A 115,343-nucleotide genomic window follows, 5' to 3' on the forward strand; every position below is an offset into this window, starting at 1 on the left:
AGCGTGGTCCGGCCGGTGCGCGGCGGCCGGTCCGGCGCGGCCCGTCGGCGTACGGACGGTGGCGGCACGGTCCCGCTCGCCGTGACGGGCGCCGTCGGCGGGGCGCCGCTCCCGTCCGCCCGCCCCTTCGGCAGCTGTCCGGACGGTCCGGGTCCGCAGGCGGTGTGCGGGCCGTCGCTCTGGACGGCCTCGAGCACGGGGGTGCGCATATCGGCGCGCTCGGGACGCTGTGCCGCGGCCGCCACCGGTCCGGCGGCACGGTGGTGGCCGCCGCCCGCGTGGGCACACGGCGGTGCGGTCAGCAACAGTCCGGCGAGAAGCAGGAGTACGGCGGCCCGCCGGACAGGGGCACGGGTACGGACGCGGGCAGGGGTACGGACGCGGGCACGGGTACGCGGACGGGAACGAAGGGACACGGGTCCTCCGTGGCGAGCACCGCCTCGCGGGCGCGCGGCAGCGGCGCGCACATGCGGCGGGTCGGGGGGCAGCGGGCAGCTCGTAGGCGATGCGCGCCTGGGCCGGAACGGCCGGAAATCTAGACCTGCTGGACGACGGAGCCCGTAGCGCTGCGCAACGGTGGCGGCAGCGGCACACCGCGGGCCGCGGCGGCCCGGACCGGACCGGCCGCGTACACGGCACTCGTGGTCCCCGGTGCGGGACAGGGCGGGGTCAGTTCGCCGCCCTGCTGCGGATGGCCGGATACGCACAGCTCGTGGGAGTGCACGGGGGCGGGCGGCCCGGGGTGCTCGCCGTGGTCACTGTGGCCGGCATGAACGGACGCGTTCACCGCCATGACCGGGACGGAGGATGCCGCATGCCCCGCGTTCTCGGCGCCCGCGCCATGGACGAGCAGCACGCCGAACAGCACCAGCAGCGTCGGCCACAGCAGCCGGAACGGGACCGCTGCACCGCGGTCCCGTGCACTGTGCCGGGGCGACCGAGCCGTTGACATGCCGCGATCGTAACCGACGTGGCCCGGCCGCCCCTGACGGTGTGTCGGGAGCGGCCGGATCGCGCCGTCAAGCGAGGGACGTCAGCGGTTCCGGCTGCGCCGTCACCTCCGGGACGGTGTGCAGCGGGGTCCGGGGCGCGGGGGCCGTTCCGAGCCGTCGGCTGAACCAGATGACTTTGCCCGTGGCGGTCCCGCAGGTGCCCCAGCTGTCGCTGAGGGCCGCCACCGTCGCCAGTCCGCCGCCGAGGGTGGCGGGCAGGGCAGGCAGCCGCGGGCCGTCGTCGGCCACCGAGGCCGTCAGCCGGCACCCGTCGTGGCGCAGTTCCACGGTGCAGCGGGCGCCGGGGCCGATATGGCGGTGCACATTGGCCAGCAGTTCCGTCACGCCCCGGCACACCGACGGGATATGTGGTTCGAGCCGCCAGTACCTCAGATGCGCGGCCAGGATGCGCCGGATCTGCGGCATGCGTTCCGCCGAGGCGTGCAGGTCGACCGCGTAGTGGCGGTCAAGGGGCAGGGTCATGGTCGTGACTCCTCAGCGTCGGGCTCATCTGAGCGTGCGGGATGACATATGGCCGACCAGAGGTGACAGAGTTCCCCCGTGGGACCGGCCCCGCAACCCTTCCTGCCGCGATCGGGCGGCCGTACGGGTCCGGACGGCCCCTCAGCCGCTCAGGCGTTCCAGGACCTTGTCCGGGGTGAGCGGAAGGTCGCGCAGCCGGATCCCGGTGGCATGCCAGAACGCGTTCGCCAGGGCCGCCGCGGTGCCGACGATGCCGATCTCGCCGATGCCCTTGCTGCCCATCGGGTTGAGGTGCGGATCGTCCTCGTCGATCCAGTGCACCTCGATGCCGTGGATGTCGGCGCAGACCGGCACGTGGTAGGAGGCCAGATCGCAGGCGGTGAAGTCGCCGTGGACGGGGTCCAGTTCGCAGTCCTCCGTCAGGGCCATGCCCAGCCCCATGGTCATCCCGCCGATGAGCTGGGAACGCGCGGTGCGGGGGTTGAGGATCCGGCCGGCCGCGAACATGCCCAGCAGACGGCGCACCCTTACCTCCCCGGTGACGGTGTCGACCTGCACCTCGGCGAAGTGGGCGCCGAAGGAGTGCCGGGCGTAGGGGCTGGTTGCGGCGGCCTCCTGGTAGGTGTCCGCGGTGGCCGCCAGCCCGTTGGGCGGGAGCGGGCCGGGCTCCTCGCGCAGCCGTGCCACCAGCGCGGTCGCGGCCTTGTGCACGGCCCAGCCCCAGGAGGCGGTGCCGCCGGAGCCGCCGGCCAGCACCCCGGGCGGCAGGTCGCTGCTGCCGATCTCGATACGGATGTGGTCCTCGGGCGCGCCGAGTGCGGCGGCGGCGATCTGCGCGAGGACGGTGCGGGCGCCGGTGCCGATGTCGGTGGCGTTCACGCGGATGCGGTAGGTGCCGTCGGGGTGGGCGCGGGCCTCGGCGGCGGATCCGCCGACCAGGACGTAGGGGTAGGTGGCCGCGGCGACGCCCGTGCCCACCAGCAGGTCTCCCTCGCGGCGCAGGGCCGGCCGCCGGTCGCGGGGCAGCCAGCCGAAGCGGTCGGCGCCCTGGCGCAGGCATTCCACGAGGTGGCGGCTGCTGAAGGGCCGGCCGCTGTCGGGTTCGGCGTCCGGCTCGTTGCGGATCCGCAGTTCCACGGGGTCGATGTCCAGGTGGACGGCGAGTTCGTCGACGGCGCACTCCAGGGCGTACATCCCGGGGGCCTCGCCCGGGGCCCGCATCCACGACGGGCTGGGCACGTCCAGCGCGGCGACGCGGTGCAGGGTGCGGCTGTGCGGCGAGGCGTACATGACGCGGGCCGGGACCGCTGCGCCCTCGACGAAGCCGCGGACGGTGCAGGTGTAGGTGGTGACCTCCTGTGCGAGGACGGTGAGGTCGCCCTCGCGGCTCGCGCCGAGGCGTACCCGCTGGAGGGTGGGCGCGCGGTGCCCGACGACGGCGGGCAGCTGGCGGCGCGGCAGAGCCAGTTTGACCGGGCGGCCGGTGACCTGGGCGGCCATCGCGGCCAGGACGACCTGGGGGCGGGGCGTCCCCTTGGAGCCGAAGCCGCCGCCGACGTGCTCGGAGATGACCGTGACGTCGTCCGGGCCGAGGCCGAACAGGGCGGCGAGGTCGTCGCGCACCTTGGTGGCGCCCTGGCTGGAGTCGTGGACGGTGAGGTGTCCATGGGTCCAGCGGGCGGTGGAGGCGTGCGGTTCCATGGGGTGGTTGTGCAGCGGGGGCATGGTGTAGGTCGCATCGACGGTGGCCGGGGCCGCGGCGAACGCCGCCTCGAAGTCGCCCCGTTCGCGGGTTCCGGGGTAGAGGCCGTTGGCCAACTCCGCCTCGTACAGGCCCGGATGATCGGGCGTGAGCCGTACGTCGTGCGGCTCGGGCTCGTAGCTGACGTGGACCTCCTCGGCCGCCGCGCGGGCCGTCTCCAGGCCGTCGGCGACGACCAGGGCGACGTACCAGCCACGGTGCGGGACCCGGTCGTCCTGGAGGACGGCCAGCGTACGGTCCCCGGGGGCGGCCAGACGGGGCGCGTCGAGGTGGGTGAGCACCGCGTGGACACCGGGCAGGGCGAGGGCCGCGGTGGTGTCGAGGGCGGTGATCCGGCCGCGGGCGATGGTGGCCGGCACCGGCCAGGCGTAGGCGCAGCCCGGCGGGGTGTGCTCGGCGGCGTAGCGGGCGGCCCCGGTGACCTTCTCCCGGCCTTCGCGCCGGACGAGCGGTTCACCGAGGGGGGACGGGGCGGCGGCCATGGCGGGTGTCCTTTCGTCGCGCGCGGGTCGTCGGGCGCGGGTCGTCGGGCGCGGGCGTCACGCACGGGCGGCCAGGTCGGCCAGCACGCCGACCGTGAGGCCCCGTGCCAGGGCGACCTTGAAGCCGTTGTCGCGCAGCGGGCGGGCGGCGGCGAGTTCGGCGTCGGCGGCGCGCGCGAAGGTGTCCTCGGTGGCGGACGCGCCGTGCAGCACCGCTTCGGCCGCACGGGCCCGCCACGGCCGGTGCGCCAGCCCGCCGTAGGCCAGCGCCGCATGCCGTACGGCGCCGTCCCGAACGGCGAGCACGGCCGCGACGGAGACCAGGGCGAAGGCGAACGAGGAGCGGTCGCGGGCCTTGCGGTAGCGCATGTGCAGGCCGGGGAGGGCGGGCGGCAGCTCGACGGCGGTGATCAGTTCGCCGGTGCGGATCACCGTGTCGCGGTCGGGCCGGTCGCCGGGCAGCCGGTGGAAGGTGGTCACCGGGACGCCGCGTTCGCCGTCGGGACCGTGCAGATGGACGGTGGCGTCCAGGGCGGCGAGGGCGACGGCCAGGTCCGAGGGCTGGGTGGCGACGCAGTGCTCGGAGTGCCCCAGGACGGCCAGATCGCGGTGCGCGCCCTCGCGGGCCGGGCAGCCGGTGCCCGGTGCGCGCTTGTTGCAGGGTTTGGTCACGTCCTGGAAGTAGAGGCAGCGGGTGCGCTGGAGCAGATTGCCGCCGGTGGTCGCCGTGTTCCGCAGCTGTCCCGAGGCGCCGGAGAGCACCGCCTGCGAGAGCACGGGGTAGCGGTCGCGGACGGCCGGGGCCGCGGCCAGATCGCTGTTGCGGACCATCGCCCCGATCCGCAGCCCGCCGTCCGGCAGTTCCTCGATACGGTCCAGCGGCAGCCGGCTGACGTCGATGAGCAGCGGCGGTGACTCCACGCCGAGCTTCATCAGATCGACGAGGTTGGTGCCGCCGCCCAGGAACCGCGCCCCGGGCCGCTCGGCCGCCACCTGGACGGCGTGCGCCACGCTCCCGGCCCGCACATATCCGAACGGCTTCATGACGCCTCCCCCGCACCCCGGCTGCCCGTATCGGCCGCATCGCCGGTTGCGGCCGCACCCCTGACGTCGCCGACCGCTTCGACGATGCGGGGATAGGCGCCGCACCGGCACAGGTTGCCGCTCATCCGCTCGCGGATCTCGTCGTCGGTGAGCTCCACCGGGGCCCCGGAGCGCGCGTCGTCCGGTGTGACGTACGAGGGGAAGCCGTCCGCCGCCTCCCTGATCGCCCCGAGCGCCGAACAGATCTGGCCGGGGGTGCAGTAGCCGCACTGGAGGGCGTCGCGGGCCAGGAACGCCTCCTGGAGCGGGTGCAGCCGCAGCCCGTCGGCGAGGCCCTCGACGGTGGTCAGACGCCGGCCGTCCTGCGCCACGGCCAGCAGCAGACAGCTGTTGGCCCGCCGCCCGTCGACCAGCACCGTGCACGCCCCGCACTGCCCGTGGTCGCAGCCCTTCTTGGCGCCGGTCAGATCGAGTCGTTCGCGCAGTACGTCCAGGAGGGTGGCGCGGTGGTCCACTGCCAGTGTGTACGTCGTCCCGTTGACCCGCAGGATCACCTCGGACCGCTCGCCGGTCGCCGCCGACCGCGGTACCCCGGCGCCGCCGGCCGGCCGATTGCTGGAGTCCACTCGTTCGCGCCTTCCCGTCCGACGTCAGCTGCGCTTCCCGGGCCGCCCCGGGCCCGCCTCAGCGGTTCTCCAGCCGCAGCTGGACCTCTTCCTCCTGGTCGCCGGCGGCCGTGCCGACCACCCGCACCGCGAACGCATGCGTCAGGCTCTCGCGGATCCGGTTGACCGCCCAGTAACCGCCCTGGAGATCGACGGTGACCGGCGCGGTCAGCCGGCGCGGCGCGGCCTGACCGTGCAGGTCGGTGACGTCGACGGTCGCGGTCCACACGGTCGCGCTCGCCCCGTTGATCTCCGTGGGCACATCGTCCGCGGCCCGGTCGGAGGCGAAGGACTCGCGCAGGGCGCTGAAGACCGCGTGCGCGTCCTGCGTCGCGCAGCCGACGACCTCCACCAGGACCTCGTCCGGTTGCCCCGGCGGGTCCGGGGGCTGCGGGCGGGCGGAGTTCTCCGCGTGTGACGCCTGTTCCGCGCTGTTCACCATGGGGGCCTTCCTGTGGGAGCCGGACGCTTCCAGGCTCGCCCGGCGGCCCGGTGCGGGCACGCCCCATGAGCCGTACGGGGGTCCTTTGGTTGCCACGGGCATCGGACGGGACGGATCATCCCGTACGGGACAGATCCGGCGGAACGCCGCGCGGATCCGGCACGAGGGAGACGCAGCATGGGCCCGTCGGACGACGCCACTGTGAGCGGTCACTGTGCGGCCGGATTCGAGGGGGTGCGGGCGGCCTTCGTACGCAACTTCCGGGTGCACGGGGAGGTGGGCGCGGCGGTGACGGTGACCGTCGGCGGGCGGACCGTGGTCGATCTGTGGGGCGGCCATGCGGACGCGGCGCGGACCCGCCCGTGGGAGCACGACACGCTGGTCAACGTCTACTCGACGTCGAAGGGGATGACCGCGCTGTGCGCCCATCTCCTCGTGGACCGGGGCGAGCTGGACCTCGATGCGCCGGTCGCGCGGTACTGGCCGGAGTTCGCGCAGGCGGGGAAGGCGGAGCTGCCGGTGCGCTGGCTGCTGAGCCACCGGGCCGGGGTGATCGCGCCCCGCGAGCCGGTGGCCGAGCGGTACGCCCACGACTGGGACCATGTCTGCGCCGCGCTCGCCGCCGCCCCGCCCTGGTGGGAGCCGGGCACCGCGCAGGGGTATCACGCGGTGACGTTCGGCTACCTGGTGGGCGAGGTGGTCCGGCGGATCAGCGGGGTCTCGCTCGGGGCGTTCCTGCGCCGCGAGATCGCCGGGCCGCTGGGGGCGCGGGTGTTCATCGGCACGCCCGCCGAGGAGCATGCGCGGTGTGCGGAGATGGTGGGGCAGCTGGACGAGGCGCGGATCGCCGAGCGGTTCCCGGGCATTCCGCAGCCGCCGTTCCGCTCGCTGGCCGACCATCCGCTGGCGGTGGTGATACTGGCGCTGACGTACATCCCCACCGGCGACGTCAACACCGCCGCCTACCGCTCGGCCGAGATCCCGGCGGGCAATGCGCATGCCTCGGCGCACGGTCTGGCCACCGTCTACGGGGCGCTGGCGGGCGGCAGGCTGGTGCGCCCGGCCACGCTGGAGGCGATGCGGGAGCCGCAGAGCCTGCCCCATGAGCCGGATCTGGCGATCGATGCGCTGGCGCCGCCCGGGACGGAGCGGCGGTGGGGGCTGGGCTTCATGCTCAACCACCAGCGGCAGGCGGGTCCCAACCCGCGGGCCTTCGGGCACGGCGGGGCGGGCGGTTCGTTCGCCTTCGCGGATCCGGAGAACGGCCTGTCCTATGCGTATGCGATGAACAAATACGGCAGCGGCGCCACGGGCGACGCGGACCCCCGCAATACGGCGCTGATCGCGGCGACGTACGAGGCCCTGGGGGTGCACAGGCCGCGTCCGTCCGGGCACGCGCTGCACTGAGCGCCGGGCCCCGTCCGCACACTCCGCGCGGGCCCGGTCACGGCGCAATAATGGAGAGATGCGGCACGGATCCGTGCCCGGCGCGAGGCTGCGCGGGGCCCGGGGAAAGGCGGTAGCGATGATGGACAGGGACACCGAGAGGCACCCGGGCCCGGACCCCGAGGCCGTGCACGAGGCGTATGCGTTCGTCTGTCTGCACTGCGGCTACGGCTGGGAGGAGGAGTACGAGATCCACCATTCCACCGATCTGTCCGGGCAGCGCCGGATCGACTACTACGAACGCGGCCGCCGGGTCCCCTCACCCCTGAGCCGCGCCCAATGCCCCGCCTGCAACCGCGGTCCGCTGCGGATCCTGCGCCCCGGGCGGGTGAACTCGGCCCGCTCGCTGTTCCCCTGGTCCAGCTACCCCGACTGGACGTCACCATCCGGTGTACAGAAGGTGGTTGACGAGGAGCGCTAGGACGGCCTGGGCGGTCAGCCAGTGGCGGTGCCGGGCGGCGGCCAGCAGATCGGCGCGGCGCACGGCGCGTTCGCCCGGGGTCGCGGGGGCGGGCGCACCGGTGCGGGCTGGGGAGGTCGGTCGCGGGATCACACCGGCACGCTAGGGCGGCAAGCGGGCGGCGGGGCGCCGCCGATCCGCTGACGTCAGAGTTTCGTCACCGGTCAGGGCCCCTTGGCGCACCGTGCGCGGCTTACGGTCGGCGCATGGGTGCCTTTCGCCTCACTTCCCCGACTCCCCCGACCTCCCCGTCCTTCTGGCGCAGTCCGCTGCGCGGCCCCCGGCTGACGGCCCTGCTCGGGGTCGTCCTGCTGGCCGGTGTCACGCTGCTGTTCGTGACCGGGCTGCTGTCGTACGCCGCCTACAACCCGGATCTGGCGGGCGGCGTCAACGACCAGACCCCGGACAAGGGCCTGCTCGGCTTCTATCTCTTCCCCTGGCCGACGGGCCCGTACTGGCTCTACCGGGTCACCCAGGGCCTCCATGTCACCCTCGGCATCGCCCTGGTGCCCGTGCTGCTGGCCAAGCTCTGGTCGGTCATCCCGAAGCTGTTCACGCTGCCGCCGGCCCGGTCCCCCGGGCATGCGCTGGAGCGGCTGTCGCTGCTGTTGCTGGTCGGCGGCGCGCTGTTCGAGTTCGTCACGGGGATTCTCAACATCCAGCTGGACTACGTCTTCCCCGGGTCGTTCTACCGGCTGCACTTCTACGGGGCGTGGGTGTTCATCGGTGCGTTCGTGGCGCATGTGGTGCTGCGGATGCCGCGGACGGTGCGGGCGCTGCGCGAGCGCACCGACCCGCCGTCGGACGCCGACGAGACCGGGCTGGTCGCCCCGCGGCCCGCCCCGCCGACCGTCTCGCGGCGCGGCGCGCTGTGGCTGGTCGGCGGCGGCTCGCTGCTGCTGTTCGCGACGACGGCGGGGCAGAGCATCGGCGGACGGTGGCGGCGTACGGCCCTGCTGGCGCCGCACGGCGGGGCGGACCCGGGCAGCGGGCCGAACGGCTTCCAGATCAACAAGACCGCCGCCCATGTCGGGATCCGCCCGCAGGAAACCGGCGACGACTGGCGGCTGACGATTGAAGTCGGCGGGCTGGGGGCACCTCCCAGCGGTAGCCGGGGGAGGGTGCGGCTGAGCCGCGCCGAGCTGCTGCGGATGCCGCAGCATCAGGCGGCGCTGCCGATCGCCTGTGTCGAGGGCTGGTCGACGGACGATCAGCTGTGGAGCGGGGTGCGGCTGCGCGATCTGGCCGCGCTGGTGGGGCTGGGCGAACGGCCGCCGGACGTCCTGGTGGAGTCGCTCCAGCTGCACGGCGCGTTCCGGCGGGCCGCGCTGCGCGCCAACCAGGTGCGCGACGGGCGCGCCCTGCTCGCGCTGCGGGTGGGCGGCGCTGAGCTGTCCGCGGACCACGGCTATCCGGCGCGGATCATCGTGCCGGGCGCGCCCGGGGTGCTCAACACCAAGTGGGTGTCCCGGCTGACCTTCGGGGAGCCGTCATGAGGGGGCGGTGGACGCGGCGGCCGACGGCACGGCTGACGGCGGCGCTGACGCGGCTGAGGCGCCGTTGCCGCTACGGCGAGGGGACGCTGCATCTGCTGCTGATGCTCGCCTCGTTCGCGCTCACCGGCTACGCGGGCCTGCGGCTGCTCGGCGGCGCCCGGTGGCCGCTGGTCGTGGTGTGGTTCGCCGGGGCGGCGCTGCTGCACGATCTGGTGCTGCTGCCGCTGTACTCGCTCGCCGACCGGGTGGTGAGCGCGGCGACGGCGGGCACCCGGCGGCACCGGGCCTGGACGGCCCATGTCCGGGTGCCCGCCGCGCTGTCGGGGCTGTTGCTGCTGGTGTGGTTCCCGCTGATCGCGGGTTCGGCGGGAACGCCGGGCGGCCTGCCGACGGCGGACTACACGTCCGTCACCGGCCTGCCCGGCGGGGACTTCTTCGCCTGCTGGCTGCTGCTGACCGCCGGGCTGTTCGCCCTCTCGGCGCTGGTGCTGTCGGCCCGTACGGCGGGGCCCCTGCTGCGCAGTACGGCGGCGCGGGTGCGGCGGCGCAGGGCCACGAAGCGGCGCTCGGCGGATTCGGGCCGCTGATCCGGGGGCGCCGGAACGGACCACGTTTCCGCCGGCGCCCAGCCGGCCGCGGCCGCGTACCGCAGCAGCGCGGGGGTGCCCACCCGGGCCCAGGGGAAGAAGCCGCCCGCTGCGCCGGATCCGCCGTCGACCTGGACCTCGACCCGTTCGTCGACGTCCGCGGCCGTGGTCTCCACGATCAACGTGCCGCGCGGGGCGAGGAGTTCGGCGGTCCGCAGGAGCAGGGCGCGGGGGTCGCCGCCGATGCCGATGTTGCCGTCCAGGAGCAGCGCGGTGCCCCAGCGCCCTTCGTCCGGGAGGGGGTCGAAGACCGAACGGCACAGGGCGGTGCCGCCGATCGCGGCCGTACGGGCCACCGCGGCCTCGCTCACATCGATGCCGAGCGCCCGGCGGCCCTGCGCGGCCAGCGCGGCGACGAGCCGGCCGGGACCGCAGCCGATGTCGAGCACACTGCCCTTGCAGCGGCGCAGCGCCGACCGGTCCGCGGCGTCGGTGCCGCCGCACCAGCGCTCGACCTCCAGGGGCAGCAGCCAGCCGTCGGCGCGGCGCAGGAACAGCGGACCGCGGCCGCTGCGCAGCGCATCGGCGTACGGATCGGCGCCCCAGGTGGGGGCGGCATGGGTGGTCGCGCTCATCGTCCGGCGACCGCCGTCAGCCGGGCCAGGGTGGCGGCGAAGCGTCCGCCGGGCGCGGCGGCCGCGACGGCACCGGCGTCGGCGGCCGTGTCGACGTCGCGCAGCGGCGGCAGATCCCGTACCCGCAGGCCGGCCGCGAGCAGCCGGGCGCGCTGGGAGGCACCGGTGTGCGGGGTCGACATCGGGACGCCGCGGAGCAGTCGGGGGTCCGGCTCGGCCAGGCCGAGTGCCCAGAAACCACCGTCCTCGGCCGGGCCGAACCAGGCATCGCAGTCCCGCCAGGCCGCCGACTCCAGTGCGGGGGCGAGGAGTTGCGGGGTGATCTGCGGGGTGTCCATGCCCAGGAGGAGGGTCGGGCCCCGGCTGCCGGCGAAGGCGGCGGCCAGCCGTTCGTCGAGGCCGCCCGCGCACTGGGGGCGCACCTCGAACCCGTCGGGCAGCCAGCCGCCGGGCCGCCCGTCGAGAACGACGACCCGGCTCCGGGCGGGCATGGCCCGTACGGCACACAGGGTGTCGTACAGCGCTGCCCCCGCCAGCTCGGCGGCCTGGTGCGGGGTGTAGGGCGGGGTGAGCCGGGTCTTGACCCGGCCGGGCACCGGCTCCTTGGCGATGACCAGTACGGCCGTCGGACCGGTGCCGCCGTCCGAGGGGCTCATCGGGCCGTCTCCTTCACCGTCGCGTCCGTACGGGCCCCGGGCGGGGGCTGGCGCAGCACGCCGCGCATATCGCGGACCGCGTGCCAGGTGCCGCGCCAGGTGCCGGTGACCTTGGAGCGGCCGGTGCGCGGGTGGTAGGGGACGTCGCGTTCGGCGATCCGCCAGCCCGCGTCGGCGGCGCGGACGACCATCTGGAGCGGATAGCCGCTGCGGCGGTCGGTGAGGTCCAGGTCCAGCAGGGCGCCGCGGCGGGCGGCGCGCAGCGGGCCGAGGTCGTGCAGGCGCAGGCCGGTGCGGCGGCGCAGCATCCGGGTCAGGGCGAGGTTGCCGAACCGGGCGTGCGGGGGCCAGGCGCCGCGGCCCTGGGGGCGTCGGCGGCCCAGCACCAGATCCGCCTCGCCGTCGCGTACGGCCTGTACGAAGGGCGCCAGCAGGCCCGGGTCGAGGGAGGCGTCGCAGTCGCAGAAGCAGACGATGTCGGCGTCGGCGGCGAGCAGTCCGGCGTGGCAGGCGGCGCCGAAGCCGCGGCGGGGTTCGGTCACGACGGTGGCGCCCAGATCGCGGGCGAGCGCGGCGGAGCCGTCCGTGGAACCGTTGTCGACCACGATCGCCCGCCAGCCCTCGGGAATACGGGCCAGCACCCAGGGCAGCGCGGCGGCCTCGTCCAGACAGGGCAGCACCACGTCCACCGGGGCGGGGCGCCGCGGGGAGGCGCGACGGGGGGAGGCGGACGCGGCCACCGGGGCATCCGCCGGACCGGCCGACCGCGCCCCTTCTTCGTCCCCCCTCCCCTCGCGCATCTCCTCCCGCGCGAACTCCGCCATCCCCTCCGCGAATCCGGTCGCCGCCCGCCAGCCGAGCTCCTCGGCGATCCGCCGCGAGGACGCCGTGATGTGCCGGACGTCGCCCAGCCGGTACTCCCCCGTCACCACGGGCTCCGGCCCGCCGCACGCCGCGGCCAGCACCCGGGCCATCTCCCCGACGGTGTGCGGCTCGCCGCTGCCCGTGTTGTACGCGGTCAGCACCCCCGGCTCCCGGCCGGGCAGCGCCTCCAGCGCCACCGCATTGGCCGTCGCGACGTCCCGGACATGGACGAAGTCCCGCCGCTGGCCGCCGTCCTCGTACACCGTGGGGGCCTGACCGCGGGCCAGCGCGGAGCGGAAGAAGGAGGCGACACCGGCGTACGGGGTGTCGCGTGGCATCCCCGGCCCGTAGACGTTGTGGTAGCGCAGCGCGACGGCCCGGCCGCCGGTCGCGCGGGCCCACGAGGCGGCGAGATGTTCCTGGGCGAGTTTGGTCGTGGCATACACATTGCGGGGGTCGACGGGCGCGTCCTCGCCGACCAGGCCCGGCCTCAAGGGTGCCGCGCAGACCGGACAGCGCGGCTCGAACCGGCCCGCGTCCAGATCGGCCACCGCCCGCGGCCCGGGACGCACCACCCCGTGTTCGGCACAGGTGTAGCGGCCCTCCCCGTAGACCACCATCGACCCGGCGAGCACCAGCGCCCCGACCCCGGCCTCGGCCATCTCCGCCAGCAGCACGGCCGTGCCCAGGTCGTTGCAGCCGACGTAGGCGGGCGCATCCGCGAAGTTCTGGCCCAGGCCCACCATCGCCGCCTGGTGGCACACCGCGTCCACCCCGTGCAGCGCCCCGGCGACCGCCGCCCGGTCCCGTACGTCCGCGACGATCCGCCGCTCGCCCGGCCGCGGCGGAGGCGGCTTTGGATGGGCGGACGGCAACAGCGCATCGAGGACGACCACTTCATGTCCCCGCGCCTCCAGCACGGCGACGACCTGTGATCCGATGAACCCGGCCCCGCCGGTGACCAGTACACGCATGCCGGTCACGCTAAGCGCAACGGCCCGCCACGGCCCGCGTGGCGGAGCGCGCGTCATGGGTCCGTAAGATCCCCGGGCTCCCCGCCGGCCGCGTCCTCGCCCGGCGTCGTCCTCCCCTCCCCCACCGCATGCACCCGTCGCTCCCGTTCCGCACGGCCCGCGGCCGTGGCGTCCGAGGGCCAGACGCGGTCGAGGGCGGCGTTCATCGCGGCGCCGACCAGTACGGCGAAGGCCGACACCCCGATCCACAGGAGGACGGCGACCGGCGCGGCCAGCGACCCGTAGATCGTCGGGCCCTCGACCGTCGAGCCGAGGTAGAGGCGGAGCAGGAAGCTGCCCAGGACCCACATCGCCAGGGCGACCACGGCACCGGGGAGGTCCTCGCGCCAGGGCGAACGGACGGGTACCGACACGTGGTAGAGCGTGGTCAGAAAGGCGATCGACAGGATCAGCACGACCGGCCAGTACAGCGCCCGGACGACACCGGCGCTGGCCGGCAGCCAGCCGACGACCGCGTCCGGCCCGGCCACCATCAGCGGCAGCGCGATGGCACCGACGGCCAGCGCGGCGAGGTAGAGCACGAAGGAGAGCAGCCGGGTGCGGACGATGCCGCGCCGCCCGTCGAGCCCGTACATGATCGTGATGGTGTCGACGAAGACGTTCAGCGCCCGGGAGCCGGACCACAGGGCGAAGGCGAAGCCGAGCGAGATGACGTCGGGGCGGCGGCCGGTGAAGATGTCGTCCAGCAGGGGCCGGGCGATCTCGTTGACGCCCTTGCCGGAGAGCACGGTGGCGGAGGCGCCGAGGATGTTCTGCCGGATGCTGTCGATGGTGTCGTGGCCGATCCACTGCTCCATATAGCCCAGCAGCCCGATCAGTCCCAGGATCAGCGGCGGCAGCGACAGCAGGCAGAAGAACGCGGCCTCGGCGGCCAGCCCGGTGACGCGGTACTCCATGCAGGAGCGCACGATGTCCTTGGTCAGCAGCCAGACCAGCCGCCGCACGGAGACGTTGCGGTACAGGACCCGGGCCCTGGTCAGGCGGCCCGCCGGCCGTTTGACTGGTTCGTTTGCTGGCGGCACCTCCTTACCGTAGCTGCCATGGCAGCCAGCACTCATACGGTCACGAACCAGCCCCCGCCGCTGGTGGGATACGACGTCTTCGCCTCGGACGCGGCGCTCACCGAGGGCGTCACGCGGTATGTCGCGGACGACCGGCTCGACGAGGTACGGGAGGAACTGACCCGGCTCGGCCAGGCGGCCGGTTCGGCGCACGCCCAGCAGTGGGGCGGACAGGCCAACGCCCACCCGCCGGCCCTGCGGACCCACGACCGCTATGGGCACCGCATCGACGAGGTGGAGTTCCACCCGGCCTGGCACCGACTGCTGGGCCATGCCGTCACGGCCGGTCTGACGGACGCGTGGTCGCGCCCCGACGGGCACCTGCGCCGCACCGCCGGGTTCCTCCTCTGGACGCAGGCCGAGGCGGGCCACACCTGTCCGCTGTCGATGACCCATGCGGCGGTGCCCGCGCTGCGCGCCGACCCGGAGCTGGCCGCACGGTGGGAGCCGCTGCTGACCTCGCACATCTACGAGCAGGAACTGCGGCCGCCCGCCGAGAAGGGCGGGGTGCTGGCGGGGATGGCGATGACGGAGAAGCAGGGCGGCAGCGACGTACGGACCAACACCACGCACGCCGAGCCGCTGGCCGCGCCCGGTGAGTATCTGCTGACCGGGCACAAGTGGTTCTGTTCGGCGCCGATGTCGGACGTCTTCCTGGTCCTGGCCCAGGCGCCCGGAGGGCTCACCTGCTTCCTGCTGCCGCGGGTGCTGCCGGACGGGACCCGTAACTCCTTCCGCATCCAGCGGCTCAAGGACAAGCTCGGCAACCGCGCGAACGCCTCGGCGGAGATCGAGTTCGACGGGCGGACCTGGGCGCAGCGGGTGGGCGAGGAGGGGCGCGGGGTGGCGACGATCATCGAGATGGTCGCGGCGACCCGACTGGACTGTGTGACGGGAGCGGCGGCGGTGATGCGGCAGGCGGTGGCGCAGGCGGTGCACCACTGCGCCTACCGGGAGGCGTTCGGCGGACCGCTGATCGACAAACCGCTGATGCGCAATGTGCTGGCCGATCTGGCGCTGGAGTCGGAGGCGGCGACGACGTTGGCGCTGCGGCTGGCGGCCGCCTACGACAGCGATTCCGAGCACGACCGGCACCTGCTGCGGCTGGCGGTACCGGCCGCCAAGTACTGGGTGACCAAACGGTGCACCCCGGTGACGGCCGAGGCGCTGGAGTGCCTGGGCGGCAACGGCTACGTCGAGGAATCGGGGATGCCGCGGCTGCTGCGGGAGGCGCCGCTGAACTCCATCTGGGAGGGCTCGGGCAACGTCCAGGCGCTGGACGTCCTGCGGGCGCTGCAACGCGAACCGGCCGCGCTGAACGCCTGTCTGACGGAGATCGGCACGGCCCGCGGCGCGGACCACCGGCTGGACCGCGCGATCAAGGGCCTGCTGACCGAACTGGCCGATCTGGACGGCATCGAGGCCCGGGCGCGCCGCCTGACCGAGCGCCTGGCACTGGTCCTCCAGGGCTCGCTGCTGGTACGCCACGCACCGCCCGAGGTCGCGGACGCCTTCTGCGCCTCCCGCCTGGGCGGCGATGCGGGCGCGGCGTTCGGGACGCTGCCGCACACCCTGGACCTGGCCTCGGTCGTGGCGCGGGCACGGCCGGTCGTGAGGTAGCGAGGCGGGGCCGGTCGTGAGGTGGCGGGGCGGGGCTTGTCCGGTGGACCGGGGCCGGGCCCTGATCCACCGGACAGGCCCCGGGAGGGATGCCGCGCCGACTCGGCACCCCTCCCGGTCTCTAGGGCCACCGCGGCGGGTCCGCCGCGGTCCGGCCGCGTACCGCCGCATCGATGGCCACGACGATCTCGCCGTCGGGCGCGTCCGGCCCGAAGCCGGCCAGCAGCCCGCGGGCCTCGAAGTAGCGCAGCACGCGGCCCGCCTCCTCCCCCTCCGTACGGCCCGGTGCCCGCAGATGGACCACCAGGTCGGCGAAGGACCGCGCGGGCAGCAGGCCGCCGACTCCGGCCACCCGGTCGAGCAGGTGCGGTGCGCCGTCGATGACATAGCCGTCGACGGGCAGCGGGTGACGTCTGATCAGCACGTCGACCGCGGGCAGCCGGGGCACCCCGTAGTGCACGGCCAGCCGTCCGGCCCGTGCGAGACGCGGTCCCTCCGCCGCCCCGATCACCACGACACGCGGAGCGAGGGCCCTCATCTGCGCTCCCTCCCCGCGCCGCCCTGCGGATGTGGCAGCGGCCGACGCCATCCCCGGCGGACGGCCGGTGCATCGCCGACGGGTGACCGGCGAGCCTCCGGCCACGGGACGCCATCGGCCGCTGGGATCAGCGTCCCGGGCAGGCGTCATAGGCCACAACGGTTGCAGTCGGTTGCACCTCCCTGCCGTGGATCTGTTCAATGGCCCTCCGCTTTCGGCCTGGTGACGGCACGATGGACTCGGCCCCGGTGGGCGGCCGTCCGGAGGCCGCCGCGGCAGTGGTGCAACGGAGAGCAGCTTGAAGGACACAGCGATCGGCAGCGCCGTCCGGTCGGCCCAGGACATCCGCGAGACCGCCCGCCGCCTCGCCTCGGTCCGCGAGGCCGCGCTGGCGGGCGAGCTGCCGCCCGATGCGCCGCTGGACGCGCCCCGTCCCGTCATCGGCGAATCCTGGTTACGGGCCATCGGCTCGGGCGTCGACCCGGAGCGGGTCCGCGACCAACATCTGCTGTCCGTGGCCGAGTTGGAGCACCGGCGGCAGCAATCGCAGCTGGCGACGGTGCTGCCGGTCCTGGGCGACGGGCTGCTGGCGGCCGCCGATGCCGCACAGCAGATCATGGTCGTCACCGATGCCGAGGGGCGGGTGCTGTGGCGGGAGGGCAGCGCGCCGGTCCGGCGGATGGCCGACCGCCTCGGCTTCGACAAGGGCGCCGACTGGCGCGAGGGCGTGGTCGGCACCAATGCGATCGGCACCGCGCTGGTGGCCCGGCGGCCGGTGCTGGTGCATTCCGCCGAGCACTTCGTCCGCTCCCACCACCAGTGGACGTGCGCCGCGGCGCCGCTGCACGATCCGCGCGACGGCCGGCTGCTGGGCACCGTCGACCTCAGCGGCCCGGCGCCCTCCTTCCACCCCACGACGCTGTCGCTGGTCTCCGCCGTCGCCAGGCTGGCGGAGAGCGAGCTGCGCATCCGGCATCACGCGTCCCTGGAACGGCTGCGTTCCAGCGCGGCGCCGGTGCTGGCGCGGATCGGCGGGCGGGCGCTGGCGGTCGATGCGCACGGCTGGCCCGCCGGGGTCACCGGGATGACGCCGCCGGACCGGGTGGCGCTGCCCAAGGCGCCGCAGGCCGGGCCGCTGTGGCTGCCGCGGTACGGAATGTGCGCGCTGGAGCCGCTGCCCGGTGGCTGGCTGATCCGGGTGGGCCGCGAGGAGCCGGCCGCCGGGCCCAGCCGGGTGCTGCTGGACGTCAGCGGGCGCGACGGGGCGACGGTCACCGTCACCGGTCCGGCCGGCGGCTGGAGCCATGAGCTCTCCCCGCGCCACGCCGAGCTGCTGTTCGTCCTGGCCGCCCGTCATCCGGAGGGCCGCAGCGCCGCCGAACTGGCCCAGGACCTGTTCGGCGACCGCGGCCGTACGGTCACGGTGCGCGCCGAGCTCTCCCGGCTGCGCCGCCATCTGGCCGGCGTTCTGGCGCACCGGCCGTACCGCTTCGCGGACGGGGTGGAGGTGGAACTGCGGTTGCCGTCCGGGCCAGGGCAGCTGCTGCCGCAGTCCTCGGCGCCGGCGGTGGCGGCGGCCAGGCGGGCGGGCACGGAGGCCGGCTCGTGGAGGGAATAGGGGCGGGATTAGGAGCGGGAATAGGGGCGGGCATGGTGGCGGGAGCGGTGGGGGAAATAACCGCGTGCGGACGGGTGTTCGCGTCCTTTATCCTGATCGCGCTCTGAAGACAGCTCTCCAGAAGGACGTCGCAGAACGGGAGCAGCGCGCGCCGGTCAGCCGGTGCGTGGCCAAACGAGTGGGCGACACGACCATCCGCGATGACGCATGCCTGCGTGACCGCATGGCTGTATGCCGTATGTCGGCATGCCTGCCATGCCCGCATGCCGTCCGTGGACGTCACACCCTGCCCACCCGTACGTCCTTCCGGAGGACTCCATGTCCGTTGGCCTCGGCCTTCCCATCGGCGACCCCGCTCAGCTGGTCACCTGGGCCCGGCGCGCCGACGCCACCCCCTTCACCACCCTCGCGCTGCTCGACCGGCTGGTGTACGCCAACCCCGAGCCGCTGATCACGCTGGCCACCCTGGCCGGTGCCACCTCCCGCGTCCGGCTCCAGACCGAGGTGCTGCTCGCCCCGCTGCACCACACCCCGCTGCTCGCGAAACAGGCCGCCACCCTCGATCTGCTCTCCGGCGGCCGTTTCACGCTCGGGATCGGCATCGGCGGGCGCGACGACGACTATCTGGCCGCCGGCGTGGACATCCGCACCCGGGGCCGCCGCCTGGACGGCCAGATGGCCGAGCTGCGGCGGCTGTGGTCCGGCGAGCCGGTCGGCGAGGACGTCGGCCCGATCGGTCCGGCTCCGGCGCGGCCCGGCGGCCCCGAGGTGCTGTTCGGCGGCTTCGTACCGGCGGCCGTGGAACGCGTCGCCCGCTGGGGCGACGGCTTCCTCGGCGCCGCACTCCCGGCCCCGCACATGGACCGGATGTTCCGTGACGTGGAGGCGGCCTGGTCCCGGGCCGGGCGCACGGGACGGCCTCGGCTGCTGGCCCAGGTCAACGTGGCCCTCGGCCCCGAGCCGGTCATCGACCGCGCCCGCCGGGAGATCCGCGCGTACTACGGGCCGGAGCACTCCTACACCGACCACATCGTGAACGGCATGCTCACCACCCGGACGGGGATCCGCGACACGGTGGCCGCGTTCCAGGCCATCGGCGCCGACGAGGTCATGCTCTACTGCTGGTCCCCGGACCCGTCGCAGGTCGACCGTCTCGCCGAGGCGGTCTTCGCGGACCGCCCGTGAGGCGGTTGCCGCACCGGCCCTGACGCTCGCCTCCGGGCCGGTGTACCCCGCACCGGCCCGGAGGCCGGCCGGGGAAGCGGCTGTGATGTGCTGACCCCATGAGCCACTCGGTCACCACCTGGTACCTGGAGCAGACCTCGCCCGCCGATCTCGCCCCCGCCGGGGCGCCGCCCGCGGAGCAGGGGGTCCGTATCGTCCGATCCGAGGTGCCGTCGCCGGAATTCAGCCGGTTCCTCTATACCGCGGTCGGCGGCGATGTGCTGTGGACCGACCGGCTGAGCTGGACGTACGCGCGGTGGGCGGAGCATCTGGGGCGGCCCGGGACGGAGACCTGGGTGGCGTACGAGCGGGGGACGCCCGCCGGGTTCATCGAGCTGAACGCCGGGCCGGAGGGGTCCGTGGAGGTCGCCTACTTCGGGCTGCTCCCCGCCTTCCGGGGGCGCCGGATCGGCGGATGGCTGCTGACGTACGGCCTGGAGCGGGCCTGGGACCTGGCCGGACGGTGGCCGGGCCTGGAGCGGACGACGCGGGTGTGGGTGCACACCTGTAGCGACGACGGGCCGTATGCGCGGGCCAATTACGAGCGGCGCGGGTTCCGGGTGTACGAGACCACGGTGACGGAGGAGGCCGAGGTGGCGATGCCGGGGCCGTGGCCCGGCGCCGGGCCGATCGATCCCGTAACCGATCCCGTAACCGATTCGGTAGCCGACTCCGTCACCGGTTGCGTACGGGACCCCGACGCCGCCACCGGTACGTGACCCACAACACACCGTCCCGCCATTCGGGACGATGATGTCCGAATGTTGGACGACGGTGGACTGGCCGAAGAGCGCCGTGCCACGCTTCCGTCATGTCCAGAGCTGGAATTGCCTTGGTGAGTCGGCGGCACGTCGACCTCGGCCGCATGTCCAGCGCCATTTGTCGGGCGGGGTGACGAAGCGCTGACCAGGGCCATCGAGCCCTGACAGCGCCGCCGGCACCACCGATATCCCGCCGTCCCCATCGTCGCGGACGCGACCGCAACCCCGCCCAGCAGAGCACTCCCGACGCGTTGCCGCGCGCCGCGTTTCGGTGTGTCTGCACAGGTCAGGCGGGCGAGCCGAGTCGAGTTCGCACCCCCCGCCCGCCCAGAAGGACGTACACCCATGGCCGCCCACACCCCGGAGAACCCCCAGCCCTCGGCCGGGGCCGCACAGACGCGCCGCAAGGCCGGCCGCCACCGCGGCGAGGGCCAGTGGGCCGTTGGGCACTTCACGCCGCTCAACGGCAATGAGCAGTTCAAGAAGGACGACGACGGTCTCAATGTGCGGACACGCATTGAGACGATCTACTCCAAGGCCGGTTTCGACTCCATCGACCCCAACGACCTGCGCGGGCGGATGCGTTGGTGGGGCCTGTACACCCAGCGGCGGCCCGGGATCGACGGCGGCAAGACCGCGATCCTGGAGCCCGAGGAGCTGGACGACAAGTACTTCATGCTGCGCGTCCGGATCGACGGCGGGCGGCTCACCACCGCGCAACTGCGGGTGATCGGCGAGATCTCACAGGAGTTCGCGCGCGGTACCGCGGATCTCACCGACCGGCAGAACGTCCAGTACCACTGGATCCGGATCGAGGACGTCCCGGAGATCTGGCGGCGGCTGGAAGAGGTCGGGCTCTCCACCACCGAGGCGTGCGGTGACACCCCGCGCGTCATCCTGGGTTCGCCGGTCGCGGGTATCGCCGAGGACGAGATCATCGACGGCACCCCGGTCATCGAGGAGATCCAGCGCCGGATCATCGGCAACCCCGCGTTCTCCAACCTGCCGCGCAAGTTCAAGTCCGCGGTCTCCGGCTCGCCGCTGCTGGATGTGGCGCACGAGATCAACGACATCTCGTTCGTGGGCGTCGAACACCCCGAGCACGGTCCGGGCTTCGATGTGTGGGTCGGCGGCGGACTGTCGACCAACCCCAAGCTCGGGGTCCGGCTCGGCGCCTGGGTTTCGCGCGAGGAGGCCGCCGATGTCTACGAGGGCGTCATCTCGATCTTCCGCGACTACGGCTACCGGCGGCTGCGCACCCGTGCCCGGCTGAAGTTCCTGGTCGCGGACTGGGGCGTGGAGAAGTTCCGACAGGTGCTGGAGGACGAGTACCTCAAGCGCAAGCTGACCGACGGGCCCGCCCCGGCACAGCCCCTCCAGCAGTGGCGCGATCACGTCGGTGTGCACAGGCAGCAGGACGGCCGTTTCTACGTGGGCTTCGCGCCGCGCGTCGGCAGGGTCGACGGCTCCACCCTCACCAAGATCGCGGAGCTGGCGGCGGAGCACGGCTCGGGCCGGCTGCGGACCACCGCCGAGCAGAAGATGATCGTCCTCGACATCGACGAGTCGCGGGTGGAGTCGCTGGTCGCCGGGCTCGAGGCGCTGGACCTGCGGGTCAAGCCGTCCCCGTTCCGGCGCGGCACGATGGCCTGCACCGGCATCGAGTTCTGCAAGCTGGCGATCGTCGAGACCAAGGGCCGCGGCAGCTCGCTGATCGACGAGCTGGAGCGTCGTCTCCCGGAGTTCGACGAGCCGCTCACCATCAACCTCAACGGCTGCCCCAACGCCTGCGCCCGTATCCAGGTGGCGGACATCGGCCTCAAGGGCCAGCTGGTGCTGGACGACGACGGCAACCAGGTCGAGGGCTACCAGGTGCACCTGGGCGGCGCGCTGGGCCTGGAGGCCGGGTTCGGCCGCAAGGTCCGCGGGCTGAAGGTCACGGCCGACGAACTGCCCGACTACGTCGAGCGGGTGCTGCGCAACTTCCAGGAGCAGCGCACCGACGGCGAACGCTTCGCCCAGTGGGCGGCCCGCGCGGAAGAGGGTGCGCTGAAGTGAGCGAGTCTCGGCGCGCGGCGCCGGCTGGACCGAGGAGCCGCGCAGCGACGAAGGAGCGAGCAGTGACGAAGGAAGCCGGCGAGCAAGAGCGCGCCGAGACTGAGCGGGAGGCACAGTGAGCGAACGTGCCGCCCCGTTCCACTGCCCGTACTGCGGTGACGAGGACCTGCGGCCCTCCGAGGAGGGCTCGGTCCGCGGCGAGGGCGCGGCCTGGGAATGCCGGTCGTGCAGCCGCGCGTTCCGGCTGAAGTTCCTGGGGCTGCTGTCCCAGGGACCGTCGGCTGCACCGTCATCCCGTGCTGGAGGTACGTCGTGACCACTGCCCCCGATCTACAGCAGCTCGCCGAGCGGGCGGGCCGCGAGCTGGAGGAGGCGGCCCCCCTGGAGATCCTGGCCTGGGCCGCGGAGACCTTCGGCGCCCGCTTCTGCGTGACCTCCTCCATGGAGGACGCGGTCGTCGCCCATCTCGCCTCGCGCGCCATGCCGGGCGTGGACGTGGTGTTCCTCGACACCGGCTACCACTTCCCGGAGACCATCGGCACGCGGGACGCGGTGGCCGAGGTGATGGACGTCAACGTCATCACGCTGACGCCCCGTCAGACGGTGGCCGAGCAGGACGCCGAGTACGGTCCCCGGCTGCACGACCGCGACCCGGACCGCTGCTGCGCGCTGCGCAAGGTCACGCCGCTGGAGGAGGGCCTGGCCGGCTACGACGCCTGGGCGACCGGGCTGCGCCGGGACGAGTCCCCGACCCGGGCCGGCACCCCGGTCGTCGGCTGGGACGCCCGGCGGCAGAAGGTCAAGATCTCCCCGATCGCCCGCTGGACGCAGGCCGATGTGGACGCCTACATCGCCGAGCACGGGGTGCTGACCAACCCGCTGCTGATGGACGGCTACGCCTCCGTCGGCTGCGCCCCCTGCACCCGCCGGGTCCTGGCGGGCGAGGACGCACGGGCGGGCCGCTGGGCGGGCAGCAACAAGACCGAATGCGGCCTGCACTGATGGCCGGAACACGGAACGACCGAGACGTTGTGGAAGTTCAGGAGAAGCCGATGACGGGCGCCACGGTGTGGCTGACCGGACTGCCGAGCGCGGGCAAGACCACCATCGCCCATGCGCTGGCGGAACGGCTGCGCGGCGAGGGCCGCCGGGTCGAGGTCCTCGACGGCGACGAGATCCGCGAGTTCCTCTCCGCGGGACTGGGCTTCACGCGCACCGACCGGTACACCAACGTCCAGCGGATCGGCTTCGTGGCCGAGCTGCTGGCGAGCAACGGGGTCACCGCCCTGGTGCCGGTGATCGCGCCGTACGCGGACTCCCGGGAGGCGGTGCGGGTGCGGCATCAGGCCGAGGGCACCGCCTACCTGGAGGTGCATGTGGCCACGCCGGTCGAGGTGTGCTCCGAGCGCGACGTCAAGGGGCTGTACGCCAAGCAGGCCGCGGGCGAGATATCCGGTCTGACCGGCGTGGACGACCCGTACGAGGCTCCCGAATCGCCCGATCTGCGCATCGAGTCGCACACCCAGACCGTGCAGGAGTCCGCAGCCGCGCTCCACGGGCTGCTCGTCGAAAGGGGACTGGTGTGACCACCGCGACCGTTGCCACCGAGGCAGGTGGCGACAACCCGTACGCCCTCTCGCACCTGGACGCCCTGGAGTCCGAGGCGGTGCACATCTTCCGCGAGGTGGCGGGCGAGTTCGAGCGGCCGGTGATCCTGTTCTCCGGCGGCAAGGACTCCATCGTCATGCTGCATCTGGCGCTCAAGGCGTTCGCGCCCGCGCCGGTGCCGTTCTCGCTGCTGCATGTCGACACCGGGCACAACTTCCCCGAGGTGCTCGACTACCGCGACCGTACGGTCGAGCGGCACGGCCTGCGGCTGCACGTCGCCTCCGTGCAGGACTTCATCGACCGCGGTGAACTGCGCGAGCGCCCCGACGGCACGCGTAACCCGCTCCAGACCGTCCCGCTGCTGGACGCCATCGAGAAGAACCGTTTCGATGCGGTCTTCGGCGGCGGCCGCCGGGACGAGGAGAAGGCGCGCGCCAAGGAGCGGGTGTTCTCGCTGCGCGACGAGTTCGGCGGCTGGGACCCGCGCCGGCAGCGACCCGAGCTGTGGCAGCTCTACAACGGCCGCCACTCGCCCGGTGAGCACGTCCGGGTCTTCCCGCTCTCCAACTGGACCGAGCTGGACGTGTGGCAGTACATCGCCCGCGAGAAGATCGAACTGCCCGCCATCTACTACGCCCATGAGCGCGAGGTCTTCGCCCGCAGCGGCATGTGGCTGGCACCCGGGGAGTGGGGCGGCCCCAAGGACAGCGAAACGCTGGAAACCCGGCTGGTGCGCTACCGCACGGTCGGCGACATGTCCTGCACCGGCGCGGTCGACTCCGACGCCGGCACCATCGAGGCCGTCATCGCGGAGATCGCCGCCTCGCGCCTCACCGAGCGGGGCGCGACGAGGGCCGACGACAAGATGTCCGAGGCCGCCATGGAGGACCGCAAGCGCGAGGGGTACTTCTAACCATGAGCACCACCCATGCTGTTGAGGGCGTCGTGGACGCCGGTGCGACCTCGCTGCTGCGTTTCGCCACCGCCGGTTCGGTAGACGACGGCAAGTCGACGCTGGTCGGCCGGCTGCTGCACGACTCCAAGTCCGTGCTCGCCGACCAGCTCGAGGCCGTGGAGCGGGCTTCGCTCGGCCGCGGGCAGGAAGCGCCGGACCTGGCGCTGCTGACGGACGGGCTGCGGGCCGAGCGCGAGCAGGGCATCACCATCGATGTCGCCTACCGCTACTTCGCCACGCCCCGGCGCCGGTTCATCCTCGCCGACACCCCCGGCCACGTGCAATACACCCGCAACATGGTCACCGGCGCCTCCACCGCCGAACTGGCCGTCGTGCTGGTCGACGCCCGCAACGGCGTCGTCGAGCAGACCCGCCGGCACGCCGCGGTGGCCGCCCTGCTGCGCGTCCCGCACGTCGTCCTCGCGGTCAACAAGATGGACCTCGTCGGCTACGAGGAGTCCGTCTTCGCCGCCATCGCCGAGGAGTTCACCTCCTACGCGGCCTCGCTGGGCGTCCAGGAGATCACCGCGATCCCGATCTCGGCGCTGGCCGGCGACAACGTCGTGACCGCATCGGCCACCATGGACTGGTACGGCGGCCCGACCGTGCTGGAGCACCTGGAGACCGTCCCGGTCGTCGCCGATCCCTCCGACGACCCGGGCCGCTTCCCGGTCCAGTACGTCATCCGGCCGCAGACCGCCGAACACCCCGACTACCGCGGCTACGCCGGCCAGATCGCCTCCGGCGTGCTGCGCGTCGGCGACCCGGTGACCGTGCTGCCCTCGGGCCGCACCAGCACCATCGAGGCGATCGATGCGCTGGGCCAGACCGTGGACGTCGCCTGGGCGCCGCAGTCGGTGACCCTCCGGCTGGCCGACGACCTCGACATCTCGCGCGGCGATCTGATCGCCCCGACCGCCTCGGCGCCGTCGGCCTCGCAGGACATCGAGGCCACGGTCTGCCATGTCGCGGACCGTCCGCTGACCGTCGGCCACCGGGTGCTGCTCAAGCACACCACCCGCACCGTCAAGGCCATCGTCAAGGACATCCCCTCGCGGCTGACCCTCGACGACCTCTCCCAGCACCCCGCACCGGGCGAGCTGGCCGCCAATGACATCGGCCGGATCGTCGTACGCACCGCCGAGCCGCTCGCGCTGGACGCCTACGCCGACTCCCGGCGCACCGGCTCCTTCCTGCTGATCGACCCGGCGGACGGTACGACGCTGACCGCGGGCATGACGGGCACCGCCTTCGCGGAGGCGGCCTCGGATGCCGCCCCGGCCCCCGAGGCGGACGACGACGGATGGGACTTCTGAGCATGCACCAGGACGTGTTCTCCACCTTCGCGAAAGAAGGCGGCCGCATCGGCAGCGGCGCCCTCGGCAGTGGCCAGGGAGGAGTCGGGCGATGTGTGCGCTGACGATGCCCGACTCCGTACCCCCCACGCCCCCTTTCCGAAGATCCATCGCTTTGCCGGGCGCGCCTTAGACGGGCGCTGATGGGCCCGGCCCTCCGAGAGGAACTCCTCCCGTGTCTGCCGTTCGACACCGCCTGCTGGCGGCCGCCGCCACCGTCCCCCTCCTCATAGGCGCGCTGGGCGCCTGCAGCTACGGCTCCGAGGCCAAGAAGCCCACCGCCGCCAAGGTCGCCCCCAAGGGCCCCAAGACCGACGGTCTTGCCAACGTCCGGATCGGACTCTTCGGCAACACCACCCACGCCACCCCGCTGATCGGACTGCACCAGGGCTTCTTCCAGAAGGAGCTGGGCGGCACGGCGGTGAAGACGTCCACCTTCAACGCGGGCCCCGCCGAGATCGAGGCCCTCAACTCGGGCGCCATCGACATCGGCTGGATCGGCCCCTCCCCGGCCATCAACGGCTACGCCAAATCGCACGGCAAGAGCCTGAAGATCATCTCCGGGTCGGCGTCCGGTGGTGTCTCGCTGGTGGTCAACCCCAAGAAGATCAAGGGTCTGGGCGACCTCAAGGGCAAGACGATCGCCACTCCGCAGCTGGGCAACACCCAGGACGTGGCGCTGCTGAACTTCCTCGCCGGCAAGGGCTACAAGGTCGACGCCACCAGCGGCAAGGGCGATGTCACCGTCCAGCGCACCGACAACAAGGTGACGCCGACCGCGTTCCAGCAGGGCTCCATCGACGGCGCCTGGGTGCCCGAGCCGACAGCCTCCAAGCTCGTCGCCGCGGGCGGCAAGACGATCCTGGACGAGAAGAAGCTGTGGAAGGACGGCAAGTTCGTCATCACGAACGTGATCGTCTCCCAGAAGTTCCTCAAGGAGCACCCCAAGGCCGTCGAGGCGGTACTGCGCGGTTCGGTGAAGACCAACGCCTGGATCCGGTCGCACCCGGACGAGGCCAGGCAGGCACTCAACGACCAGCTCGCCGACCCGGAATTCGCCGGCAAGGCGCTGCCGGGCAATGTCATCGACCCGGCGTTCAAGAACGTCGACATCACCGATGACCCGCTGGCCGCCACCCTCCAGGAAGAGGCGGACCACGCCGTCAAGGCGGGCCTGCTCAAGCAGCCCGACCTCAAGGGCATCTACGACCTCACCCTGCTGAACAAGGTGCTCAAGTCCGAGGGCAAGGCGCCGGTCGACGACGCCGGTCTCGGCAGCTGACAGCCCTCGCACCCGTAGCACCGCAGTCCCCCAGGAGGTGACACCGATGACGACCACCACTCTCGCCAAGCAGCCCGCCCCGACGGCCCCGGCCGGCACCGTTTCGTACGCCGCTCGCATCGACCATGTCTCGAAGTCGTTCGGCCGCCCCGGCGCGCAGCAGCATGTGCTGGACGACATCAGCATCGATGTCGCACCGGGCGAATTCGTCTGCCTCCTGGGGGCCTCGGGCTGCGGAAAGTCCACCCTGCTCAATCTCGTGGCGGGCCTGGATGCACCGTCGTCCGGCGGCATCGAGACGCCGGGCGGGCGGCCGGCCCTGATGTTCCAGGAGCATGCGCTCTTCCCGTGGCTGACCGGGGGCCGCAACATCGAACTGGCGCTGCGGCTGCGCGGGGTGCCGCGCGCCGAGCGCCGCGCCGAGGCCGAGCGGCTGCTCGAACTCGTCCGGCTGGGCGGTGCATACGGCAAGCGGGTGCACGAGCTGTCGGGCGGGATGCGCCAGCGGGTCGCCATGGCCCGGGCGCTCGCACAGGACAGCCAACTGCTGCTGATGGACGAGCCGTTCGCCGCGCTCGACGCCATCACCCGCGATGTGCTGCACGACGAGCTGACCCGCATCTGGAGCGCCGCGAACGACAGCGCCTCCGGCACGGGCGGTCTCTCGGTCCTCTTCGTCACCCACAACGTCCGCGAGGCCGTACGGCTCGCCCAGCGGGTGGTGCTGCTCTCCTCCCGTCCCGGCCGGATCGCCCGCGAGTGGCAGGTGGACATCCCGCAGCCGCGCCGTATCGAGGACGCCGCGGTCGCCGACCTTTCCGTCGAGATCACCGAACAGCTCCGTGGGGAGATCCGCCGCCATGGCCAGCACTGAGACCAAGGCCCAGTCCGCCGCCGCGCAAACCACCGCCCAGGACGGTGCGACTGCCGAGGGTCCGGCCGCCGGCGCGGCCACCAGGGCCACCGCCGCGGGCGACACCACCCATGACCTCGCCGGTCTGGAGGCCGGGCTCGACGCCCTGGAATCCACCGTCGTCGCCCGTCAGCCGTGGCTGCGTACGATCGCTTCAAAGACCTTCCCTCCCCTCATCGCCATCGCGCTCGTGCTGGGGCTGTGGCAGCTCGCCTACCACCTCCAGCTCAAGCCGCACTATCTGCTGCCCAGCCCCTTCGACGTCGCCCGCTCCGTGCAGGAGAAGTGGCTCCAGGGCACGCTGCTGGGCTATGTGTGGACCAGCATCTCCCGCGGCGCCCTCGGCTTCCTGGCCTCGGTGGCCATCGGTACGGTCCTCGGCCTGGTCGTCGCCCGCGTCAAGGTCGTGCGCGCCGCGCTCGGCCCGATCCTGAGCGGTCTCCAGTCCCTCCCCTCGGTGGCCTGGGTCCCGGCGGCGATCATCTGGTTCGGGCTGAGCGACGCCACCATCTATGCGGTGGTGCTGCTCGGTGCCGTCCCCTCCATCGCCAACGGCCTGGTGGCGGGCGTCGACCAGATCTCCCCCCTCTATCTGCGAGCCGGCCGCACCATCGGCGCCACCGGCCTGGCGGGCGTACGGCATGTCCTCCTCCCCGCCGCGCTCCCCGGCTACATCGCCGGCCTCAAGCAGGGCTGGGCCTTCTCCTGGCGCTCCCTGATGGCCGCCGAACTCATCGTCAACGCCCCCGACCTGGGCACCGGCCTCGGCCAGATGCTGGAGCAGGGCCGGGAGACCGGGGACATGTCCTGGGTGCTGTCCGCGATCCTGTTGATCCTCATCGTCGGTATCGGTATCGAGCTGCTGATCTTCGCGCCGATCGAGCGCCGGGTCCTGCGCAGCCGCGGCCTCCTCGTCAAGAGCTGAACCACGAGCCGACCATGACCACGCGCCCCACTCTCCTCGTCATCGCCCACGGCAGCCGCGATCCGCGGCACGCGGCGACCGTCTCCGCGCTCTGTGCGCGGGTGCGGTCGCTGCGCCCGGGGCTGCGCGTCGAGGCCGGTCATCTCGACTTCAACGCGCCCAGCGTGCCCCAGGTGCTGGAGCGCCTCGCGGCCGAGGGCGAACGGGATGTGGTGGCGCTTCCTCTCCTCCTCACTCGCGCCTTTCACGCGAAGTCCGATATCCCTGCGGTCCTGCGGGAGGCCACACTGCGGCTGCCCCTGCTGACCGTCCATCAGGCCGAGGTACTCGGCCCGTCCTCCCTCCTGACCGCCGCGCTGGAGCGCCGGCTGGAGGAGGCCGGGCTGCGGCCCGGCGACCGCCGCTCGACCGGGGTCGTGCTGGCCTCGGCGGGCTCCAGTGACCCGGAGGCGATCGCAGTGATCGCTGAAATCGCGCGGGAGTGGCGGCGCACCGCTGGTTGGTGTGCCGTGCGACCTGCGTTCGCCTCCGCATCTCTTCCCCGCACGGCCGACGCCGTACGGGAGCTGCGGGCCGCAGGCGCCGCCCGGGTGGCCGTGGCTCCGTACGTCATCGCGCCCGGCTTTCTGCCGGACCGCATCGCCGCCGGGGCTCGCGAGGCCGGCGCGGACATCCTCGCCCCGGTGCTCGGCGCCGCACCCGAGCTTGCCCGGCTGCTGCTGCGCCGCTACGACCAGGCGGACGAGGCCCGCCGCGTGGGGCCGGAGCTGACGGCGCTGAGCGCCTGACCGCTGCCGAGTGGCGGGCCTGCGCCGGGAAGCGCCGGTGCATCCGCCGGTTCACGGGACTGCCGCGGCCGACGCACCCGCCGGCACCGCCGGGCGGCAATCGGCCCGGCCCTTTTCGTAGACGGTCAGGCCGCGCGCCAGATGGAGCGGTACCAGCAGCAGCTCCACGACGAGGGCCTTCCAGGCGTAGACGAGGTTGACGGCCTTGGTCGCGTAGACGCAGGGGAGGTTCACCAGCACGCCGGAGAGCGGGAGTTTGCGGCGGTGGGCGGCGTAGATCAGTGGTGGCGCCGTCAGCACCAGCTCGGCCCCGGCCCACCAGGCGAAGGTCAGCGCCGGGGACCGACCCGTCGTCGCGGCGGCCACGAAGGGAGTGGCCCACCACAGGGGCGCGGTGAGAATCTCCAGCAGGGCGAGCAGCACCCAGACCGCCAGCAGGGGTTTGTGCAGGATCAACCGCCCCAGGTGCAGCCGGACGTTCTGACAGAAGCCGGCCATCCAGCGCCAGACCTGTTTGCGCAGATAGGTGAGGTCCTCGGGGTCGGCGGCGAGGGCGACGGCATCGGAGACATAGACCGCGCGCCGACCCGCGATCTGCTGGGACCACGTGTAGTCCATGTCCTCGACGATGGTCCGCTCGGGAAAACCGCCGAAGGCCACCAGATCGTCCCGTCGGAAGACGGAGCAGCAACCCGAGCACACCATGGGGCTGTTGGCGCGGGCCTGGATGGGCCGTTGCCAGTGGAAGCCGAAGAGGTATTCGGTGGAGCGGCCGCGCTCCCAGATCGTTCGGGTATGGCGCGTGCGGACCGTGCCGGCCGCGACCGAGACGGTGGGGTCGTCGAAGACCGGGACGACCCTTTCGATGTAGTCCGGTGCGAGGACGGTGTCCGCGTCGACGGCCAGGACGAGGTCGGTGGTGCAGTGCGGAAGGGCGTGGTTCTGCGCCTTGGCCTTGCTGCCGAGATTGCGGGGCGGCCGAAGGACCGTGACGCCGTGTGAGGCGGCGACCTCGCCCGTGCGGTCGGTGGAGGCGTCGTCCACGACCAGGATCCGGTCAGGTGGGACGGTTTGCCGTGCCAGCGATTCCAGTGTGGCGGGCAGTCCCTCCTCCTCGTTGTGAGCGGGGACGATGACGGTGATGGTGTGCATGATGAGCTCCCCCTGTCCTGCGGATGGCGGCGGCGGTGACGACGGTCAGGCCGATCACGCCGTAGACGATGGTGCTGATGCCGATGAACGGCAGTCCTCCGTGCATGTCACCGACCGTAGCGGGGTGGGGTGTTGAGCGTTTTCCGGAGGCAACCTCCTGTGGATAACTCCGCGCGCAGCACGCGCACAACACGCACCCGCACAACGCACCCACAAACCGCGGACACCACACGCGCACACCACACGCGGGCACCACCCATGGACACAAAAAAGCCGCCGGCCGTCGCGCTCCGTGGGGGAGAGCACGACGGCCGGCGGGTGGCGCCGATCTGTCGGGTGAAGCCGGGCTGCCGGCGTTACCGAATCGCCGGGATGGTTACTTGATGACCTTCAGCAGCTTGTTGGGCGTGCCGGCGCCGGGGTTGCTGATCTTGTCCGGGGTGGCGCCGTCCGTCAGGGCCTTCTCGACGTCCGCGGGCTTGGCGTCCTTGTGGTCGGCCAGGTAGACCGCGGCGGCACCGACGACGTGCGGGGTCGCCATGGACGTACCGGAGATGGTCTTGGTGGCGTCGTCGCTGCCGTTCCAGTCCGAGGTGATGTCGGTGCCGGGGGCGTAGAGGTCGACCACGCTGCCGTAGTTGGAGAAGTCGGACTGCTCGTCCTTGTTGGTGCTGGAGGCCACGGTGATGGCTTCCTTCACGCGTGCCGGGGAGCCCTGGCCCGCGTCGGTGGACTCGTTGCCCGCCGCGACACCGAAGGTGACACCGGAGTCGATGGCCTTCTTCACGGCCGCGTCGAGCGCCTCGTCCGCGCCGCCGCCGAGCGACATGTTGGCGACCGAGGGGCCCTTGTGGTTCTTGGTGACCCAGTCGATGCCCGCGACGACCTGCTCGGTGGTGCCGGAGCCGTCGCCCTTGAGGACCTTGACGCCGACGAGCTTGACCTTCTTGGCGACACCGTGCGCGGCGCCTCCGATGGTGCCGGAGACGTGCGTGCCGTGGCCGTTGTCGTCCTCGGCCTTGTTGCTGCCGTCGATGGCGTTGAAGCCGTAGGACGCGCGGCCCTCGAAGTCCTTGTGGCTGATGTGGATGCCGGTGTCGATGACGTAGGCGGTGACACCCTCACCCGCGCTGTCGGGGTAGTTGTACTTCTTGTCGCCCTGGGTGTCCGTCTGGTCGATGCGGTCCAGACCCCACGACGGCGGGTTGTCCTGGGTGCCGTCGACGTGGAACGTGTGGTTCTGGACGACCTTGTCGACGGCCGGGTCGGCGGCGAGGCGCTTGGCGTCCTCCTCGCTCATACCGCTGGTCGAGAAGCCGTCTACGGAGGAGAAGTTCCGCTTGAGCTTGCCGCCGTACTTGGAGGCGAGGTCGCCGCTCTGGGCGGTGCGGACCGAATTCTTCAGCATGACGATGTAGCTGCCGTTCACGGCACCCTTGGCCTGGGCGCCGTAGATCTTGCCCTCGGCGGGAGCGGTCGAAGCGCCGGCGGTGACGGCGGTGACGGCGGCGATGCCAGTGGCGGCAACTGCGGCGGTTATCGCCGTGATGAGCCGCTTTTTGCTGGAACGCTTGTGATCCATTGCGAGGGTTCTCCTCGTTCGTGATGTGGGGGGAAAGCGTTGCGCAAGGGCCCGACGAGACCGGAAGATCTGCGACGGGCTGGTTCGAAACCCTGTCGGATTGACGGGGTCAATTCAAGCGCCGTCCGGTCGTGTGACATAAGCAACAACCCTACAAAAGCCCAATAGTTCACAGAGCAGGGCAAAGAAGTCACATAGTTGACGCGGAGCGACTCAACTCCCTTTACGTTCATGCAATCGCGGTGTAATAGAGGGCGGCTAGCAGCGCTCGGCTCCTCGCGCCCTGCATCCCCCTGAGAGCGCCTCACCTCTGATAGCGGGCGAGCACCAAGTTCCCGTCCTCGACTGGTGGTTGACGCAGCCCGTCCATTTGCCGATCGCGCCGCTGAAGTACTCCTGGAGGCCGGGGGGCAATCTTGTTCTTCCACTCGGGATAGCCGCATACGGACTGGGCGGGCGCGGCACGCAGGGTGCCCGCGAGGGCCGTACCGGTGGCTCAGCCGTGCCAGGCTGAGGGGAGCGACGGGTGGCCGAACGCCTGCCAGCCGGTCGGCAACAGCCAGTCGGACCATGTTCGTGCGGGCGGAGGAGGAACCCAATGAAGGCCATCGCCTCCTCCTAGTACGGGCAGGCCGCGGCGCCCGACAGGGTCTAGCGAGGAAGTCCAGATAGCCGAGGAGAGCGGCATACTGGCCGGAGCGGGCGGCGGTGGCTGTACGGCGGCGCGTGCGGCCCACCAGCGGCGCTGGGCTCGCGGGGCCTGCTCGGCTCATCATCTTTCGTCGTCCCCCTTCAGCCGACCCGCCAGATAGGCGGCCGCAGGGCCGAGATCACCGCGACCACCGCCAGGCCCATGGCGGTGGCGTATCCGAACTGCCCGCAGTGGAATGTCTCTTCGTAGGCGAAGACCATAGGCAGCCGGGTGCGGCCACCGGGACCACCGTCGGTCGGCACGAACACCAGGGCGAAGGAATCGACGTTCCAGATGAAGTTGAGGGCGGTGAGGGCGAGGGCGACGGACTGCGGGACAGGCCAGGCGACCGTACGGAAGCAACGCCAAGTGCCCGCGCCGTCCAGGGCCGCCGCCTCGTGCAACTCCTGGGAGACGCCTTGCAGCCCGGCCAGCAGCGAGACGGTGGTCTGCCGACGACGATGACCGCGGGCAGGGCCGTGGCCGGCCCGCTCAACCGGTCGCGGCCGTCGCCGCAACCGGTCAGGCCCAGGCTGCGCAGCGTCTCGTGCAGCACACCGGCGTCCGGGTGGTAGACCAGCCGCCACATGATGCCGACCACGACCTCCGGCATCGCCCACGGGATGATCGCCAGCGCACGGGCCGCCCAGCGCAGCTGCAGGTTCCCGTTCAGCAGCAGGGCCAGGCCCAAGACCAGGAAGAACTGATGGACCGTGGCCCGTCGGGCGGAGCCCCCGGTCCGGCGGGTGGTATCTGTGGGCCGTCGGCCACCGTCATCGTCGTGACGGGGGTGTGCGCCGTCAAGCATCAGGTCGGATTCCGTGGGGGCGACCCTTCCCCCTCCTCCGCGGACGTCTCCGGGCGGGCGCGGGCGACCTGCGACACTGAGGGCGTTCCCGCACCGCAGGAGGCACCACGTTGACGCTCTCCCGACTAAAGGCGGGAGATTCCACGGGTCGCCCCGTGGGTTTCCTGCTTCGTCGCTGACTGCCCGCCCGGAGTTCTCCGTTGAGGTCTTACACCAGCTCCACAGGCTGTCACTGCCCGTCCGGCAGCCAGCAGGTTTTTCGCTGCGTTCACGTCCCGGTCGTGGGTCGTGCCGCAGTCGCACGTCCAGGTACGGACGTGCAGCGGCATCGCCTCGGCGAGGGTGCCGCAAGTGGAGCACAGTTTGGAGGAGGGGAAGAAGCGGTCAACCGCGATCACTTCCCGCCCGTACCACTGGGATTTGTACTCCAGCATGCTCCGGAACTCCGACCACGCCGCGTCCGAGATTGCGCGGGCCAGGCTCCGGTTCTTGACCATGTTGCGCACGGTCAGATCCTCGATCACGAGCGTTTGGTTCTCACGCACGAGTCGGGTAGTGAGTTTGTGCAGCACATCACGCCGCCGGTCGGCAATGCGGGCATGGACCTTGGCAACCTTCTGCCGGGCTTTCGCCCGGTTCGCCGAGCCCTTGGCCTTCTTCGCCAGGCGGCGTTGGGCCAGGACGAGCCGGGCCCGGTCGCGGCGCTCATGCCTGGGATTGGCGATCTTCTCCCCGGTGGACAGAGTCAGAAGGTGGTCCAGGCCCACGTCAATACCGACGGCCGTATCGGTCGCAGCCAGCGGCTTGACGGTGGGGTCGTCACACAGCATCGAGACGAACCAGCGCCCGGCCGCGTCCTGCGAGACGGTCACCGTCGACGGCTTTGCCCCCTCCGGGAGCGGCCGGGACCACACGATGTCCAGCGGTTCGGACATCTTGGCCAGCGTCATCTTCCCGTCACGGAAGCGGAAACCGCTGGTGGTGTACTCGGCGGACTTCCGCGACTTCTTCCGCGACTTGAAGCGCGGGTACTTCGCCCGCTTGCCGAAGAAGTGCGTAAACGCCACCTGGAGGTGACGCAGGGTCTGCTGAAGCGGGACGGAGGAGACCTCGTTCAGGTAGGCCAGTTCCTCGGTCTTCTTCCACGCCGTCAGCATCGCGGAGGTCTGGTTGTAGTTGACCCGCTCCTGTCGCGCCCACGCTTCTGTACGGGCGGCGAGCGCCATGTTGTAGACCTTCCGGACACAGCCGAACGTGCGCGACAGCTCGGCTGCCTGCGCATCGGTCGGATAGAAGCGGTACTTGAACGCCCGCTTCACGCATGTCCTGGGCATGCTCACAAACTAGTGAGAGCACAGGTAAAGATCAAATCTGCGGATCAGAGCACGGTCTTTCGCCCTGGCGGCGAAACCCCGCTCCTTGCCCTGCTCCGCAGAAGTCCGTTTCCTCTCCGTCTTGAAGGGCGGAGTATCCATGGAGGAACTCGATGACCGAGACGACCACCGCCGCCTTCACCGAGGCGCGCGCCCGGGGCGTCCTGGCCGCGGCCGGGCGGCCCGAGGCGGCGGCGGATGCCCGGCTGCTTTCGCTCGGTGAGAACGCCGTCTTCGCGCTCGGCGAGCGGGGGCCGGTCGTCCGGGTGGGCCGCAGCGCCGAGCTGCTGGAGCGCGCCGAGCGGGAACTGGACGTCGCCCGCTGGCTGGAGGCCGTCGGCGTACCGGCTGTACGGGCCGCCGAACCGCAGGCCACCGTGGTCGACGGGCATCCCGTGACGTACTGGCGACGGCTCCCGGAGGCCGTCCGCCCCGCCGGTCCGGGCGATCTCGCCGCACTGTTGAAGGTGGTCCATGCGCTGCCGGAACCGCCGTTCGCCCTCCCGCGGCGCGAACTCCTCGGTGGTGTCGAGCGCTGGCTGCGGCTGGCGGGCGAGGCCGTCTCGGCGCAGGACGCGGAGTATCTGCGCGGGCGCCGTGATGCGTTCGCGGCGGCCGCGTCGGCGCTGGAACCGCATGTGGGCCGCGGCCCCATTCACGGCGATGCGCTGCCGCGTAACGTGCATGTGGGGCCCGACGGGCCGGTGCTGGTCGACCTGGAAACCTTCTCCTGCGATCTGCGCGAACACGATCTGGTGGTGATGGCGCTGAGCCGGGACCGCTACGGGCTGGCGGCGGATGCCTATGACACCTTTGTGGCGGTGTACGGCTGGGACGTGCGGGACTGGGCGGGTTGCGCCGTACTGCGCGGGGCCCGGGAGACGGCGAGCTGCGCTTGGGTCTCCCAGCACGCGCCCGGCAACCCCGCGGCCCGTGAGGAATTCCGCCGCCGGATCGCCTCGCTGCGTGAGAAGGACGCGACGGTGCGGTGGTATCCGTTCTGACGCCGGTGGTCGGGCCGGTGCTCAGGGGGCCTGGTACGGGATGAGCGGCCAGGCCCCCTGGACTATCGCCGCCGGATCGCCGGAGCGCCGCAAGTACGCCTGGAAGGAGGCGGCTTGGTCGGCGGCGGCCTCCTGCTGGAGGGCGTGCAGGGCGCGTGGCGAGGGAATCGCGACGGCCGGGTACTTCTCCCCGATGCGCCGGGCGACACCGGCCGCGGCCGCCGCATCGGCGCCCGCTTCGTGGGCACCGTCCAGCCGCACGTCGTAATGGCCGCACAGTGCCTGAAGCGCGCGCTTGCCCTTGCGGTAGCGGTCCACGTGCTTGTCCAGGACCAGGGGGTCGATGACCGGTGCGGGCGCATGGCCCAGGCGCTCGGTCAGCGTCCGTACGCCGTGGCGGCGGCACTCGCGGTCGAGCAGCGAGAGGTCGTAGCGGGCATTCATCACCACCAGTGGGATCTCCGCGCGCAGGGCTTCGGCCAGCGCCTCGGTGATCTCTTCTGTTGCGGCGGCCGGCGGGCTGCCGTGCGCACGGGCGTAATCGGTTGAAATGCCGTGAATGGCCGCCGCTTCCTCGGGAATCGGGATCCCCGGATCGATCAGCCAGGACTGCTTGCGGGCCACCCGGCCGTCCCCCTCCAGGCGGATCAGCGCGGCGGTGACGATACGGTCCCGCTCGACGTCGGTCCCGGTGGTCTCCAGGTCGAAACTGACCAGCAGCTCCTGATGCCAACTCATGGCCGGCCCCTCCTTCGGTCGTACATCCCCCGTTTCCGCTTCACTCTCGCATGCGCCACTGACAATCCCCCGGCCGCCCGTCGCGGCACGGCAGCCACGGCCCGTCGTCCGCCCCTACCCTGACCGCATGGACCTACGGCTGGCAGGACGCGGAGCGCTGGTGACGGGCGCCAGTTCGGGGATCGGGGCGGCGGTTGCGGGGACGCTGGCGGACGAGGGCTGCGCGGTCCTCGTCCACGGCCGGGACGCGGCCGCCGCCGCGGCGGTGGCCGAGCAGGTCGCGGCCCGGGGGGTGCGCACCGAGGTGGTGCTCGGCGATCTGACGGAGCCGGGTGTCGCCGAGGAGGTCGCGGTCACCGCTCGCGACTTCGGGGCCCGGATCCTGGTCAACAGCGCCGGCCCGTTCACCGGGGGCGACTGGGACGGCGCCGGTCCGGCCGACTGGCACACCGCCTTCGAGGGCAATGTGCTGCCGACCGTGCGGGTCGCCCAGACCCTGCTGCCGTCGCTGCGGCAGGCGGGCTGGGGCCGGGTGATCACCATCGGCGGCCGGGCCCATGGGGCGTCGCCGCCCGGCGCGGCCGGCCGCTCCGCGGCCAGGGCTGCGATGGTGAACATGACCACGAGCCTGGCGCACCATCTCGCGGGGACCGGGGTCACCGCGAACTGTGTGAGCCCCGGGGTCATCGTGACGGACAAGGAGCGCATCGACGGTTCGGCGGGAGAGCAGCCGGGCCGGCCGGGCCGGCCGGGCCGCCCCGAGGACGTCGCGGCCGCGGTCGCCTATCTGGCCAGCCCGCGCGCCGACTACGTCAACGGGATCGAACTGCGGGTGGACGGCGGGCACCCCGAGAGCCCGTAGGCGAGGCCCCCGCACGCCCCACGAGGCCCCTAGGGCCTGTTGTCCGATGGGTCCTGGCCGGGCCCGACCCATCCGACAGGCCCCAGCACCCCTCACGACACCGGCCGCGAATCCGCCCACACGCTCTCGAACTCCTCCCGGTAGACCTCGAAGAGCCCGTGCTCCCCGTCACGCCCCTCCGTGCGCACGATGTCGCGGCCGCCCCCGCGCAGCACCAGTACCGGTGACTCCATCCCGCGGCTCTTGCGCAGATAGCTCTGCACCACCGCCAGACCGTCCGCCCCGTCGCCGTCGACCAGATAGGCGGTGAAGCGAGGGGTCTCGTCGAAGACCTGGATCTCGAAGGCGCCCGGGTCGCGCAGCCGGGCCCGTACCCGCCGCATATGGAGGATGTTCATCTCGATGGAGCGGCTCATCTCGCCCTTCTTCAGGCCGATTTCGCGCTCGCGACGGCGGACCGCGCTGCTGGCGGGGTTGAGGAAGAGCAGGCGGATACGGCAGCCGGATTCGGCGAGGCGGACCAGGCGGCGGCCGGAGTAGTTCTGCACGAGGAGGTTCAGCCCTATGCCGACCGCATCCAGCCGCCGGGCGCTGCCGAAGAGATCCTCGGCGGGGAGCTGGCGCTGGAGCCGCACCCGGTCGGGGTGGACGCCGACGACATCGGCGTAGCGGTCGCCGACGAGGTCCTCGACCGCGTCGATGGGCAGCCGGCCGGAGATCCGGGTGCCGGTGCCGGAGCCCAGTATGTCGAGCAGCCGGGCCGAGGCCCGTTCCGCCTGGGCGAGGACGGTGCGCGACAGCGCGCGGTTGCGGGAGACGATGTTGCGGGCGACCTCCAGCTCGTCGAGGGCCAGCTCGACCTCGCGGCGGTCGTCGAAGTAGGGCTCGAAACAGGGCCAGTGCTGGACCATCAGCTCGCGCAGCTGGGGCAGGGTCAGAAAGCTGAGGATGTTGTCGTCTGCGGGGTCGAGGAGATACCCCTTGCGGCGGCTGACCTCGCGGACCGCGACCGCGCGCTGCACCCATTCCTGCCCGGCGGGCCCGGCCGCCGCGATCACCCATTCGTCGCCGTGCACCGGCTCGTAGACGGGGCGCAGCACGGCCGCCACCACGGCCCGCAGCCGCTGCTCGACCAGATTCAGCCAGATGTAGGCGCGGCCGGCCCGGCGGGCGCGGGTGCGCACCTCGCTCCATGCCTCGGCGCCCCAGTCGAGTTCCGCCCCGATCTCCATCGGCCGTGCCAGGGACACCGCGCCGGGCGGTGCGTCGACGGAGCCGCCCTCATGACCCTCGCGACTCTCGTCACCAGGGGGCAACTCCAGCCCGCCGCTCACCTGCCACCGCCTTCCGAACCCCCGTGCCAACGATCAAGGCAGACTACTGCGGCGCGGGGGGCGGTGCAGCAGGATGGTCCGAGTCCGCGGCCAACTCCCCTGGAACGCGGGGTGCGTTGCCGCCCGGGTGCGGCCGGGGAGTGAGCGGATTCATAGCCGTGACGTCGGAGGGAGCCGGGTGCGGCGGGCCCCGTCCCACGCGATGGGGTGTTCCGGCGGGCGGGCCGTTGACCGTACGCCCCCGGCGGGGCCTGAGACGTCCTCGTACGACCATCCGACATCGCGACCCATTGCCCACATTCCAGCGAAGATGCCGTGAAATTCCGCCCGGCGGGACCTGGCTGGGGAAGGATTTCGCTTCGGTCCGCGGACGTGTGTCGTGGAGTCGCCGCAGCCCGACGAGAAGGTGGAAGAGTCTACGCATGCAGGTCTGGCCGGGACAGATGTATCCGCTGGGTGCCACCTATGACGGGGCGGGCACCAACTTCGCGGTGTTCTCCGAAGCCGCGAGACGCATCGAGCTGTGTCTGCTGCACGACGACGGGTCGGAGACCGCCGTCGAGCTGCGCGAAAGCGATGCCTTCGTGCGGCACGCCTACCTTCCCGGGGTGATGCCGGGACAGCGCTACGGCTTTAGGGCGCACGGCCCCTACGAGCCGGGGCGCGGACACCGCTGCAATTCCGCGAAGCTGCTGATGGACCCGTACGCGCGGGCGGTGAGCGGGCGGATCGACTGGAGCGAGGCGGTCTACGGCTACCACTTCGGAAGTCCGGAGGCGCGCAATGACATGGATTCGGCGCCGCACAGCATGGCTTCGGTGGTGGTCAATCCGTACTTCGACTGGGGCGACGACCGTCCGCCGCGGACCGCGTATCACGAGACGGTGCTCTACGAGGCCCATGTCAAGGGCCTGACGATGCTGCACCCGGAGCTGCCGGAGGAGCTGCGCGGCAGCTATGCGGCGCTGGCGCATCCGGCGATCATCGACCATCTGACGAAGCTGGGGGTCACCGCCCTGGAGCTGATGCCGGTGCATCAGTTCGTCCACGATCACCGTCTGGTGGACGCGGGACTGACGAACTACTGGGGCTACAACACCATCGGGTTCTTCGCACCGCACAATGCGTATGCCTCCTGGGGCGACCGCGGGCAGCAGGTGCTGGAGTTCAAGACGGCGGTGCGGGCGCTGCACCGGGCGGGGATCGAGGTGATCCTCGATGTGGTCTACAACCACACGGCCGAGGGCAACCACCTGGGTCCGACGCTGTCGTTCCGGGGGCTGGACAACGCCTCGTACTACCGGCTGACGGACGACAAGCGGTATTACATGGACACCACCGGCACCGGCAACTCCCTGCTGATGCGCTCTCCGCAGGTGCTGCAACTGGTGATGGACTCGCTGCGCTACTGGGTGCAGGAGATGCATGTCGACGGGTTCCGGTTCGATCTTGCAGCGACGCTGGCCCGGCAGTTCCACGAGGTGGACCGGCTGTCGTCGTTCTTCGATCTGGTGCATCAGGACCCGGTGGTCAGCCGGGTGAAGCTGATCGCCGAGCCGTGGGACCTGGGCGAGGGCGGCTATCAGGTGGGCAACTTCCCGCCGCTGTGGACGGAGTGGAACGGCAAGTACCGCGACACTGTGCGGGATCTGTGGCGGGGCGAGCCGCGCACGCTGGCGGAGTTCGCCTCGCGCCTGACGGGGTCGTCGGACCTCTATCAGGGTGACGGGCGGCGGCCGCTGGCCTCGGTGAACTTCGTGACCTGCCATGACGGCTTCACGCTGCACGATCTGGTCGCGTACAACGACAAGCACAACGAGGACAACGGCGAGGACAACCGGGACGGCGAGCGCTTCAACCGGTCGTGGAACTGCGGGGAGGAGGGGCCGACCGACGATCCCTCGGTGCGCCGGCTGCGGGCCCGGCAGATGCGCAATTTCCTGGCGACGCTGATGCTGTCGCAGGGGGTGCCGATGCTCAGTCACGGGGACGAGTTCGGCCGCAGCCAGGGCGGCAACAACAACGCGTACTGCCAGGACAACGAGCTGGCGTGGGTGCACTGGCCGGAGGGCGGCGGCGCCGGGGAGGGCGCCACCGCGGACCCGGAGGAGGAGCCGGACGAGGAGCGGGAACTGCTCGTCTTCGTACGGCAGATGGTGTGGCTGCGGCGCACTCATCCCGTCTTCCGGCGGCGGCGGTTCTTCCAGGGGCAGCCGGTGGAGGGGACGCACGACGATCTGTCCGATATCGCATGGTTCACGGCCGAGGGTGGGGAGATGGGGACGCGCGACTGGCAGTCGGTTCATGCCAAGGCGCTGACGGTGTTCTTGAACGGCAGCTCCATCTCGGAGCCGGGGCCGCGCGGGGAGCCGGTCTCGGACGACTCCTTCCTGCTGATGTTCAACGCGCATGAGCAGGACAAGGAGTTCACGGTGCCGGCGCACCACGGGCGGCAGTGGCAGGTGGTGGTGGACACCGACCGGCCGCGGGCGGTGGCGGACGGGCAGGGCGCGAAGGTCAAGGCCGGTGATCTGCTGACGCTGACGGGGCGGAGTCTGCTGGTGCTGCAACGGCCCGCGTGACGGGGCGGGCCGCAGCGGTCGGCCGGGTGGCGGCCGCGACGGCGAGGATCAGGGCGGCGGCCCCGACGGCCACGGCGAAGGCCGCCTGCGGCCCGTAGGCGTCGGCCAGCCGCCCGGAGAGCGCCAGCGCCAGGGCCTGGCCGCCGACCACCGCGCTGGTCAAGAACGCCATCGACTCGGCCAGCCGGGAGGCGGGCACCGCCCGTTCGGTCAGCCCGAAGACGGTGATCAGATGCGGCGCGAAGGCCACGCCGAGGACCACGACGACCAGATACAGCGCCCCCAGCGTCCGGACGCACAGCAGGGGCGCCGACAGCGCGACCAGTGCGACGCCCGCCGCCCGCCACCGGGCCGGCAGTCCGATGCGGGCGGGCACCAGGGCCAGCGAGAGACCCGCGGCGGCGCTCATCACGCCCATCGCGGCGTAGACGAGTCCGGCCTGTGCGGGCCGCCCGAGGTGGGCGGTGAGCGCGGTGATCCCGGCCTGGCAGGCGCCGAACATGGCGCCCTGGAGCGCCATCGAGGCCCGCATGGCCCACACCCCGCCCGGCAGCCGGGTGCGCGCACGGCGGACCCCGGCGGGGGCCTTGGCGGGGGCCTTGGCGGGGGCCTTGGCGGGCCGGAGCGCGGTCGCCGTCCGGTGCAGGGCGAACGCCGAGCCGCAGCCGGCGAGCAGGACGGCGGCCAGCGCGAGGGCGACGGCCGGACGGGCGAGCGTGGCGGCCAGCCCGACCAGCGCCGGACCCAGCACGAACGAGACCTCGTCCAGGGTGCCTTCGAAGGACAGCGCGGCGCCCACCAGCCGGTCGTCGGCGCCCGCACGACGGGCCAGCGCCACCATGCGGGTACGGGCGAGCGGCCCGATCTGCGGCACGCTCGCCCCGGCCAGCAGGCCGTCCCCCAAGCTCTCGACTTCGCTCGAGCAGGGAGGTGCCCCCACCCGCCAGCGGCGGCGTCGCGATCCGCGCCAGGGAGGCCGCCACCAGGGCGGCGACCGCGAGCGCGTTGAGCCAGCAGGCGGCCAGCACGACCGGACGCTGGCCGTGCCGGTCGGCGAGCCGGCCCATCAGCGGCCCGGCCGCGGTCTGCCCCGCCGCCCACCAGACCGGCGGTGGTGAGCGAACCGCTGGTCTCGGCCACCAGCAGCAGGCTGCCGAGCTGGCACATGGCGGTCGGCAGCCGGCCGAGGAAGGAGACGAGTGGCAGCAGCGGCCCGCCCAGGGCGATCACCCGGCGATAGGTGGCGTATGCAGCGGTCATCGGCCGACGCTATCCGGGGCGCGCCGCGCGCCCCACCCACCGGACGTACGAAGGGCCCTGGCGCACCGCCCCACCGGCTCGGAGGAAACGACAGCGCACCGGGAGCCGGGCGGATGACACACAAGGGCCTCCACGGGGTACGGGTGTTCCCATGACGCCGCCCTTGAGTCCGCCGCCGACCGCCACCTACCGGCTACAGCTCCAGCCGGACTTCCCGTTCGCCGCCGCCGAGCGGGCGGTGCCGCAGCTCGCCGCGCTGGGCGTGTCCCATCTGCATCTCTCCCCCGTCCTGGAGGCGGTGCCGCGCTCCACCCACGGCTACGACGTGGTCGACCACACGGTGGTACGGGCCGAGCTCGGCGGCGAGGGCGGGCTGCGCGCGCTGGCGGCGACCGCCCGGTCGCACGGTCTGGGCCTGGTCGTCGACGTCGTGCCGAACCATATGGCGCTGCCCGCCCCGGCCTCGCTGAACGGGCCGCTGTGGGCGGTCCTGCGGGACGGCCCCGGCTCCCCGTACGCCCGGTGGTTCGACATCGACTGGGAGGCGGGGCAGGGCGGGCGGCTGCTGCTGCCGGTGCTCGGGGGGCGGCTGGGTGAGGAGATGGGGCGGCTGCGCGTCGAGGACGGGGTGCTGCGCTATCACGCGCACGCCTTCCCGCTGCGCCCCGGTACGGAGGGGCTGCCGCTGGCCCGCCTCCTCGAAGCCCAGTGGTACCGGCTGGCCTGGTGGCGGCTGGCCCGCAGCGAGCTCAACTACCGGCGGTTCTTCACCATTTCGGAGCTGATCGCCCTGCGGGTGGAGGACCCCGAGGTGTTCGCGGCGACCCATGGCACGCTGCTGCGGCTGCTCCGCGAAGGCGTCATCGACGGGCTGCGGATCGACCATCCCGACGGCCTGGCGGACCCCGGCGGCTATCTCGGCCGGCTGCACGCCGCCACCGGAGGCCGGTGGACCGTCGTCGAGAAGGTCCTCGGCGCCGACGAGCGGCTGCCCGGGAGCTGGGCGTGCGCGGGCACCACCGGCTATGACGCGTTGCGGCACATCGACGCGCTGTTCGTCTGCCCCCAGGGCGCCGGCCGGCTCTTCGCCCACTACCGCGACTTCGCGACCCCGCTGGCCGACGAGGGCGGCGACTGGGAGGAGACGGTGCGCCGGGCCGCGTACGAGGTGGTCACCCACGATCTGGCCGCGGAGGTGGAGCGATTGGTGCGCACCGCGGTGCGCATCGGCGAGCGCGCGCCGCGGCCGGGCGACCATGCGCCGTGGGCGCTGCGGCAGGCGATCCGGGAGCTGCTGGTGCGGCTGCCGGTCTACCGCCCCTACGCCGCGGATCCGGGCCGCGCCGGACAGGACGCGGCGATGCTGGGCGAGGCGGCGGTCCGAGCCCGCGGCACGTTCCGGGTGCCGGAGGAGGCGGCGGCGGTGGATCTGATCCACGATCTGGCGCTGGGGTGGCGGCAGGGGGACGGGGCGCCTGAGGGAGGAGACCCCGGTGGCCGGGATCCCGCCGGGCCCGGCGGCCTCGCGGACCCTGCCGACGCGGCCGGCCGGGACGACGCGGCCGACGCCGCCGATGCGGCCGACACCGCCGACCGGGCCGATTTCGCCGCCCGCTTCGCCCAGACCGCCTCCGCCCTGCGCGCCAAGTCCGTGGAGGACACCGCCTTCTACCGCTATCCGGTGCTGCTGTCGGCCTGCGAGGTCGGCGGCGACCCCGGCACGCCCGCCCTCGGTCCGCAGGCGTTCCACGACTTCTGCGCCCACTTGCAGCGCGACTGGCCCGCCACCGGGACGGTGCTGTCCACCCACGACACCAAGCGCAGCGCCGACGTCCGGGCGCGGATCGCGGTGCTGTCGGAGTGCCCGGACCGGTGGCGCGATGTGCTGGGGCAGGCGGCCGACGGGGCGGGCGGCCACCTGGTGGCCGAGGGGGCGGTGGACCCGATGGTGTCCTGGCTGGCCTGGCAGACGGTGTTCGGGCTGGGCGGGCCGTCGGCCGGTGGCCCGGCCGCCGCCGAACGGGTCGCGCCCGCGGTCCTCAAGGCCGTACGGGAGGCCGGTCTGCGCACGTCCTGGACGGAGCGGAACGCGGAGTACGAGGAGGCGGTGGCGGAGTTCGTCCGCGGCGGGCCGTGCGGCCCGGCGGCCGACTCGCTCACCGCGCTGCACGACGAACTGGCGCCGTTCATCCGCGCCAACGTGCTCGGCGCGACGCTGCTGCACCTGACCATGCCGGGGGTGCCCGACCTCTACCAGGGCACCGAGCGGGAGTATGCGGCGCTGGTCGACCCGGACAACCGGCGGCCCGCCGCTTTCCGGCCCGAGCTGCTCGCCGAACTGGACGGCGGGGCCGCGCCGCGCGATCTGTCCGCCGAGAAGCTGCGGCTGACGGCCGTCGCGCTGCGGCTGCGCCGCGCCCACCCCGAGTGGTTCGACGCCGGCGGCGGCTACGAGCCGCTGCGCGCCGAGGGCCCCGCCGCCGAGCACTGTGTGGCCTTCGGCCGCGCCGGGCGGGTCGTCACGGTCGCCACGCGGCTGTCGCTGCGCCTGGTGGAGACCGGCGGCTGGTGGGACACCGTTCTGCCGCTGCCGCCGGGCGGCCCCTGGCGGGAGGCGCTGACCGGCCGGGTGGTGGACGGCGGGACGGCGGTGGGGCTGACCGAGCTGCTGGCCCGGTCACCGGTGGCGCTGTTCACCGCGGGGTGATCCGGCCCGCGCCCGGCCCGGTGGCGCTGTTCACCGCGGCACGGCCCCGTCCGCGCCCGTCCCGGTGGCGCGCAGCAGCTCGGTGAACTGGGCGGCGGCGCCGGTCAGTTCGACCCGTGAGAAGACGGTGATGTCGCGGCGCCAGGGCGGGTCCGTGGGGATGCGGGCGCAGTCGAGGCCGTCGAGTTCATGAGCCGCCGTCAGCAGCACCCCGACGCCGGCCGCCGCCATCCGCACCGCGGTCGAGCTGTGCTGCGTCTGCACGGCGGTACGGGGCGCAAAGCCCGCGCGCTCGCACTCCACGTCCAGCCAGCGCCGCCCGCCGACCACCGGTTCCAGGCCGCAGCGCACCCAGGCCCGCTCCGAAAGGTCGCTCAGCCGTACCGACTCCCGGGCGGCGAGCGGATCGTCGTACGGCACGACCAGCACGATCTCCTCCTGCCCGACGACCGTGACCGGCCCCGGCCAGTCCTTGGGGCGCGGGCCGACCGCCATATCGGCGACGCCGCGCGCCATCCCGTCGTCGAGCTCGTCCGTGGTGGCGTACTCGTGGAGAACCAGGCGCACACCGGGATGCTCGCGGGCCCAACGGGCGCATACCGCGGGCAGGATGCCGACGGCCTGGGCGTGCACGGTCGCGAGGTGCAGTTCGCCGCTCTCGGCTCCGGCCGCCGCGAGGGCGGCGCGGCGGGCCTGCCGGGCGCTGCGGACCGCGAGTTCGGCGTGCGGGAAGTAGGCCCGGCCCATGGGCGTCAGCCGCACCCCGCGCGGCATTCGCTCCAACAGTGCGCCGCCCGCCTCCCGTTCGAGCGCCTTGATCTGGTGCGAGAGCGCGGACTGGGTGACATGCAGGACCTCGGCGGCGCGGGTGAAGGACTCCTCCTCGACGACCGCCACCAGGTATTCCATCTGCCGCAGACTCATGCCCGGCCCTCCCCGTTCCCCCCGGCCCGTGCCTATGGCCAGGCCGTATGCACTGCATACGTGGGGCCGTATGCACAGCGCTCATCGCCCCCATCAAAACATTGCCTTGGACTCATCGCCCCAGGTGGGACGAGGCTGCCCGGTATGAACGAAACGGACGTGATCATCATCGGGGGCGGCACCGGCGGCTACGCCACGGCGCTGCGCGCGGCGGCCCTGGGCCTGCGGGTGGTGCTGGCCGAACGCGAGCTGATCGGCGGCACCTGTCTGCACCGCGGCTGCATCCCCAGCAAGGCGATGCTGCACGCGGCGGAGCTGGTGGACGGGATCGCGGAGGCACGGGAGCGGTGGGGCGTGCAGGCGAGCGTGGCCGCCGTGGACTGGGCGGCGCTCACCGCCACCCGGGACGACATCGTCGCCCGTAACCACACGGGGGTGGAGGGGCATCTGACGCAGGCCGGGGTGCAGGTGGTGCGCGGCACGGCGCGGCTGACCGGGCCGCGCACGGTGCGGATCGAGGGCGCCGGGGAGCCGTCCGGCGAGCCGGACGGGGAGTTCACGGCCCGGCGCGGGATCGTGCTGGCGACCGGCTCCCGGCCGCGGCTGCTGCCGGGGCTCACGCCGGACGGTAGACGGGTCGTCACCAGCGACGACGCCCTGTTCGCCCCGGGGCTGCCGCGGTCCGTCCTGGTACTGGGCGGCGGCGCGATCGGCGTCGAATACGCCTCGCTGCACCGCTCGATGGGCGCCGAGGTCACCCTGGTGGAGGCCGCGGACCGGCTGCTGCCCCTGGAGGACGCGGACGTGAGCCGCCATCTCGCCCGGGGGCTGAAGAAGCGCGGCATCGCGGTCCGTACGGGCTCGACGCTGGTGGACACCGAGCTTCTGGAGGACGGCATACGGGCCACCCTGCGCACTCCCCGGGGCGAGCACGTCGTCGTGGAGGCGGAGCGGCTGCTGGTGGCCGTGGGGCGGGTCCCGGTGACCGACGGACTGGACCTGGCGGCGGCCGGGCCGGCGACGGACGGGCGGGGGTATGTGCCGCCCGCCGACTGGTCGCGGCTGGAGACCGCCGTCCCGGGCGTCCATGTGGTCGGCGATCTGCTGCCGCCGCCGTCCCTGGGGCTGGCGCACGCCTCGTTCGCGGAGGCCCTGCTGGTTGCCGAGACCCTGGCGGGCATTCCGTCGCCCCCGGTGGACTACGCCACCGTGCCCCGGGTGACCTACTCCGCACCGCAGACCGCCTCGGTCGGCCTGACGGAGGATCAGGCCCGTGCCGGAGGGCGGGCGGTGGCGGTGAACACCATGCCGCTGACGGCGACCGCGAAGGGCATGGTGCACGGGAGGGGCGGCATCGTGAAGGTGGTCGCGGCGGTGGACGGGGCGGGTGGTGATCGGGGTCTCCCCTGCTCGAACGAAGTTGAGAGCTTGGGGAAGACAGGCGAGGTGCTCGGCGTCCATCTGGTCGGGCCGCACGTCTCGGAGATGATCGCCGAGAGCCAGCTGATCGTGGGCTGGGACGCCGAACCGTCCGATGTGGCCCGGCATCTGCATGCGCACCCGACGCTGTCGGAGGCGGTGGGCGAGGCGTTCCTGACGCTGGCGGGGCGGGGGCTGCACCAGCACTGAGCGTCGTGGCGCCGTCGGCCGACGCGGCCGCGGATCCGTTCGCCCGCGGATCGGTCAGCCCGCGGATCGGTCAGCTCACGGATCGGTCAGCTCACGGCTCCCTTCGCCCGCGGAACAATTCGGTTGCGGACGGGCGTACGTCACCTGTCACCATGACCGCGTACGCCCGTCACCCCCTCCCCCTCCCCCCACCTCAGGAGCCCCGAATGCGCCGATTCCTCGGAACTACTCACCGCCCCGTCCGGACGACAGTTCTCGAGGACTCCTCCTTCCATGGCTCCTTCGCACATTCCTGCGCGGTTCCCTGCGCACACCCTCAACATCGGGATTCTCGCCCACGTCGACGCTGGTAAGACCAGCCTGACCGAGCGGCTGCTGTTCGACACCGGTGTCATCGACCGGCTCGGCAGCGTCGACGCCGGTGACACCCGTACGGACACCGGCGCACTGGAGCGGCAGCGCGGTATCACCATCCGCTCCGCCGTCGCCTCCTTCACCGTCGGCGATGTCCAGATCAACCTCATCGACACCCCCGGCCACTCCGACTTCATCGCCGAGGTCGAACGCGCCCTGGGGGTGCTCGACGGCGCCGTCCTGCTGCTGTCCGCGGTGGAGGGCGTCCAGGCCAGGACCCGGGTCCTGATGAAGACGCTACGGCGGCTGCGGCTGCCCACCCTGCTGTTCGTCAACAAGATCGACCGGGTCGGCGCCCGGGGCGGGCCGCTGCTGGCGGACATCCGTCGGCTGCTGGTGCCCGTGCCCGTACCGATGACGTCGGTGACCGGGCTCGGCACCGCGCGGGCCCGCGCGGTGCCGTACGACCTGCGGGATCCGCGGGCCAGGAACCGGATCGCCGAGACGGTGGCCGAGGCGGACGACGCGATGCTCGCCCAGGTGGTGGAGGGGCCGCCGCCGTCCGCACAGCGGGTGCGCGCGGCGCTGGCCGCCCGTACGGCCGACGGATCGCTGCACCCGGTGTACTTCGGTTCGGCGCTCGGCGGGCAGGGGGTCGGCGCGCTGATCCAGGGGATGGCGGGGCTGATTCCGCCGGCTCCGGTGAGGACGGGCGGGCCGCCGCGGGGCACGGTGTTCGCCGTACACCAGCCGCCGGGCGGCGAGCGGACGGCCCATATCCGGCTCTACGAGGGCGAGTTGCGGCCGCGTCAGCAGATCACCCTGCACCGGCGCACGGCGGACGGCGGCCGGACCGCGCTACGGGGCCGGATCACCTCCCTGGAGGTCGTCGGACGGCCGCCGGGAGGGCCGCTCGCCCCGGGCCATATCGCGGTGATCCGCGGGCTGCCCGGCGTCCGTACCGGCGACCGCCTCGGTGAGCTGCGGGAATCCGACGGCGCGCTGTTCGCCTCGCCCACCCTGGAGACCGTCGTCCGCGCGCACGACCCGGCGCACGCCGCCGCCCTGCGCGCCGCGCTGCTGGCGCTGGCCGACCAGGACCCGCTGCTTGAGACGCGGCCCGCGGACGGCGGCGCGACCTCGGTACTGCTGCACGGCGAGGTACAGAAGGAGATCATCGCGGCCACGCTGCACGACGAGTACGGCATCGCGGCCCGGTTCACGCCGAGCCGGGTGGTGTGTGTGGAGCGGCCCTGCGGGGTCGGCGAGGCGTCGTACGAGATCGCCAAGCGGGGCCACTCCGGGCACTGGGCGACGGTCGGGCTGCGGGTCGAGCCGGGTGCGCAGGGTTCCGGCGCCGTCTTCGCCTACGAGACCGAACTGGGCGCGCTGCCGCACGGCTTCCACCAGGCCATCGAGGAAACCGTCCTGGCGACGCTGCGGCAGGGGCCGAGGGGGTGGGCGGTGACGGACTGCCGGGTGGTGCTGACCCGCTCCGGGTTCGTGGGCCCGGTGAGCACCGCCGGGGACTTCCGCGCGGTCACCCCGGGCGTGCTCCTACGGGCCCTGCGCCGGGCCGGGACCCGCCTCTACGAGCCGTATCACGCCTTCGAGGCGGAGCTGCCGTCCGACGCACTGGCGGCGGTCACCGCCCGGCTCGCCGCGCTGGACGCGGAACTCGACGAGACGACCGGCGGGGAGACGGGCGGAGACACGGGCGGAGAGGGGAACTGGCTGGTGCGCGGGACCCTGCCGGCACGCCGTGTCCGGGAGGCCGAGGGGATGCTGCCCGGTCTGACACGCGGTGAGGGCGTGTGGACCTCCCATCCTTCGGGGGACCGGGCGGTGCGCGAGGGTGCGGGCGGCGTGGACGACGCCGCTCAACGCTCCGTCAGAACGTAGTCCACCCGGCCGAACGTGATGTGATCGCCGGGCCCCACCGGCACCTCGCCCACCACCCGGCGCCCGTTGACACAGGTGCCGTTGGTGGAGCCGAGGTCGCGCAGCATCCAGCCGCTGCCGGCGCTGCGCAGTTCGGCGTGCGCGCGGGAGACCGTCTCGTGGTTGAGCCGCAGGCCGACACCCGGCGCCCGCCCTATGAGCAGCGGGAACGGGCCCGGCTCCGGCAGCAGCAGCTTCGGCAGTCGCTCCGTGCGCCAGGCCCGGCGCACCCTGATGTGGAACGCCGACACCCGGCCGACCGTCCGCAGGACCGCACCCTGGACCTTGCCCCGGCTCTCCAAGTCGGCCGTGGCCAGGGCGAGATCGGAGTGCTGCTGGGCGGTGAGGACGAGTTCCAGCCGACGCAGAAAGGTGTCCTGGGACAGCCGTCCCTGTGCCGCGCCGTCGCGCAGCAGGTCGAGGGCGCGTTCCCGGTCCGCGTCGGACGGGCGCATCGGCCCTGCGGGGAACTCGAGCGAAGTCATTCTGTGATTCTGCGGTGGGCGTGAGCCGCTGTCCAGCGAGCTGTCGGCCTGCGGCGATGCAACCGGTGCGGCGGGCGGGACGCTTGTGGCCTGCGGGACGGATGCGCGGCGGAATGGCGCAATCGGCGGCGCGAAGTCACGCCATCTCGCCATGCCTGCCTGTCGGGAGGGCGGACGGCGTGCTTTCGTCGTCGGGAGGGCGAAAGGCCCAGGGCAACCACCCGGGGCGGGAAGGCCGAGGGGAGGCCCAGGGCGGGAAGGCCCCGGGCCGAAAGCCTCAGGAAGGAGTCAGCGCCGTGCTGTTCGAGGTGTGGGCGCCGAGCGCCGAACAGGTCACGCTCCAGTGGGCGGGCACCCGGGCCGCCGAACCGCCGCTCCCTCTGGAGCGCGATACGGAACGCGACGGCTGGTGGCGCGCGAGGGCGCAGGCCCGGGACGGCGACCGCTACGCCTACCGCCTCGACGGCGGCCCGCCGCTGCCCGATCCGCGCGCCGCCCGGCTGCCGGACGGCCCCGGCGGCCCCGGGGCGGTCGTCGACCACACCCGGTTCCCCTGGCGGCACCCCTGGCCCGGCCGCCCGCTGCCCGGTGCGGTCCTCTACGAGCTGCACATCGGCACGTACACCCCCGAGGGCGCCTTCGACGCCGCCGCCGACCGCCTCGCGCACCTGGCGGACCTGGGGATCACCCATGTCTCCCTCCTGCCCGTGTGCCCGTTCCCCGGCCGGCACGGCTGGGGCTACGACGGGATCGCACCCTGGGCGGTCCATGAACCGTACGGCGGGCCGGACGGGCTCAAGCGGTTCGTGGACGCCGCACACGGGCACGGCCTCGGGGTCGTCCTCGACGTCGTCCACAACCACCTCGGCCCGTCGGGCAACCTCCTCCCCTCCTTCGGGCCGTACTTCACCGACACCCACCACACGCCCTGGGGGACGGCGGTCAATCTCGACGCCCCCGGCTCCGACGAGGTGCGTCACTACTTCATCGGCAGCGCGCTCGCCTGGCTGCGCGACTACCGGATCGACGGACTGCGGCTGGATGCGGTGCACGCGCTGCACGATTCCCGCGCCCGGCACTTCCTGGCCGAACTGTCCGCCGCCGTGGACGCGCTGGCCGGCCATCTGCGACGGCCGCTGTTCCTGATCGCCGAGTCCGACCGCAACGATCCGCTCACCACCGCACCACGGGCGAGCGGCGGCCACGGCCTGCACGCCCAGTGGAACGACGACTTCCACCACGCGCTGCACACCGCCCTCACCGGCGAATCCCAGGGCTATTACGCCGACTTCGCCCGCGCCCCGCTCGCCGCCCTCGCCAAGACTCTGACCAGTGGTTTCTTCCACGACGGTACGTATTCCAGCTTCCGCGGCCGCACCCACGGCGCCCCGCGCGACCCGCGCCGCACACCCCCGTACCGGCTGCTGTGCTACGCCCAGACCCACGACCAGATCGGCAACCGCGCGCTCGGCGACCGCCTCGCGGCCACCCTCTCCCCCGGCCTGCTGGCCTGCGCCGCCGCGCTGGTTCTGTGCGCGCCCTTCACCCCGATGCTCTTCATGGGCGAGGAGTGGGGCGCCCGGACGCCCTGGCAGTACTTCACGGACCATACGGATCCGCAGCTGGCGGAGGCGGTACGGGCCGGCCGCCGCCGGGAGTTCGCCGCCCACGACTGGGGCGGTACGGATGCCGACTGGCCCGACCCGCAGGATCCGGCCACCCGTGACCGCTGCGTCCTCGACTGGTCCGAACCCGACGTCGCACCGCATGCCGCCCTGCTCGCCTGGCACCGGACCCTGCTCCGCCTGCGACGCGAACTGCCGGCACTGACGGATCCGGATCCGGCCCGCACCCAGGTGATCCACGACGAGAAGGCCCGCTGGCTCTCCCTACGGCGCGGTCCCGTCCACGTGACCGTCAACCTGTCACACGACTCGGTGGCCACCATCCCGCTCGGCACCCCGACCGGGCCCGCGCCGCGCCTGCACGTCCTGGCCGCTTGGGGCGAGGGGGGCGGGACCGGTGGGATCGATGTGGCTGGTGCTGATGGCGGGGTGGTGCGGGTGGGGGCGGAATCGGTGGTGGTCGTGGGGGAAGACCCGTTGCGTGGGGGAAAATCCGTTGCGTGAGGGACATTCCGTTGTAGGGGAAATCCCCTAGGGGATGAGAAGACCCCCTACGGGCCATAACGTCCCGGGAGCGGGGGATGGTTCCCGGCGGCGGGGTTCGTTTTCGGCCGACATATGCGCCGGTTGCCCTCCATGCGGGGAACGCGCATTCCGATGCGCCGAAGACACAGAACAACAGGCAGAAGACGCAGAAGACACGGAAGATGCAGAAGATACAGACATCGGACGCCATCTCACCTATCTCACCTATCTCACCTATCTCACCTATCTCACCTATCTCATCCCCATCGGATACTCATCAATATGTAATGGAGACATGCGCGTAGAGGCATTACCGTAAAGACCCCATGCCGGAATTTTCCCCTGAGGACACCCCGTAAGGCAGCGCGCCAGCATTTTGACCTCAAGCCCAACAAATCTACAGGTCAGACTTATTCCTGCAAATTCCCGCGAATCGAATCCTTTCCCCGGGTCACATTGCCAGCTCCTGGCGGCGTAATTTCCAGCAGGTAAAAAAACCGCATGCCGCATTGCCCGCCGCTCAGCAGCCGTGATTACATTCCGCGAACACCGTCGCCGCCACAGACGTCCCCGACGTCCGCCATCGGCTGCGCGGCACCATCGCACCGGCCAGATTGACTTCACCGTCGCCCCGTCGGCGCGAATTCAAAGGCCAGAGAATCGAAGGGAACGGCACGCCATGCGCAACGGCTTCACCTCTGAGATAAACGCCTCCGAAATTTCCGACAGCGAGCTGGACGGAATTTCCGGCGGGCTCGCCAGCGGCAGCCTCGAGATTGCCGGCCACGGCGGCTCGGTGAACGTCGGCGACGTCGCCGGAACCGCCCAGGCCCTCGCGGCCGAGACGCCCGCCTCGCAGCTCGCCCAGCTGGTCACGGTGCACACCTTCGGCATCTGAGCCGCGCACCTGCGCCCTGCGCGCCACCTAGGCCGCATCCGAACCCCGGGACCCCGCGTCCCGGGGTTCCTGCATGTGACGACGCAACGGCGTGACGACCCGACGACGCAACAACGGCACAGCCCCTCCCCCACCCCCGGACTCCCCCAGCGAGGTTCGCGCCACAAAACGGCCGACCCAAATCCCCCTAAAAGGCCACACCTTCGCCCCGCTCAGCGCCCCGTTCCCCCTCCGGACGACACCCCGCGAACGATCAAACAAACGGCGGGTTAGCATATGAGCGCCGCCTAGCTCGAAAGATAAGCCTGTGACTGTCAACGACGACTCGTTCACCAACTGGAAGAACCGCGAGGAGATCGCGGAGTCCATGATCCCGCTCATCGGGAAGCTGCACCGTGAGCGGGACGTCACGGTCCTGCTGCACAGCCGCTCCTTGGTGAACAAGTCGGTGGTCAGCATTCTCAAGACCCACCGGTTCGCCCGGCAGATCGCCGGCGCGGAGCTCTCGGTCACCGACACGCTGCCGTTCCTCCAGGCTCTCACCACGCTCGATCTCGGCCCCTCGCAGATCGACATCGGCATGCTCGCCGCGACGTACAAGACCGATGACCGCGGTCTCTCGGTGGCGGACTTCACCGCCCGGGCCGTCGCCGGCGCCACGGGCGCCAACAAGATCGAGCGCGCCGAGGGGCGCGATGTCGTCCTGTACGGCTTCGGCCGCATCGGCCGCCTCGTCGCCCGCCTGCTGATCGAGAAGGCCGGCTCCGGCAACGGTCTGCGGCTGCGCGCCATCGTCGTCCGCAAGGGCGGCGACCAGGACATCGTCAAACGCGCCTCGCTGCTGCGCCGCGACTCCATCCACGGCCAGTTCCAGGGCACGATCACCGTCGACGAGGCGAACAGCACGATCATCGCCAACGGCAACGAGATCAAGGTGATCTACGCCAACGACCCGACGGAGATCGACTACACGGCGTACGGCATCAAGGACGCCATCCTCATCGACAACACCGGCAAGTGGCGCGACCGCGAGGGCCTGTCCAGCCACCTGCGCCCCGGTATCGACAAGGTCGTCCTGACCGCTCCGGGCAAGGGCGATGTCCCCAACATCGTCCATGGCGTCAACCACGACATGATCAAGCCGGACGAGCAGATCCTGTCCTGCGCCTCGTGCACCACCAACGCGATCGTCCCGCCGCTGAAGGCGATGGAGGACGAGTACGGCGTCCTGCGCGGCCACGTCGAGACGGTCCACTCGTTCACCAACGACCAGAACCTGCTGGACAATTACCACAAGTCCGACCGCCGCGGCCGCTCGGCGCCGCTCAACATGGTGATCACCGAGACGGGTGCCGCCTCCGCCGTCGCCAAGGCGCTGCCCGACCTCAAGGCGAAGATCACCGGCAGCTCCATCCGCGTGCCGGTGCCGGACGTCTCGATCGCGATCCTCAACCTCCAGCTCGCCCGTGAGACCACGCGCGAGGAGGTCCTCGACTACCTCCGCGACGTCTCGCTGACCTCGCCGCTCAAGCGCCAGATCGACTTCATCAGCGCCCCGGACGCGGTCTCGAACGACTTCATCGGCTCGCGCCATGCCTCGATCGTCGACGCCGGCGCCACCAAGGTCGAGGGCGACAACGCGATCCTCTACCTCTGGTACGACAACGAGTTCGGCTACTCCTGCCAGGTCATCCGCGTCGTCCAGCACGTCTCCGGCGTGGAGTACCCGACGTACCCGGCGCCGGCGGCCTGATTCCCGGCGATGGGGTAACCGCACCCGGTGGGCGTGCGGTTACCCCCTTGGCCCACGGGCCTCCTCCAGGCGCAGCGCGCCCCCCGGCCACATCCACCGTCGCGATCTCGTCACCGCCCGGACCCGCTCGCCCGATCGTCCATTCCATACACATGTGATGGACACTCTGTCTATGCCCCTGCATCTGTCCGACCTCCTGGCCCGGCCCGATCTGAACCTGTCGGTCACCTACGACGTGCCGCCACAGCTGCTGGCGCGCGTCATCGAGGCGGCGACCGTCTCGGACCTGCTGACTCCGGGGAAGTGGCTCCAGGGCGGTGAGCTGCTGATGACCATCGGTCTGCTGCTGCCGATGGAACCGGCCGCCTGCCGGGCGTACGTCCGGGACGTGGCCGAGGGCGGCGCGGCGTGTCTGGCGCTGGGGCTCGGGCAGGGGCTGCCGTACCAGGAGGCGCCCGAGCCCCTGGTACGAGCGGCGCGGCAGGCCGGGCTGCCGCTGCTGACGGTGCCGGACGAGGTGCCGTTCATCGCCGTGACCAAGGCCGTTTTCGATGCGCGGGCCGATGAGCAGCGCGAGGTGCTGCACCGGGCGTTCGCCACCCAGCGGCGGCTGACCGCCGCGGCGGCCGGGGACGGGCTGCGGCCGATGCTGGAGGAGTGGACGGCCGCGACGGGGGTGGGCGCGGCGGTGCTCGACCCGCTCGGGCGGCTGCTCGCGGCGGGCGAGCGGGGAGCCGGTCCGCCGCCGGCGGAGGCGCGGGATCTGATCGAGCGGGTCGCGGCGCGGGGGCTGCGCGGCAGCGCGTCCAGTACGGCCGCGGGGCGGCAGCTGGAGGTCCAGCCGCTGGGCGCACGGCGGCTGCGCGGCCTGCTGCTGCTCACCGGGCATCCGGACGACGCCGCCCGTTCGGTCGTACCGGGTCTGGTCTCCCTGCTCTCCCTGGAGCTGGAGCGCCGCCATCTGCGCGATGAGCCGGAGCGTCGTCGCAGGTCGGCGCTGCTGTCGGAACTGCTGGCCGAGGAGGAGCCGACGGGCAACCGGGCCCGCGACATCCTGGCTTCGGCCGGTCTGACCGCGGAACGGGTGCGTGGCGTGGTGGTGGAGCCCGCGGGAACGGGCCGCAGCGCGTCGCCGCCCCCGGAGAGCGCCGTCGGCGATATGGCCGCGGACCTGGCGCCGGCGATGCCCGGCGGCCTGGTCAGGGTGAACGGCACGGTCGTCGAGGCCGTGGTCGGCGAGGATCTGGACGCCCGCGAGGTACTCGGCCGGTTCGCGCCGCACTGCCCGGCCGGGATCGGTCCGGCGGTGGCCCCGGAGGCCGTACGGGTCTCGCTGCGCCAGGCGACCGGGCTGCTCGCCGTGAGCCGGTCGAGCGGCGCACCGGCCGAGGCCCGGCAGAGTCAGGCCAGCAGGCTGCTGCTCGATCTGGGCGACCGCCGTACGCTGCACGGCTATGCGGACACCGTGCTCGGCCCGCTCGATCTCGCCGACAACGGCGAGGAGTTGATCGCCACTCTGGCGGCCTGGCTGGAAACCGGCGGCGCCTGGGACGCCACCAGCCGCCGCCTCGGCGTCCACCGCCACACCGTGCGCAACCGCCTCGACAAGGCCATGGCCCTCACCGGCCGCCGGCTCGACGACCCCGACGACCGCTTCGACCTGTGGCTGGCCACCCGTATCCGCCGCGGGGGGCCGCCGGCCGCCCTCTGAGGAGACCGCCCGGCCCGGAACCCGAGGTTCCCGCAACGCGCCCGACCCCGCCCGCACTTCACTCTCACCCCGGCACCGTCTTTACTTCGACCATGGCTTACGAGATCCGCAGCATTCCCCGGGACGTCGCCCCGGCACCCGCCCCCGGTCCGGCGCCGCGTCGCGCCCCCGGGCGTGGCAAGTTGGTGGCGGTCAGCGATCTGCACGTCCGGTACGACGAGAACCGTGACATCGTCGAGCGGCTGCACCCGGAGTCCGACGACGACTGGCTGCTGATCGCCGGCGACATCGGCGAGTACTCCGCCGACATCCGCTGGGCGCTCACCCTCCTGAGCAGCCGCTTCGCCAAGGTGGTGTGGGTGCCGGGCAACCATGAACTGTGGACGCCGGGCGAGGACCCCGTCCAGCTGCGCGGCGTCGCCCGCTACGAGCATCTCGTCGGCATCTGCCGGGAGTTGGGCGTGGTGACTCCGGAGGACCCCTACCCCGTCTGGGAGGGCGAGGGCGGCCCGGTCGTCATCGCCCCGCTCTTCCTCCTCTACGACTACAGCTTCCGCATGCCGGGACTGGCCACCAAGGACGCCGCCCTGGCCGCCGCCGAAGAGGCGGGCGTGGTCTGCACGGACGAGTTCTTCCTCCACCCCGACCCGTACCCGACGCGCGAGGCGTGGTGCCGGGCGCGGGTGACCGCCACCGAGGCCAAACTCGCGGCCGTTCCCGAGGAGTTGCCCATCATCCTCATCAACCACTGGCCACTGGTCCGCGAACCCACCCGGCCCCTCTGGCACCCGGAGTTCGCGCTGTGGTGCGGTACCGAGGCGAGCGCCGACTGGCCGCGCCGCTTCCGGGCCACGACAGTGGTCTACGGCCATCTCCACATCCCCCGGTTGCTGATCTGCGACGGCGTGCCCCACCAGGAGGTCTCGCTCGGCTATCCGCGCGAGTGGCGCCGCCGCTCCACCGCACCGGGCCGCCCGGTGCAGATCCTGCCCGCCACGGCCACGGCCGTCCCCGACCCCACCGGAACCCACGCATGATCGACAAACTGCTCCCGGCGCCCATCGTGACGGCCGAGACCTTCGAGGACTTCCCGCTCTCCGAGATGTACCCGGAGGAGTGGGCGCTGGTGGAGAACGCCGTGCCCAAGCGGCAGAAGGAGTTCGGCACCGTACGCGCCTGCGCCCGTACCGCACTGTCGCACTTCGGCATCCCCCCCGCCCCCATACTCCCCGGCCCCGGCCGCGCCCCCCAATGGCCGGACGGCATCGTCGGCGCACTGACCCACTGCAACGGCTACCGGGCGGCGGCGGTGGCCCGCACCCGTGACCTGCACTCCCTGGGCCTGGACGCCGAACCCAACCAGCCCATCACCGACCCCGGCGTCCTCGACCTGATCACCCTCCCCGAGGAACGTCCCCAACTCACCCGCCTGGCCGCCCTGGAACCCGACGTCAGCTGGGACCGCCTGATATTCAGCGCCAAGGAGTCCGTCTACAAGGCCTGGTACCCCCTGACCTCCCGCTGGCTCGACTTCCACCAGGCCCACCTCACCCTCGACCCCACCGACGCCACCTTCACCGCCCGCCTCCTCGTCCCGGGCCCGGTGGTCGACGGAACGACCATCCAGGAATTCAACGGACGGTGGATGGTGGGGGCGGGGTTCGTGGTGACGGCGGTGGTGGTGGGGCGGTAGGGGGCGGCTGGTCGGGGGCGGGGGCGTCGTGCCACCCGCGACCGGCCGAGGGCCGCGCACGACGCCACCTCGTCCGCACACCGCGAACCGCACATCACCACCGACCACCCCCTGCCTCGGCCCCGGGCGAAACCGTTGGCTAGGGTCGCCGCAACATCCAGAAATCGGGGGGGATCATGCCGAAGAGGAAGGCGGACATCATCGCGGCGGCCACGGTCGTTCTCGCCGGACTGGTGGTGTTCGTGAGCAGTAGCAGCGACGCCCCGAGCACCGGCGTCCGCGGCGCGGGCGAGGCCGTCCAGCAGATGCAGGACGGCGACATGATCACGGTCGACGGCGACACATTCGTCCTCGAAGTGCGCAACTAATGCCACATCAGAGAAGGTTTGCCCTGGCTGAGGTTGGTCCCCGATGCTGGGCCGCACGTGATGTCAGGAACGCGTCGTCATGGGCGCAAGTGCGTGAGAGGGGACTTCTCCGTTGGTGAGGGCGGGCGAGGCCGGTGTGCGGATCGGCGTGCAGAAGTGCAAGTGGCCGCTGCCGGGCAGGGATGCCCCCAGGCCGGCGGCTGAATGGGACGCTCGGGTGTTGGGCACCGACCAGTTCGGTACTTGGCTGTTCTGCCGCGAAGGCGAGGTCCACCGAAAGGCCGACGGCACGTCGCTGGTGGTTCCCAGCGACGGTGTGCAGTTGCTCCCACGTACTGGTTGGTGGGCGGCTTGGTGGTGGCGTAACGACCGCTGGATCAGCGTCGACATCTGCACCCCGCCGACTCTGGGTGAATCGGGGTGGAGCTATACAGACCTCGAACTGGATCTGGCGCGGCTTGCGGATGGCACCGTCCTGCTGGTTGATGAAGAGGAGTTCGAGCAGACCGTGGCCGAGTGCGTGATGCCCCAAGCCGTCGTCGCCGCAGCCCGAGCCGCGGCGTCCGACCTGCAGACCAGGCTGGCTACTGCTACCGAGCCGGTTGCCCTGGCAGGCTGGGAGTGGCTGGAACGGGCTTGACGAGCCGGGTCCACGGACCACGGCCGGACTGCCCATGGACGGACGAGTGAACTACCCTCGCCGCTCCTGACGGCGTTTGGCCCTCGGATGACGCGGTGCTGTCAGGCCGTGCGGGTGGCAGAACGAGTACGCGTCCGCGAGATCGATCACCTGGCGGAACCATCACGCCGACGACCAGCGACTACGAGCCGTCATCGACAGGGCGAACGTTGATTGATGCGGCACTAGGTCCTGTCAACTGGCAGGTCCTGTCCGGTAGTACGCCCTGTCCGGCAGATGACGCACCTTGTGGAGCGTGCAGCGCAGGTGTGCATCATGGTCGTATGACCGATCTTGGAGAGTCCCCGGCCCACCGTTCCCCGACCGCTGTCGATGCGGATGCGTTGCTGGCGCTGGCGGACGGTTATCACGCCCGCACAGTACGGCCATGGGGCAGCCGCGTGGTTGCCGGGCACCTGGTGAAGCCCTATGCGATCGAGGCGCCGGGGCGGGGTGTGACGGATGAGGACCTGAACGCCGCGCTGCGACTCGCGGCCGATCATCTGTCATCGGCGTATCTGCGGGGCTCACTTGGACTCGCCGTGCTACTCGTCCATGCCGGTGGTGACGGGGACTACGTCCTGGTGCACACATGGATCGAGGGGTACATGTCCGACCTCGCCGTCTTCGTCGGTCCGGCCGGTGATGCCACTGGGCTTCGGCCCGGCCGGTCGGGTCTTGCCCCGTGCGTGTGGGAAGCGGCGGTCCTGGCGCACGAACGGGATGCCGTCACCCGGCACGTGCTGGACGGTCAGGGTGCGCTCGACGACCGGCTCGCGGCGTGGCGCGGCGATGTGCTGGAGGGAGAGGTCCGGTGACGGGCTCCGGTTCGGCCGGGGTGCGCCGCGCACGCGTCGCCGATCTTGCTCAGCTCGCCGAGCTGGCGTCCGAGCACGCCGCCTTCGAGGGAGCGGCGCCCCCGCCGGTCGACCTGGCCCGGCGGCTGGAGACGCTGCTGTTCGGTACGGAGGCTCCTCGACTGCGGTGCTTCGTCGCGGAGTTGAACGACGGCGAGATCATCGGGTACGCCACGTGCGCTCCGGAGGTGTCCACGTGGGACGGGGCGGAGTACCTCCACATGGACTGTCTGTTCCTGCGCGAGGGCCACCGGGGTCGGAAAGTCGGCCCCCTGCTGATGGAGGCCGTGACGACCGAAGCGCGTGCGCTGGGGCTCGGCCAGGTCCAGTGGCAGACCCCGCCCTGGAACACGGACGCGATCAGGTTCTACGACCGGCTGGGAGCCCGGGCGAAGGAGAAGCTCCGGTATCACCTGCCGGTTGACTGACCTCCGCCTGAACGTGCCGGGCTCCGTGCTGTGCCGCGTCGCGGCGCGTGCCGAGCAGGCGGGTAGGTTCATGGCCGCCTGCCCAGCGCGTGATGCGCATCCCTGACGCGTAGGACCGCCCACCAGTCGCGGTGCATGCCGTGGGAGTGGTCTTCGAGGAGCTCGACGGCGTCGGCGTCGGCGTCCTTGGCGTCGTAGAACGACGGCCAGGCATCGCGCCGAAGCGAAATCTGGGTGTGCGGCCGGCCACCAGTGTCGGAACGGGGTGGCGGCAGACCCTCCCACCTCGCCCTCGGGGGCGCCTGGTGCCGCCCGGCGCCTCCCCATCGGCGTCACCTGGGCTCGGCAGTTTCCCCGGCTCCTCGCCTCCGTGCCTGCGTGGCTTCGGCACGGCAGGCAGCCTCCCGGACGACATCGACCCCTTTGTCCCCCTTGACCCCCTTTGAACAGCTCTTCGCCGGCGGAGCGCTCCGCGGGCCACGGAGAGGCAGGTAGCCGGCACCGCCCACGCGTCGGCCCGGTCGATGAGGTCGAGCGGAGTGCGTGTTCAGCGTCTCAATGGGGTGGCCAGAGGGTTGACGCACCACTAAGCGGAATCCAGAATCCCGCTTACTGTTCGACATTGCCGAACAGGGGACACGTTGTCGTCCCTGCGCAGGGAGCCGAGCCGCCGCTTCAAGGCTCCCGTGCGCAGTCGGCACCCGGTGGCCACGCGGGCTCCTCCTGCGCGGTCCGCGAAAGGAACGCCATGCGTCTGAGGACCCTCCCCCTGGCCCTGGTAGTGGCCACCTGCACCTTCCTCGGTATCGCCGCCGGCCCCGCACAGGCCGACAGCATCTCGCCGCCCGGCGCGAACGACTGGACGTGCAAGCCGTCCGCCGCGCACCCCCATCCCGTCGTGCTGGTCCACGGCACCTTCGAGGACATGGCCAAGAACTGGTCGGTCCTGTCGCCGCAGATCAAGGACGCCGGGTACTGCGTCTTCGCGCTCAACTACGGCAACAACGCCACCGCCCACATCCCTGACTCGGCCCAGGAACTCAACACGTTCGTCGACTCGGTACTGGGCGCGACCGGCGCCAAGAAAGTCGATCTGGTCGGTCACAGCCAGGGCGGAATGATGCCCCGCTATTACCTCGGCTTCCTCGGCGGCGCCACCAAGGTCGACGAACTGGTGGGAATCGTCCCCTCGAACCACGGCACGACCAACCCCCTGACCATCCCGACCGGATATGCCGGCTGCGACGCCTGCACCGACCAGATGGCTGGCTCGCCGTTCCTGACCCACCTCAATGCGAACGGGGACACGGTGCCGGGCCCCGACTACACCGTGATCACCACCACGCACGACGAGGTCGTGACCCCGTACACCAGCGCCTTCCTCGACGGACCGGCGCAGCGCGTCACCAACGTCACGCTCCAGGACCGCTGCCCCCTGGACGCCTTCGAACACGACCAGAGCCCCAACGATCCGGTCGTCGCACAGTGGGTCCTCAATGCCCTCGGCCGCAGCGGCCCCGCGGACCCTGCCTTCACGCCCCACTGCACCTGACCCGTCAGCAGTGACACGGCCTGGCATGCGAGCGGACACGGCAGCCGTCGTGTGCCAGGCCGCCCTCCCCCTCACACGCCCGTCGTGGGGGGGGATCGCGGTGCAGTCGCGGTACCGCCCCGTCCCCTTTCTTGGCGGGATGTTAGATCTGGCGGCGACGTCTTGTTCCGACGAACCGGCGCACGCATGCTCTGGACACGCCATCACCCCTCTCACCAGGGGTCTTTTGGTCAGGAGCCGCCATGTCACTGTCTGCCGGAACGCGCGGAACACCGCCCGGCGGCGAGCGTGCGAAGCACCGTCTCGCTCTGGTCGGCGGGTCGCTCGGCAATCTCGTCGAGTGGTAGGACTGGTTCGTCTACGCCACCTTTGCGATCTACTTCGCCGACTCGTTCTTCCCGGGGGAGAACCCGACCGCCCAGCTGCTGAATACGGGCCCAGCCGGCGCAGATTGTCGACACTCGCCGAGGTACCCACGGGGACGATCTCCAGCCGGTGGTCGCCGGCGGTGACGGCCTCGGCCAACGCCCGACCGAAGGCGTGGTACGGCCCACCCTGCGGGCCCGTTGCGAACCGCAGCCGCCGCACGGGACCGGACTGCGACGAACAGCCGGCCAGGAGGGCGGCCAGTCCTCCGGCGCCGAGCCCCAGCACGCTCCGGCGGTCGGGTCCGGGTCCCGGCTCCGCTCCGGCCCGCGCCCCGGGTGCTTCCGGCGCCGGCGCCCCGGGTGCCGTTGGCCACCCCGCATCTGCGCTGGTCACGGGCCGGAGTGTAGCCCGGACCGCACAGGACGACCATGGCTGCGGGCCGGCGATGCTCTTGGACGCGCCGGCCTACGGCCTGTGCTCCCCATGGGAGCTGGGACGGTCCTCGTCGGGGATCAGCCGCAGCGAGATCGAGTTGATGCAGTACCGCTGGTCCGTCGGCGTCGGGTAGCCCTCGCCGCGGAAGACGTGGCCCAGGTGGGAGCCGCAGCGGGCGCAGCGGACCTCGGTGCGGTGCATGCCGTGGGAGTGGTCCTCGACGAGCTCGACGGCGTCGGTGTCCTTGGGGTCGTAGAAGGACGGCCAGCCGCAGTGGCTCTCGAATTTGGTGTCGGAGCGGAAGAGTTCGGCGCCGCAGGCGCGGCAGGAGTAGAGGCCGGTGGTTTTGGTGTCGGTGTATTCGCCGGTGAAGGCGGGCTCGGTGCCGGCCTCGCGCAGGACGCGGTACTCGGCGGGGGTGAGCTCGGCGCGCCACTGGGCGTCGGGCTTGTCGATGTCGTACGGCATCGGGCCTCCTCGGGTCAGCCGGCCAGGCGGGTCAGGATGGCGGGGCCGAGGTCGGTCACATCGCCCGCGCCCATGGTGAGAACAAGGTCACCGGGCTTGGCCATTCCGGCGATGACATCCGGGACGGCCGCCTTGTCGCTCTCGGCGGTGACCTCGGCGCCGGCGGCGCGGGCGGCGTCGATGATCAGCGCGCTGGTGACGCCGGGGATCGGGTCCTCGCGGGCCGGATAGATGTCCAGGACGACGGAGGTGTCGGCGAGGGCGAGCGCCTGGCCCATTTCCTTGCCGAGCTCCTGGGTGCGGGAGAAGAGATGCGGCTGGAAGACGACCAGGAGGCGGGCGGAGTCCGCGACGGCGGCGCGGATGGCATCGAGGTCGGCGGTCATCTCGGTGGGGTGGTGGGCGTAGGAGTCGATGACCTGGACGCCGGCGGCCTCGCCCTTGAGCTGGAGGCGGCGCTTGACGCCGGTGTAGCTGCCGAGCGCCTCGGAGAGGTTGTGCGGCGGCAGGTCCAGGGCGACGCCGGCGGCGAGGGCGGCGACGGCGTTGTGGGCGTAGTGGCTGCCGGGGACGGAGACGGTGAAGGTGAGGATCTTGCCGCTGGTGAGGGTGACGGTGACGTCGCTGGTCAGGCCGTGCGGGGTGATCTGGAGGATGCGGACGTCGGCGTCCTTGGACTCGCCGTAGGTGACGACCTCGATGTCGTGGCGGCCGGCGATCTTCGCGGTCAGCTCGCGGGCGCCGGTGTGGTCGGCGGAGATGACAAGGGTTCCGCCGGGGCGGATCCGGCCGACGAACGTCTCGAAGGACTCGTAGATCTCGTCCATCGAGGCGTAGTTGGCGTGGTGGTCCAGCTCGACGTTGAGGACGATGGCGACCTCGGGCGCGTACTTGTGGAAGCTGCGGTCGCTTTCGTCCGCCTCGGCGACGAAGATCTGCCCGGTGCCGTGCTCGGCGTTGGAGCCGGGGGCGTCGAGGTCGCCGCCGATGGCGTAGGAGGGCTTGAGGCCGAGCGAGGTGAGGGAGACGGCCAGCATGGAGGTGGTGGTCGTCTTGCCGTGGGTGCCGGCGACGGCGATCGGGCGCAGGCCCTCCATCAGGGCGGCGAGGGCGTCGGAGCGGTGGACGGCGGGGATGCCGCGCTCCTGGGCGGCGGCGAGCTCGGGGTTGTCCGGGCGGATGGCGGAGGAGACGACGACGCAGCTGGCGTCCGCGGCCAGATGGGCGGCGGCGTGGCCGATGTGGACGGTGGCGCCGAGGTCGCGCAGGGCCTGGGCGGTCGCGGAGTCCTTGGCGTCGCTGCCCGCCACCTTGGCGCCGCGCTGCGCGAGGATCTTGGCGATGCCCGACATGCCGGCTCCGCCGATACCGATGAAGTGCGGCCGGTCCATCGAGGCTGGGATGGCGGGTGCCATGGGTGGGTCTCCCTGAATCGTCATCGTCGCGTGCGGTTGTGCGGGGCGTGCCGGGTCGTGCGGGCGATACGGGGCGTACCGCCGGTTGTGCGGTCGTGCTGTGGGTGATTCTCGCACCCGGCACCGACAACGCGGGGCGGCACGGTCGCTTCGCGGTGGATCCGGGCGGTCAGCGGCGGATCAGGCCCCGCGTGGTGGCGGCGGCGACCGCGGCCGTACGGGAGTCGACACCCAGCTTGGAGTAGATGTGGACAAGGTGGGATTTGACGGTCGCCTGGCTGAGGAAGAGCCGCTTGCTGATCTGTGCGTTGGACAGGCCGTCGGCGACGAGCTGGAGGACCTCGGTCTCGCGGCGGGACAGGGCGGTGGCGGGGGTGCGCATGCGGTCCATCAGGCGCAGCGCGATGGTGGGCGCCAGGGCGGACTTCCCGGCGGCTGCGGTGCGCACGGCGGCGGCGAGCTCCTCGGGCGGGGCGTCCTTGAGGAGGTAGCCGGTGGCGCCGGCCTCGATGGCGGCGAGGATGTCGGCGTCGGTGTCGTAGGTGGTGAGCACCAGGACGCGGGGGGCGCCCTCACGGGCGGTGATCTCGGCGGTGGCCTGCGCGCCGTGCAGGGCGCCGCCGAACTGGAGGTCCATGAGGACGACGTCGAGGTCGAGCCGGGCGGCCAGGTCCACGGCCCCTTCGGCGGTGGCGGTGTCGGCGACGACCTCGAAGTCCTCCTCGGTCTCCAGGACGGCGCGCAGTCCGGCCCGTACGACGGGGTGGTCGTCGGCGAGCAGCAGCCGGATGGGGGACTCGGTGCTGGTCACGAGGCGGCCTCCGGGGTGGCGGGCGCTGCGGGGCAGGGCAGGGTGACGGCGATGGCGGTGCCCTCCCCGGGGGCGGATTCGACGGCGAGGGTGCCGTGCAGGGCGCGGGCCCGGGCGCGCATGGCGGCGAGGCCGAAGCCGGTGCCGGAGGCGGCCGCGGAGCCGGGGGCGGGGAGGCCGGAGGGAACGAAGCCGGCGCCGTCGTCGACGACGTCCAGGGCGACCTCGGTGTCCATGTAGCTGAGGGTCAGCTCGACGCGGTCCGCGGCGGCGTGCTGGACGGTGTTGGCCAGTGCGGACTGGGCGATGCGCAGCAGGGCGACCTCGTGCGGGGTGGGCAGCTCGGTGGGGATGCCGGAGAGGTGGCAGTGCACGGCGAGGCCGGAGGTGCGGGCGGTGGTGGCGCAGAGCCGTTCGAGGGCGGCGGGCAGCGAGCCGGCCTCCAGGTCGGGCGGGCTGAGGGCGCTGACGAAGCGCCGGGCCTCGGCGAGGTTGTCGACGGCGGCCGTACGGGCCTGGCGGATGTGGCCGAGGGCGGGGCCGGGCCGCTCGGGCAGGGCGCGCTCGGCGGCCCGGAGCAGCAGCTGGATGCTGGAGAGGCCCTGGGCGAGGGTGTCGTGGATCTCGCGGGCGAGCCGTTCGCGCTCGGCGAGGACGCCGGCGGCGTGTTCGGCGGCGGCCAGGTCGCTGCGGGCGGCGGTCAGCTCCTCGATGAGGCGGCGGCGGGCTTCGCTCTCCCGGTAGAGGGCCTCGTAGCCCAGGACTACGGCGACCGCGACGGCCGCGCCGAGCACCGGGCCGACGACCGTCCCGACGCTGAGCGTGTGGGTGTGCCAGCCGAATCCGGCGATGGCGATGACGGTGGTGGCCGCGACGGCGGGCAGGGCGGCGCGCAGCGGCAGCAGGTGCATCTGGACGAAGAAGAGCGGGAAGGCCAGCCAGATGCCGTCGGGGGTCAGGGCGAGCAGCACCGTCCAGATCAGCACCACAGCGCCCAGCCATAGGGCGGCGGCGCGGGTGGAGGTGCGGATACGGGGCAGCGAGGGGCCCGCGGCGTAGAGGGCGAAGAGGGCCGCGGCGGTGGCGAGGACGGCCGGGGCGTCGGCGGCGCCCGCGGCGAGCGCCCGTACACAGGCGAGCGCGAGCAGCGCGGCCACCATGAGGTGAAGGCAGGTGCGCAGCACCCGGAGCACGGGGGTGAGGGAGTGGGCGCTCCCGGCCTCGGCTGCGTCGGGCCCGGCTTCGTCGGACGCGGTTCCGTTCGGCGCGGTTTCGTCGGGCGCGGGGCTGGCGGTCACGGCTTTTTCGGTCACGGCATCTTCAGGCTAAGGGCCGCTGCGACCTGCGGCATCAACCGAAAGGTGGAGTATCGGCTGGTCGATGGTAGGAGCACGGGCCGATGCTTTCGGCCGGGAGGGACCAAACCGTGGTGTGACGACGCGGGGCGGGGTCACGGGGGACGGTGGTTCCAGTCGCCGGACAGGGGGTCCGGCGCCCGAGCCGAGGATGGCCGAGCCTGTGTTCGTCGCGTGGAGAGACCTGAGATTCGCCAAGGGGCGGTTCGCCCTGATGGGCACGGTCATTGTGCTGATCACGATGCTGGTGGGCCTGTTGTCGGGCCTGACAGCGGGTCTGGGCCGGGAGAACACCTCGGCGATCACCGCGCTGCCCGTCGACCACCTCGTTTTCTCGGCGCCCGTCGGGGACGGCAAGGTGGCGTTCACCGACTCGCGGCTGCCGCAGCGGACCGTACGGGAGTGGGCGCGGGTGCCCGGCGTGCGCAGCGCCGAGCCGCTGGGGATCGCCACGACGAAGGCGCAGGCGGGGAGCCGGACCGCGGCGGTATCGGCGTTCGGGGTGCGTCCCGGCTCGCGGCTGGGGCCGGGCGGGACGTCCGTCGCCGACGGATCGGTGGTGCTGTCGCAGAAGGCCGCGCAGGTGCTGGGTATACGCGCCGGGGACGCGGTGACCCTGGGCGGCCGTGCCGTCGAGGTGGCGGCGGTGTCGGGGGCGGCGATGTACAGCCATACCGCCGTGATCTGGACGTCCCTGGAGGGCTGGCGGAAGCTCACCGGTGGCCCCGGGGGCGCGACCGTGGTGGCCCTCACCACCACGGGTGCGGCCGATCTGCCCGCCGCCGACAAGAAGCTCGGCACCCGGACCGTCACCGCCGACGACGCTCTGAAGGCCATCGGCTCCTACAGCGCCGAGAACGGCTCGCTCCAGCTCATGCGCGGCTTTCTCTTCGCCATCTCCGCGCTGGTCATCGGTGCCTTCTTCACGGTGTGGACGATCCAGCGCAGCGGCGATGTCGCCGTGCTGAAGGCCCTGGGCGCCTCGACCCGCTCCCTGCTGCGTGATGCGCTCGGCCAGGCCGTCGTCCTCCTGGTGATCGGGACGGGCCTGGGGACCGCCGTCGCGGCCGGGGTGGGCGCCCTCGTCGGCGGCACCGTGCCGTTCGTCCTGGACGGGGCGACGGTGCTGATACCCGCCCTGGTCATGATCGCGCTGGGCGCCGTCGGCGCCGCCCTGTCCATCCGCCGCATCACCTCCGTAGACCCGCTGACCGCCCTGGGAAGTGCCCGATGAGCCTCGAACTGACCGATGTCACCCTCACCTACCCCGACGGCGGCGGACGGCTGACCGCGCTCGACGCCGTCTCGCTGGAGGTGCCGGCCGGCCGGATGACGGCAGTGATCGGCCCCTCCGGCTCCGGCAAGTCGAGCCTGCTGGCGGTGGCCGCGACGCTGATCACACCTGATCGCGGGCGGGTGGTGATCGACGGCATCGACACCACGGGCCTGAGCCGCGCCGAGCTGACCGCGCTGCGCCGCACGACCATCGGCACGGTCTTCCAGCAGCCGAATCTGCTGCCCTCCCTGACCGCCGCCGAGCAGTTGCAGGTGATGGCCCACCTGGACGGCCGCTCGCCCCGTAAGGCCGCGACGCGGGCCCGGGAGCTGCTGGCGGCCGTGGGCCTGGAGGGGCAGTCGGACCGCAGGCCGCACCAGCTGTCGGGCGGCCAGCGGCAGCGGATCAATATCGCGCGGGCGCTGATGAACGAGCCGGCCGTCCTGCTGGTCGACGAGCCGACCAGCGCGCTGGACCACGAGCGGGGCGCGGCGGTGCTCGATCTGCTGACCACGCTCACCCATCAGCGGGCGACCGCGACGGTGCTGGTCACCCACGACCGTTCGCATCTGGAGGCGGTGGACGAGATAGCCGAGGTGCGCGACGGCCGGCTCGGCACCCCGCTGCGCGTGTGAGCGCCCAGCGACACCAGGTGTGGAGGTGAGCACCCCGCGACGGCGGGAGCGCCCCGCGACGGGTGTGCGCGCCCGCCGCGGGGCCCGGCCCAGGCCGCTAGCTGCCGTCCCTGACCGGCTCGTCCGGTGCGTGCGAGAAGAGCTTGAGGACCGGTACGCCGACCTTGTGGCGGGCGCGGGAGGCCCAGTCGCGGTGGAAGAACTCCTCGACGAAGTGCGGGGCGGTCAGCACGATCACCTCGTCGGCGTGGGTCTGTTCGACAACGGACGTCAGGAGGTCGAGGGGGTGCTCCTCGACGACCTGCCCGACGGCCTCGGCACCGGTGGCGCGCAGTGCGGCGAGGGTGTGCGAGAGGGCGCGCTCGACGGGGAGCTCCCCGGTGGGCTCGTCGCCCTCGCGCACCGCTTCGTCGAACTCCCCCAGGGCGACGTCGTCGATGGCCCGCAGCAGGACGTCCTGCTTGCCGCGCGGCTGCATCAGGACGACGAACGACCCCTGCTCCTCACCGTGCAGGGTGGTGACAAACTCCACGTCGGCGGGCGTCAGAGGCTTCTCGATCATCAATACGCTCGTGAACACGACGGACGCCCTTCTCCTCTTCGGGCCCGCTTGGCACGGAGCCCACAGAAACCATCCTGCCCCGTCGCCACACGGGGCCTGTTGGCCTTAAGTGTGCCCAACGGAAGCTAAGCGGAACTGATAATTCCGCTCATTGTCGGGACCGACGGTATCGGGTGAACAGGAACCCGGCCTCCTCCAGAACGGCCGCCAGGGCGAAGCGTTCGGGGACGGCGACCTCGGGGCCGGACATGATCCGCGGCGCGGCGCCGACGGCGACCACGGGGGCCAGCGACAGACACATCTCGTCCAGCGCGTCGGCCGCCGCGAACTGCCCCAGGAGCGAGGGTCCGCCCTCGGTGAGCAGCCGGGTGTGCCCCCGTTCGGCGAGCACCGCGGTCACCCGCGCCGGGTCCACCCCGATCCCCTCCCCCGCGAAGAGCACCTCGGCGCCCGCCGCACGGGCCTCGTCGACCCGGTCCGAGGGGGCCCCCGCTCCGGTCAGGACGACGGTGGGCACCAGGGGCTCGGTGAACAGCGGCAGGGTGAAGTCCAGACGGAGGCCCGCGGTCACCACGGCGATGGCGGGTGCCGGGCCCTGGCCCGCGGCGGCCCGCCGGGCGGCGAACGCCTCGCGGGCGCGGGCGGGCCGGTAGCCCTCCTGCCGGACCGTTTCCGCGCCGACCACCACCGCATCGGCCAGACCCCGCAGCACGCCGAAGATCCGCATATCGGCGGCGCCGGACAGCGGCTGGGAGCGGCCGTCGTGATGGGCCGCGCCGTCCATGGACGAGACCATGTTCGCGCGCAGCCAACCGGTGCGGCCGGCCCGTACCGGGTCGTCCGCGGCCGGATACGCGTAGGCCTCGGCCAGCTCGTCCAGCGACCACTCACGGTCCGACGCGTCCGCCGGAGCGGGTACCGGCACGGTGTTCCCGTCCTCACGGGCCGTTACGGAGGGGGCGGTGGGCTGGGCGAATGGCGGATACAGGCGTCGCATGGCGGCAGTGTGACATGCCTCGCTCACCGGACCGAGGGGTATCCCGGAGCGACTAGGCTGGACGGCTGTGTCGTCGTCTTCGCAGTCCTCGTCCTCCCAGCCCGCCCCGATAGCCGGGGCACCGGCTGACGGAAGCGACGCGGCCCCCACCGCGCTCACCGCCCGCGCGCCGCAGGTGCCCGCCGACCGCCTGGTCGCCGAGATGGTGCCGCCGCCGCGCTTCCAGGGCGCCCGCTTCGACACCTACATACCCGACGGCAAACAGCCCAGCCAGGCCGAGGCAGTCCAGGTCCTGAGCGCCTTCGCCGCGGGCATCGGCGGCACGGCCGCGGGCGGCACGGCGAAGCGCCGCTGGTTCGCCCGCAAACCCGCCGCCCCCAAGGGCCCGCGCGGTGTCTATCTGGACGGCGGCTACGGCGTCGGCAAGACCCATCTGCTCGCCTCCCTCTGGCACGCCACCCCCGCCCCGGCCGAACGCAAGGCCTTCGGCACGTTCGTCGAACTGACCAACCTCGTCGGCGCGCTCGGCTTCCAGCAGACCGTCCGTACGCTCGGCGAGCACACGCTGCTGTGCATCGACGAGTTCGAGCTGGACGACCCCGGCGACACGGTGCTGGTCTCCACCCTCCTGGGCAAGCTGGTGGACTCGGGCGTGGCCCTCGCCGCCACCTCCAACACCCTGCCCGGCAAGCTCGGCGAGGGCCGGTTCGCCGCCGCCGACTTCCTGCGCGAGATACAGGGGCTCAGCGCCCACTTCCGGCCGCTGCGCATCGACGGCGAGGACTACCGTCACCGCGGCCTGCCGCAGGCCCCCGACCCGTACGACGACGAGACCGTCACCCGCGTCGCCTACCGCACCCCCGGCGCCTCGCTCGACGACTTCCCCTCGCTGCTGGACCACCTCTCCCGGGTGCACCCCAGTCGCTACGGCGCGATGTGCGACGGCATACAGGCCGTCTGCCTGACCGATGTCCAGGCGGTGCCCGACCAGTCCACCGCGCTACGCCTGGTGGTCCTCGCCGACCGGCTCTACGACCGCGAGATACCGGTGCTGACCTCCGGAAAGCCTTTCGGCGAGCTGTTCAGCGACGAGATGCTGCGCGGCGGCTACCGCAAGAAGTACTTCCGCGCGATATCCAGGCTCACGGCCCTGGCACGGGACGCGGGGACGCTGGTCGGGCACTGACCCCTGCGCCGTCGGCCGGGGCGGACCTGGCGCCGAACCGGGCCGTGCGCGGCTCCGGTTACCCCCTTCGCCCGTCGTACGCCCCTCCGTTGCTAGCCGGAGCAGGCCGAGCGCTGGGCCTCCTGCCACTCGCACACCGGGCAGAGCAGCGCACCGGGACGGGCGGCCGGGTACTCGGTCGGCTCACCGCACTGCACACAGTCCGCGTACGGCGGCCCCCCGGCAGCGCCGCGGTGCGCGGCACCGGTCGGCGCCTCGCAGTAGCCGGCGTCGGCCCCGGAACCGGCGTCCGAGCCGGAGTCGAAGCCCGAGTCGGCAGGTGCGTCGGCGGCCCGGCCGTCGGTGGCCGTGTCGTCCGTGGCGAGGTCGTGGCGGGTGCTGGCGCGAGCGGTGTCCGGCATGGTGTCGAGGGTACGCCGGGGCACCCGGTCAGTTACGCCGGGAACTCAGCACGCAGGCGGCCGCGACGGCCGCCACGGCTATGGGGACGGTCCCGGCGAGCGGTAGCCACGGCATGCTGACCGTGCCGTGCGCGGAACCGGAAACCATGCCCGTGACGGCGGCATTGGCGGGCGAGGCGCCCAGGACGGACAGCAGGAGTGCGGCGAGCAGCCCGGCCGGTATGGCGGAGCCGGGGCTGCGCAGGACCGGCCAGTTGCACAGGGCGCCGATCGCGATGCCGAGCAGCACGCAGGCCAGCGCGGTGAGCAGTCCGGCGGCGGTCGCGGGCAGGACGGGGACGGCGACCCGGTGGTCCGAGAAATGCGGGTCGGACGTCAGGGCCACGAAGGCCGTCCCCCCGAGGGCGAGCAGCAGCGCGCCGAGGGCCGCGGTCAGCAGCGAGGCGAGGTGCACCCGGCCCGGACCGGCGGCGGCCGCGGCGCAGTTGCGGGCGGCGGGCGGTTCGCTGGTGACACAGATCCGCGCCAGCCAGACGGCCATCGGCAGCGTGCCCGCGGCCGCGAAACCGTAGGAGTCGAGCATCGGGCCGCCGGTCTGGATGCCGACGGCCAGGAACGCGGCGTAGAGAATCACCGGCGGCAGCCACCGGTGCGAGCCGATGAGCAGGGCCGCCTGATAGCGGAGGAGGGCGATCATGGGCGGGCCTCCGCACCGGGGTCGTGGTGGACGTTGCGCCCGGATTCGTCGCGGGCCTGGGGGACGCCGTGAGGGGCACGGGCGGCCTGAGGGCGAGGGGCGGCGTAAGCGTCATGGGCATTACGGGCGTCGCGGGCGTCGCAGTGGGCCAGGGAGCCGGGATCCATACGGGGCTCATCCGGGTCGGTGGCCGACGGCGGGGCGGCGGTGACCGAGCGGATGTGCCAGGGCGGGCGGGCCATGAGCAGGGCCCGTAGCAGCGCATCGGAGTGCGCGGCCGGCACGGTCAGCCGGATCGTGCCGTCCGGGCCCGGTGCGATCGTCGGCCTCCCGGGCAGCGGCGGGGAGTCGGGGCCGTCCCCGGAGCGCGGCGCGCTGCCCGGTGCGCCCTGGACCTCGATGATCACCCGCGGGCCCGCGACCACCGCCGCGTCCTCGGCCCGGCCGCGCTCCTCCAGGACCAGCCGCCCGCCCGTCACGCGGTAGCGCGCGTCCGCCGTTCCGGCCAGACGGCGCGGATCGTGATCGACGAAGACGACCGTGCCGCCGTCCGCGACCCGCTCGGCCACCGCGCTGCCGAGGACCTCCCGCGCCCCCTGGTCCAGCCCCGTCCATGCCTCGTCCAGGACGAGCAGGCCGGGCTCGGCGAGCAGCGCCTGGGCGACCGCGACCTTCTGGCTGGTCCCCTTGGACAGCCTGGCCAGCGGCGTACCGGCATGCCCGGCCGCCCCGAAGCGCTCCAGCCAGGCCCCCGCCCGGCGGGCCGCCTCGGGCCCGCGCAGGCCGTGGATGCGCCCCAGGTGCGTGAGGTAGCCGGCGGCCGTGAACGGCAGCGCCGCCGGGAAGCGTTCGGGCACATACGCGGCGCGCGGCCGGCCGGTGATCCGTCCGGCGGTGGGCCGGTCGATCCCGGCGAACAGGCGCAGCAAGGTGGACTTCCCGCTGCCGTTGGTCCCCTCGATGCGCACCAGTGCACGGGCGGGCACCTCCAGCTGGACGTCCCGCAGCACCCACGGTCCCCGCACCCCGTAACGCCGCCCGACCCCGTCGAGTTTCATGCCGTACGGCACCTCCCCCGTACCCGATCCCCCCGGCTGCCCCGGGTCCCCGTCCCCGATCCCGGCCCGGTCCCCCGGCCACCGAAGATCCTCTTACTCCCCCAACTCCCGCCGACCCCGGATTGGTTCCCGCGAGGGTCCCACCACTTTCCGCACTTTTCGCCGATAGCCGGGGCCGCCTGGGACGCCTGGGACGCCTGGGACGCCTGGGACGCCGCGCAACGGCTCGTACCGCACCTGCTCCCGGCCCCTCCCCCGCCAGCTCCCCGCGTCAGTTACCCCCGTCAGTTCCCCGCGGACTTCTCGGGACGCAGCTCGCTCGGCCGTACGATCACGAACCCCTCGCCGTCCAGACGCAGTTGGACGGCCTCACCGGAGCCGCCCCGGAGCATCGACCCCAGGCTCTGCGACCGGTGCAGCGAGGTCTGCAGGGAGCTGCTCCAGCCGACCACCGCATCGGTGTCGACGAAGACCGGGGCCTGAGGGGAGACGGGTATGACGATGGGGTTGCCCTCACACATCATGCTCAGCTTGCCGTGGCCGCTGAAGACGGAGTTGAAGATGCCGCCGCCGGCCATGCCGGCGCCCTTGACGACCTTGATCTCGTACGAGAGGGACGGGTCGAAGCACAGCACATTGCGGCCGTTGAGGGTGATGCCCTCCCCGGGGGTGAGGTCCAGGATGAAGCAGTTGGCGGCCTCGTGCGCGAACCAGACCTCGCCCTGGCCCCGTACGGCCATCAACGCCAGGCCCTCTCCGGTGACGGCGCGCTTGAGGAAGTTGCCGACGCCCTGACCGAGCTTTTCGAACTGCAGGTTGCCCCGGTAGGCGATCATCGCGCCCTGCCGCGCGTAACACTCACCGTTCACCGCGTACTTGATCGACTTGGCGTTCTGCTGCGTCATACCGGGTGCGGTGGCCGGCTCGGCCATGTTCTCGGCCGCGAAGAGGTCACTGTTCATGGCCGGATGGTAGGGCGCAGCGGCCCGGCAAACGGTGGCGACGGCGCGATCGGCGACGGCTGGCACACTGACCGGGTGACACGTACCGAGACCACCGACCCCAGCAGCCCCTTCCACCACGAGGAAACCGACAGGGACGCGGCGCCCCAGTACGTCCTGCCGCTGGTGGCACGGATCGAGCGGGCCGAGCCGCCGGCCCGTACGGATGCGCTGGAGACGGCGGCTCGGGCGGTGCTGGTGCTGCTGTCGGACGAGCGGGCGGCCGGCGAGGGCGAGTGGGCCCAGGCCGTACGGGACTGGCAGGACGCCCGGATCCGCAAGGTGGTGCGCCGGGCGCGCGGCGCGGAGTGGCGGCGGGCCGAGGCGCTGCCGGGCATCACGGTGACCGGCGAGCACGCCCAGGTACGGGTGTTCCCGCCCATCCCTCTGGACGGCTGGCCCAAGGACCTGGCGCGGCTCCAGGTGTCGGGCACCGAACTGGACGACCCGGAGCCGCCGGCCGCACCCGGAGCGGACCGGCCGGTGCTGTGGCTCAGCCCCGAGGTGGAGATGTCGGCCGGCAAGGCCATGGCGCAGGCCGGACACGGTGCACAGCTCGCCTGGTGGGAGCTGCCGGAGGAGGAGCGCACGGCCTGGCGTGCGGCGGGCTTCCCCCTGGCCGTACGCCGCGCCGAGCCGACCGCCTGGCAGACGCTGACCCGCAGCGGGCTGCCCGTCGTACGGGATGCCGGCTTCACCGAGATCGCGCCCGGCTCCTGCACGGTGGTCGCCGACCATCCGGCCCTGCGGCGGCCCGCCCGCTAGGAGGGCACCACCAGCAGGGCACCACCCCACGCACCAGGTCCCCGCCCCACCCCCGCCGAAGCTCAAATCAACCTCTGAACACCGCGGGCACACGATTCGGCTCGCTGTCAGTGGCCATGAGTACCCTCACCACGAGGGAAGGGGGAATCATGGAGCGCCTCGGTACGGGGATCGGCTGGCGGCCGGAAATCGCCGCGGAGATCGCCCGGCTGCCCGGCGTCGACTGGGTGGAGGTGGTGGCGGAGAACATCTGCCCCGGCCACCTTCCGCCGGCCGTGCAGGAGTTGCGCGAGCGCGGTACGACCGTGATCCCGCACGGCGTCTCGCTCGGCCTCGGCGGCGCCGACCGGCCGGATCCGGGCCGGCTGACCGCGCTGGCCGAGCGCGCCGAGGCGCTGGGTGCGCCGCTGGTCACCGAGCACATCGCGTTCGTCCGGGCCGGCGGCCCGCTGACCGCCTCGCCACTGATGGAGGCCGGGCATCTGCTCCCTGTGCCGCGCACCCGCGACGCGCTGGACGTGCTCTGCGAGAACGTCCGGATCGCCCAGGACGCCCTGCCGGTGCCGCTGGCGCTGGAGAACATCGCCGCGCTGATCAACTGGCCGGACGAGGAGATGACCGAGGGACAGTTCCTGAGCGAACTGGTCGAGCGGACGGGGGTACGGCTGCTCATCGACGTCGCCAACCTCCATACCAACCGTGTCAACCGGGGCGAGGACCCGGCGGCCGCGCTCGACGAGCTTCCGGTGGAGTCCATCGCGTATGTCCATGTCGCGGGCGGCGTGGAGCGGGACGGCGTATGGCACGACAGCCATGCCCACCCCGTGACCCGGCCGGTCCTGGACGTGCTCGCCGAGCTCTGCGCCCGTACGACACCGCCCGGCGTGCTGCTGGAGCGCGACGAGGACTTCCCCGAGGGCGAGGAGCTGGCGGGCGAACTGGACGCGATACGCACCGTGTTGAAGGAGGCCGGTCATGTCCAAGCGGCTTGAGGTGGTGCGGGGCGGCCGCGGCGCACCGGGCTCCGGGACGGAGGCGGCGGGGTCCAACGCCGACGTGGCGTGCCCCGGTACGGACGCCGCGCGGCAGCGGCTGGCGCTGGCTCAGGCGGCGTTGCTGTCCTCCCTGGTCGCCGGTACGCCGGCCCCGGAGGGCTTCGACCGCACCCGGCTGGGCGTGCAGAGCCGGGCGCTGACGGCCAAGCGGGCCTGCGTCGTCGCCAAGGTCGCGCCCGAGCTGCCCGAGATCCTCGGCGACGGCTACCGGGCGGACTTCTTCGGCTATGCGCGGCACCGCCCGATGCGCGGCGGCTACCGCCAGGACGCCCTGGACTTCGCGGCGTATCTGCTGGCCCACGACCGTCCCGAAGATCCTGATGCCCGAAGGAAGCTGACGCGCTGGTGGCGCGACCGCGCGGGACCGAAGCCGCCGTCCCAGGGACCCGCTTCCCGGCTGCTGCGCGCGGTCCGGCTCGCGCTCCACCGCGAGGACAGCGAGGAGCGAGAGGAGTGACATGACGTATGCCACGGGGGCGTATCTGGCCGTCATCGTCTCGTCGCTGGTGCTCATCGCCGGTACGGTCGCGGTCCGCCGGGCCGCGCCGCGCGACCGGCGAGCGGATGCGCCGACCCATGACGTGTTCGAGCTCGCGTTTCTCGCCGGCGGTCCCGGCCGCGTGGTGGACACCGCGATTTCCGTGATGCACGAGGACGGCCGGCTGGCGGTCGGCGGGCCGGGGGTGGTGACCGTACGCCAGCACACGTCCCGTCACCCGGTGGAGACGGCCGTCCTGAACGCGGTCGACGGGACGCCCGGCGGGGAGCTGTCCGCGCTGCGCGGCACCGCGATGCGCAGCCCCGCGGTCCAACGGATAGGCGACCGGCTGGCGGCGCGGGGGCTGATCCGGCATCCGCGGCGCGGCCGGGGCTGGCGAGCGCTGGCCGGTTTCCAGATAGCGGGCTGTGTGGCGCTGCTCTTTTTCGCCTTTGTGCAGACGTTCGCGGAGACCCCCGACGACGACGGCCGCGGAGTGCGGTTCTTCGTCGCGATCGTGCCGGGCCTCGTCGCCGGTATCGCCGTCGCCGCGGTGTGCAAGTCGGCGCTCGGCCGACGGGTCACCGGGGCGGGCACCTCCGCCCTGAAGGCGGCGCGGGCCGCCAACGGCACGCGCTCGGTCGCCGGATCCCTCCCGGCCATCGGGACAGCCGTGGCGCTCGGAGGTGCCGCGCTGATAGCCGACGAGGCGCTGCGGGAGCAGCTGGCGGAGGCTCAGCGCGCCATGGCGACCGCCTCCGGCTCGTCGTCGGCCATCGGCTCGTCCGACGGCGGCAGCTGCGGAGGGGGCCTGCCCGGCGACGCCTCCGGCGCCTCGTGGTGCGGGTCCTCCGACGGCGGGTCCTCGTCCGGCTGCGGGAGCTCGTCCTGCGGAGGCGGTTCGAGCTGCGGGGGCGGGTCGTCCTGCGGGGGCGGCTCGTCGTGCGGCGGTGGTGGCGGAGGCTGCGGCAGCAGCTGAGCGGCAGCAGCCGACCCGTACGCTAGGAGACCCAACAGCGGGCGCGACGCCGGACGCCCGGCTGCCCGCATACGGGAACCGCCCGCCAGGAACCCACCAGGAACCGCCCACGCACCAGGACCTGCCCGCATACTGAGAAACGCTTTTGCGGTCTTTATCGGCCATCGCGTAGAACCTCCGCCATGTGGCTCCTCTTCCTGGTCATCGCCTCCGTGGCGGCGGCCCTGTCCTGCGCCCAGGTCTGCCGCGCCGCGGTCGCCGCCGCCGACGCCCCGCGGCAGGCCCCCGCTGCCGTCGACGACGAGCTCCGCCCCGCCGAACTCACCGTGTACGAGACCGCCTACCTGGCCGGCGGCCCCCAGCGGCTGGCCGATGTCGCCCTGGTGTCGATGGCCCAAAAGCGCCGGCTGCTGCTCGCACACACCGGCTGGGCCTCGGTCGTCGCCCCCGTCGGCCGGGACGCCATGGAGTGCGCCGTCCTGGCCGCCATAGGGCCCGAGGGCCAGCGCCGGATACCGGACGTACGGGACGGCCTCGCCGCGACCGACGCCGTGCGGGCGCTGTCCGACCGGCTGGTCGCCGCGGGCCTGGCGCTGCCCGACCACGCCCGTACGGCGGTCGGCACGGCGGTCCGCCAACTGCGTCACACCGTCCTGCTGGTGGCGCTGGCCGCCGCGGCGGCCCTGTGGGCGGCGCCGCCCGATACCTGGAGCGGGCTGGTGCTGGCGTGGTTCGCGCTGCCGCTGATCCTGACCGGCGGCACCTGGGTGATGGCGCGCCGGGAGTTTCATCCCTATCCCGACCGTGCGACCCCGGCGGGCGAGCGGCTGCTGCGCCGGCAGGTACGGTCCGGCGCCGGGGCCGCCCTCACCGCGCTGGCGGTACACGGCCGGGCCGCGCTCCACGACCCCGCCCTGCGAGCCGCCCTCCACTCTTCCGGGGCATAGCGTCCGACACCGGTGCCCGGTGCTTTACTTCGCGTACAACCGGCTCAACTATCCCTTTTGTATGCACACCGTGTGGCCCAGCGCACCGAGCCTCTCGTCGTGCGCCGCGCACCCCGCACCGCATGAAGGGACGGCTCGTGAGAACTCTCGCGTTGTACGGCACCATCGGGTCGCTGGTCCTGACCGCGCTGGCCACCGCCCCGGCGGGCGGTGCCACGTCGGGCAGTGCCACGGCGCCGCCCGATGCGCCGCCGGCTCCGGTGGCGCACCGCATCGTCTTCGGCCGGTGCGGATCCGAGGAGCATCTGCCCGCCACCGTGCAGTGCGGCAAGCTCGCCGTGCCGCTCGACTACGCACACCCCGAGGGCAGGAAGATCACCCTCACCGTCAGCCGGATCCGCGCCACCGCGCCCGAGGAGCGGCAGGGCGCGCTGGTCTTCAACCCCGGCGGGCCGGGCGCCAGCAGCATGGAGTTCCCGCTCTACGGGGCGCTGCCCAAGTGGCGCCGCACCGCCCGCGCCTATGACTTCGTCGGCTATGCGCCGCGCGGGGTCGGCCGTTCGGCTCCGCTGTCGTGCCAGGACCCGGAGGAGTTCGCCAAGGCCCCCACCGACACCCAGCGCCATCCCACCGAGGAGTTCAAACGGCGCAAGGTCGCCCAGGCGCGGGCCTACGCCGAGGGCTGTGCGCGCAACGCCGGGGCCGATCTGCCGTTCTACAACTCGCTCAACAACGCCCGTGACCTGGACATGCTGCGTGCCGCGCTCGGCGAGCAGAAGCTGACGTTCATGGGCGCGTCCTACGGGACGTACTTCGCCGCCGTCTACGCGACGCTGTTCCCCGGCCATGTCCGCCGGATGGTCTTCGACAGCGTCGTCAATCCCGACCCCCGGCAGATCTGGTACCGCAACAACCTCGACCAGAACGTCGCCTTCGAGCGCCGCTGGAGCGACTGGCTGCGCTGGGTGGCCTCCCATGACGCCGTCTACCACCTCGGGGCCACGGCCAAGGACGTGCAGCGCTCCTACGACCGGGTCGTCGAGCAGGTGCGCAGGAAGCCGGTCAACGGGAAGATCGGGCCGGCCCAGCTCCAGTCGGCGTTCCTCAAGACCGGCTACAACGACGTCTACTGGCCCATCAGCGCCCAGGCGCTGGCGACGTATCTGCACGGCGACACCAAGGCGCTGGTCACCCAGACCGCGCCCAAGGCGGGCGGCGCCAAGGAGGACGAGAACACCAACGCGGTCTACACCGCCGTCGAGTGCAATGACGCGCCCTGGCCGCGCGACTGGCAGACCTGGGACCGGGACAACACCCAGGTCGCCCGTAAGGCGCCGTTCGAGACCTGGGACAACGCATGGATGAATCTGCCGTGCGCCTTCTGGCCCGAGCAGTCGCAGTCGGCGCAGGCCCGGATGGATGCCGCGGTCACCAGGGCGGCGCAGGGCACCGACCGGGGCGGCGTCGCCGAGGAGCTGGCGGGGGCCGGTACACAGCTGGCCACGACCGCGATCGAGTCGGCGATCGGGCGGGTCGGCCCGCTCGACATCCGTACGGCGCCCGGCGCCCTGCCCCCGGTGCTGCTCCTGGCGGCCGAGCGGGACGCGGCGACGCCCTACCCGGGTGCGCTGGAGCTGCACCGGCGGCTGGCCGGGTCCGCGCTGGTCACCGAGCGGGGCGCGGGCACCCACGGCATCGCGCTGGGCGCCAATGACTGTGTGAACCGCTACACCGAGGCGTATCTGCTGCGCGGGCAGGTCCCCGCGCACGCGGTGAGCTGCGCCCCGCGCCCCGAGCCGGTGCCCAACCAGCAGCCGGAGGAGAAGGGCAAGCGGCTGCGCCAGGAGAAGGGGCACTAGCCGCCGACGGCCGCGGGCCCGCCCCCCTTCGAGGGGGCGGGCCCGCGGCCGTACGGAGCCGTGGCGCTGCGGCACACGGCCGGCCGGGTCCGTTACGCCAGGCCCGCGACCAGCTCGGCCACCGGCTTGCGGCGGCCGGTGTAGAACGGGATCTCCTCGCGGACGTGCATCCGCGCCTCGGAGCCGCGCAGATGGCGCATCAGGTCGACGATGCGGTAGAGCTCGTCGGCCTCGAAGGCCAGCACCCACTCGTAGTCGCCGAGCGAGAACGACGGCACGGTGTTGGCGCGGACGTCCGGGAAGCCGCGGGCCATCTTGCCGTGGTCGGCGAGCATCCGGCGGCGGTCCTCGTCGGGGAGGAGGTACCACTCGTAGGAGCGCACGAAGGGGTAGACGCTGACGTAGGCGCGCGGCTGCTCGTCGGCCAGGAAGGCCGGGATGTGCGATTTGTTGAACTCGGCGGGGCGGTGCAGCGCCATGTTCGACCACACCGGGTCCAGCATGCGGCCCAGGCGGGTGCGGCGGAAGAGGTTGTACGCCTCCTGGAGGGCGTCCGAGCTCTCCGAGTGCCACCAGATCATCACGTCGGCGTCGGCGCGCAGACCGGATACGTCGTAGGTGCCGCGCACGACGACGTCCTTGGCTGCGAGCTGGGCGAACAGCTCCTCGACCTCGTCGGCGTAGCCCGCGCGGTCCTCCGGGAGGACCTCGCGCAGCTTGAAGACCGACCAGAGGGTGTAGCGGATGACCTCGTTGAGGTCCTTCGCCTTCTTGCCGGCGTGGGGGATCTTCTCGGAGGCCGTGTCGGATCGGGTAGGGGCGGAAGCGTCTGTCATGTCGTCCATTCTCGCTCCCCGGGGACGGCGGACGGCGGCAGGGTGCCCAGGATGTCCTCGGCCGCCGTACGGGCCGAGGCGATACAGGCGGGGATGCCGACGCCGTCGTAGACCGCGCCGCACACCCGCAGTGGGCCGGGCAGCCCGGCGACGGCCGCGCGGATCCCGGCGACCCGGTCCAGATGGCCGACGGCGTACTGCGGCAGGCCGCCGTACCAGCGGGTGACCGTGGTCGCGACGGGCCGCGCGGTCAGGCCGACGGCCGCACCGAGATCAGCGAGCGAGAGGCCGGCCAGCTCGGCGTCGTCGCGGGAGAGGTCGGCGTCGTCCTGATAGCGGCCGAGCGAGGTGCGCAGGACGAACAGGCCCGGGTCGGCGGCGCCGACCCAGCCCCACTTCTGGCCGGAGAAGGTGGCGGCCTTGATCCGGTGGCCGTCGACAGGCGGGACGAGGAAGCCGCTGCCGGCCGGGACGCGGTCCAGGTCCGAGCGGCGGAAGGCCATGGTGACCAGCGCCATCGAGGCGTAGTCGATGCCGTCGAGCGCGGTCGCGGCTGCCGGGCAGTCGTGCCGCAGGATGCGCGCCGCGTCGCCCGCCGGGGTGGCGACGATCACCGCGTCCGCCTCAAGGGACCAGTCGTCGGCGCAGACCTCCCAGCCGTCCTCGCCGGTCCAGCGCAGATCATGCACGGAGGTATGGGGGAGGATCTCGCCGCCCTTGGCGCGCACGGCGTCCGCCACGGCCCCGGGAAGCGTGCCGATGCCGCCCTCGATACCCATGAAGACGGGAGCGCCGCCGGCGGTGCCGGTCGCCGACGGGCCGATCTGGTGGACCGCGGCGGCGGCGCGCTCCTGGATGCCGCGGACGCCGTCGAGCAGCGAGCGGTGCGTCCTGGCGGCCTCGAACAGCTGCGGGACGGCGGCGCGCATCGAGATCCGGTACGCATCGCCCGCGTACACCCCGCCCAGCAGCGGCTCGACGAGCCGGTCGACGACCTCGCGGCCGAGGCGCCGGGCGACGTACTCGCCGACGGCGACGTCCGCGCCGATCTCGGTGCGCGGCAGGCGGCCGTCCTCCTCGATACGGGCCAGCCCCTGCGGGGAGATCACCCCGGAGGCGGCGAGCGGGGCGAGGTCTCCGGGGACACCCATCACATGGCCCTTGGGCATCGGGCGCAGCGCCTGGCGGGTCCACAGCGAGGCGCTCGCGGTGGTGGGCGGCTGGAGCCGGTCACCGAGGCCGACGGCCCGCGCGAGCTCGACCGCCTCCGGCCTCCTGGCCAGCATCGATTCGGCGCCGAGGTCGACGGGGACGCCCGCGATCTCGCCCGCGCGCAGCTTGCCGCCGAGGCGGTCCGTCGCCTCCAGGACCGTTACCCGCACGCCGCCTTCGAGCAGCCGGTGCGCGGCCGCCAGCCCCGCGATGCCGCCACCGATGACGACGACATGGCCGATACCGGCGGGCGGCCGGCCCCTACCGCTCTGCACTGCGCTCATGCCGACACTCCCCCAGTCTCCGGCCGCGGGACCCCCACGCTTCGCTCCGCCCCGCATTCGCGCGGCGCGCACCTCTTCGTGACTCGCTCGCTGCGCTCGCTCATGTCCCAACTGTCTCAGAGCCCACTGGCACCGCCATGACCGGATCGCGAGCTCCGCGGGCCCCGGGGGGGCCGACCGGCCGGAAGGCGGCCGAGGACCCCGTTGACACCCGGCACCGGCGGGCAAAGACTCGGAGCCGGGCAGCGACGATCTTCCCGGTCGTCGTGCGCCGGCCCCACCCACCGCCGAGCCGGGACAGCGAGGACAGCGCCAGATGACCGACCCACGCATACGGGATGTCTATGTCGTCGATGCGGTACGGACCCCCGTCGGCAAGTACGGCGGCGCCCTGGCCCCCGTCCGGCCCGACGATCTGGCCGCGCATGTGGTCAGGGCCCTGGTGGAGCGCACCCCGGACCTCGATCCGGCGCGGATCGACGACGTCGTCTTCGGCGACGCCAACGGGGCGGGCGAGGACAACCGCAACGTCGCGCGGATGGCGGTGCTGCTGGCCGGGCTGCCGGTGACCGTCCCCGGAGTGACCGTCAACCGGCTGTGCGGTTCCGGCCTGGAGGCGGTTATCCAGGCGGCCCGCGCCGTCGCGCACGGCGATGCGCATATCGCGGTCGCGGGCGGCGTGGAGTCGATGAGCCGCGCGCCCTATGTGCTGCGCAAGCCCGAACGGGCCTTCCCCGCGGGGCATCAGGAGATGTTCTCCTCCACGCTGGGCTGGCGGATGGTCAATCCCCGGATGGCCCCGGAGTGGACGGTGTCCCTGGGCGAGGGCGCCGAGCTGATCGCCGACAAATACGGCATCACCCGCGAGCAGCAGGACGTGTTCGCGCTGGCCAGCCATCAGAAGGCGGCGCGGGCCTGGCGGGAGGGGGCGTACGACGCGGAGGTGGTGCCGCTGCCGGACGTGGACCTGGCCCGCGACGAAACGATCCGGGAGACGTCGTCCCTGGAGTCGCTGTCCAAACTGAAGCCGGTGTTCCGTACGGCCGGGGGCACGGTCACCGCCGGGAACTCCTCGCCGCTGAACGACGGCGCCGCGGCGCTCCTCCTGGTCGACGAGGAAGGGCTGCGCGCCACCGGGCGCGAACCGCTGGCCCGGATCCGGGCGAGTGCGGTCACCGGCGTCGAGCCGCAGTTCTTCGGCCTGGGGCCGGTGGAGGCGGTCCGGCGTGCCCTGGAACGTTCCGGCCGCGCCTTCGGCGATGTGGCGGCCTTCGAACTCAACGAGGCGTTCGCGGCCCAGGCGCTGGGCTGCATCGGCCAGTGGCCGGAACTCGACCCCGCCGTGGTCAATCCGCGCGGCGGCGCCCTCGCCATCGGCCATCCGCTCGGCGCCTCCGGCGCCCGCCTCGCGGGGTCGGTGGCCCATCAGCTCGCCGCCCTGGGCTCGGGCACGGGTCTGGCGGCCCTGTGCATCGGCGTGGGGCAGGGCCTGGCGCTCGTCCTGGAGCGCTAGGAACGGTCCGGTGGGTCAGCATGGCCCGCGCCGACCCACCGGACAGGCCGTAGGCTCGGCCTCGTCCGGCGAGGGCGGCACCCGACGAAGGGACACCCGGCAGATGGCGGCGGAGAGACTGGTGGTCGTCGGCGGCGATGCGACGGGCATGGCCGCCGCCTCGCACGCCCGGCGGCTCAAGCGGCCCGGCGAACTGTCCATCACCGCCTTCGAACGCGGCCATTTCACCTCCTACTCCGCCTGCGGCATCCCGTACTGGGTCGGCGGTGCGGTCGACGGGCCGGATGCGCTGATCGCCCGTACGGCGAAGGAGCACCGCGCCCATGACATCGATCTGCGGCTGCGCACCGAGGTCACCGAACTCGACCTGGACGGCGGCCGGGTGCGGACCCGGGACCTGGAGAACGGCGGCAAGGAGTCGTGGTCCGGGTTCGACAAACTGGTGCTGGCGACCGGCGCGCGGCCGATGAGGCCGCCGCTGCCGGGCATCGATGCGCCGGGCGTGCACGGCGTGCAGACCCTGGACGACGGCCAGGCCCTGCTGGACACCCTGGCCGCCACCGAGGGCCGTAACGCGGTGGTGATCGGCGCCGGCTACATCGGCGTCGAGATGGCCGAGGCGCTGATCAACCGCGGCTATCGGGTCACGGTCCTCGAAGCGCGCGAACAGCCGATGTCCACCCTGGACCCGGACATGGGCGCCCTGGTGCACGAGGCGATGTGCGGGCTGGGCATCGAGACGGTGCGCGGTGCGGCGGTCACCGAGGTGCTGACGGACGCGTCGGGGCGGGCCCGCGCCGTCACCACGAAGGACGCCGCATACCCGGCGGACGTGGTGGTGCTGGGGATGGGCGTACGGCCCGAGACGACACTCGCCGCCGCAGCCGGGCTGCCGCTGGGCGAGTCCGGCGGGCTGCTCACCGATCTGGCGATGCGGGTGCGCGGCCGCGAGAACGTCTGGGCGGGCGGCGACTGCGTCGAGGTCCTCGATCTGGTCTCCGGCCGCGAGCGCCATATCGCGCTGGGCACCCATGCCAACAAACACGGCCAGGTCATCGGCGCCAATGTGGGCGGCGGTTATGCGACGTTCCCCGGGGTGGTGGGGACGGCCGTCAGCAAGGTCTGCGATCTGGAGATCGCCCGCACGGGGCTGCTGGAGCGCCATGCCCGCGCCGCCGGGCTGCGGTTCGTGACCGTCACCATCGAGTCCACCAGCCGCGCCGGCTACTACCCCGGCGCCCGCCCGATGCACGTCAAGATGCTCGCCGAGCGCCGCACGGGGCGGCTGCTGGGCGTGCAGATCGTCGGCCGGGAAGGCGCGGGGAAGAGGGTGGACATCGCGGCGGTCGCGCTCACCGCCGGGATGACCGTCGAGCAGATGACGGCCCTCGACCTCGGGTACGCCCCGCCGTTCTCGCCGGTCTGGGACCCGGTGCTGGTGGCGGCCCGCAAGGCGATGGCGGCGGTGCGGGCCGCGGAGGGCTGACGGGGCTCAGCGCGCCGTCTGCTCGTGCACGTACTCGACGAGACGGGTCAGCGCATCCGGGTCGGTGTTCGGCAGCACGCCGTGCCCGAGGTTGAAGACATGCCCCTCCAGGCCGGCGGCCGCGTCCAGGACCTCGCGGGCCTTGGTCTCGACGGCCTCGCGGGGGGCGAAGAGGACGGCCGGGTCGATGTTGCCCTGGAGCGCCTTGCCGGGGCCGACGCGGCGGGCCGCCTCGTCCAGGGGGATGCGCCAGTCGACGCCGACCACATCCGCACCGGCCTCGCCGAGCAGGCCGAGGAGTTCGCCGGTGCCGACGCCGAAGTGGATGCGCGGGAGGCCGTACGGGGCGACCGCCTCGAAGACCTTGGCGGAGGCGGGCATCACCGAGCGGCGGTAGTCGGCGGGCGAGAGCGCGCCCACCCAGGAGTCGAAGAGCTGGACGGCGCTCGCCCCGGCCTCGATCTGGACCTTGAGGAACGCGGCGGTGATGTCGGAGAGACGGTCCAGCAGGTCGGCCCACAGCTGCGGGTCGCCGTACATGAGGGCCTTGGTGCGCTCGTGGTTACGGGAGGGGCCGCCCTCGACCAGATAGCTGGCCAGGGTGAAGGGGGCGCCGGCGAAGCCGATGAGCGGCGTGGTGCCCAGTTCACGCACCAGCATGCCGATGGCCTCGGTGACGTAGGAGACGTCGCCGGGCTCCAGGTCGCGCAGCTGCTCCAGGTCGGCGCGGCTGCGGATCGGGCGCTCGATGACCGGGCCGACGCCGGGCTTGATGTCGAGGTCGATGCCGATGGCCTTGAGCGGGACGACGATGTCGCTGTAGTAGATGGCGGCGTCGACGCCGTGGCGGCGTACCGGCTGGAGCGTGATCTCGGTGACGAGCTCGGGCCGCGTGCAGGAGTCGAGCATCGCGATGCCCTCGCGGACCTTGCGGTACTCCGGCAGTGAGCGCCCGGCCTGCCGCATGAACCACACCGGGGTGTGCGGCACCGGCTCGCGTCGGCACGCCTTGAGGAATGCCGAGTCGTACGTACCGGTCTGTCCGGTCTGCTGCTGGCCCGCAGGCGATTCGTTGGCGCTCACACCCCAAATCTTCGCATGAGAGCCCCCTTACCCCGCCGGGAGGTGGCCGACGCCCAGCGACGCGCGAGGGCACACCTCCGAATGGGCGACGCGCGCAGTGGGTGTCCTCCGCGGATGAGCGCCTCGTTCCGCCTAATCTTCCGGGCATGGCTGCGGCTCAAGAACACCTCGCGGACAGCGCGGACGAGACCCCGATCCCCTTCCGTCAGGCGGTGGAGGCGCTTCGCGCGGCACGGCTGCGGCCGGAGATCGAGATCGATCCGACGCCCGCGCCCAGACGGCTCGCCCCGTACGCATACGCCCTGGAGGCGGCGGTCGTCGCCCCGGAGGCGGATCCGGACGGCGAGGCGGCGGAACTGGCGGACGGGCGGCTGGTGCTGCTGTACAACCCGGCCGGGGACGACGCCTGGCAGGGCACGTTCCGGGTGGTGACGCTGGCGCGGGCCGAGCTGGAGCCGGAGATGGGCACCGATCCGCTGCTGCCGGAGGTGTCCTGGTCGTGGCTGACCGGTGCGCTGGAGGCCCGTGAGGTGCCCTACGGCGAGCCGAGCGGAACGGTGACGCGGGCCGCCTCGCACTTCTTCGGCGGGCTGGCCTCCCGCGAGCCCGACACAAAGATCGAGATCCGGGCGTCGTGGACGCCGGAAGAGGGGCCGGGCGGGGTGCCGGACACCGCGGCACATCTGGCGGCCTGGTGCGATCTGCTGTGCCAGGTGGCAGGGCTGCCGCCGGCCGCGCTCGATCCGGCGCCGCGCGGCGGGGTGGTGGCGCTGCCGCAGCGCCGGGGGCCCAAGCCGCACTGAATTCTTCTTACGGCGGGGGTTACGGCGGGGGTGACGTCGGGGGCCGGGGCGGGAGCCGTTGCGGGTCCCGTCCGGTGGCCGGGGGCCGGTACGCCCCGCGCACCGCCGATTTACACACCGCCGATCATGTTCGCGCGGGATCGGCGTCTTGGCGTGCCCTGGTGTAGGCGGGTGCGCAATCGCTGTCCACTCGATGTTCGCCCTTGATCGCTCAGCCATCCGATTTGCCCGAATTGCCCCTAACTAAATCGTGATCAAAGTCTAAAGTCCCGCCGGATTGCTGCCGAAGAGGTCAGTGACCCTTCCAACACGGATCATTCCGGCTCTCCCCAGTCGGCTTTCCGTCCCCGCCACTCCCCCAGGAGGCCCGGTGTCTGTTCTCCTCGAGCAACCTTCGAGCCTGGTCGCCTACCGCCCGAACAAGCCGACGGCCATGGTCGTCGTGGCCGACCCTCGCGTCCGCTCCACCGTCACCCGCCACCTGTGGGCCCTCGGAGTACGCGACGTGATCGAGGCGTCGTCCATCGCGGAGGCCCGTCCCCGCGTCGGCAACCCGCGCGACATCTGCGTTGCCGACGTCCACCTTCCCGACGGCTCCGGCCTCACGCTTCTGTCCGAGACGCGCGCCGCGGGCTGGCCCAACGGCCTCGCACTCTCGGCCGCCGATGACATCGGCGCGGTACGCAACGCGCTGGCCGGCGGCGTCAAGGGCTATGTCGTCACCGGCACCCGTACCAACCTCGGACTGCCCGGCCGGCCCGGCGCCGCCCCGATCGGCGCCAACGCGGCCCGCATGCAGCGCCGGCCTCCGGGTGCCCCCGGGCACCCCGGTGGCTACCGCGAGCTGTCGGGCCGCGAGGTCGAGGTGCTGCGGCTGGTTGCGGAGGGCCAGTCCAACAAAGCCATCGGCGTCTCGATGGGGCTCTCGGCGCTCACCGTCAAGAGCCACCTCGCCCGCATCGCCCGCAAGCTCGGCACGGGCGACCGGGCCGGAATGGTGGCCGTCGCGCTGCGTACGGGCATCATCCACTGACCGCCGCACCCGGCCGTCGCGCCCGTCGAGGGAACGTTCCCTCGACGGGCGTCGTGCGTGTACACCGCGTCAACAGCGGCCCGCACCCCCCTTGCCAATCGGCTCACCCCGTGCTGCTCTGGTGAATCAAGTGGCTTACACACAGGGGGAGTTGTGGCTACCTTTCGGAACGCATGCGGCGAGTGCGGCTACACCACACCATGGCTCGCGGAGTCCGAGGCGGAACGGCGGCTCGTCGACCACTACGCGCGCCGCCATCCGCACCTGCCGCCGGGCGGCGCCCAGCAGATCAAAGGGGGCGGAGGCGGCGGCGGGTGCGGCGGATGCGGCGCCCTCGCGCTCGGGCTGATCGTCCTGGTCATCATCATCGGCCTGGCCGGCCAGAAGTAGGCCGGCACACGAGGGCCCCGTACATGAAGCGCGTACGGGGCCCGTGCGTCTGTCAGTGCGCTCGCCGGTTCAGCGGCCGGCCCACCTGACGTACCTGCTCACCTGATGTAGACGCTGGCGCCGTACTCGGAGACCGCCTCCTGCCCGGGGGCAGCCACCGCCACGACGCTCCCCGTGCAGTTCGGACTGCTCATGACATAGGCGGGACCGTCGGTTGCGTTGTCGACATGGAGGGACCTCGGGTCGCCGGGGTAGCAGCCGCTGGGGTTGTCGTGCTCGACGCCGTTGAGGATCAGTGTTCCGTTCGCCGCGTGGGCGGATGCGGGGAGAGCCAGTGCAAGCATCCCGGCCGCGGCGAGTGCCCCGAAAGCCGTGGTGATGCGTCGCATTGCGGTACCTCCAGTCAGTCCACGGGTCGCCACCTGCAACCCGGGCATACATTACGTATGTGGGCACATCCCCACAGTCACCTACATGGGGGAATGAAAGACAGACACGCGACGCACACCCGCCCGGCTTCGTCGAGCGCGCTCGACAGGAAGTGTTTTCGCAGGTCAGATGCCTATTTTGGGATCGGTGCCGGTCCGGCGGTCAGGCGAACGGATACCCTTGACTGGTGACCGACGCCCAAAAGACCGCAGCAGACACTTCACTGCGAGCCTCCGGAGACTCGCCTCCGGACACCCGACCGGCGCCGGTCCCGCTCCTGGAGCCCCGCGAGGGCATTCCCCCGGTGACCGCCAGCGACGGTGCGCTCGCCGAGGTCATCGCGGCCTTCGCGGCGGGCCACGGACCGGTCGCCGTCGACGCCGAGCGCGCCTCCGGCTACCGCTACGGCCAGCGCGCCTACCTCGTCCAGCTGCGCCGCGAAGGCGCCGGCAGCGTCCTGGTCGACCCGGTCGGCTGTCCGGACCTGACCGCGCTCGGCGCGGCCATCGGCGAGGCCGAGTGGGTCCTGCACGCCGCCACCCAGGACCTGCCGTGCCTGCGGGACATAGGAATGGTCCCCTCCCGGCTGTTCGACACCGAGCTGGCCGGGCGGCTGGCCGGTTTCGCCCGGGTCGGCCTGGGCGCCATGGTCGAAAACGTCCTCGGCTACGCCCTGGAGAAGGGGCACTCCGCCGTCGACTGGTCCACCCGCCCGCTGCCCGACCCCTGGCTGCGCTATGCCGCGCTCGATGTCGAGCTGCTGGTGGATCTGCGCGATGCGCTGGAGGAGGAGCTGGAGCGGCAGGGGAAGCTGGAGTGGGCCCGGCAGGAGTTCGCGGCCATCGCCGCCGCTCCCCCGCCGCCGCCCCGCAAGGACCCCTGGCGCCGTACGTCCGGGATGCACAAGGTGCGTCGGCGCCGCCAGATGGCCGTCGTACGGGAGCTGTGGACGGCCCGCGACCAGGTCGCCCAGCGGCGCGACGTCTCGCCGGGCAAGGTGCTCGGGGACGCCGCGATCGTGGAGGCGGCGCTGAATCTGCCGCCCAACGCCCATGCGCTGGCCGCGCTGCCGGGCTTCGGGCACCGTATGGGCCGCCGTCAGCTGGAGCAGTGGCAGACCGCGATCGACCGCGCCCGCGCGCTGCCCGAGAGCGAGCTGCCGCAGCCCGGCCAGCCGCTCAACGGCCCCCCGCCGCCCCGCTCCTGGGCCGACAAGGACCCGGCCGCCGCAGCCCGGCTCGCGGCCGCCCGCGCCGCGGTGAGCGCGCTCGCCGAGCAGCTGAACCTCCCGCAGGAGAATCTGATCACCCCCGACACGGTGCGCAGGCTGTGCTGGGAGCCGCCGGCCGAACCCGCCCGCGAGAGCGTCACCGAGGTGCTGACCGGGCACGGCGCCCGGCCTTGGCAGATCGAGCTGGTCACCCCGATCCTCACCGAAGCGCTCCGGACGAACGGCGGCTGACCAGCGACAACCGGCTACAGACAGGCCCCGGCCGCGTGCGAGCACACGCGGCCGGGGCCTTTTGTGCGCCCGGACAGACCGCGCGATACGCGTCCATCGGGTGTGATGTTCGCCGCTGTCGGCGGTGGGGGTGTGCAGCTTGGTTACCCGTAAGTAGCATGTGGGTGTGAAGCGTCCCTGGGGGCGCCCCGCAGCAGTGCCATCCCGCACCTGGAGGAGAGCCAACGTGCCTCGTACCGCTAGGGACGTCGTCTTCGTCGACGGCGTCCGCACCCCGTTCGGCAAGGCGGGCCCGAAGGGCATCTACCACGAGACCCGCGCCGACGATCTCGTCGTGAAGGCCATCCGGGAGCTGCTGCGCCGCAACCCGGACCTGGACCCCGCGAAGATCGACGAGGTCGCCATCGCCGCGACCACCCAGATCGGTGACCAGGGCCTGACCCTGGGCCGTACCGCCGGCATCCTCGCGGGCCTCCCGCAGTCCGTGCCCGGCTACTCCATCGACCGTATGTGTGCCGGTGCGCTGACGGCCGTCACGGCCACGGCCGGCTCCATCGCCTTCGGCGCGTACGACGCCGTCATCGCGGGCGGCGTCGAGCACATGGGCCGCCACCCCATGGGCGAGGGCGTCGACCCCAACCCGCGGTTCGTCTCCGAGAAGCTCGTGGACGAGTCGGCCCTGTTCATGGGCATGACCGCGGAGAACCTCCACGACCGCTACCCGCAGATCACCAAGGAGCGTTCCGACGCCTACGCGGTGCGCTCGCAGGAGAAGGCGGCGAAGGCGTACGCCAACGGCAAGATCCAGCAGGACCTGGTCCCGATCTCGGTGCGCAACACCAACGCCGAGGTGGGCGAGACCGGCTGGGGTCTGGTCACCGCCGACGAGCCGATGCGGCCGGGCACCACGCTGGAGAACCTCGCGGGCCTGAAGACGCCCTTCCGCACGCACGGCCGGGTCACGGCCGGTAACGCCGCCGGTCTCAACGACGGCGCCACCGCCTCGATCATCGCCTCCGAGGACTTCGCCCGGGAGCACAACCTCCCGGTCAAGATGCGCCTCGTGTCGTACGCCTTCGCGGGCGTCGAGCCGGAGGTCATGGGCTACGGCCCGATCCCGGCGACGGAGAAGGCCCTGGCCAAGGCCGGTCTCTCCATCGAGGACATCAACCTCTTCGAGATCAACGAGGCGTTCGCCGTGCAGGTGCTCGCCTTCCTCGACCACTACGGCATCGCGGACGACGACGAGCGCGTCAACCAGTACGGCGGCGCCATCGCCTACGGCCACCCGCTGGCCTCCTCCGGCGTCCGGCTGATGACCCAGCTGGCCCGCCAGTTCGAGGAGCAGCCGGAGGTCCGTTACGGCCTCACCACCATGTGCGTCGGCTTCGGCATGGGCGCCACGGTCATCTGGGAGAACCCGCACCACAAGGACGCCGGAGGCGACAAGTGAGCACCACCACCGAGCTCCTCAAGGGCGCGGCCGAGCTGTTCCCGGACGAGGTCGTGACGTCGGCGCACGTACGGCACCTCGAACTGCCCTACGGCGCGGGCCGGTTCGCGCTGATCACGCTGGACAACGGCTTCGACCACACCAAGCCGACCACCTTCGGCCCCGGCTCGCTGGCGAACCTCAACGCCGCGATCGACCAGGTCGAGAAGGAGGCCGCGGACGGCGAGATCGTCGGCGTGGGCCTGACGGGCAAGCCGTTCATCTTCGCGGTCGGCGCCGACCTCAAGGGCGTCGAGCTGCTGAAGCGGCACGAGGACGCGCTGGCCATCGGCAAGGGCGGCCACGAGGTCTTCAAGCGGCTGTCCGGGCTGGCCGTGCCGACCTTCGCGTACTACAACGGTGCCGCGATGGGCGGCGGCGTCGAGGCCGGTCTGCACTGCTCGTACCGCACCGTCTCCAAGGCGCTGCCCGCCTTCTCGCTGCCCGAGGTCTTCCTCGGTCTGGTCCCGGGCTGGGGCGGCTGTGCGCTGCTGCCGAACCTGATCGGCGCGGAGAAGGCCGTCTCGGTCATCATCGAGAACTCGCTCAACCAGAACAAGCAGCTCAAGGGCAAGCAGGTCTTCGACCTCGGCATCGCGGACGCGCTCTTCGAGGGTGCGGACTTCCTGGAGCAGTCGCTGCTGTGGACCGCGCGGGTCCTCAAGGGCGACGTCACCGTCGAGCGTCCCGAGATCGACCGCGGGGACGCCTGGGACCAGGCCGTCGCCAAGGGCCGGTTCATCGCCGACGGCAAGGTGCACGGCGCCGCCCCGGCCGCCTACCGCGCACTGGACATCATCGCCGCCGCCAAGAGCGGTGACCTCCAGGCCGGTTTCGACGCCGAGGACGAGGCGCTCGCCGACCTGATCATGGGCGGCGAACTGCGCGCCGGTATCTACTCGTTCAACCTGGTCCAGAAGCGCGCCAAGCGGCCCGCGGGTGCGCCGGACAAGAACCTGGCGCGGCCGGTCACCAAGGTCGGCGTCGTCGGCGCCGGTCTGATGGCCTCGCAGCTCGCGCTGCTGTTCCTGCGCCGCCTCGAGGTGCCGGTCGTGCTGACCGACATCGACCAGGCGCGCATCGACAAGGGCGTCGGCTACGTCCACACCGAGATCGACAAGCTGCTCGGCAAGGGCCGCATCAACCAGGACAAGGCCAACCGCCTGAAGGCCCTGGTGACCGGTGTGCTCGACAAGGCCGAGGGCTTCGCCGACGCGGACTTCATCATCGAGGCCGTCTTCGAGGAGATCGGCGTCAAGCAGCAGGTGTTCGCCGAGGTCGAGGCCGTCGCGCCGGCGCATGCGATCCTCGCCACCAACACCTCCTCGCTGTCGGTCACCGAGATGGCGTCCAAGCTCAAGCACCCCGAGCGGGTCGTGGGCTTCCACTTCTTCAACCCGGTCGCGATCCTGCCGCTGCTGGAGATCGTGCGCGCCGAGAAGACGGACGACGCCTCGCTGGCCACCGCCTTCGGTGTCGCCAAGAAGCTGAAGAAGACCGCGGTCCTGACGAAGGACGCCCCGGCGTTCGTCGTCAACCGCATTCTGACCCGCTTCATGGGCGAGATCCAGAACGTCATCGACGAGGGCACCCCGGTCGAGACCGCGGAGAAGGCCATCGAGCCGCTCGGTCTGCCGATGTCGCCGCTGGTGCTGCTGGAGCTGGTCGGCCCGGCGATCGGTCTGCACGTCTCCGAGACGCTCAACCGTGCCTTCCCCGACCGCTTCACGGTCTCCCCCAACCTGAAGGCCGTGGTCGAGGCCGGCAAGCGCGGCTTCTACGTCTACGACTCCGGCAAGCCGGAGCTGGACCCGGAGGTCGCCGCGCTGCTCAAGCAGGGCGACACCGTCCTGACCGAGCAGCAGGTCCGCGACCGCGTCCTGGACGCCGTCGCGCAGGAGATCGGTCTGATGCTGGACGAGGGCGTGGTGGCCGAGGCGCAGGACATCGACCTGTGCCTGATCACCGGCGCCGGCTGGCCCTTCCACCTGGGCGGCATCACGCCGTACCTGGACCGCGAGGGCATCTCCGAGCGGGTCACGGGCAAGAAGTTCCTGGCCCCCGGGATCGCGAGCGTTCCCGCGTAACGACGCGCAGCGCCTGAGATGCGCGGGCCGGCCCGGTGGGGGCGGCCCGCGCATCGGTGCGTTGTGCGCCGATGCGCCGCGTGCGGGGCGTGGGAGGGTGGCGGCATGGATTCCTTGGTCATTGTCGATGCCGCGAATGTGGTCGGCTCGGTGCCGGACGGCTGGTGGCGGGACCGGCGCGGGGCAGCGGAGCGGTTGCGCGATGCGCTGCCGCCGTATGCCGCACAGGGGCTGCCGGGGCTGGTGGCGCCGCCGCTGGAGCTGGTGCTGGTCGTCGAGGGCGCGGCGCGCGGGGTGGCGTCCGTCGAGGGCGTACGGGTGGAGCCGGCGGCCGGCAGCGGGGACGACCGGATCGTGGAGCTGGTGGCGCAGGAGGGCGACGGCCGGGTCTGCCTGGTGGTCACCGCGGACCGGGAACTGCGCCGGCGGGTGGAGGCACTGGGGGCGCGGGTGACCGGGCCGCGCGCCGTCCGGCCGGGCGGCGGCGGCAGGACATGACCAGGGCGCTTCTGACGGATCTCCATGGAGATCCGTCAGAAGCGCCCTGAGGCCCGTACAGCCGACCGCACGGGCCCATGCGCCGCGAAGGCGCCGTCATCCGCGCGACGTCATGGCTGAGTGCCTGGCGTCCCCTCGCCGTCCCGCTGCCGTACGCGAAGGCCCAACCGGCTGTGCCCGCGCCCGTACACGAAGTAGACGCCGAAGCCGATCACCATCCAGATCGCGAACCGCACCCAGGTCTCGGCGGGCAGATTGAGCATCAGCCACACCGAGGCGAGCACAGACAGGATGGGGACGAGCGGGACCAGTGGGGTGCGGAAGGTGCGGGGCAGGTCGGGCCGCGAGCGGCGCAGGATGATCACGCCGAGGGCCACGACCACGAACGCGAACAGCGTGCCGATGTTGACCAGTTCGGCGAGCACATCGATCGAGGTGAAGCCGGAGGCGACGGCGACGACGACGCCGAGCATGATCGTCGCCCGGTACGGCGTGCCGAAGCGGGGGTGCGAGCGGGAGAAGACCCGCGGCATCAGACCGTCCCGGCTCATCGCGAAGAACACCCGGCTCTGGCCCAGCAGCAGGATCATGCACACCGAGGTCAGGCCGACGGCCGCACCGAAGCTGATGATGTCCGCGTAGAAGGGATGGCCCAGGTCCTTGAAGGCGTCGGCGAGCGGGGCGTCCGTGGAGAGCTTGCTGTACTTCTCCATGCCGGTGACGACGACGGAGACGGCGACGTAGAGCAGTGTGCAGATGGCGAGGGAGCCGAGGATGCCGCGCGGGACGTCGCGCTGCGGATGGCGGGTCTCCTCGGCCGCGGTGGCCACGATGTCGAATCCGATGAAGGCGAAGAAGACCACGGCGGCGGCGGCGAAGATGCCCATGGTGCCGAAGTTGGACGGGGCGAAGCCGAACATCAGCTCGGCCAGCGGCGCGGACAGTCCGCCGCCGCCCGCGGTCGGCCGGCTCGGCGGTACGAACGGGTGGTAGTTGGCGCCGCTGATGAAGAAGGCGCCGGCGATGATGACCAGCAGGACGACGGTGACCTTGATGCCGACGATCACCGCCGTCACCCGCGACGACAGCTTCATCCCGAGCACCAGGACGCCGGTCAGGACCAGGACGAGGATGCAGGCCAGGAGGTCGAAGCCGAAATGCCCCTCATGCGTGCCGGACAGTCCCTGGGGCAGATGCCAGCCCGCCGTGTCCATCAGCGAGCGGATATAGCCGGACCAGCCGACGGCCACCACCGCACAGCCCAGAGCGAGTTCGAGGATCAGGTCCCAGCCGATGATCCAGGCGGGGAGCTCGCCCAAGGACGCGTAGGAGAAGGTGTAGGCGGAGCCGGCGACCGGCACGGTGGAGGCGAATTCCGCGTAGCACAGCGCCGCCAGCGCGCAGACCACGCCCGCGACGACGAAGGAGAGCGCCACGGCGGGGCCCGCCTGCTCCTTGGCGATCTTTCCGGTAAGAACGAAAATGCCGGTTCCGATGACGACACCGACACCGAAGACGGTCAGGTCGAGCGCGGAAAGGGACTTTTTGAGCGAGTGCTCCGGCTCCTCGGTGTCCTGGATCGACTGCTCCACAGTCTTCGTCCGGAACATGCCGCGATCGCGGCGCGAAACTTTCCCTGTGCCGTGCTGTGTGCTCATGGGCGCACCTCCGCCTGGACGACCCTCGCAACTCTCCTGAACTGACCGAGTCTCCGCAATGGAGAGAAACAGTCAGTGTCGGCGGGCCTTCGGGCGAGGGTGATTCACCCGATGAGGTGTGGGCGCGGATATGCAGACGGGCCGGTCGGAACACCCGTACGGGTGACCGGCCGGCCCATCGCGGTGCCGTGCGTCCGCTCAGTCGCGAGCCACTTCGGCGGCCCGGCCGTCGGCGGCCTCCACCGGCTCCGCGGCCTCGCCGCCGCGATTGTCGAGGCGGGCGACAAGGCCCGTCACCTGGCGGGCGATGTCCGGCGCGGTGAGTCCGATCTCGGCCATGACCTCCTTGCGGGAGGCGTGGTCGAGGAACTTCTCGGGGATACCGAAGTCGCGCAGCGGCAGGTCCACCCCGGCGTCCCGCAGCGCCTGCGCGATCGCCGAACCGACGCCGCCGGAGCGGATGTTGTCCTCGACGGTGACCACGACGCGGTGCCGGGCGGCGAGCTCCGGCAGCGCCGCATCGACCGGCTTGACCCAGCGCGGGTCGACGACGGTGGTGGAGATGCCCTGCTTGTCGAGGAGATCGGCGATCTCCAGGCACATCGGTGCAAGCGCACCCACCGAGACCACCAGCACATCGGGCTTGCCGGCCGTGCTCTCGCGCAGCACGTCCATGCCGCCCACCGTGCCGACGGCGGGCACGGCCGGTCCGACGACGCCCTTGGAGTAGCGCAGCACGGTCGGCGCGTCCTTGACCTCGACGGCCTCGCGCAGCTGGGCGCGCAGCTGCTCGGCGTCGCGCGGCGCGGCGAGCCGGAGCGTGGGCACGACCTGGAGCATCGACATGTCCCACATGCCGTTGTGCGAGGCGCCGTCGTCGCCGGTGACACCGGCGCGGTCCAGGACGAAGGTCACCCCGCACTTGTGCAGCGCGACATCCATCAGGACCTGGTCGAAGGCGCGGTTGAGGAAGGTGGCGTAGACGGCGAAGACCGGGTGGACGCCGCCGGTGGCCAGGCCCGCGGCCGAGGTGGCGGCGTGCTGCTCGGCGATGCCGACGTCGTAGATCCGGTCCGGGAACGCCTCGGCGAACTTCTTCAGGCCGACGGGCTGGAGCATGGCCGCGGTGATCGCGACGATGTCGTCCCGCTCCCGGCCGAGCTTGACCATCTCGTCGCCGAAGACGGAGGTCCAGCTGGCGGCCGCGGTCTTGACCGGCAGGCCGGTGTCCGGGTGGATCGGGCCGATGCCGTGGAAACGGTCGGCCTCGTCCTGCTCGGCGGGCTTGTAGCCGCGGCCCTTCTCGGTGAGGCAGTGCACGATGACCGGGCCGCCGAAGCGCTTGGCGCGGGCCAGCGCGGACTCCAGGGCCTCGATGTCATGGCCGTCGATCGGGCCGACGTACTTCAGGCCCAGGTCCTCGAACATGCCCTGCGGCGCGATGAAGTCCTTCAGGCCCTTCTTGGCGCCGTGCAGCGTCTCGTACAGCGGCTTGCCGACGACGGGCGTGCGCTCCAGGAGGTCCTTGCCGCGGGCCAGGAAGCGCTCGTAGCCGTCCGTGGTGCGCAGGGTGGCCAGGTGGTTGGCGAGGCCGCCGATGGTGGGGGCGTAGGAGCGCTCGTTGTCGTTGACGACGATGACGAGCGGGCGGTCCTTGGCGGCGGCGATGTTGTTGAGCGCCTCCCAGGCCATACCGCCGGTCAGCGCGCCGTCACCGATCACGGCGACGACATGGTCGTCCGTCCCGCGCACCTCGTTGGCCTTGGCGAGTCCGTCGGCCCAGCCCAGGACCGTGGAGGCGTGGCTGTTCTCGATGATGTCGTGCGGCGACTCGGCGCGGGAGGGATAGCCGGACAGGCCGCCCTTGGCCCGGAGCCCGGTGAAGTCCTGGCGGCCGGTGAGCAGCTTGTGGACGTAGGACTGGTGGCCCGTGTCGAAGAGGACCTTGTCCTTCGGGGAGTGGAAGACACGGTGCAGGGCGATGGTCAGCTCGACCACACCCAGATTCGGCCCGAGGTGACCGCCGGTCTTGGACACCGCGTCGACGAGGAAGGTGCGGATCTCCCCCGCCAGCTGCTCAAGCTGCTCCGGCTCCAGCCGGTCCAGATCGCGCGGTCCCCTGATACGGGAAAGCAACGCCACCCCTGCCTCCTTGCTGCTTGTGCTGCCGTGGATCGAGCTTGCCGATCAGATGAGTCTAATGTTCCGCCTGCCGTGCCAGCGGCCGGGCCTTGCGATGTATGTCACCGGGCGGCGACACCCGAACGGCCCCGCCCGCGGACAGGGACCGGCCCCCACTGGCGCATGCCTGGTGGGGGCCGGTCCGTCGGGATTATGCGGCTTGGGCCGGGTACGGCCGGTACGGTCGGCGCGCCGGGTCAGCTGTTACAGAACCGGCACGCGCGTGCGCCGTGCCCGCGGCCATGTGCGCCTGGCGCGCTGCGGCAGCCGGAACTCAGCCCGCACTCAGGTGCGCCGGGCGCGCTGCCGCAGTCAGAACTCAGCCTGCACTCACGTGCGCCCGGCGCGCTGCCGCAGCTGGAACTCAGCCCGCACTCACGTGCGCCCGGCGCGCTGCCACAGTCAGAACTCAGCCCGCACTCACGTGCGCCCCGCGGTCTTCTGCGTCCGCCGCGACACCGAGTCGATCACCACGGCGGCGAGCAGCACCGCACCCGTGATCATGTACTGGATCTCGCTGGCCATACCGAGCAGGTTCAGACCCTGCTGGATGGACTGGATGACCAGCATGCCCAGCAGCGCGGACCAGATCTTGCCGCGGCCGCCGAAGAGGCTGGTGCCGCCGATGACGGCCGCCGCGATGACGTTCATCAGCGTGTTGCCGGAGCCCAGGTTCTTGGTGGCGCCCCCGGAGAGGCTGGCGATGAACAGTCCGCCGAAGGCGGCGAGCATCCCGGAGAGGGCGAAGACGCTGATCCGGATCTTGTTGACGTTGATACCGGCGCGGCGGGCCGCCTCGGCGTTGCCGCCGACCGCGAAGATCTGCCGTCCGTAGGTCGTCCGGCGCACCACGAAGTCCGCGATCACCAGGACGGCCAGGAACAGCACCAGGGCCAGCGGGAGGCCGCGGGCGCCGGCCGGCTCGTTGAGGACGTAGGCGACGGCGAAGGCCAGCAGCGCGACCACACCGGTGCGCAGCAGGATCTCGCTGAGCGGGCGCGCGGGCAGCGCGGCGGACCGGCGGCGCTTGGCGTCCAGCAGCAGCGAGGCGGCGTAGGCGAGGACCGCGACCACCGCCAGACCGTAGCCGGCGGCCTTGTCCTCGAAGTAGTAGCCGGTGAGGTTCTCCACCAGGCTGCCGCTGGGCGTGTTGATGGAGCCTTCCTGGCCCATCATCCAGATCTGGAGGCCGCTCCAGCCGAGGAAGCCGGCCAGCGTCACCACGAACGCGGGCACGCCGATCTTGGCGAAAAAGAATCCATGCAGCGCGCCGATCGCGGCGCCGGCGGCGACGGCGATCAGCACCGACAGATAGTCGTTGAGGCCGTGGGTGACGCTGAGCACCGCCCAGACCGCCGCGCCGACGCCCGCCACCGAGCCGACCGAGAGGTCGATCTCACCGAGCAGCAGGACGAAGACGATGCCGACGGCCATGATGCCGAGGCCGGACGTGTAGACGCCGATGTTGGCGATGCTGTCGGCCGACAGGAAGCTGCTGTTCTTGAGCTGAAAGACGATCGCGATCACGATCAGGCCGATGACGACCGGCAGCGAGCCCAGCTCACCGCCGCGCACCCGGCGCTTGAAGTCGGTCAGATAGCCGGCGAAGCCCTGCTCGCGGACGAGGAGGCGGGGGTCGACGGCGGCGGGGGCGGCGGCGGTGTCCGCGTCCGTCCCGTCGGCCGGGGCCGGGGTCTCGTCCGGCGTCGGGTCCACGGTCTCGGCGGCCGCGGGCTCTGCGGCCACGGGCTCTGCGGCCGCGGTGTCGGCCACGGTCTCCTTCTTGAGGTCGCTCACGCCCCAACCTCCTTCTTCACCATGTCCGTACGGGCCTTGCGGCGAGTGACGGCGTTGTCCGAGGCGCCGGTGATCGCGGCGATGATCTCTTCGTGGGAGGTGCCCTCGACATCGAAGACACCGTTGTTACGGCCCAGCCGCAGCACCGCGACCCGGTCCGCGACGGCCTGCACATCGGCCATGTTGTGGCTGATGAGGATGACGCCCAGACCCCGCTCGCGCAGCCGCTCGACCAGGTCGAGGACCTGCGCGGTCTGCTCGACGCCGAGGGCCGCGGTGGGCTCGTCCAGGATGACGATCTTCGGGTCGCCGATCAGCGCGCGGGCGATGGCGACGACCTGCCGCTGGCCTCCGGAGAGCGCGGCGACGGGGATACGGACGCTGGGGATGCGGATGGACAGGGTGTCCAGCAGCTCCTTGGCCCGCTTTTCCATGGCGATCTCGTCCAGGACGCCGGCGGTTCGGGTCTCGTTGCCGAGGAAGAGGTTGGCGACGACGTCGAGGTTGTCGCACAGCGCGAGGTCCTGGTAGACGGTGGCGACGCCGAGCTCCTGGGCGTCGTGCGGCTTGCTGATGCGTACCGCCCGGCCCTCCCACTCGATGCTGCCGTCGTCGACCGGGTGGACGCCCGAGATGGTCTTGACCAGCGTGGACTTGCCGGCGCCGTTGTCGCCGACGAGGGCGACCACCTCACCGGGGTGGATCTCCAGGGTGACGTCCGTGAGTGCCTGGACGGCGCCGAACCGCTTGGAGATTCCGCGCAACGCCAGCACAGGCGTAGCGGACACGTGAATCATCTCCTTGGCCGCCGTCACAACGGCGGGGATGGTGCGAAGAGCGGGGCTCTGCGAAGAGGGGTGGGGGGCGGGCCGGGCCCGCGCCTGGGACAGGGCGGCGCGGGCCGGGCCCGAGGGGTGCGGGCTACTTGATGCCGGCCGCTTCGCAGGCCTTCTTGACGTCGCCGGCGCAGATCTGGCTCGCCGTGTAGACCTTGTCCTTGATGATCGTGTCCTTGATGTTGGCCTTGGTCACGATCTGCGCGTCGTACAGCTTGGCGGGGATGCCCTTGACCTCGCCGCTGAGGCTGTCGACCTTCCGGTCGGTCAGGGAGCCGATCTTCTCGCCCTTGAGCAGCTTGACCGCGATCTCGGCCGTGGAGTCGGCCTGCGGCTTGATCTGCTTGTAGATGGTGAACGCCTGGTCGCCCTTGAGGATCCGCTGGAGACCCGCGAGCTCGGCGTCCTGGCCGCCGACCGGGACGTTGACGCCCTGCTTCTTGAGGGCGGTGATGATGCCGCCGGCCATGCCGTCGTTGCCGGAGTAGACGCCCTGGAAGTTGTCCTTGCCCAGTGAGTCGATGGCCGCGCTCATCTTCTTGTTGGCCTCGTCCGGCGACCAGTCCGGGATGTCCTGCTCGTAGGAGATCTTCTTGACCGCCTTGTCGAGGACGCTGTGGGCGCCCTTCTTGAAGAACGGCATGTTCGGGTCGGTCGGCGAGCCGTTGATCATGACGACATTGCTGTCCTTGGCCTTGTCGCCGAGCGCCTTGACCAGGGCCTGGCCCTGGAGGCGGCCGATCTTCTCGTTGTCGTAGGACACGTAGGCGGAGAGGTTGCCCTCGGCCAGCCGGTCGTACGCGATGACCTTGACGCCCTGCTTGGCGGCCTGGTTGACCCACGACTTGGTGGCCTTGTAGTCGACCGCGTCCAGGATGATCACCTTGACGCCCTGGGTGATCAGCGCGTCGAACTGCTTCTTCTGGTTCTGGGTGTCCTGGTCGGCGTTGTTGTACTTGACCTGGCAGTCGCTGCACAGCGCCCTGATCTTCGCCTGGATCAGCGGGCGGTCGAAGGTCTCGTAGCGCGTGGTCTTGTTCTCCGGCAGCAGCAGACCGATGGTCTTGCCGTCACCGCCGCCACCCTTGGCGCCGTCACCGGCCTTGCCGCAGGCGGCCACCGAGAGGGCCATCGAGACGGCGGCGGTTCCTATGACGACGCGACGCGTCCAAACGTTCATTGGGGTTGCCTCCCTGACGAGGCCGCGTCGTTGCGGCCGAGGTGGCTGGAAGTCAACTCGGCCGCCAGCCGACCGTCAAGAAGTAAATCCTTAACGAGATGGCAACGGTGCCATGCGTTAGCAGTGTGAACTCATACGGACTGGTAAGGGACGCAAAGCCCCGGAGCCCGTCACACCGGAGCGGGCGCCTCCGCGTCCCGTACGCCATCAAGCAGGGTCGAATCGCCCATTTCGCTCAGTACAAGTGCGAGCGCGCCCAGCACCTCCGCACGGCCGCCGAGCGTGCCGGGCACGATGCCCAACTGCCGTGCCGCGCTGGGGATTGCATACCGCGACACTGACTCCCGGATCGGCGCCAGCACCAGCTCACCGGCCTCGGCGAGATCGCCGCCGAGCACCACCCGGCTGGGATTGAGCAGATTGCACAGATTCGCCACACCACTGCCGATATGTCGGCCCACGTCCGCGATCACCCGTCGGCAGCCCGGATCGCCCTCGCGGGCCAGCTGCACCACCCGCGCCATGGTGAGATCCGGTCCGTGGCTCGGCTGGAGCAGCGGAAGGACGTAGCGGGCGGCGGTGAAGGTTTCCAGACAGCCGCGGTTGCCGCAGCGGCAGACCGGCCCGGACTCGTCCAGCGTGATGTGCCCGATCTCGCCGGCGGTGCCGCCCGGCCCGCGATAGATCTGCCCGCTGATCACCAGGCCCGCGCCGACGCCGCTGGCCACCTTGATGTACGCCAGGTCGGCGGCCCCGCGCCCGCCGCCCCACACCAGCTCGCCGAGCGCGCCGAGGTTGGCGTCGTTGTCGACGTGGACGGGGACCCCGAGGCGTCCGGACAGCTCCCGGCTCGGGTTCGTACCGGCCCAGCCCGGCAGGATGGCCGTCGACCCCAGCGTCCCGGACTCGACGTCGATGGGCCCCGGCACGCCCAGACCGACGCCGATGACCTTGTCCGGGGCAATCCCGGTCGATTCGATCAGCCGCTTGACCAGCGATTCCGCCCGGTCGAAGCCCTCTGCCGCGGAGGCGTCCACATCGATCGGCTCGGCATCCTCGGCCAGCACCCGGTGGGCCAGATTGCCGATCGCCACCCGCATATGGGAGTGCCCGAAATCGACTCCTACGACGATGCCGGCGTCACCGGAGAGCGAAACGCTGCGGGCCCGCCGTCCGCCGGCGGAGGTCGGGGTCACCTCGACGGTGCCGCCGTCCTTCAGCTCGCGCACGATATTGGAGACGGTGGCCGCGGACAGCCCCGTGCTCCGGGCGATCTCCGCCTGCGTGAGGGAGCCCGCCATACGCACCGCTCGTACGACCCGCTCCAGATTGGCCCGGTGCAGCGAGGACTGCGAGCCCGGAGTCTCCATTGACTCATCCACTCCCGTCTGGGGCTGGGCCACATCGGTGGGGCCAGCGTGTCTCCAACATGTGAATCTAAGCTGACGCGCCCTGGCCGCCTCCCGTCAAGTCCTTGAGCGGTCAAAGGATCAAGCGCATTGCTACGGAATGGACATGGCACGGCCGGGGCACGGCTGGGGCCTCCCCCGCGCAGCGGCGAGGAAGGCCCCGGGCGGGCGGCGGGCTACTTGAGCGCTCCGGCCGTCAGACCGGCCACCACCTGCCGCTGGAAGATGATGTACGCCGCGAGCACCGGCAGCATCGCGATCGTCAGACCGGCGAAGAGCCCCGACCAGTCCCCCTTGTAACCCTGGCTCACGGCCAGCGCGACCAGTCCCTGGGTGAGCATCTTCTTGTCCGGGTCACCGACGTTGAGCACCGTCGGCAGGAGGTACTGGTTCCACTGCCCCAGGAAGTTGAAGATCCCGACGCTGATCAGACCGGGCTTCGCCATCGGCAGCATCACCTGGAAGAAGGTGCGGGTGTGCGAGGCGCCGTCGATGAGCGCGGCCTCCGCCACCGACGTCGGCAGGGTGCGGAAGAACCCGCAGAGGAAGAAGACCGTGAACGGCAGCGAATAGGCGATATAGACCAGGATCAGGCCGTGATAGGTGTCCAGCAGCGTCATGTTCTTCATGACGAAGAACAGCGGGACCAGCGCCAGGATCACCGGAAAGCCCATGCCTCCGACGAACAGGAAGTAGAGGAAGCGGTTCCCGGGGAAGTCGAAACGGGCCAGCACATAGGCCGCCATCGACCCGAGCAGCATGGTGCCGATCAGTGAACCGCCCACCACGATGAGCGAGTTGAGGAAATACTGGCCCATGTTGGCCTTGTCCCAGGCCCGCACCCAGTTGTCGAAGTGCAGCGCCGAGGGCAGTCCCCAGGGGGAGCCGAAGATTTCGCTGTCGTCCTTGAAGGAGCTGACCACCGCCCACAGCAGCGGCATGGTCACCAACAGCCCCCAGATCACCAGGACACCGTGCGAGAAGACATTGAGGACGCCGCCCTCGCCTCCTCGCTTTCCGGCGCGCGGCTGACGGGCCGACGAGCCGTGCGGCTCCCGCGTCGTCACACCCGTCAGCTCGGCCGGATCCGTCTGCGCACTCATCAGAACTCCAGTCGCTCACGCCGGCCCAGCCGCATCACGATGGCCGAGAAAATCAGGGTCACGATCAGCAGGGAAACGCCGATGGCGGTCGCATATCCCGCCTGACCGTCGCGGAAGGTCTTCTGGTACACGTACAGCGGAAGAACCTCGGTCGCATAGTCGGGGCCGCCCGGACCCACGCTCATGATCTGCACGAACGCGAAGGCCGATACGTCCAGGGCGAGGATGCCCATATAGATCCAGCCGGTCTGCACGGTGTCCCACAGCAGCGGCAGGGTGATCCGGAAGAACGTGTTGAGGCGGTCCGCGCCGTCCAGCAGCGCGGCCTCGTAGAAGTCCTTCGGGATCGAACTCATCCCGGCCGAGAAGAGGACGACATAGAAGCCGACATTGGCCCACACCATCGCGCCCATCACACACCACAGGGCGAGTTGGGGATCGCCCAGCCAGTCCGGCTGCACGGCGTCCAGCCCGATCGCCTTGAAGAAGGCGTTGAGTGCGCCGCTCTCCGGGTTGTAGGCGAACTGGAACAGCAGCGCGACGATCGGGACGGACAGCACCTGCGGGAAGAAGTAGAGAATCTTGTACGCGGCCGACCCCCGTACGCCGCCGATCACCGCCTTCTTCCGCCGGCGGCCGCCGACATTGAGCATGAAGGCGAAGAACAGGCCGAGCGACAGCGTCACCACCGGCAGCAGGAGCAGCAGCGTCACACTGTTGCCCACTGCAGCCCAGAAGACATCGTCTTGGAAGAGCCGCACATAATTGCCGAAGCCGACCATCTTCATGTCCGGACTCAGGCCGGTCCAGTCCGTGAAGGAGTAGTAGATGGCCTGCACGAACGGCGAGATCACAAAGACCGCATAAATCGCCAGCGGGACGACCAGAAACCCCGCGATGAAACGGTATTTACCGTGCTGCATGACTACCGATCCCGTTCTCTCCCTGCGGCCGCAGCCGCCGGTGACTCCCCCGGCTGACTCCCCCGGCTCCGCTGGGGGTGCCCCCAGAAGGCGCCCCCATGCGCTCATCGGTCCCGGCAACTCACCCGTCAGCGCTTGTACTTCTTGATGCCGGAGTCGCCTCGGGTGTCGTCCGCGTACTTCTGGATGTGCTGTATCGCCTCGTCCGGCGTCATCCGGCCGGCCATCATCTCGCCGAGCGCGCCGACCCCGATCCGCTCCTTCTGGAGCGCCACATACCAGTCCTGGAGCCGGGGGTTGACGATATGCGAACCGGCCTTCTGGAGCGCCGTCTGCGCCGAGGACAGGCCGGGCGGAAGGGTGACGCCCTCCGTGCCGCCGTTGAACGAACACAGCGAGGACACCTGCTTGATGAAATTCTGCGCGGACTTCTTGCTGAGCATGATGCGCAGCAGCTCCATACCGCCCTCGGAGTTCCTCGCCGCCTTCGGGACGATGTACGGCTCACCGCCCGACGCCCAGATCGTGCCGAACGGCATCTTGTCCGAGGTGGAGAGGCTGGACGGCGCGCCGACCGCGAGGTCGAAATGCGGGTTGCCGGCGATCTGTTTGGCGGACTCGTTCTCCACCCAGGAGCCGTTGGGGATGAACAGCGCCTTGCCTTCGGCCCATGCCTTCTGCGACTGGAGGTGGTCGAGCCCCGGCGAGCCCTTGAGGACATACCCCTTCTTGTAGAGCTCGTAATAGGCGTCGAAGGCCGCCTTGACCGCGGGGTCCTTCCAGGCGTTGGGTTCGAGGTTGTCGATCCGCCGCAGCACCTCTTCACCGCCGATTTTGGCGATGAACGGGTAGAGGCTGAAGGGCAGGTAGTAGGGGTACTTGCCCGGGTAGGTCCAGCCCGCGATGCCCTTCTTCTTGGCCTTCGCGCACAGCGCGAGCATGTCGTCCCAGGTCTCGGGGTATTCCGCGTCGAGCTTGTGCAGATTGCCTCTGGAGTACCACACGCCGTACACCGTGTAGGCGTAGTAGAGGATCCAGGTCTCCTTGCCGCCGAACTGCCCCATTTCGATGACGCCCGGCCGCAGCGTGTCGCGTACCTTCTTCGCCGGGTCGTCGACCGAGGGAGCATCCAGGAGGGGCGTCAGATCGCTGAGCTGGTTCTTGGCGACCAGGGTGCCGAAGTCCATCTGCTCGGCGCCGGAGTTGTCGACGAGATCGGGCGGGTTTCCCCCGTTGAACCGCGGCTGGAGGGTCGACTGGATCTTCTGCGTCGAGGAGAGCTTGACCTTGCCGTCGGCCTTGGGAAATGCCTTGAGGTACTCCGCCTGCGCGTCCTTGGCGTATTTGTCGCCGAATCCACCGTCGAAGATGACGACGTCCAGTCCCGCGGACTCATTGACGGCCAGGGGATTCTTCGCCGATTTCGTTCCCTTGGCGACCTTGTCATTGCCGCCGCCGGAGGAACTGGCACAGGCGGACAGCACACTCATGGCCGGTACGGCGACAATGCCGAGGGCGGCGGCCCGCTTGACCAGATCGCGACGGTTGAATTCTGAGGTGGATCCCATGCTCAAGTCCTCGCCTTCTTCAGGACTCAGGCGGTGTACCGGAGCCACCCCGGCACCGCAGGTCAGATGAAGCTGAGTTGTACGGGATGTGCACCGGACGCGCGGGATACGCGCTAGGGAGACGCGGGGAAATCATCCATTCCCCGGCACTCCCCCGGATCCACGGCCCGGTCGCGCGGCCGCTCGGATGCCGACAGGTATAGTCCACTTCCAGCCGAAGGGGCAAGATCGAATGCAGGGTTGGACGGCGTCTTTCCCTAGTTGAGACCTCTGCGGCATGCCGGGAGTTCTCCCCTTGACCGGCGCGCCGGTGCGCGGAGCGGAATCCGCCGCTCGCTCACCACGGCGACCCACCGACCGCAACGACACCCTTGACACCCCTTCTCCCCGCACCCCTTACTTGTCTCTGCCCACCCGCTCGTCCCGCCTTTCCCTGCGCCATCCACCATCAACTGACAACGATGTCAACTCCGTTGAGAGGGCTCGCGTGCGGCACAGACACCGGCACCGTTCAGCGTGGACCGTCACCCGCCCGGCCGCCGCCCTCGCGACGGCCGCGCTGCTCGCCTTCACCGTCCTCGTCCCGGCCCAGGCCGCGCCCGCCGAAACCCCGCCGCGCCCGGCGGAGTTCCATACCTCGTTCGAATCCGGCGACCCGCCCCTGACCTGGCGCGACACCGTCGACACCGCCCCCGACGGCACGCCCCGCGCCGCGGGCGTCACCCCGGAGGCACAGGCCGCGCCCGCGGCCCCCGGCATGACCAGCCGCCCCGACACCGGCCCCACCGACTCCCCCACCGCCAAGGCGCACGCCGGCTTCACCGGCACCCATGCCCTGCGCTACGCGGGCACCCACACCTCGCCCGGCCGCGGCTATGCGTACAACAAACTCTTCGACGTCGACCTCCCCGTCACCGCGTCGACCACCCTCTCCTACCGGCTCTTCCCGGAGATGGCGACCACGGATCTGTCGTATCCCGCGACCCATGTCGCCGTGGACCTGGCCTTCACCGACGGCACCTACCTCAGCGACCTGCACGCCGTCGACCAGCACGGCGCGCCCCTGACCCCGCAGGGCCAGGCCGCCTCCAAGACCCTCTACGTCAATCAGTGGAACCACCGCGCCTCCCGGATCGGCGCGGTCGCCGCCGGCAAGACCGTCGACCGCATCCTGATCGCCTACGACGCACCCGCCGCGCCGCGCACCGCACCTGCCTTCCGCGGCTGGGTCGACGACATCGCCCTCGCCCCCGCACCGCCGGACAAGCGGCTCGGCCACCTCTCCGACTACGCCCTCACCACCCGCGGCACCCTCTCCAGCGGCAGCTTCTCGCGCGGCAACACCTTCCCCGCGACCGCCGTCCCCAACGGCTTCACCTTCTGGACGCCGGTGACCAACGCCGGCTCCACCGACTGGCTCTACGAGTACGCGCGGCGCAACAACGCCGACAACCTCCCCACCCTCCAGGCCTTCAGCGCCAGCCATGAGCCCAGCCCCTGGATGGGCGACCGCCAGACCTTCCAGGTCATGCCGTCCATCGCCCCCGGTACCCCCGACGCCTCGCGCACCGCCCGCGCCCTCCCCTTCCATCACGCGAACGAGACCGCGCACCCGCACTACTACGGCGTCACCTTCGACAACGGTCTGAAGGCGGAGATCACCCCCACCGATCACGCCGCCCTCATGCGCTTCACCTTCCCCGGTGACCACGCCGCCCTCCTCTTCGACAACGTCAACAACAAGGGCGGACTGACCCTGGACACCCGGCGCGGCGTCGTCACCGGTTTCTCCGACGTCAAAAGCGGCCTGTCCACCGGCGCGACCCGGCTGTTCGTCTACGGCGTCCTCGACGCGCCCGTCACCGGCGGCGGCCGGCTCGCCAACGAGGGGTGCGGCGTCAGACGCTCCAGTGGAGCCGGTGCTTGCACCGGGGGCAAGGACGTCACGGGCTACCTACGCCTCCGGCCCGGCGCCGACCGCACCGTGACCCTGCGCATCGCCACGTCCCTGATCGGCGTCGACCAGGCGAGGGCCAATCTGGCCCGCGAGATCCCGGCCGGCACCTCCTTCTCGGCCGTCGAACGCGGGGCCCGGGCCCAATGGGACGCCCTCCTGAGCCGCATCGAGGTCGAGGGCGCGAGCCGCGACCAGCTCACCACCCTCTACTCCAGCCTCTACCGCCTCTACCTCTATCCCAACTCCGGCTCCGAGCAGACCGGTTCGGGCATCCGCTACGCCAGCCCGTTCTCCCCGCAGACCGGTCCGGACACCCCCACCCGCACCGGCTCGAAAATCGTCGACGGCCAGATCTACGTCAACAACGGCTTCTGGGACACCTACCGCACCACCTGGCCGGCCTACTCCCTGCTCACTCCGCACCGGGCCGGGCGCATGGTCGACGGATTCGTCCGCCAGTACAAGGACGGCGGCTGGATCTCCCGCTGGTCCTCCCCCGGCTATGCGGATCTGATGACCGGTACGAGTTCCGATGTCGCGTTCGCCGATGCGTATGTCAAGGGCGTGCCTTTCGATGCCGAGGCCGCCTATGAAGCGGCCGTGAAGAATGCGACCGTGGCCCCGCCCGGTCCCGGTGTCGGCCGTAAGGGGATGGCCACCTCCCCCTTCCTCGGCTATACCAGCACCGACACCCGGGAGGGCCTTTCCTGGGCCCTGGAGGGCTGTCTCAACGACTTCGGCATCGCCCGAATGGGCAAGGCCCTGTACGAGAAAACGCACAAACCGCGCTACCTCGAAGAGTCGACGTACTTCCTGCATCGCGCGCAGAACTACGTCCGCCTCTTCGACCGCCGTATCGGCTTCTTCCAGGGCAAGGACGCCCAGGGCACCTGGCGCCTGACGCCCAGGGCATTCGACCCCCGGGTCTGGGGCTACGACTACACCGAGACCAATGCCTGGACATTCGCCTTCACCGCGCCCCAGGACACCCGGGGCCTGGCCAACCTCTACGGCGGCCGGTCCGCGCTGGCCCGGAAACTCGATACGTACTTCGCCACCCCGGAGACCGCGTCCAAGGAATTCGCCGGCTCCTATGGCGACGTCATCCACGAAATGACCGAGGCCCGCGACACTCGTATGGGCATGTACGGCCACAGCAACCAGCCCGCACACCACATCGCGTATGTCTATGACGCCGCCGGCCGCCCCTGGAAAACCCAGGAAAAGGTCCGCGAGGTCCTCTCCCGCCTCTACCTGGGCAGCGAAATCGGCCAGGGATACCCGGGCGACGAGGACAACGGCGAGATGTCCGCCTGGTATGTCTTCAGCGCGCTCGGCTTCTATCCCCTGGTCATGGGACAGGGCGAATACGCGGTCGGCTCCCCGCTGTTCACCAAGGCAACGGTCCATCTGGAAAACGGCCACGATCTGACCGTCAACGCGCCCCGCAACAGCGCCCGCAACCTCTACGTCCAGTCCCTCAAGGTCAACGGAAAACCCTGGAATTCCACCGCGCTGCCGCATGCACTGCTTGCGCGGGGCGCCCGGCTGGACTTCGCGATGGGCCCGAAGCCCTCGGCGTGGGGCAGCGGCAGGAACGCCGGTCCCACCTCGATCACCCGCGACGACCGCGTCCCGTCCCCCGTCCACGATCTGACGGTGCCTGGGGGAGGCTCGCCCCTTCTGGACGACACCTCCGCCACGGATGCCGCCCTCGGCCCGGCCACCGACCTGCCGGTGCAACCCGGTGCGGGCCGTACCGCGGCGCAGTACACCCTCACCTCGTCCGACCACGAACGGGCGCCCGCGAGCTGGGTGTTGCAGGGCTCGACGGAGGGTGCGCACTGGACCGATCTCGACCGGCGCACCGGCGAAAGCTTCACCTGGGACCACCAGACCAGGGTCTTCACGGTCGCCCACCCGGGCGCGTACCCGCACTACCGGCTGCTGTGGAGCGGGGGCGGCGGGGGGACGGCGCGACTGGCGGAGGTGGAGCTGCTGTCAGGGTGAGGGGCCGGGGACCGCTACACGGCCATCCACGGGACCCGGCACGCATGCGGCGCCACGCCCTCGGGGCACATGCGCCGGAGCACCGCCTTACGCACGTCCCGCCACACCCGCAGGGAACACACGACGCCGGCGCGCAGCTGGACGGGGTTTCGCTCGCCAGGGTCCTGACCGGGGTTTTCGTGGCCCCACTGGTCCACGAGGAGGTCATACATCTCGGCCACAGGGACACCCCCGGCAAGGGTCTCCCGCTCTTCTTCCCAGGCGACCACGCGGGCCCCTCGGGCCTGCGCCGCGGCCACGACGATTCCCTTGACCCACGCCAGACCGGCCTCGTCCGCATACAGGCCGAATACCAGCCTTCGCGTCTTCACTCTCCGCACCCCTCCTCGACGGCAGCCTGCCACGGACGACGAACGGGCCGCACCCCTTTTTCCGAGGGGTGCGGCCCGTGGCCGTGTGCCGGCTGCCGCTTACTTGCGGATCAGGCTGCGCAGCACGTACTGCATGATGCCGCCGTTGCGGTAGTAGTCCGCCTCACCGGGGGTGTCGATGCGGACGACCGCGTCGAACTCGACGCCGGTGTCGGTGGTGACCTTGACCGTGCTCGGCGTGGTGCCGTCGTTGAGCTCGGTCACGCCGGAGATCGAGAAGGTCTCCTCGCCGGTCAGGCCGAGCGAGTCGGCCGACTGGCCCTCCGGGAACTGGAGCGGCAGGACGCCCATGCCGATGAGGTTCGAGCGGTGGATGCGCTCGTACGACTCGGTGATGACGGCCTTGACGCCGAGGAGCGCGGTGCCCTTGGCGGCCCAGTCACGGGACGAACCGGAGCCGTACTCCTTGCCGCCCAGGATGACCAGCGGAGTGCCGGCGGCCTGGTAGTTCTGCGACGCGTCGTAGATGAACGACACCGGGGCGTCGGCCTGGGTGAAGTCGCGGGTGTAGCCGCCCTCGGTGCCCGGCGCGATCTGGTTGCGCAGGCGGATGTTGGCGAACGTGCCGCGGATCATGACCTCGTGGTTACCGCGACGGGAACCGTACGAGTTGAAGTCGCGGCGCTCGACGCCGTGCTCCGACAGGTACTTGCCCGCCGGGGTGTCGGCCTTGATCGCACCGGCCGGGGAGATGTGGTCGGTGGTGACCGAGTCGCCGAGCTTGGCGAGGACGCGGGCACCCGCGATGTCCTGGACCGGGGCCGGCTCCATCTGCATGCCGTCGAAGTACGGGGGCTTGCGGACGTAGGTGGACTGGGCGTCCCACTCGAAGGTGTTGCCGGTGGGGACCGGCAGCGCCTGCCACTGGGCGTCGCCCGCGAAGACGTCCTCGTAGGACTTGGCGAACATGTCCTCGCCGATGGCGTTGGCGACGACGTCGTTGACCTCGGCCTCGGTCGGCCAGATGTCCGCGAGGTGGACCGGCTTGCCGTCCTGGTCGGTGCCCAGGGCGTCGCGCGTGATGTCCACCTTCATGGAACCCGCGAGGGCGTAGGCGACGACCAGCGGCGGGGACGCCAGGTAGTTCATCTTGACGTCGGGGTTGATCCGGCCCTCGAAGTTACGGTTGCCGGAGAGCACCGAGGTCACGGCCAGGTCGTGGTCGTTGACGGCCTTGGAGACCTCCTCCGGCAGCGGGCCGGAGTTGCCGATGCAGGTGGTGCAGCCGTAGCCGACGAGGTTGAAGCCGACCTTGTCGAGGTACGGGGTCAGCCCGGCCTTGTCGAAGTAGTCGGTGACGACCTTCGACCCCGGGGCGAGGGTGGTCTTGACCCACGGCTTGCGGGTCAGGCCCTTCTCGACGGCCTTCTTCGCGACCAGCGCGGCGGCGACCATCACATACGGGTTCGAGGTGTTGGTGCAGGAGGTGATGGCCGCGACGGTGACCGCACCGTGGTCGATCTCGTAGGTCGATCCGTCGGGGGCGGTGACCGTGGTCGGGCGGCTCGGCACGCCGTTGGCGGCGGCCGGGGAGTCGGAGGCCGGGAAGGACTCCTGGCCCGCCTCGTCGGCGGTGGAGACGTAGTTGAGGACGTCGCGCTCGAACTGCGACTTGGCGTCGGCGAGGACGATACGGTCCTGCGGGCGCTTGGGACCGGCGATCG

Annotated in this window: 96 protein-coding genes and 7 pseudogenes (2 of these 103 cut by a window edge); 54 read left to right on the top strand and 49 right to left on the bottom strand. The window is 71.8% G+C overall.

What is annotated here, in order from left to right; translation table 11 throughout:
• The 7 genes from SNA_RS28950 to SNA_RS28980 all read right to left on the bottom strand — a co-directional run.
• Positions 1-416, bottom strand: the 5' portion of a protein-coding gene (locus SNA_RS28950) for a hypothetical protein (RefSeq protein WP_044367519.1). The gene continues 28 nt to the left of window position 1, outside the view; the window shows 416 of its 444 coding nt (coding positions 1-416); the start codon lies at positions 414-416; the stop codon falls past the left edge of the window.
• Positions 417-535: 119 nt separating this feature from the next.
• Positions 536-952, bottom strand: coding sequence for a hypothetical protein (locus SNA_RS28955; protein ID WP_030069032.1), 417 nt, complete (start codon positions 950-952; stop codon positions 536-538).
• 67 nt (positions 953-1,019) lie between these two features.
• The gene (locus SNA_RS28960; protein ID WP_044367521.1) at positions 1,020-1,475 is read right to left on the bottom strand and encodes an ATP-binding protein; all 456 of its coding nucleotides are present in this window, start codon (positions 1,473-1,475) and stop codon (positions 1,020-1,022) included.
• A gap of 141 nt (positions 1,476-1,616) precedes the next feature.
• Positions 1,617-3,719 (bottom strand): xanthine dehydrogenase family protein molybdopterin-binding subunit, encoded by a 2,103-nt coding sequence (locus SNA_RS28965; RefSeq protein ID WP_044367524.1) that lies wholly within the window; start codon positions 3,717-3,719, stop codon positions 1,617-1,619.
• A gap of 57 nt (positions 3,720-3,776) precedes the next feature.
• Positions 3,777-4,763: an FAD binding domain-containing protein gene (locus tag SNA_RS28970; protein WP_030069027.1), complete on the bottom strand. Its 987-nt coding sequence runs from the start codon at positions 4,761-4,763 to the stop codon at positions 3,777-3,779.
• Positions 4,760-5,389, bottom strand: coding sequence for a 2Fe-2S iron-sulfur cluster-binding protein (locus SNA_RS28975; protein ID WP_044367525.1), 630 nt, complete (start codon positions 5,387-5,389; stop codon positions 4,760-4,762). Before SNA_RS28975 ends, SNA_RS28970 begins: the two co-directional genes overlap by 4 nt.
• 58 nt (positions 5,390-5,447) lie before the next feature.
• Positions 5,448-5,867 (bottom strand): hypothetical protein, encoded by a 420-nt coding sequence (locus SNA_RS28980; protein ID WP_030069022.1) that lies wholly within the window; start codon positions 5,865-5,867, stop codon positions 5,448-5,450.
• Between the two features lie 180 nt (positions 5,868-6,047).
• Here SNA_RS28980 and SNA_RS28985 point away from each other — a divergent pair, with 180 nt between their 5' ends.
• Both SNA_RS28985 and SNA_RS28990 read left to right on the top strand, forming a co-directional pair.
• On the top strand, positions 6,048-7,277 hold the full coding sequence (locus tag SNA_RS28985; protein WP_030069020.1) for a serine hydrolase domain-containing protein: 1,230 nt from the start codon (positions 6,048-6,050) through the stop codon (positions 7,275-7,277).
• A 118-nt stretch (positions 7,278-7,395) separates the two neighbouring features.
• On the top strand, positions 7,396-7,737 hold the full coding sequence (locus tag SNA_RS28990; RefSeq protein ID WP_241779885.1) for a hypothetical protein: 342 nt from the start codon (positions 7,396-7,398) through the stop codon (positions 7,735-7,737).
• Here the strand turns inward: SNA_RS28990 and SNA_RS42880 are convergent.
• On the bottom strand, positions 7,696-7,869 hold the full coding sequence (locus tag SNA_RS42880; protein WP_157880138.1) for a hypothetical protein: 174 nt from the start codon (positions 7,867-7,869) through the stop codon (positions 7,696-7,698). The two genes, SNA_RS28990 and SNA_RS42880, sit on opposite strands and share 42 nt — an antisense overlap.
• Positions 7,870-7,982: 113 nt before the next feature.
• Here SNA_RS42880 and SNA_RS28995 point away from each other — a divergent pair, with 113 nt between their 5' ends.
• Positions 7,983-9,272, top strand: a complete 1,290-nt coding sequence (locus SNA_RS28995; protein ID WP_044367527.1) for a molybdopterin-dependent oxidoreductase — start codon at positions 7,983-7,985, stop codon at positions 9,270-9,272.
• Positions 9,269-9,859, top strand: a complete 591-nt coding sequence (locus SNA_RS41705) for a hypothetical protein (protein ID WP_420823521.1) — start codon at positions 9,269-9,271, stop codon at positions 9,857-9,859. The genes SNA_RS28995 and SNA_RS41705 overlap by 4 nt, the downstream gene beginning before the upstream one ends.
• Positions 9,860-10,059: 200 nt before the next feature.
• On the opposite strand, the pseudogene SNA_RS45375 reads toward SNA_RS41705, so the two are convergent.
• The 5 genes and pseudogenes from SNA_RS45375 to SNA_RS29015 form a co-directional block, all read right to left on the bottom strand.
• Positions 10,060-10,494: pseudogene (locus SNA_RS45375) on the bottom strand (class I SAM-dependent methyltransferase); the annotation flags it as partial.
• A complete protein-coding gene (locus tag SNA_RS29005) occupies positions 10,491-11,150 on the bottom strand; it encodes a TIGR04282 family arsenosugar biosynthesis glycosyltransferase (protein ID WP_044367529.1) in 660 nt (219 codons plus the stop codon). The gene SNA_RS29005 and the pseudogene SNA_RS45375, both read right to left, overlap by 4 nt.
• The gene (locus SNA_RS44440) at positions 11,147-11,890 is read right to left on the bottom strand and encodes a glycosyltransferase family 2 protein (protein WP_051877450.1); all 744 of its coding nucleotides are present in this window, start codon (positions 11,888-11,890) and stop codon (positions 11,147-11,149) included. The genes SNA_RS29005 and SNA_RS44440 overlap by 4 nt, the downstream gene beginning before the upstream one ends.
• A gap of 30 nt (positions 11,891-11,920) precedes the next feature.
• Positions 11,921-12,988: pseudogene (locus SNA_RS44445) on the bottom strand (NAD-dependent epimerase/dehydratase family protein); the annotation flags it as partial.
• A 53-nt stretch (positions 12,989-13,041) separates the two neighbouring features.
• Entirely contained in the window at positions 13,042-14,070 is a 1,029-nt protein-coding gene (locus tag SNA_RS29015; RefSeq protein WP_044367531.1) for a YihY/virulence factor BrkB family protein, read from the bottom strand.
• A gap of 18 nt (positions 14,071-14,088) precedes the next feature.
• Between SNA_RS29015 and SNA_RS29020 the strand changes: the two genes are divergently transcribed.
• Positions 14,089-15,729, top strand: a complete 1,641-nt coding sequence (locus tag SNA_RS29020; RefSeq protein WP_030069000.1) for an acyl-CoA dehydrogenase family protein — start codon at positions 14,089-14,091, stop codon at positions 15,727-15,729.
• A 121-nt stretch (positions 15,730-15,850) separates the two neighbouring features.
• On the opposite strand, the gene SNA_RS29025 is transcribed toward SNA_RS29020, so the two are convergent.
• Positions 15,851-16,267 (bottom strand): hypothetical protein, encoded by a 417-nt coding sequence (locus SNA_RS29025; RefSeq protein ID WP_030068998.1) that lies wholly within the window; start codon positions 16,265-16,267, stop codon positions 15,851-15,853.
• Between the two features lie 298 nt (positions 16,268-16,565).
• On the opposite strand from SNA_RS29025, the gene SNA_RS29030 reads away from it, so the two are divergent.
• The 14 genes from SNA_RS29030 to SNA_RS29090 all read left to right on the top strand — a co-directional run bounded on the left by SNA_RS29030 (position 16,566) and on the right by SNA_RS29090 (position 29,754).
• Positions 16,566-17,885: a helix-turn-helix domain-containing protein gene (locus SNA_RS29030; protein ID WP_044367534.1), complete on the top strand. Its 1,320-nt coding sequence runs from the start codon at positions 16,566-16,568 to the stop codon at positions 17,883-17,885.
• A gap of 318 nt (positions 17,886-18,203) precedes the next feature.
• Positions 18,204-19,070 carry an LLM class flavin-dependent oxidoreductase gene (locus SNA_RS29035; protein WP_044367536.1) on the top strand — a complete coding sequence of 289 codons (867 nt, stop codon included), beginning with the start codon at positions 18,204-18,206 and terminating at the stop codon, positions 19,068-19,070.
• A gap of 98 nt (positions 19,071-19,168) precedes the next feature.
• Positions 19,169-19,828 carry a GNAT family N-acetyltransferase gene (locus SNA_RS29040; protein ID WP_078970282.1) on the top strand — a complete coding sequence of 220 codons (660 nt, stop codon included), beginning with the start codon at positions 19,169-19,171 and terminating at the stop codon, positions 19,826-19,828.
• Between the two features lie 92 nt (positions 19,829-19,920).
• Positions 19,921-20,004 (top strand): putative leader peptide, encoded by an 84-nt coding sequence (locus tag SNA_RS45380; protein WP_350257049.1) that lies wholly within the window; start codon positions 19,921-19,923, stop codon positions 20,002-20,004.
• 211 nt (positions 20,005-20,215) lie between these two features.
• Positions 20,216-21,928: a nitrite/sulfite reductase gene (locus tag SNA_RS29045; RefSeq protein WP_030068991.1), complete on the top strand. Its 1,713-nt coding sequence runs from the start codon at positions 20,216-20,218 to the stop codon at positions 21,926-21,928.
• A gap of 115 nt (positions 21,929-22,043) precedes the next feature.
• Positions 22,044-22,244 (top strand): hypothetical protein, encoded by a 201-nt coding sequence (locus SNA_RS40645; RefSeq protein ID WP_078970283.1) that lies wholly within the window; start codon positions 22,044-22,046, stop codon positions 22,242-22,244.
• Complete coding sequence (locus tag SNA_RS29050) at positions 22,241-22,930, top strand: phosphoadenylyl-sulfate reductase (RefSeq protein WP_030068989.1); 690 nt, start codon at positions 22,241-22,243, stop codon at positions 22,928-22,930. Before SNA_RS40645 ends, SNA_RS29050 begins: the two co-directional genes overlap by 4 nt.
• Before the next feature lie 50 nt (positions 22,931-22,980).
• A complete protein-coding gene (cysC, locus tag SNA_RS29055; protein WP_030068987.1) occupies positions 22,981-23,514 on the top strand; it encodes an adenylyl-sulfate kinase in 534 nt (177 codons plus the stop codon).
• Positions 23,511-24,449: a sulfate adenylyltransferase subunit CysD gene (gene cysD / locus SNA_RS29060; RefSeq protein ID WP_044367538.1), complete on the top strand. Its 939-nt coding sequence runs from the start codon at positions 23,511-23,513 to the stop codon at positions 24,447-24,449. Before cysC ends, cysD begins: the two co-directional genes overlap by 4 nt.
• 2 nt (positions 24,450-24,451) lie before the next feature.
• Positions 24,452-25,807: a sulfate adenylyltransferase subunit 1 gene (locus SNA_RS29065; RefSeq protein WP_030068985.1), complete on the top strand. Its 1,356-nt coding sequence runs from the start codon at positions 24,452-24,454 to the stop codon at positions 25,805-25,807.
• Between the two features lie 214 nt (positions 25,808-26,021).
• The gene (locus SNA_RS29075) at positions 26,022-27,128 is read left to right on the top strand and encodes an aliphatic sulfonate ABC transporter substrate-binding protein (RefSeq protein WP_030068983.1); all 1,107 of its coding nucleotides are present in this window, start codon (positions 26,022-26,024) and stop codon (positions 27,126-27,128) included.
• A 46-nt stretch (positions 27,129-27,174) separates the two neighbouring features.
• The gene (locus SNA_RS29080) at positions 27,175-28,002 is read left to right on the top strand and encodes an ABC transporter ATP-binding protein (protein WP_030068981.1); all 828 of its coding nucleotides are present in this window, start codon (positions 27,175-27,177) and stop codon (positions 28,000-28,002) included.
• Positions 27,989-28,966, top strand: coding sequence for an ABC transporter permease (locus SNA_RS29085; RefSeq protein ID WP_030068980.1), 978 nt, complete (start codon positions 27,989-27,991; stop codon positions 28,964-28,966). The genes SNA_RS29080 and SNA_RS29085 overlap by 14 nt, the downstream gene beginning before the upstream one ends.
• Before the next feature lie 14 nt (positions 28,967-28,980).
• Complete coding sequence (locus SNA_RS29090) at positions 28,981-29,754, top strand: sirohydrochlorin chelatase (protein WP_030068978.1); 774 nt, start codon at positions 28,981-28,983, stop codon at positions 29,752-29,754.
• Between the two features lie 51 nt (positions 29,755-29,805).
• Here SNA_RS29090 and SNA_RS29095 read toward each other — a convergent pair whose 3' ends face one another.
• The 5 genes and pseudogenes from SNA_RS29095 to SNA_RS29110 all read right to left on the bottom strand — a co-directional run bounded on the left by SNA_RS29095 (position 29,806) and on the right by SNA_RS29110 (position 35,321).
• Entirely contained in the window at positions 29,806-30,906 is a 1,101-nt protein-coding gene (locus SNA_RS29095) for a glycosyltransferase family 2 protein (RefSeq protein ID WP_030068976.1), read from the bottom strand.
• Between the two features lie 376 nt (positions 30,907-31,282).
• Positions 31,283-32,488 (bottom strand): S8 family peptidase, encoded by a 1,206-nt coding sequence (locus SNA_RS29100; protein WP_030068974.1) that lies wholly within the window; start codon positions 32,486-32,488, stop codon positions 31,283-31,285.
• A 304-nt stretch (positions 32,489-32,792) separates the two neighbouring features.
• Positions 32,793-33,139: pseudogene (locus SNA_RS45455) on the bottom strand (sugar ABC transporter substrate-binding protein); the annotation flags it as partial.
• A gap of 121 nt (positions 33,140-33,260) precedes the next feature.
• Positions 33,261-33,894 (bottom strand): annotated as a pseudogene (locus tag SNA_RS29105) (carbohydrate ABC transporter permease); the annotation flags it as partial.
• 218 nt (positions 33,895-34,112) lie between these two features.
• On the bottom strand, positions 34,113-35,321 hold the full coding sequence (locus SNA_RS29110) for an RNA-guided endonuclease InsQ/TnpB family protein (protein ID WP_037792317.1): 1,209 nt from the start codon (positions 35,319-35,321) through the stop codon (positions 34,113-34,115).
• A gap of 152 nt (positions 35,322-35,473) precedes the next feature.
• Between SNA_RS29110 and SNA_RS29115 the strand changes: the two genes are divergently transcribed.
• Positions 35,474-36,364, top strand: a complete 891-nt coding sequence (locus SNA_RS29115; protein ID WP_030068971.1) for an aminoglycoside phosphotransferase family protein — start codon at positions 35,474-35,476, stop codon at positions 36,362-36,364.
• Positions 36,365-36,385: 21 nt separating this feature from the next.
• Here SNA_RS29115 and SNA_RS29120 read toward each other — a convergent pair whose 3' ends face one another.
• Entirely contained in the window at positions 36,386-37,102 is a 717-nt protein-coding gene (locus SNA_RS29120; RefSeq protein ID WP_030068969.1) for an exonuclease domain-containing protein, read from the bottom strand.
• 127 nt (positions 37,103-37,229) lie between these two features.
• Here SNA_RS29120 and SNA_RS29125 point away from each other — a divergent pair, with 127 nt between their 5' ends.
• Entirely contained in the window at positions 37,230-37,964 is a 735-nt protein-coding gene (locus SNA_RS29125; protein ID WP_044367542.1) for an SDR family NAD(P)-dependent oxidoreductase, read from the top strand.
• A gap of 92 nt (positions 37,965-38,056) precedes the next feature.
• On the opposite strand, the gene SNA_RS29130 is transcribed toward SNA_RS29125, so the two are convergent.
• Complete coding sequence (locus SNA_RS29130) at positions 38,057-39,298, bottom strand: SAV2148 family HEPN domain-containing protein (RefSeq protein WP_044367544.1); 1,242 nt, start codon at positions 39,296-39,298, stop codon at positions 38,057-38,059.
• A 422-nt stretch (positions 39,299-39,720) separates the two neighbouring features.
• Here SNA_RS29130 and glgX point away from each other — a divergent pair, with 422 nt between their 5' ends.
• A complete protein-coding gene (gene glgX / locus SNA_RS29140; protein ID WP_030068965.1) occupies positions 39,721-41,880 on the top strand; it encodes a glycogen debranching protein GlgX in 2,160 nt (719 codons plus the stop codon).
• Here glgX and SNA_RS29145 read toward each other — a convergent pair.
• A pseudogene (locus SNA_RS29145) lies at positions 41,816-43,140 on the bottom strand (MFS transporter). The gene glgX and the pseudogene SNA_RS29145 overlap by 65 nt on opposite strands.
• Positions 43,141-43,291: 151 nt before the next feature.
• On the opposite strand from SNA_RS29145, the gene treY reads away from it, so the two are divergent.
• Positions 43,292-45,847 carry a malto-oligosyltrehalose synthase gene (treY, locus tag SNA_RS29150; RefSeq protein WP_044367546.1) on the top strand — a complete coding sequence of 852 codons (2,556 nt, stop codon included), beginning with the start codon at positions 43,292-43,294 and terminating at the stop codon, positions 45,845-45,847.
• A gap of 30 nt (positions 45,848-45,877) precedes the next feature.
• Here the strand turns inward: treY and SNA_RS29155 are convergent, their stop codons facing one another.
• A complete protein-coding gene (locus tag SNA_RS29155; protein ID WP_044367548.1) occupies positions 45,878-46,771 on the bottom strand; it encodes a LysR family transcriptional regulator in 894 nt (297 codons plus the stop codon).
• Between the two features lie 144 nt (positions 46,772-46,915).
• Here SNA_RS29155 and SNA_RS29160 point away from each other — a divergent pair, with 144 nt between their 5' ends.
• Complete coding sequence (locus tag SNA_RS29160; RefSeq protein ID WP_030073119.1) at positions 46,916-48,400, top strand: dihydrolipoyl dehydrogenase; 1,485 nt, start codon at positions 46,916-46,918, stop codon at positions 48,398-48,400.
• A 273-nt stretch (positions 48,401-48,673) separates the two neighbouring features.
• The gene (gene otr(A), locus SNA_RS29165; protein WP_044367550.1) at positions 48,674-50,656 is read left to right on the top strand and encodes a tetracycline resistance ribosomal protection protein Otr(A); all 1,983 of its coding nucleotides are present in this window, start codon (positions 48,674-48,676) and stop codon (positions 50,654-50,656) included.
• Here the strand turns inward: otr(A) and SNA_RS29170 are convergent.
• Positions 50,635-51,180, bottom strand: coding sequence for an FHA domain-containing protein (locus tag SNA_RS29170; protein WP_030073113.1), 546 nt, complete (start codon positions 51,178-51,180; stop codon positions 50,635-50,637). The genes otr(A) and SNA_RS29170 overlap by 22 nt on opposite strands.
• Before the next feature lie 296 nt (positions 51,181-51,476).
• Here SNA_RS29170 and treZ point away from each other — a divergent pair, with 296 nt between their 5' ends.
• The 11 genes from treZ to SNA_RS29225 all read left to right on the top strand — a co-directional run bounded on the left by treZ (position 51,477) and on the right by SNA_RS29225 (position 63,269).
• Positions 51,477-53,309, top strand: coding sequence for a malto-oligosyltrehalose trehalohydrolase (gene treZ, locus SNA_RS29175; RefSeq protein WP_044367553.1), 1,833 nt, complete (start codon positions 51,477-51,479; stop codon positions 53,307-53,309).
• Positions 53,310-54,009: 700 nt separating this feature from the next.
• On the top strand, positions 54,010-54,228 hold the full coding sequence (locus tag SNA_RS29180) for a hypothetical protein (RefSeq protein WP_030073106.1): 219 nt from the start codon (positions 54,010-54,012) through the stop codon (positions 54,226-54,228).
• 307 nt (positions 54,229-54,535) lie between these two features.
• Positions 54,536-55,981 carry a glyceraldehyde-3-phosphate dehydrogenase gene (locus SNA_RS29185; protein ID WP_030073105.1) on the top strand — a complete coding sequence of 482 codons (1,446 nt, stop codon included), beginning with the start codon at positions 54,536-54,538 and terminating at the stop codon, positions 55,979-55,981.
• Between the two features lie 157 nt (positions 55,982-56,138).
• Positions 56,139-57,692, top strand: coding sequence for a PucR family transcriptional regulator (locus SNA_RS29190; RefSeq protein ID WP_241779886.1), 1,554 nt, complete (start codon positions 56,139-56,141; stop codon positions 57,690-57,692).
• 92 nt (positions 57,693-57,784) lie between these two features.
• A complete protein-coding gene (locus tag SNA_RS29195) occupies positions 57,785-58,729 on the top strand; it encodes a metallophosphoesterase family protein (protein WP_030073099.1) in 945 nt (314 codons plus the stop codon).
• The gene (locus tag SNA_RS29200; RefSeq protein ID WP_044367554.1) at positions 58,726-59,385 is read left to right on the top strand and encodes a 4'-phosphopantetheinyl transferase family protein; all 660 of its coding nucleotides are present in this window, start codon (positions 58,726-58,728) and stop codon (positions 59,383-59,385) included. Before SNA_RS29195 ends, SNA_RS29200 begins: the two co-directional genes overlap by 4 nt.
• Positions 59,386-59,561: 176 nt before the next feature.
• Positions 59,562-59,753 carry a hypothetical protein gene (locus SNA_RS29205; protein ID WP_030066116.1) on the top strand — a complete coding sequence of 64 codons (192 nt, stop codon included), beginning with the start codon at positions 59,562-59,564 and terminating at the stop codon, positions 59,751-59,753.
• A 220-nt stretch (positions 59,754-59,973) separates the two neighbouring features.
• Positions 59,974-60,393, top strand: a complete 420-nt coding sequence (locus SNA_RS38710; protein WP_157880140.1) for a ribonuclease FAU-1 family protein — start codon at positions 59,974-59,976, stop codon at positions 60,391-60,393.
• Positions 60,394-60,716: 323 nt separating this feature from the next.
• Entirely contained in the window at positions 60,717-61,250 is a 534-nt protein-coding gene (locus tag SNA_RS29215) for a hypothetical protein (protein ID WP_030066118.1), read from the top strand.
• Positions 61,247-61,717: a GNAT family N-acetyltransferase gene (locus SNA_RS29220; protein ID WP_030066119.1), complete on the top strand. Its 471-nt coding sequence runs from the start codon at positions 61,247-61,249 to the stop codon at positions 61,715-61,717. Before SNA_RS29215 ends, SNA_RS29220 begins: the two co-directional genes overlap by 4 nt.
• Before the next feature lie 748 nt (positions 61,718-62,465).
• Positions 62,466-63,269 carry an alpha/beta fold hydrolase gene (locus SNA_RS29225; protein WP_030066120.1) on the top strand — a complete coding sequence of 268 codons (804 nt, stop codon included), beginning with the start codon at positions 62,466-62,468 and terminating at the stop codon, positions 63,267-63,269.
• 834 nt (positions 63,270-64,103) lie between these two features.
• Here SNA_RS29225 and msrB read toward each other — a convergent pair.
• The 4 genes from msrB to SNA_RS29245 all read right to left on the bottom strand — a co-directional run bounded on the left by msrB (position 64,104) and on the right by SNA_RS29245 (position 67,927).
• On the bottom strand, positions 64,104-64,541 hold the full coding sequence (gene msrB / locus SNA_RS29230) for a peptide-methionine (R)-S-oxide reductase MsrB (RefSeq protein WP_030066121.1): 438 nt from the start codon (positions 64,539-64,541) through the stop codon (positions 64,104-64,106).
• Between the two features lie 14 nt (positions 64,542-64,555).
• Positions 64,556-65,956: a UDP-N-acetylmuramate--L-alanine ligase gene (murC, locus tag SNA_RS29235; protein ID WP_030066122.1), complete on the bottom strand. Its 1,401-nt coding sequence runs from the start codon at positions 65,954-65,956 to the stop codon at positions 64,556-64,558.
• Between the two features lie 169 nt (positions 65,957-66,125).
• Positions 66,126-66,767 (bottom strand): response regulator, encoded by a 642-nt coding sequence (locus tag SNA_RS29240; RefSeq protein WP_044367556.1) that lies wholly within the window; start codon positions 66,765-66,767, stop codon positions 66,126-66,128.
• Complete coding sequence (locus SNA_RS29245) at positions 66,764-67,927, bottom strand: sensor histidine kinase (RefSeq protein WP_078970299.1); 1,164 nt, start codon at positions 67,925-67,927, stop codon at positions 66,764-66,766. The genes SNA_RS29240 and SNA_RS29245 overlap by 4 nt, the downstream gene beginning before the upstream one ends.
• Positions 67,928-68,285: 358 nt before the next feature.
• Between SNA_RS29245 and SNA_RS29250 the strand changes: the two genes are divergently transcribed.
• Together SNA_RS29250 and SNA_RS29255 are read left to right on the top strand one after the other, a co-directional pair.
• The gene (locus tag SNA_RS29250) at positions 68,286-69,356 is read left to right on the top strand and encodes an ABC transporter permease (RefSeq protein WP_044367559.1); all 1,071 of its coding nucleotides are present in this window, start codon (positions 68,286-68,288) and stop codon (positions 69,354-69,356) included.
• Positions 69,353-70,033, top strand: coding sequence for an ABC transporter ATP-binding protein (locus SNA_RS29255; RefSeq protein WP_044367560.1), 681 nt, complete (start codon positions 69,353-69,355; stop codon positions 70,031-70,033). Before SNA_RS29250 ends, SNA_RS29255 begins: the two co-directional genes overlap by 4 nt.
• Positions 70,034-70,130: 97 nt before the next feature.
• On the opposite strand, the gene SNA_RS29260 is transcribed toward SNA_RS29255, so the two are convergent.
• Positions 70,131-70,595: a hypothetical protein gene (locus SNA_RS29260; RefSeq protein ID WP_030066127.1), complete on the bottom strand. Its 465-nt coding sequence runs from the start codon at positions 70,593-70,595 to the stop codon at positions 70,131-70,133.
• Between the two features lie 148 nt (positions 70,596-70,743).
• Entirely contained in the window at positions 70,744-71,592 is an 849-nt protein-coding gene (locus tag SNA_RS29265; protein ID WP_044367561.1) for a pyrimidine reductase family protein, read from the bottom strand.
• A gap of 67 nt (positions 71,593-71,659) precedes the next feature.
• Here SNA_RS29265 and zapE point away from each other — a divergent pair, with 67 nt between their 5' ends.
• The gene (zapE, locus tag SNA_RS29270; RefSeq protein WP_030066130.1) at positions 71,660-72,778 is read left to right on the top strand and encodes a cell division protein ZapE; all 1,119 of its coding nucleotides are present in this window, start codon (positions 71,660-71,662) and stop codon (positions 72,776-72,778) included.
• A 92-nt stretch (positions 72,779-72,870) separates the two neighbouring features.
• On the opposite strand, the pseudogene SNA_RS45460 reads toward zapE, so the two are convergent.
• From SNA_RS45460 to SNA_RS29290, 4 genes and pseudogenes are all read right to left on the bottom strand, one after another.
• Positions 72,871-73,050: pseudogene (locus SNA_RS45460) on the bottom strand (hypothetical protein); the annotation flags it as partial.
• A gap of 157 nt (positions 73,051-73,207) precedes the next feature.
• Positions 73,208-73,876, bottom strand: a complete 669-nt coding sequence (locus SNA_RS44460; RefSeq protein ID WP_044367566.1) for a hypothetical protein — start codon at positions 73,874-73,876, stop codon at positions 73,208-73,210.
• A complete protein-coding gene (locus tag SNA_RS44465; protein ID WP_078970284.1) occupies positions 73,873-74,934 on the bottom strand; it encodes an ABC transporter ATP-binding protein in 1,062 nt (353 codons plus the stop codon). Before SNA_RS44465 ends, SNA_RS44460 begins: the two co-directional genes overlap by 4 nt.
• Before the next feature lie 284 nt (positions 74,935-75,218).
• Positions 75,219-75,896 carry an AIM24 family protein gene (locus tag SNA_RS29290; RefSeq protein ID WP_030066134.1) on the bottom strand — a complete coding sequence of 226 codons (678 nt, stop codon included), beginning with the start codon at positions 75,894-75,896 and terminating at the stop codon, positions 75,219-75,221.
• 75 nt (positions 75,897-75,971) lie between these two features.
• Between SNA_RS29290 and SNA_RS29295 the strand changes: the two genes are divergently transcribed.
• From SNA_RS29295 to SNA_RS29320, 5 genes and pseudogenes are all read left to right on the top strand, one after another.
• On the top strand, positions 75,972-76,700 hold the full coding sequence (locus SNA_RS29295; protein WP_030066135.1) for a peptidyl-tRNA hydrolase: 729 nt from the start codon (positions 75,972-75,974) through the stop codon (positions 76,698-76,700).
• Positions 76,701-76,849: 149 nt separating this feature from the next.
• Positions 76,850-78,212, top strand: a pseudogene (locus SNA_RS38930) (MbnB/TglH/ChrH family RiPP precursor modification enzyme).
• Position 78,213: 1 nt separating this feature from the next.
• Complete coding sequence (locus SNA_RS29310; RefSeq protein ID WP_044367569.1) at positions 78,214-79,212, top strand: TIGR04222 domain-containing membrane protein; 999 nt, start codon at positions 78,214-78,216, stop codon at positions 79,210-79,212.
• A gap of 182 nt (positions 79,213-79,394) precedes the next feature.
• Positions 79,395-80,159 (top strand): TIGR04222 domain-containing membrane protein, encoded by a 765-nt coding sequence (locus SNA_RS29315; protein ID WP_030062784.1) that lies wholly within the window; start codon positions 79,395-79,397, stop codon positions 80,157-80,159.
• 137 nt (positions 80,160-80,296) lie between these two features.
• Complete coding sequence (locus SNA_RS29320) at positions 80,297-82,018, top strand: alpha/beta hydrolase (protein ID WP_241779887.1); 1,722 nt, start codon at positions 80,297-80,299, stop codon at positions 82,016-82,018.
• 92 nt (positions 82,019-82,110) lie between these two features.
• Here the strand turns inward: SNA_RS29320 and hemQ are convergent, their stop codons facing one another.
• Both hemQ and hemG read right to left on the bottom strand, forming a co-directional pair.
• Complete coding sequence (gene hemQ / locus SNA_RS29325; protein WP_030062786.1) at positions 82,111-82,854, bottom strand: hydrogen peroxide-dependent heme synthase; 744 nt, start codon at positions 82,852-82,854, stop codon at positions 82,111-82,113.
• Entirely contained in the window at positions 82,851-84,350 is a 1,500-nt protein-coding gene (hemG, locus tag SNA_RS29330) for a protoporphyrinogen oxidase (RefSeq protein ID WP_044367571.1), read from the bottom strand. The genes hemQ and hemG overlap by 4 nt, the downstream gene beginning before the upstream one ends.
• Positions 84,351-84,666: 316 nt before the next feature.
• Between hemG and SNA_RS29335 the strand changes: the two genes are divergently transcribed.
• Together SNA_RS29335 and SNA_RS29340 are read left to right on the top strand one after the other, a co-directional pair.
• Positions 84,667-85,863 carry a thiolase family protein gene (locus SNA_RS29335; RefSeq protein ID WP_044367572.1) on the top strand — a complete coding sequence of 399 codons (1,197 nt, stop codon included), beginning with the start codon at positions 84,667-84,669 and terminating at the stop codon, positions 85,861-85,863.
• 103 nt (positions 85,864-85,966) lie between these two features.
• Positions 85,967-87,349 carry an FAD-dependent oxidoreductase gene (locus SNA_RS29340; protein ID WP_030065972.1) on the top strand — a complete coding sequence of 461 codons (1,383 nt, stop codon included), beginning with the start codon at positions 85,967-85,969 and terminating at the stop codon, positions 87,347-87,349.
• Between the two features lie 6 nt (positions 87,350-87,355).
• Here SNA_RS29340 and hemE read toward each other — a convergent pair whose 3' ends face one another.
• A complete protein-coding gene (gene hemE / locus SNA_RS29345; protein ID WP_030065973.1) occupies positions 87,356-88,432 on the bottom strand; it encodes a uroporphyrinogen decarboxylase in 1,077 nt (358 codons plus the stop codon).
• Between the two features lie 146 nt (positions 88,433-88,578).
• On the opposite strand from hemE, the gene SNA_RS29350 reads away from it, so the two are divergent.
• From SNA_RS29350 to SNA_RS29360, 3 genes are all read left to right on the top strand, one after another.
• Positions 88,579-89,235 carry a DUF3000 domain-containing protein gene (locus SNA_RS29350; RefSeq protein WP_044367574.1) on the top strand — a complete coding sequence of 219 codons (657 nt, stop codon included), beginning with the start codon at positions 88,579-88,581 and terminating at the stop codon, positions 89,233-89,235.
• Positions 89,236-89,605: 370 nt separating this feature from the next.
• On the top strand, positions 89,606-90,268 hold the full coding sequence (locus tag SNA_RS29355; RefSeq protein WP_016573641.1) for a response regulator transcription factor: 663 nt from the start codon (positions 89,606-89,608) through the stop codon (positions 90,266-90,268).
• A 153-nt stretch (positions 90,269-90,421) separates the two neighbouring features.
• Entirely contained in the window at positions 90,422-90,658 is a 237-nt protein-coding gene (locus tag SNA_RS29360) for a hypothetical protein (RefSeq protein WP_037789800.1), read from the top strand.
• A 98-nt stretch (positions 90,659-90,756) separates the two neighbouring features.
• Here SNA_RS29360 and SNA_RS29365 read toward each other — a convergent pair whose 3' ends face one another.
• Positions 90,757-91,047: a hypothetical protein gene (locus tag SNA_RS29365; protein ID WP_030065976.1), complete on the bottom strand. Its 291-nt coding sequence runs from the start codon at positions 91,045-91,047 to the stop codon at positions 90,757-90,759.
• A gap of 227 nt (positions 91,048-91,274) precedes the next feature.
• Between SNA_RS29365 and SNA_RS29370 the strand changes: the two genes are divergently transcribed.
• The 4 genes from SNA_RS29370 to SNA_RS29385 all read left to right on the top strand — a co-directional run bounded on the left by SNA_RS29370 (position 91,275) and on the right by SNA_RS29385 (position 96,626).
• Complete coding sequence (locus SNA_RS29370) at positions 91,275-92,549, top strand: HRDC domain-containing protein (RefSeq protein ID WP_078970286.1); 1,275 nt, start codon at positions 91,275-91,277, stop codon at positions 92,547-92,549.
• 226 nt (positions 92,550-92,775) lie between these two features.
• Positions 92,776-94,002, top strand: coding sequence for a thiolase family protein (locus SNA_RS29375; RefSeq protein ID WP_044367602.1), 1,227 nt, complete (start codon positions 92,776-92,778; stop codon positions 94,000-94,002).
• Positions 93,999-96,128 (top strand): 3-hydroxyacyl-CoA dehydrogenase NAD-binding domain-containing protein, encoded by a 2,130-nt coding sequence (locus SNA_RS29380; RefSeq protein ID WP_030065979.1) that lies wholly within the window; start codon positions 93,999-94,001, stop codon positions 96,126-96,128. Before SNA_RS29375 ends, SNA_RS29380 begins: the two co-directional genes overlap by 4 nt.
• A 105-nt stretch (positions 96,129-96,233) precedes the next feature.
• Positions 96,234-96,626 carry a PIN domain-containing protein gene (locus SNA_RS29385; RefSeq protein ID WP_044367604.1) on the top strand — a complete coding sequence of 131 codons (393 nt, stop codon included), beginning with the start codon at positions 96,234-96,236 and terminating at the stop codon, positions 96,624-96,626.
• 110 nt (positions 96,627-96,736) lie between these two features.
• Here the strand turns inward: SNA_RS29385 and SNA_RS29390 are convergent, their stop codons facing one another.
• The 9 genes from SNA_RS29390 to ngcE all read right to left on the bottom strand — a co-directional run bounded on the left by SNA_RS29390 (position 96,737) and on the right by ngcE (position 109,281).
• Positions 96,737-98,236 carry an amino acid permease gene (locus SNA_RS29390; RefSeq protein WP_030065981.1) on the bottom strand — a complete coding sequence of 500 codons (1,500 nt, stop codon included), beginning with the start codon at positions 98,234-98,236 and terminating at the stop codon, positions 96,737-96,739.
• A gap of 246 nt (positions 98,237-98,482) precedes the next feature.
• Positions 98,483-100,426 (bottom strand): 1-deoxy-D-xylulose-5-phosphate synthase, encoded by a 1,944-nt coding sequence (dxs, locus tag SNA_RS29395; protein ID WP_044367610.1) that lies wholly within the window; start codon positions 100,424-100,426, stop codon positions 98,483-98,485.
• A gap of 459 nt (positions 100,427-100,885) precedes the next feature.
• Complete coding sequence (locus SNA_RS29400) at positions 100,886-102,262, bottom strand: sugar ABC transporter permease (RefSeq protein WP_420823522.1); 1,377 nt, start codon at positions 102,260-102,262, stop codon at positions 100,886-100,888.
• Positions 102,259-103,059: an ATP-binding cassette domain-containing protein gene (locus SNA_RS29405; protein WP_078970287.1), complete on the bottom strand. Its 801-nt coding sequence runs from the start codon at positions 103,057-103,059 to the stop codon at positions 102,259-102,261. The genes SNA_RS29400 and SNA_RS29405 overlap by 4 nt, the downstream gene beginning before the upstream one ends.
• A gap of 124 nt (positions 103,060-103,183) precedes the next feature.
• Entirely contained in the window at positions 103,184-104,278 is a 1,095-nt protein-coding gene (locus SNA_RS29410; protein ID WP_030065987.1) for a substrate-binding domain-containing protein, read from the bottom strand.
• 170 nt (positions 104,279-104,448) lie between these two features.
• The gene (locus SNA_RS29415) at positions 104,449-105,648 is read right to left on the bottom strand and encodes an ROK family transcriptional regulator (RefSeq protein WP_030065988.1); all 1,200 of its coding nucleotides are present in this window, start codon (positions 105,646-105,648) and stop codon (positions 104,449-104,451) included.
• A gap of 215 nt (positions 105,649-105,863) precedes the next feature.
• On the bottom strand, positions 105,864-106,790 hold the full coding sequence (locus tag SNA_RS29420) for a carbohydrate ABC transporter permease (protein WP_030065989.1): 927 nt from the start codon (positions 106,788-106,790) through the stop codon (positions 105,864-105,866).
• Entirely contained in the window at positions 106,790-107,713 is a 924-nt protein-coding gene (locus SNA_RS29425; RefSeq protein ID WP_030065990.1) for a carbohydrate ABC transporter permease, read from the bottom strand. Before SNA_RS29425 ends, SNA_RS29420 begins: the two co-directional genes overlap by 1 nt.
• Positions 107,714-107,841: 128 nt before the next feature.
• Positions 107,842-109,281, bottom strand: coding sequence for an N-acetylglucosamine/diacetylchitobiose ABC transporter substrate-binding protein (ngcE, locus tag SNA_RS29430; protein ID WP_030065991.1), 1,440 nt, complete (start codon positions 109,279-109,281; stop codon positions 107,842-107,844).
• A 487-nt stretch (positions 109,282-109,768) separates the two neighbouring features.
• On the opposite strand from ngcE, the gene SNA_RS29435 reads away from it, so the two are divergent.
• Positions 109,769-113,248 carry a GH92 family glycosyl hydrolase gene (locus tag SNA_RS29435; protein ID WP_030065992.1) on the top strand — a complete coding sequence of 1,160 codons (3,480 nt, stop codon included), beginning with the start codon at positions 109,769-109,771 and terminating at the stop codon, positions 113,246-113,248.
• Between the two features lie 14 nt (positions 113,249-113,262).
• Here SNA_RS29435 and SNA_RS29440 read toward each other — a convergent pair whose 3' ends face one another.
• Together SNA_RS29440 and acnA are read right to left on the bottom strand one after the other, a co-directional pair.
• A complete protein-coding gene (locus tag SNA_RS29440) occupies positions 113,263-113,619 on the bottom strand; it encodes a hypothetical protein (RefSeq protein WP_030065993.1) in 357 nt (118 codons plus the stop codon).
• Between the two features lie 99 nt (positions 113,620-113,718).
• On the bottom strand, positions 113,719-115,343 hold the 3' portion of the coding sequence (gene acnA, locus SNA_RS29445) for an aconitate hydratase AcnA (protein WP_030065994.1). Its footprint extends 1,090 nt past the window's final position; only the last 1,625 of its 2,715 coding nucleotides appear in the window; the start codon falls outside the window, past its right edge; it ends in the stop codon at positions 113,719-113,721.

The sequence above is a fragment of the Streptomyces natalensis ATCC 27448 genome, from assembly GCF_000935125.1.
Taxonomy (GTDB): Bacteria; Actinomycetota; Actinomycetes; order Streptomycetales; family Streptomycetaceae; genus Streptomyces; species Streptomyces natalensis.

Bases quoted from the DNA above. Each gene is read 5' to 3' on its own strand.
- SNA_RS29080 (WP_030068981.1), top strand. From the start codon at position 27,175: ATGACGACCACCACTCTCGCCAAGCAGCCCGCCCCGACGGCCCCGGCC.
- SNA_RS29085 (WP_030068980.1), top strand. From the start codon at position 27,989: ATGGCCAGCACTGAGACCAAGGCCCAGTCCGCCGCCGCGCAAACCACC.
- SNA_RS29110 (WP_037792317.1), bottom strand. From the start codon at position 35,321: ATGCCCAGGACATGCGTGAAGCGGGCGTTCAAGTACCGCTTCTATCCG.
- hemG (WP_044367571.1), bottom strand. From the start codon at position 84,350: ATGAGCGCAGTGCAGAGCGGTAGGGGCCGGCCGCCCGCCGGTATCGGC.
- SNA_RS29420 (WP_030065989.1), bottom strand. From the start codon at position 106,790: ATGAGTGCGCAGACGGATCCGGCCGAGCTGACGGGTGTGACGACGCGG.
- SNA_RS29265 (WP_044367561.1), bottom strand. From the start codon at position 71,592: ATGCGACGCCTGTATCCGCCATTCGCCCAGCCCACCGCCCCCTCCGTA.
- SNA_RS29065 (WP_030068985.1), top strand. From the start codon at position 24,452: ATGAGCACCACCCATGCTGTTGAGGGCGTCGTGGACGCCGGTGCGACC.
- SNA_RS29160 (WP_030073119.1), top strand. From the start codon at position 46,916: ATGAACGAAACGGACGTGATCATCATCGGGGGCGGCACCGGCGGCTAC.
- SNA_RS28955 (WP_030069032.1), bottom strand. From the start codon at position 952: ATGTCAACGGCTCGGTCGCCCCGGCACAGTGCACGGGACCGCGGTGCA.
- SNA_RS29350 (WP_044367574.1), top strand. From the start codon at position 88,579: ATGGCTGCGGCTCAAGAACACCTCGCGGACAGCGCGGACGAGACCCCG.
- SNA_RS29385 (WP_044367604.1), top strand. From the start codon at position 96,234: ATGGATTCCTTGGTCATTGTCGATGCCGCGAATGTGGTCGGCTCGGTG.
- SNA_RS29405 (WP_078970287.1), bottom strand. From the start codon at position 103,059: ATGATTCACGTGTCCGCTACGCCTGTGCTGGCGTTGCGCGGAATCTCC.
- SNA_RS28960 (WP_044367521.1), bottom strand. From the start codon at position 1,475: ATGACCCTGCCCCTTGACCGCCACTACGCGGTCGACCTGCACGCCTCG.
- SNA_RS29095 (WP_030068976.1), bottom strand. From the start codon at position 30,906: ATGCACACCATCACCGTCATCGTCCCCGCTCACAACGAGGAGGAGGGA.
- SNA_RS29125 (WP_044367542.1), top strand. From the start codon at position 37,230: ATGGACCTACGGCTGGCAGGACGCGGAGCGCTGGTGACGGGCGCCAGT.
- SNA_RS29180 (WP_030073106.1), top strand. From the start codon at position 54,010: ATGCGCAACGGCTTCACCTCTGAGATAAACGCCTCCGAAATTTCCGAC.
- SNA_RS29045 (WP_030068991.1), top strand. From the start codon at position 20,216: ATGGCCGCCCACACCCCGGAGAACCCCCAGCCCTCGGCCGGGGCCGCA.
- SNA_RS45380 (WP_350257049.1), top strand. From the start codon at position 19,921: ATGTCCAGAGCTGGAATTGCCTTGGTGAGTCGGCGGCACGTCGACCTC.
- SNA_RS29170 (WP_030073113.1), bottom strand. From the start codon at position 51,180: ATGACTTCGCTCGAGTTCCCCGCAGGGCCGATGCGCCCGTCCGACGCG.
- SNA_RS29155 (WP_044367548.1), bottom strand. From the start codon at position 46,771: ATGAGTCTGCGGCAGATGGAATACCTGGTGGCGGTCGTCGAGGAGGAG.
- SNA_RS29215 (WP_030066118.1), top strand. From the start codon at position 60,717: ATGACCGATCTTGGAGAGTCCCCGGCCCACCGTTCCCCGACCGCTGTC.
- SNA_RS29190 (WP_241779886.1), top strand. From the start codon at position 56,139: ATGGACACTCTGTCTATGCCCCTGCATCTGTCCGACCTCCTGGCCCGG.
- msrB (WP_030066121.1), bottom strand. From the start codon at position 64,541: ATGCCGTACGACATCGACAAGCCCGACGCCCAGTGGCGCGCCGAGCTC.
- SNA_RS41705 (WP_420823521.1), top strand. From the start codon at position 9,269: ATGAGGGGGCGGTGGACGCGGCGGCCGACGGCACGGCTGACGGCGGCG.
- SNA_RS29425 (WP_030065990.1), bottom strand. From the start codon at position 107,713: ATGCAGCACGGTAAATACCGTTTCATCGCGGGGTTTCTGGTCGTCCCG.
- SNA_RS29025 (WP_030068998.1), bottom strand. From the start codon at position 16,267: ATGAGGGCCCTCGCTCCGCGTGTCGTGGTGATCGGGGCGGCGGAGGGA.
- SNA_RS29415 (WP_030065988.1), bottom strand. From the start codon at position 105,648: ATGGAGACTCCGGGCTCGCAGTCCTCGCTGCACCGGGCCAATCTGGAG.
- SNA_RS29020 (WP_030069000.1), top strand. From the start codon at position 14,089: ATGGCAGCCAGCACTCATACGGTCACGAACCAGCCCCCGCCGCTGGTG.
- SNA_RS44465 (WP_078970284.1), bottom strand. From the start codon at position 74,934: ATGAAACTCGACGGGGTCGGGCGGCGTTACGGGGTGCGGGGACCGTGG.
- SNA_RS29090 (WP_030068978.1), top strand. From the start codon at position 28,981: ATGACCACGCGCCCCACTCTCCTCGTCATCGCCCACGGCAGCCGCGAT.
- SNA_RS28995 (WP_044367527.1), top strand. From the start codon at position 7,983: ATGGGTGCCTTTCGCCTCACTTCCCCGACTCCCCCGACCTCCCCGTCC.
- SNA_RS29040 (WP_078970282.1), top strand. From the start codon at position 19,169: ATGAGCCACTCGGTCACCACCTGGTACCTGGAGCAGACCTCGCCCGCC.
- SNA_RS29205 (WP_030066116.1), top strand. From the start codon at position 59,562: ATGCCGAAGAGGAAGGCGGACATCATCGCGGCGGCCACGGTCGTTCTC.
- murC (WP_030066122.1), bottom strand. From the start codon at position 65,956: ATGGCACCCGCCATCCCAGCCTCGATGGACCGGCCGCACTTCATCGGT.
- SNA_RS29335 (WP_044367572.1), top strand. From the start codon at position 84,667: ATGACCGACCCACGCATACGGGATGTCTATGTCGTCGATGCGGTACGG.
- SNA_RS29100 (WP_030068974.1), bottom strand. From the start codon at position 32,488: ATGGATCACAAGCGTTCCAGCAAAAAGCGGCTCATCACGGCGATAACC.
- SNA_RS29260 (WP_030066127.1), bottom strand. From the start codon at position 70,595: ATGATCGAGAAGCCTCTGACGCCCGCCGACGTGGAGTTTGTCACCACC.
- glgX (WP_030068965.1), top strand. From the start codon at position 39,721: ATGCAGGTCTGGCCGGGACAGATGTATCCGCTGGGTGCCACCTATGAC.
- SNA_RS29225 (WP_030066120.1), top strand. From the start codon at position 62,466: ATGCGTCTGAGGACCCTCCCCCTGGCCCTGGTAGTGGCCACCTGCACC.
- SNA_RS28970 (WP_030069027.1), bottom strand. From the start codon at position 4,763: ATGAAGCCGTTCGGATATGTGCGGGCCGGGAGCGTGGCGCACGCCGTC.
- hemQ (WP_030062786.1), bottom strand. From the start codon at position 82,854: ATGACAGACGCTTCCGCCCCTACCCGATCCGACACGGCCTCCGAGAAG.
- SNA_RS28965 (WP_044367524.1), bottom strand. From the start codon at position 3,719: ATGGCCGCCGCCCCGTCCCCCCTCGGTGAACCGCTCGTCCGGCGCGAA.
- SNA_RS29410 (WP_030065987.1), bottom strand. From the start codon at position 104,278: ATGAACGTTTGGACGCGTCGCGTCGTCATAGGAACCGCCGCCGTCTCG.
- SNA_RS29255 (WP_044367560.1), top strand. From the start codon at position 69,353: ATGAGCCTCGAACTGACCGATGTCACCCTCACCTACCCCGACGGCGGC.
- SNA_RS29195 (WP_030073099.1), top strand. From the start codon at position 57,785: ATGGCTTACGAGATCCGCAGCATTCCCCGGGACGTCGCCCCGGCACCC.
- SNA_RS29035 (WP_044367536.1), top strand. From the start codon at position 18,204: ATGTCCGTTGGCCTCGGCCTTCCCATCGGCGACCCCGCTCAGCTGGTC.
- SNA_RS28990 (WP_241779885.1), top strand. From the start codon at position 7,396: ATGATGGACAGGGACACCGAGAGGCACCCGGGCCCGGACCCCGAGGCC.
- SNA_RS29310 (WP_044367569.1), top strand. From the start codon at position 78,214: ATGACGTATGCCACGGGGGCGTATCTGGCCGTCATCGTCTCGTCGCTG.
- SNA_RS29340 (WP_030065972.1), top strand. From the start codon at position 85,967: ATGGCGGCGGAGAGACTGGTGGTCGTCGGCGGCGATGCGACGGGCATG.
- SNA_RS29200 (WP_044367554.1), top strand. From the start codon at position 58,726: ATGATCGACAAACTGCTCCCGGCGCCCATCGTGACGGCCGAGACCTTC.
- SNA_RS29120 (WP_030068969.1), bottom strand. From the start codon at position 37,102: ATGAGTTGGCATCAGGAGCTGCTGGTCAGTTTCGACCTGGAGACCACC.
- treY (WP_044367546.1), top strand. From the start codon at position 43,292: ATGACGCCGCCCTTGAGTCCGCCGCCGACCGCCACCTACCGGCTACAG.
- SNA_RS29390 (WP_030065981.1), bottom strand. From the start codon at position 98,236: ATGTTCCGGACGAAGACTGTGGAGCAGTCGATCCAGGACACCGAGGAG.
- SNA_RS29290 (WP_030066134.1), bottom strand. From the start codon at position 75,896: ATGAACAGTGACCTCTTCGCGGCCGAGAACATGGCCGAGCCGGCCACC.
- SNA_RS29365 (WP_030065976.1), bottom strand. From the start codon at position 91,047: ATGCGACGCATCACCACGGCTTTCGGGGCACTCGCCGCGGCCGGGATG.
- SNA_RS29315 (WP_030062784.1), top strand. From the start codon at position 79,395: ATGTGGCTCCTCTTCCTGGTCATCGCCTCCGTGGCGGCGGCCCTGTCC.
- SNA_RS28985 (WP_030069020.1), top strand. From the start codon at position 6,048: ATGGGCCCGTCGGACGACGCCACTGTGAGCGGTCACTGTGCGGCCGGA.
- SNA_RS29245 (WP_078970299.1), bottom strand. From the start codon at position 67,927: ATGGTGGCCGCGCTGCTCGCGCTCGCCTGTGTACGGGCGCTCGCCGCG.
- SNA_RS44460 (WP_044367566.1), bottom strand. From the start codon at position 73,876: ATGATCGCCCTCCTCCGCTATCAGGCGGCCCTGCTCATCGGCTCGCAC.
- SNA_RS29005 (WP_044367529.1), bottom strand. From the start codon at position 11,150: ATGAGCCCCTCGGACGGCGGCACCGGTCCGACGGCCGTACTGGTCATC.
- SNA_RS29115 (WP_030068971.1), top strand. From the start codon at position 35,474: ATGACCGAGACGACCACCGCCGCCTTCACCGAGGCGCGCGCCCGGGGC.
- cysC (WP_030068987.1), top strand. From the start codon at position 22,981: ATGACGGGCGCCACGGTGTGGCTGACCGGACTGCCGAGCGCGGGCAAG.
- ngcE (WP_030065991.1), bottom strand. From the start codon at position 109,281: ATGGGATCCACCTCAGAATTCAACCGTCGCGATCTGGTCAAGCGGGCC.